Source organism: Caballeronia fortuita (assembly GCF_001544835.2).
Lineage (GTDB): Bacteria > Pseudomonadota > Gammaproteobacteria > Burkholderiales > Burkholderiaceae > Caballeronia > Caballeronia fortuita.
In genome coordinates this window covers 399,864-514,327 of the sequence record NZ_FCNX02000002.1, presented here as the reverse complement: position 1 = coordinate 514,327, position 114,464 = coordinate 399,864, and the positions used below count along the sequence as shown (strand labels likewise).

The 114,464-nt window shown below is 64.1% G+C and carries 106 protein-coding genes and 2 pseudogenes (2 of these 108 cut by a window edge); 59 read left to right on the top strand and 49 right to left on the bottom strand.

The annotated features are described in order from the left end of the window. From AWB77_RS34990 to bktB, 7 genes and pseudogenes are all read left to right on the top strand, one after another. On the top strand, positions 1-1,109 hold the 3' end of the coding sequence (locus tag AWB77_RS34990; protein ID WP_061133571.1) for a class I SAM-dependent methyltransferase. It extends 2,689 nt beyond the left edge of the window; the window shows 1,109 of its 3,798 coding nt (coding positions 2,690-3,798); its start codon lies beyond the left edge, outside the window; the stop codon is at positions 1,107-1,109. A gap of 53 nt (positions 1,110-1,162) precedes the next feature. Then, on the top strand, positions 1,163-2,356 hold the full coding sequence (locus AWB77_RS06590) for a glycosyltransferase (RefSeq protein WP_244158458.1): 1,194 nt from the start codon (positions 1,163-1,165) through the stop codon (positions 2,354-2,356). Beyond that, positions 2,356-4,446, top strand: coding sequence for a hypothetical protein (locus tag AWB77_RS06585; RefSeq protein WP_061133570.1), 2,091 nt, complete (start codon positions 2,356-2,358; stop codon positions 4,444-4,446). Before AWB77_RS06590 ends, AWB77_RS06585 begins: the two co-directional genes overlap by 1 nt. An 87-nt stretch (positions 4,447-4,533) precedes the next feature. Continuing rightward, positions 4,534-4,779: a hypothetical protein gene (locus tag AWB77_RS06580; RefSeq protein WP_157694755.1), complete on the top strand. Its 246-nt coding sequence runs from the start codon at positions 4,534-4,536 to the stop codon at positions 4,777-4,779. Positions 4,780-4,851: 72 nt separating this feature from the next. Further along, on the top strand, positions 4,852-5,865 hold the full coding sequence (locus AWB77_RS06575) for an AraC family transcriptional regulator (protein WP_082852591.1): 1,014 nt from the start codon (positions 4,852-4,854) through the stop codon (positions 5,863-5,865). Between the two features lie 152 nt (positions 5,866-6,017). Continuing rightward, on the top strand, positions 6,018-7,820 hold the full coding sequence (locus AWB77_RS06570) for an acyl-CoA dehydrogenase (protein ID WP_061133568.1): 1,803 nt from the start codon (positions 6,018-6,020) through the stop codon (positions 7,818-7,820). A gap of 44 nt (positions 7,821-7,864) precedes the next feature. After that, positions 7,865-9,050: pseudogene (gene bktB / locus AWB77_RS06565) on the top strand (beta-ketothiolase BktB). 2 nt (positions 9,051-9,052) lie between these two features. Here bktB and AWB77_RS06560 read toward each other — a convergent pair. From AWB77_RS06560 to AWB77_RS06530, 7 genes are all read right to left on the bottom strand, one after another. Then, positions 9,053-9,835 carry a bestrophin-like domain gene (locus tag AWB77_RS06560; RefSeq protein WP_061133567.1) on the bottom strand — a complete coding sequence of 261 codons (783 nt, stop codon included), beginning with the start codon at positions 9,833-9,835 and terminating at the stop codon, positions 9,053-9,055. A 38-nt stretch (positions 9,836-9,873) separates the two neighbouring features. Further along, positions 9,874-10,506, bottom strand: coding sequence for a dihydrofolate reductase family protein (locus tag AWB77_RS06555; protein WP_061133566.1), 633 nt, complete (start codon positions 10,504-10,506; stop codon positions 9,874-9,876). A 72-nt stretch (positions 10,507-10,578) separates the two neighbouring features. Continuing rightward, positions 10,579-10,917, bottom strand: a complete 339-nt coding sequence (locus AWB77_RS36740) for a type II toxin-antitoxin system RelE/ParE family toxin (RefSeq protein WP_244158456.1) — start codon at positions 10,915-10,917, stop codon at positions 10,579-10,581. Then, positions 10,917-11,201 carry a type II toxin-antitoxin system Phd/YefM family antitoxin gene (locus tag AWB77_RS06545; protein ID WP_061133565.1) on the bottom strand — a complete coding sequence of 95 codons (285 nt, stop codon included), beginning with the start codon at positions 11,199-11,201 and terminating at the stop codon, positions 10,917-10,919. The genes AWB77_RS36740 and AWB77_RS06545 overlap by 1 nt, the downstream gene beginning before the upstream one ends. Positions 11,202-11,269: 68 nt before the next feature. Further along, positions 11,270-12,301, bottom strand: coding sequence for an SGNH/GDSL hydrolase family protein (locus tag AWB77_RS06540; RefSeq protein ID WP_061133564.1), 1,032 nt, complete (start codon positions 12,299-12,301; stop codon positions 11,270-11,272). Between the two features lie 139 nt (positions 12,302-12,440). Then, entirely contained in the window at positions 12,441-12,731 is a 291-nt protein-coding gene (locus AWB77_RS06535) for a hypothetical protein (protein ID WP_061133563.1), read from the bottom strand. 93 nt (positions 12,732-12,824) lie between these two features. Then, on the bottom strand, positions 12,825-13,874 hold the full coding sequence (locus AWB77_RS06530; protein WP_061133703.1) for a glycosyl hydrolase family 28-related protein: 1,050 nt from the start codon (positions 13,872-13,874) through the stop codon (positions 12,825-12,827). Between the two features lie 326 nt (positions 13,875-14,200). Between AWB77_RS06530 and murJ the strand changes: the two genes are divergently transcribed. Further along, positions 14,201-15,580 carry a murein biosynthesis integral membrane protein MurJ gene (murJ, locus tag AWB77_RS06525; RefSeq protein WP_061133562.1) on the top strand — a complete coding sequence of 460 codons (1,380 nt, stop codon included), beginning with the start codon at positions 14,201-14,203 and terminating at the stop codon, positions 15,578-15,580. Positions 15,581-15,631: 51 nt separating this feature from the next. Here murJ and AWB77_RS06520 read toward each other — a convergent pair whose 3' ends face one another. After that, positions 15,632-18,769, bottom strand: coding sequence for an acetoacetate--CoA ligase (locus AWB77_RS06520; RefSeq protein ID WP_061133561.1), 3,138 nt, complete (start codon positions 18,767-18,769; stop codon positions 15,632-15,634). Between the two features lie 455 nt (positions 18,770-19,224). On the opposite strand from AWB77_RS06520, the gene AWB77_RS06515 reads away from it, so the two are divergent. The 3 genes from AWB77_RS06515 to AWB77_RS06505 all read left to right on the top strand — a co-directional run bounded on the left by AWB77_RS06515 (position 19,225) and on the right by AWB77_RS06505 (position 21,338). Then, positions 19,225-20,085 (top strand): alpha/beta hydrolase, encoded by an 861-nt coding sequence (locus AWB77_RS06515; protein WP_061133560.1) that lies wholly within the window; start codon positions 19,225-19,227, stop codon positions 20,083-20,085. 84 nt (positions 20,086-20,169) lie between these two features. Further along, positions 20,170-20,937 carry a hypothetical protein gene (locus tag AWB77_RS06510; protein ID WP_061133559.1) on the top strand — a complete coding sequence of 256 codons (768 nt, stop codon included), beginning with the start codon at positions 20,170-20,172 and terminating at the stop codon, positions 20,935-20,937. 206 nt (positions 20,938-21,143) lie between these two features. Next, positions 21,144-21,338: a hypothetical protein gene (locus tag AWB77_RS06505; protein WP_061133558.1), complete on the top strand. Its 195-nt coding sequence runs from the start codon at positions 21,144-21,146 to the stop codon at positions 21,336-21,338. Positions 21,339-21,370: 32 nt separating this feature from the next. Here the strand turns inward: AWB77_RS06505 and AWB77_RS06500 are convergent, their stop codons facing one another. Then, positions 21,371-22,198: a MetQ/NlpA family lipoprotein gene (locus AWB77_RS06500; RefSeq protein WP_061133557.1), complete on the bottom strand. Its 828-nt coding sequence runs from the start codon at positions 22,196-22,198 to the stop codon at positions 21,371-21,373. A gap of 242 nt (positions 22,199-22,440) precedes the next feature. Between AWB77_RS06500 and AWB77_RS06495 the strand changes: the two genes are divergently transcribed. The 4 genes from AWB77_RS06495 to AWB77_RS06480 all read left to right on the top strand — a co-directional run bounded on the left by AWB77_RS06495 (position 22,441) and on the right by AWB77_RS06480 (position 26,265). After that, the gene (locus AWB77_RS06495; RefSeq protein ID WP_061133702.1) at positions 22,441-23,427 is read left to right on the top strand and encodes a sulfonate ABC transporter substrate-binding protein; all 987 of its coding nucleotides are present in this window, start codon (positions 22,441-22,443) and stop codon (positions 23,425-23,427) included. Positions 23,428-23,543: 116 nt separating this feature from the next. Next, positions 23,544-24,692, top strand: coding sequence for an FMNH2-dependent alkanesulfonate monooxygenase (gene ssuD / locus AWB77_RS06490; protein WP_061133556.1), 1,149 nt, complete (start codon positions 23,544-23,546; stop codon positions 24,690-24,692). After that, the gene (gene ssuC / locus AWB77_RS06485) at positions 24,689-25,471 is read left to right on the top strand and encodes an aliphatic sulfonate ABC transporter permease SsuC (protein WP_061133555.1); all 783 of its coding nucleotides are present in this window, start codon (positions 24,689-24,691) and stop codon (positions 25,469-25,471) included. Before ssuD ends, ssuC begins: the two co-directional genes overlap by 4 nt. Continuing rightward, on the top strand, positions 25,468-26,265 hold the full coding sequence (locus AWB77_RS06480) for an ATP-binding cassette domain-containing protein (protein WP_061133554.1): 798 nt from the start codon (positions 25,468-25,470) through the stop codon (positions 26,263-26,265). The genes ssuC and AWB77_RS06480 overlap by 4 nt, the downstream gene beginning before the upstream one ends. Here the strand turns inward: AWB77_RS06480 and AWB77_RS06475 are convergent. After that, positions 26,262-26,735 (bottom strand): Lrp/AsnC family transcriptional regulator, encoded by a 474-nt coding sequence (locus AWB77_RS06475; RefSeq protein WP_061133553.1) that lies wholly within the window; start codon positions 26,733-26,735, stop codon positions 26,262-26,264. The genes AWB77_RS06480 and AWB77_RS06475 overlap by 4 nt on opposite strands. Positions 26,736-26,869: 134 nt before the next feature. Between AWB77_RS06475 and AWB77_RS06470 the strand changes: the two genes are divergently transcribed. From AWB77_RS06470 to AWB77_RS06460, 3 genes are all read left to right on the top strand, one after another. After that, positions 26,870-28,243 carry an amino acid permease gene (locus AWB77_RS06470; protein WP_061133552.1) on the top strand — a complete coding sequence of 458 codons (1,374 nt, stop codon included), beginning with the start codon at positions 26,870-26,872 and terminating at the stop codon, positions 28,241-28,243. A gap of 11 nt (positions 28,244-28,254) precedes the next feature. After that, positions 28,255-29,460, top strand: a complete 1,206-nt coding sequence (locus tag AWB77_RS06465) for an amino acid aminotransferase (protein ID WP_061133551.1) — start codon at positions 28,255-28,257, stop codon at positions 29,458-29,460. A gap of 67 nt (positions 29,461-29,527) precedes the next feature. Beyond that, positions 29,528-31,069, top strand: coding sequence for a class I adenylate-forming enzyme family protein (locus AWB77_RS06460; RefSeq protein WP_061133550.1), 1,542 nt, complete (start codon positions 29,528-29,530; stop codon positions 31,067-31,069). A 1-nt stretch (position 31,070) separates the two neighbouring features. Here AWB77_RS06460 and AWB77_RS06455 read toward each other — a convergent pair. The 4 genes and pseudogenes from AWB77_RS06455 to AWB77_RS06440 all read right to left on the bottom strand — a co-directional run. Next, a pseudogene (locus AWB77_RS06455) lies at positions 31,071-31,319 on the bottom strand (benzoate/H(+) symporter BenE family transporter); the annotation flags it as partial. 95 nt (positions 31,320-31,414) lie between these two features. Continuing rightward, a complete protein-coding gene (gene catC / locus AWB77_RS06450) occupies positions 31,415-31,693 on the bottom strand; it encodes a muconolactone Delta-isomerase (RefSeq protein ID WP_061133548.1) in 279 nt (92 codons plus the stop codon). A gap of 31 nt (positions 31,694-31,724) precedes the next feature. Next, complete coding sequence (locus tag AWB77_RS06445; RefSeq protein WP_061133547.1) at positions 31,725-32,852, bottom strand: muconate/chloromuconate family cycloisomerase; 1,128 nt, start codon at positions 32,850-32,852, stop codon at positions 31,725-31,727. A 103-nt stretch (positions 32,853-32,955) separates the two neighbouring features. After that, positions 32,956-33,879, bottom strand: coding sequence for a LysR family transcriptional regulator (locus tag AWB77_RS06440; RefSeq protein WP_061133546.1), 924 nt, complete (start codon positions 33,877-33,879; stop codon positions 32,956-32,958). Between the two features lie 177 nt (positions 33,880-34,056). Between AWB77_RS06440 and catA the strand changes: the two genes are divergently transcribed. The 6 genes from catA to AWB77_RS06410 all read left to right on the top strand — a co-directional run bounded on the left by catA (position 34,057) and on the right by AWB77_RS06410 (position 39,203). Then, positions 34,057-34,992 carry a catechol 1,2-dioxygenase gene (catA, locus tag AWB77_RS06435; protein ID WP_061133545.1) on the top strand — a complete coding sequence of 312 codons (936 nt, stop codon included), beginning with the start codon at positions 34,057-34,059 and terminating at the stop codon, positions 34,990-34,992. A 105-nt stretch (positions 34,993-35,097) separates the two neighbouring features. Continuing rightward, positions 35,098-36,456: an SRPBCC family protein gene (locus tag AWB77_RS06430; protein ID WP_061133544.1), complete on the top strand. Its 1,359-nt coding sequence runs from the start codon at positions 35,098-35,100 to the stop codon at positions 36,454-36,456. Continuing rightward, a complete protein-coding gene (gene benB, locus AWB77_RS06425) occupies positions 36,453-36,941 on the top strand; it encodes a benzoate 1,2-dioxygenase small subunit (protein ID WP_061133543.1) in 489 nt (162 codons plus the stop codon). Before AWB77_RS06430 ends, benB begins: the two co-directional genes overlap by 4 nt. 35 nt (positions 36,942-36,976) lie before the next feature. Beyond that, positions 36,977-38,005 carry a benzoate 1,2-dioxygenase electron transfer component BenC gene (benC, locus tag AWB77_RS06420; protein WP_061133542.1) on the top strand — a complete coding sequence of 343 codons (1,029 nt, stop codon included), beginning with the start codon at positions 36,977-36,979 and terminating at the stop codon, positions 38,003-38,005. Beyond that, complete coding sequence (gene benD / locus AWB77_RS06415; protein WP_061133541.1) at positions 38,002-38,778, top strand: benzoate diol dehydrogenase BenD; 777 nt, start codon at positions 38,002-38,004, stop codon at positions 38,776-38,778. Before benC ends, benD begins: the two co-directional genes overlap by 4 nt. Positions 38,779-38,795: 17 nt before the next feature. Continuing rightward, complete coding sequence (locus AWB77_RS06410) at positions 38,796-39,203, top strand: RidA family protein (RefSeq protein ID WP_061133701.1); 408 nt, start codon at positions 38,796-38,798, stop codon at positions 39,201-39,203. Between the two features lie 21 nt (positions 39,204-39,224). On the opposite strand, the gene AWB77_RS06405 is transcribed toward AWB77_RS06410, so the two are convergent. Further along, on the bottom strand, positions 39,225-39,419 hold the full coding sequence (locus tag AWB77_RS06405; RefSeq protein WP_061133540.1) for a hypothetical protein: 195 nt from the start codon (positions 39,417-39,419) through the stop codon (positions 39,225-39,227). 246 nt (positions 39,420-39,665) lie between these two features. Between AWB77_RS06405 and AWB77_RS06400 the strand changes: the two genes are divergently transcribed. From AWB77_RS06400 to AWB77_RS06390, 3 genes are all read left to right on the top strand, one after another. Beyond that, positions 39,666-40,112: a universal stress protein gene (locus AWB77_RS06400; protein ID WP_061133539.1), complete on the top strand. Its 447-nt coding sequence runs from the start codon at positions 39,666-39,668 to the stop codon at positions 40,110-40,112. A 52-nt stretch (positions 40,113-40,164) separates the two neighbouring features. Further along, positions 40,165-40,476 carry a hypothetical protein gene (locus tag AWB77_RS36735; RefSeq protein ID WP_061133538.1) on the top strand — a complete coding sequence of 104 codons (312 nt, stop codon included), beginning with the start codon at positions 40,165-40,167 and terminating at the stop codon, positions 40,474-40,476. 96 nt (positions 40,477-40,572) lie between these two features. Continuing rightward, positions 40,573-40,884 (top strand): DUF1488 family protein, encoded by a 312-nt coding sequence (locus AWB77_RS06390; protein ID WP_061133537.1) that lies wholly within the window; start codon positions 40,573-40,575, stop codon positions 40,882-40,884. Here AWB77_RS06390 and fnr read toward each other — a convergent pair. From fnr to AWB77_RS36730, 7 genes are all read right to left on the bottom strand, one after another. Beyond that, positions 40,860-41,594 carry a fumarate/nitrate reduction transcriptional regulator Fnr gene (gene fnr / locus AWB77_RS06385; RefSeq protein WP_244158455.1) on the bottom strand — a complete coding sequence of 245 codons (735 nt, stop codon included), beginning with the start codon at positions 41,592-41,594 and terminating at the stop codon, positions 40,860-40,862. The two genes, AWB77_RS06390 and fnr, sit on opposite strands and share 25 nt — an antisense overlap. Before the next feature lie 156 nt (positions 41,595-41,750). Next, positions 41,751-42,398 carry a response regulator gene (locus tag AWB77_RS06380; protein ID WP_061133536.1) on the bottom strand — a complete coding sequence of 216 codons (648 nt, stop codon included), beginning with the start codon at positions 42,396-42,398 and terminating at the stop codon, positions 41,751-41,753. Positions 42,399-42,409: 11 nt separating this feature from the next. Next, positions 42,410-43,510 carry a PAS domain-containing sensor histidine kinase gene (locus AWB77_RS06375; RefSeq protein WP_061133535.1) on the bottom strand — a complete coding sequence of 367 codons (1,101 nt, stop codon included), beginning with the start codon at positions 43,508-43,510 and terminating at the stop codon, positions 42,410-42,412. A gap of 44 nt (positions 43,511-43,554) precedes the next feature. Further along, a complete protein-coding gene (locus AWB77_RS06370) occupies positions 43,555-43,785 on the bottom strand; it encodes a hypothetical protein (RefSeq protein ID WP_061133534.1) in 231 nt (76 codons plus the stop codon). Positions 43,786-43,831: 46 nt separating this feature from the next. Then, entirely contained in the window at positions 43,832-44,080 is a 249-nt protein-coding gene (locus AWB77_RS06365) for a hypothetical protein (RefSeq protein WP_061133533.1), read from the bottom strand. Between the two features lie 139 nt (positions 44,081-44,219). Next, complete coding sequence (locus AWB77_RS35605; protein ID WP_157694754.1) at positions 44,220-44,393, bottom strand: hypothetical protein; 174 nt, start codon at positions 44,391-44,393, stop codon at positions 44,220-44,222. Positions 44,394-44,575: 182 nt separating this feature from the next. After that, positions 44,576-44,971 carry a hypothetical protein gene (locus AWB77_RS36730; protein ID WP_244158452.1) on the bottom strand — a complete coding sequence of 132 codons (396 nt, stop codon included), beginning with the start codon at positions 44,969-44,971 and terminating at the stop codon, positions 44,576-44,578. Here AWB77_RS36730 and AWB77_RS06360 point away from each other — a divergent pair. From AWB77_RS06360 to AWB77_RS06340, 5 genes are all read left to right on the top strand, one after another. Next, complete coding sequence (locus AWB77_RS06360; RefSeq protein ID WP_244158450.1) at positions 44,958-46,478, top strand: pyrrolo-quinoline quinone; 1,521 nt, start codon at positions 44,958-44,960, stop codon at positions 46,476-46,478. The genes AWB77_RS36730 and AWB77_RS06360 overlap by 14 nt on opposite strands. A 104-nt stretch (positions 46,479-46,582) precedes the next feature. Then, the gene (locus tag AWB77_RS06355; protein WP_061133531.1) at positions 46,583-47,272 is read left to right on the top strand and encodes an ABC transporter ATP-binding protein; all 690 of its coding nucleotides are present in this window, start codon (positions 46,583-46,585) and stop codon (positions 47,270-47,272) included. Then, complete coding sequence (locus AWB77_RS06350; protein WP_061133530.1) at positions 47,269-49,812, top strand: FtsX-like permease family protein; 2,544 nt, start codon at positions 47,269-47,271, stop codon at positions 49,810-49,812. The genes AWB77_RS06355 and AWB77_RS06350 overlap by 4 nt, the downstream gene beginning before the upstream one ends. Then, positions 49,812-50,897: a lipocalin-like domain-containing protein gene (locus AWB77_RS06345; protein WP_061133529.1), complete on the top strand. Its 1,086-nt coding sequence runs from the start codon at positions 49,812-49,814 to the stop codon at positions 50,895-50,897. The genes AWB77_RS06350 and AWB77_RS06345 overlap by 1 nt, the downstream gene beginning before the upstream one ends. 287 nt (positions 50,898-51,184) lie before the next feature. Beyond that, positions 51,185-52,165 (top strand): M23 family metallopeptidase, encoded by a 981-nt coding sequence (locus tag AWB77_RS06340; RefSeq protein ID WP_082852590.1) that lies wholly within the window; start codon positions 51,185-51,187, stop codon positions 52,163-52,165. 4 nt (positions 52,166-52,169) lie between these two features. On the opposite strand, the gene AWB77_RS06335 is transcribed toward AWB77_RS06340, so the two are convergent. Beyond that, positions 52,170-53,315, bottom strand: a complete 1,146-nt coding sequence (locus AWB77_RS06335; protein ID WP_061133527.1) for a GGDEF domain-containing protein — start codon at positions 53,313-53,315, stop codon at positions 52,170-52,172. A gap of 401 nt (positions 53,316-53,716) precedes the next feature. Between AWB77_RS06335 and gbd the strand changes: the two genes are divergently transcribed. The 5 genes from gbd (at position 53,717) to AWB77_RS06310 (ending at position 57,189) form a co-directional block, all read left to right on the top strand. Beyond that, positions 53,717-54,856 (top strand): 4-hydroxybutyrate dehydrogenase, encoded by a 1,140-nt coding sequence (gene gbd / locus AWB77_RS06330; protein ID WP_061133526.1) that lies wholly within the window; start codon positions 53,717-53,719, stop codon positions 54,854-54,856. A gap of 113 nt (positions 54,857-54,969) precedes the next feature. Next, the gene (locus AWB77_RS06325; protein WP_061133525.1) at positions 54,970-55,176 is read left to right on the top strand and encodes a hypothetical protein; all 207 of its coding nucleotides are present in this window, start codon (positions 54,970-54,972) and stop codon (positions 55,174-55,176) included. 134 nt (positions 55,177-55,310) lie between these two features. Continuing rightward, the gene (locus tag AWB77_RS06320) at positions 55,311-56,222 is read left to right on the top strand and encodes an urea transporter (protein ID WP_061133524.1); all 912 of its coding nucleotides are present in this window, start codon (positions 55,311-55,313) and stop codon (positions 56,220-56,222) included. Beyond that, on the top strand, positions 56,200-56,976 hold the full coding sequence (locus AWB77_RS06315) for a class II aldolase/adducin family protein (protein ID WP_061133523.1): 777 nt from the start codon (positions 56,200-56,202) through the stop codon (positions 56,974-56,976). The genes AWB77_RS06320 and AWB77_RS06315 overlap by 23 nt, the downstream gene beginning before the upstream one ends. Before the next feature lie 27 nt (positions 56,977-57,003). Continuing rightward, entirely contained in the window at positions 57,004-57,189 is a 186-nt protein-coding gene (locus AWB77_RS06310; protein WP_061133522.1) for a 4-oxalocrotonate tautomerase, read from the top strand. Positions 57,190-57,207: 18 nt separating this feature from the next. On the opposite strand, the gene AWB77_RS06305 is transcribed toward AWB77_RS06310, so the two are convergent. From AWB77_RS06305 to AWB77_RS06285, 5 genes are all read right to left on the bottom strand, one after another. After that, positions 57,208-59,382, bottom strand: a complete 2,175-nt coding sequence (locus AWB77_RS06305; protein ID WP_061133521.1) for a malate synthase G — start codon at positions 59,380-59,382, stop codon at positions 57,208-57,210. Between the two features lie 381 nt (positions 59,383-59,763). Continuing rightward, on the bottom strand, positions 59,764-61,995 hold the full coding sequence (locus AWB77_RS06300; protein WP_061133520.1) for a xanthine dehydrogenase family protein molybdopterin-binding subunit: 2,232 nt from the start codon (positions 61,993-61,995) through the stop codon (positions 59,764-59,766). Positions 61,996-62,005: 10 nt separating this feature from the next. Then, positions 62,006-63,013: an FAD binding domain-containing protein gene (locus AWB77_RS06295; RefSeq protein ID WP_061133519.1), complete on the bottom strand. Its 1,008-nt coding sequence runs from the start codon at positions 63,011-63,013 to the stop codon at positions 62,006-62,008. A 10-nt stretch (positions 63,014-63,023) separates the two neighbouring features. After that, the gene (locus AWB77_RS06290) at positions 63,024-63,581 is read right to left on the bottom strand and encodes a (2Fe-2S)-binding protein (protein WP_061133518.1); all 558 of its coding nucleotides are present in this window, start codon (positions 63,579-63,581) and stop codon (positions 63,024-63,026) included. 556 nt (positions 63,582-64,137) lie between these two features. Further along, positions 64,138-65,454 carry an MFS transporter gene (locus tag AWB77_RS06285; RefSeq protein WP_061133517.1) on the bottom strand — a complete coding sequence of 439 codons (1,317 nt, stop codon included), beginning with the start codon at positions 65,452-65,454 and terminating at the stop codon, positions 64,138-64,140. 138 nt (positions 65,455-65,592) lie between these two features. Between AWB77_RS06285 and AWB77_RS06280 the strand changes: the two genes are divergently transcribed. The 3 genes from AWB77_RS06280 (at position 65,593) to AWB77_RS06270 (ending at position 68,856) form a co-directional block, all read left to right on the top strand. Next, positions 65,593-66,489: a LysR substrate-binding domain-containing protein gene (locus AWB77_RS06280; protein ID WP_061133516.1), complete on the top strand. Its 897-nt coding sequence runs from the start codon at positions 65,593-65,595 to the stop codon at positions 66,487-66,489. A gap of 95 nt (positions 66,490-66,584) precedes the next feature. Further along, positions 66,585-67,778: a M20 aminoacylase family protein gene (locus AWB77_RS06275; RefSeq protein WP_061133515.1), complete on the top strand. Its 1,194-nt coding sequence runs from the start codon at positions 66,585-66,587 to the stop codon at positions 67,776-67,778. 10 nt (positions 67,779-67,788) lie between these two features. Beyond that, complete coding sequence (locus AWB77_RS06270) at positions 67,789-68,856, top strand: M14 family metallopeptidase (protein WP_061133514.1); 1,068 nt, start codon at positions 67,789-67,791, stop codon at positions 68,854-68,856. A gap of 4 nt (positions 68,857-68,860) precedes the next feature. On the opposite strand, the gene AWB77_RS06265 is transcribed toward AWB77_RS06270, so the two are convergent. Further along, positions 68,861-69,733, bottom strand: coding sequence for an endonuclease/exonuclease/phosphatase family protein (locus tag AWB77_RS06265; protein ID WP_061133513.1), 873 nt, complete (start codon positions 69,731-69,733; stop codon positions 68,861-68,863). Positions 69,734-69,905: 172 nt separating this feature from the next. Here AWB77_RS06265 and AWB77_RS06260 point away from each other — a divergent pair, with 172 nt between their 5' ends. Further along, the gene (locus AWB77_RS06260) at positions 69,906-70,385 is read left to right on the top strand and encodes a DUF4019 domain-containing protein (protein WP_061133699.1); all 480 of its coding nucleotides are present in this window, start codon (positions 69,906-69,908) and stop codon (positions 70,383-70,385) included. 7 nt (positions 70,386-70,392) lie between these two features. Here AWB77_RS06260 and AWB77_RS06255 read toward each other — a convergent pair whose 3' ends face one another. The 3 genes from AWB77_RS06255 to AWB77_RS06245 all read right to left on the bottom strand — a co-directional run bounded on the left by AWB77_RS06255 (position 70,393) and on the right by AWB77_RS06245 (position 72,792). Beyond that, positions 70,393-70,698, bottom strand: a complete 306-nt coding sequence (locus tag AWB77_RS06255; RefSeq protein ID WP_061133512.1) for a high-potential iron-sulfur protein — start codon at positions 70,696-70,698, stop codon at positions 70,393-70,395. A 537-nt stretch (positions 70,699-71,235) separates the two neighbouring features. After that, a complete protein-coding gene (locus AWB77_RS06250) occupies positions 71,236-71,373 on the bottom strand; it encodes an MFS transporter small subunit (protein WP_061133511.1) in 138 nt (45 codons plus the stop codon). A gap of 21 nt (positions 71,374-71,394) precedes the next feature. Continuing rightward, positions 71,395-72,792 carry an L-lactate MFS transporter gene (locus AWB77_RS06245; RefSeq protein ID WP_061133510.1) on the bottom strand — a complete coding sequence of 466 codons (1,398 nt, stop codon included), beginning with the start codon at positions 72,790-72,792 and terminating at the stop codon, positions 71,395-71,397. 541 nt (positions 72,793-73,333) lie between these two features. On the opposite strand from AWB77_RS06245, the gene adh reads away from it, so the two are divergent. Both adh and AWB77_RS06235 read left to right on the top strand, forming a co-directional pair. Continuing rightward, complete coding sequence (gene adh, locus AWB77_RS06240) at positions 73,334-74,854, top strand: aldehyde dehydrogenase (RefSeq protein ID WP_061133509.1); 1,521 nt, start codon at positions 73,334-73,336, stop codon at positions 74,852-74,854. 53 nt (positions 74,855-74,907) lie between these two features. Further along, positions 74,908-75,297: a DUF779 domain-containing protein gene (locus AWB77_RS06235; protein WP_061133508.1), complete on the top strand. Its 390-nt coding sequence runs from the start codon at positions 74,908-74,910 to the stop codon at positions 75,295-75,297. A gap of 3 nt (positions 75,298-75,300) precedes the next feature. Here the strand turns inward: AWB77_RS06235 and AWB77_RS06230 are convergent, their stop codons facing one another. From AWB77_RS06230 to AWB77_RS06210, 5 genes are all read right to left on the bottom strand, one after another. Beyond that, entirely contained in the window at positions 75,301-76,080 is a 780-nt protein-coding gene (locus AWB77_RS06230) for an enoyl-CoA hydratase (RefSeq protein ID WP_061133698.1), read from the bottom strand. A 14-nt stretch (positions 76,081-76,094) separates the two neighbouring features. Next, a complete protein-coding gene (locus AWB77_RS06225) occupies positions 76,095-77,738 on the bottom strand; it encodes an acyl-CoA synthetase (protein WP_061133507.1) in 1,644 nt (547 codons plus the stop codon). Between the two features lie 120 nt (positions 77,739-77,858). Then, positions 77,859-78,494, bottom strand: a complete 636-nt coding sequence (locus AWB77_RS06220; RefSeq protein ID WP_061133506.1) for a glutathione S-transferase family protein — start codon at positions 78,492-78,494, stop codon at positions 77,859-77,861. A gap of 15 nt (positions 78,495-78,509) precedes the next feature. Next, positions 78,510-79,136, bottom strand: a complete 627-nt coding sequence (locus tag AWB77_RS06215; protein ID WP_061133505.1) for a glutathione S-transferase family protein — start codon at positions 79,134-79,136, stop codon at positions 78,510-78,512. A 59-nt stretch (positions 79,137-79,195) separates the two neighbouring features. Further along, on the bottom strand, positions 79,196-79,972 hold the full coding sequence (locus AWB77_RS06210; protein ID WP_061133504.1) for an NAD(P)H-dependent oxidoreductase: 777 nt from the start codon (positions 79,970-79,972) through the stop codon (positions 79,196-79,198). A 92-nt stretch (positions 79,973-80,064) separates the two neighbouring features. On the opposite strand from AWB77_RS06210, the gene AWB77_RS06205 reads away from it, so the two are divergent. From AWB77_RS06205 to AWB77_RS06180, 6 genes are all read left to right on the top strand, one after another. Next, positions 80,065-80,961, top strand: a complete 897-nt coding sequence (locus AWB77_RS06205) for a LysR family transcriptional regulator (protein ID WP_061133503.1) — start codon at positions 80,065-80,067, stop codon at positions 80,959-80,961. 196 nt (positions 80,962-81,157) lie between these two features. Continuing rightward, on the top strand, positions 81,158-82,396 hold the full coding sequence (locus AWB77_RS06200; protein WP_374728676.1) for an ABC transporter substrate-binding protein: 1,239 nt from the start codon (positions 81,158-81,160) through the stop codon (positions 82,394-82,396). A gap of 62 nt (positions 82,397-82,458) precedes the next feature. Continuing rightward, positions 82,459-83,334 (top strand): branched-chain amino acid ABC transporter permease, encoded by an 876-nt coding sequence (locus AWB77_RS06195; protein ID WP_061133502.1) that lies wholly within the window; start codon positions 82,459-82,461, stop codon positions 83,332-83,334. Positions 83,335-83,336: 2 nt separating this feature from the next. Continuing rightward, on the top strand, positions 83,337-84,263 hold the full coding sequence (locus AWB77_RS06190; protein WP_061133696.1) for a branched-chain amino acid ABC transporter permease: 927 nt from the start codon (positions 83,337-83,339) through the stop codon (positions 84,261-84,263). After that, a complete protein-coding gene (locus tag AWB77_RS06185; RefSeq protein ID WP_061133501.1) occupies positions 84,260-85,777 on the top strand; it encodes an ATP-binding cassette domain-containing protein in 1,518 nt (505 codons plus the stop codon). The genes AWB77_RS06190 and AWB77_RS06185 overlap by 4 nt, the downstream gene beginning before the upstream one ends. A 210-nt stretch (positions 85,778-85,987) precedes the next feature. Next, the gene (locus AWB77_RS06180; protein ID WP_061133500.1) at positions 85,988-87,124 is read left to right on the top strand and encodes a porin; all 1,137 of its coding nucleotides are present in this window, start codon (positions 85,988-85,990) and stop codon (positions 87,122-87,124) included. A 7-nt stretch (positions 87,125-87,131) separates the two neighbouring features. On the opposite strand, the gene AWB77_RS06175 is transcribed toward AWB77_RS06180, so the two are convergent. Both AWB77_RS06175 and AWB77_RS06170 read right to left on the bottom strand, forming a co-directional pair. Further along, positions 87,132-88,160 carry an aldose epimerase family protein gene (locus tag AWB77_RS06175; protein ID WP_061133499.1) on the bottom strand — a complete coding sequence of 343 codons (1,029 nt, stop codon included), beginning with the start codon at positions 88,158-88,160 and terminating at the stop codon, positions 87,132-87,134. A 12-nt stretch (positions 88,161-88,172) separates the two neighbouring features. After that, on the bottom strand, positions 88,173-88,847 hold the full coding sequence (locus tag AWB77_RS06170; protein WP_061133498.1) for an HAD family hydrolase: 675 nt from the start codon (positions 88,845-88,847) through the stop codon (positions 88,173-88,175). Positions 88,848-89,012: 165 nt separating this feature from the next. Between AWB77_RS06170 and AWB77_RS06165 the strand changes: the two genes are divergently transcribed. Continuing rightward, entirely contained in the window at positions 89,013-90,131 is a 1,119-nt protein-coding gene (locus tag AWB77_RS06165; protein WP_061133695.1) for a 3-deoxy-7-phosphoheptulonate synthase, read from the top strand. 24 nt (positions 90,132-90,155) lie between these two features. Here AWB77_RS06165 and AWB77_RS06160 read toward each other — a convergent pair whose 3' ends face one another. Further along, positions 90,156-95,021, bottom strand: coding sequence for a response regulator (locus AWB77_RS06160; protein ID WP_061133497.1), 4,866 nt, complete (start codon positions 95,019-95,021; stop codon positions 90,156-90,158). Between the two features lie 283 nt (positions 95,022-95,304). On the opposite strand from AWB77_RS06160, the gene AWB77_RS06155 reads away from it, so the two are divergent. Further along, positions 95,305-95,559 carry a DUF6723 family protein gene (locus AWB77_RS06155; RefSeq protein WP_061133496.1) on the top strand — a complete coding sequence of 85 codons (255 nt, stop codon included), beginning with the start codon at positions 95,305-95,307 and terminating at the stop codon, positions 95,557-95,559. Positions 95,560-96,347: 788 nt separating this feature from the next. Here AWB77_RS06155 and AWB77_RS06150 read toward each other — a convergent pair. The 5 genes from AWB77_RS06150 to AWB77_RS06130 form a co-directional block, all read right to left on the bottom strand. Next, positions 96,348-97,301 (bottom strand): ABC transporter permease, encoded by a 954-nt coding sequence (locus AWB77_RS06150; RefSeq protein WP_061133495.1) that lies wholly within the window; start codon positions 97,299-97,301, stop codon positions 96,348-96,350. Positions 97,302-97,308: 7 nt separating this feature from the next. Beyond that, positions 97,309-98,289, bottom strand: a complete 981-nt coding sequence (locus AWB77_RS06145) for an ABC transporter permease (RefSeq protein ID WP_061133494.1) — start codon at positions 98,287-98,289, stop codon at positions 97,309-97,311. Continuing rightward, complete coding sequence (locus AWB77_RS06140; RefSeq protein WP_061133493.1) at positions 98,279-99,841, bottom strand: sugar ABC transporter ATP-binding protein; 1,563 nt, start codon at positions 99,839-99,841, stop codon at positions 98,279-98,281. Before AWB77_RS06140 ends, AWB77_RS06145 begins: the two co-directional genes overlap by 11 nt. Positions 99,842-99,908: 67 nt before the next feature. Then, on the bottom strand, positions 99,909-100,925 hold the full coding sequence (locus tag AWB77_RS06135; RefSeq protein ID WP_061133694.1) for an ABC transporter substrate-binding protein: 1,017 nt from the start codon (positions 100,923-100,925) through the stop codon (positions 99,909-99,911). A gap of 118 nt (positions 100,926-101,043) precedes the next feature. Next, positions 101,044-102,132, bottom strand: coding sequence for a LacI family DNA-binding transcriptional regulator (locus AWB77_RS06130; RefSeq protein ID WP_244158449.1), 1,089 nt, complete (start codon positions 102,130-102,132; stop codon positions 101,044-101,046). Positions 102,133-102,341: 209 nt separating this feature from the next. Between AWB77_RS06130 and AWB77_RS06125 the strand changes: the two genes are divergently transcribed. After that, entirely contained in the window at positions 102,342-103,142 is an 801-nt protein-coding gene (locus tag AWB77_RS06125; protein WP_061133491.1) for a phytanoyl-CoA dioxygenase family protein, read from the top strand. Beyond that, positions 103,139-104,086: an aldose 1-epimerase gene (locus AWB77_RS06120; protein ID WP_061133490.1), complete on the top strand. Its 948-nt coding sequence runs from the start codon at positions 103,139-103,141 to the stop codon at positions 104,084-104,086. The genes AWB77_RS06125 and AWB77_RS06120 overlap by 4 nt, the downstream gene beginning before the upstream one ends. Here AWB77_RS06120 and AWB77_RS06115 read toward each other — a convergent pair. The 3 genes from AWB77_RS06115 to AWB77_RS06105 form a co-directional block, all read right to left on the bottom strand. Further along, positions 104,080-104,406, bottom strand: a complete 327-nt coding sequence (locus AWB77_RS06115; RefSeq protein ID WP_061133489.1) for a hypothetical protein — start codon at positions 104,404-104,406, stop codon at positions 104,080-104,082. The two genes, AWB77_RS06120 and AWB77_RS06115, sit on opposite strands and share 7 nt — an antisense overlap. A gap of 243 nt (positions 104,407-104,649) precedes the next feature. Beyond that, positions 104,650-104,946, bottom strand: a complete 297-nt coding sequence (locus AWB77_RS06110; RefSeq protein ID WP_063936486.1) for a hypothetical protein — start codon at positions 104,944-104,946, stop codon at positions 104,650-104,652. Positions 104,947-105,048: 102 nt separating this feature from the next. After that, positions 105,049-105,270 carry a hypothetical protein gene (locus tag AWB77_RS06105; protein WP_061133487.1) on the bottom strand — a complete coding sequence of 74 codons (222 nt, stop codon included), beginning with the start codon at positions 105,268-105,270 and terminating at the stop codon, positions 105,049-105,051. A gap of 113 nt (positions 105,271-105,383) precedes the next feature. Here AWB77_RS06105 and AWB77_RS06100 point away from each other — a divergent pair, with 113 nt between their 5' ends. Continuing rightward, positions 105,384-106,595: a putative DNA modification/repair radical SAM protein gene (locus tag AWB77_RS06100; protein ID WP_061133486.1), complete on the top strand. Its 1,212-nt coding sequence runs from the start codon at positions 105,384-105,386 to the stop codon at positions 106,593-106,595. A gap of 3 nt (positions 106,596-106,598) precedes the next feature. Further along, a complete protein-coding gene (locus AWB77_RS06095; RefSeq protein ID WP_061133485.1) occupies positions 106,599-108,017 on the top strand; it encodes a UdgX family uracil-DNA binding protein in 1,419 nt (472 codons plus the stop codon). A gap of 6 nt (positions 108,018-108,023) precedes the next feature. Here the strand turns inward: AWB77_RS06095 and AWB77_RS06090 are convergent, their stop codons facing one another. Beyond that, entirely contained in the window at positions 108,024-108,812 is a 789-nt protein-coding gene (locus tag AWB77_RS06090; RefSeq protein ID WP_061133484.1) for an SDR family NAD(P)-dependent oxidoreductase, read from the bottom strand. A gap of 262 nt (positions 108,813-109,074) precedes the next feature. On the opposite strand from AWB77_RS06090, the gene AWB77_RS06085 reads away from it, so the two are divergent. The 4 genes from AWB77_RS06085 to AWB77_RS06070 all read left to right on the top strand — a co-directional run. Continuing rightward, positions 109,075-109,875, top strand: a complete 801-nt coding sequence (locus tag AWB77_RS06085) for a DUF4410 domain-containing protein (protein WP_061133483.1) — start codon at positions 109,075-109,077, stop codon at positions 109,873-109,875. A 78-nt stretch (positions 109,876-109,953) separates the two neighbouring features. Beyond that, positions 109,954-111,225 (top strand): cardiolipin synthase, encoded by a 1,272-nt coding sequence (gene cls / locus AWB77_RS06080; protein WP_061133482.1) that lies wholly within the window; start codon positions 109,954-109,956, stop codon positions 111,223-111,225. Positions 111,226-111,335: 110 nt separating this feature from the next. After that, positions 111,336-113,399 (top strand): putative bifunctional diguanylate cyclase/phosphodiesterase, encoded by a 2,064-nt coding sequence (locus AWB77_RS06075; RefSeq protein WP_061133481.1) that lies wholly within the window; start codon positions 111,336-111,338, stop codon positions 113,397-113,399. A 33-nt stretch (positions 113,400-113,432) separates the two neighbouring features. Further along, a protein-coding gene (locus tag AWB77_RS06070; RefSeq protein WP_061133480.1) for a hypothetical protein crosses the window boundary here: on the top strand, positions 113,433-114,464 show its 5' portion. Its footprint extends 189 nt past the window's final position; only the first 1,032 of its 1,221 coding nucleotides appear in the window; its start codon is at positions 113,433-113,435; its stop codon lies off the right edge, out of view.

Below are 114,464 nucleotides of genomic sequence, written 5' to 3'. Positions count from 1 at the left end.
CCTGCAATGGCGGCACGGGCATTCGTACGCATTATCTGAAAGTATCGCGCCGCTCGACTTTCCTTCTTTCGTTGCGCCCCTTGCACGAAGAAAAATTCGATGTTTTGTTCCGGCAATACCGGCGCATCTCGATCATCGAATTCCTCAAGAGCCAGGCTCTGGAGGAATACGCGCCGGCATTCGCCGCGGACCTCGATGTTTCCGTCGAAGACTTCGCGCGGCGCAGCCAGGACTTGCCGCACGATCCGCTCTTCGCCCGTCTGATGGCGCTGCCTGCGTTCGCGCGCGTGTACGAAGCGGAGCGCGTGTCTCGCAGCAGCGCATTCGCGAAGTATGTCGGCGGGTTCGTCGGCGGCGGGGTGCCGGAACGGATGAGCGTCGTGGATGTCGGCTGGAAGGGTTCGATTCAGGACAACCTCTTCGGCTGGCTGCGCAACGTTCATGGCGAGCGCGCCCACGTCAAGGGCTATTACGTCGGACTCGTCGCGTCCGGCAATGCGGGACCGGCGAACGAAAAGAGCGGCCTGCTCCTGTCGAACGTGGACACGCTGACGCCGGGCTACTACGTCTTCAACGAGAACAGATCGTTGTTCGAAGTGCTGCTGCATGCGAATCACGGCTCCGCTCAACGCTATGTCGAGACCGGTGACGGAGAGGTTGCCGTCGTGGAAGACGAGTTCGTCGAAGGCCCGATGATCGAAGCGCATATCAAGCCTGTCGCGGAACATATCTGGACGAAGTTCAGGCAGCTTGCGACGGTGATGTCGACCATCGACATCGCCGATCAGCAACTCCTGACGCTGGCGGTGCGCGAGCATGCGCGCATGGTGTTCTCGCCATCGGCTGCGGAGATCGACTGGATGTATTCGCTCTCGCACGTCGAAAATTTCGGCGTGTTCGAAGAGTCCACGTTCGGCAGCAGCCCCAGCCATAAATCGCTGACGGCGCGGCTGCGCTTCACGATCAATCTGGTCAAGCGCCGCCGTCCGTCCGAGCTCGGCTTCTGGCCGTGGCTCACGGTCAAGGAGCGCGCCGTTCAGGGCTTGAGTGCGGCATATCGCGCGGTTCGTCTTTGGCAGAACCGCCGGACCTATCGTCCGGGTTTGTGAGAATGAGAAATATGGGCGACGTAAGAATGAAGATCTGCTTTCTTGTCGGATCGATGACCATCAGCGGTGGCACGTATGTCATCGTCCAGCACGCCAGCTATTTGCGCGACCACAGCTACGACGTCACGCTCGCGGTTCAGGAGCCGTTCACCGCGGCGACGCTCGCGTGGCATAACGAAGCCAGCCGGCTGCATTGTGTGCCGATCGAGGACGCGAAGCGCGAGCGCTTCGACCTCGTGATCGCGACGTGGTGGAAGACCGCGCTCGAATTGCCGGCATTCGACGCGGACCGTTACGCGTACTTCGTGCAGTCTATCGAGTCGCGCTTCTATCCGGAAGTCGAAGTGCCGCTGCGCGCGCTCGTCGATTCGACGTATCGGCTGCCGGTGCGCTACATCACCGAGGCCACGTGGATCAAGGCGCATCTGCAAACGGCCTATGGCCAGGATGCCGCGCTCGTGAAGAACGGCATTCGCAAGGATGTTTACGACACCGCCGGACCGACGCTCGCACAGCGCAACCCGAAGCGTCCGCGCGTGCTCGTGGAAGGTCATTTCGGCGTCGCGTTCAAGAACACCGCCCTGGCGATACGGCTCGCGCGCGAAGCGGGCGCGAAGGACATCTGGCTGCTGACCGGATCGCCCGTTAAATGGGTGCCCGGCGTGTCGAAAGTGTTTTCTCGCGTGCCGATGGTGAAGACCGCCGAAATCTACCGCTCCTGCGACATCCTCATCAAGCTGAGCACCGTGGAAGGCATGTTCGGCCCGCCGCTCGAGATATTCCACTGCGGCGGCACGTCGGTCGTATTCGACGTCACCGGGCATGACGAATACATCGTCCACAACGAGAACGCGCACGTCGTGCCGGCGGGCAATCTCGACGGCGTCGTCGCATCGATCCGGACATTGCTGAACGATTCCGGAGAACTGTCGCGCCTGAAGCAAGGCGCGCTGAACACCGCGCGGAACTGGCCGTCCTGGAGCGAGTCGTCCGCGCAGTTCGCGGACTGGGTGCGCTCGTGTTTCGACGAACCCGCCGTGTCGCGCGAGACGTGTGCTGCGATCGTCGCGGACGCCTGGAGCGTGTACGGGCGCGACGAGAAACTCCGTCTCGCCAACATCGCGTCGAGCGTGCGTCGCCAGAAGCTGCGGTCGCTGGCCGGCCGGCTTCCGGCTGAATGGGCACGCCGTCTGAAACAGTTCGAAGCGGTGGGCGAGGTGCTCATCGGCAAACGCAAGGCTTACTGATGTACAAGCTCAGGACCATCGATGTTTGGGACACGCTGCTCAGGCGCCGCTGTCATCCGGAATTCGCGAAGCTGGCCACGGCGCTGCACGCGTTTCTGGATCCGCGCCTCGGCATTTCCGAGCGTTTCGATAGCGTGTGGGATGTGTACCGTCTTCGCGTCGAGCAGGAGATGGAGCTTGCCGATGCCGCGCGCGCCGCGGGCCGCGACAACGAGTACGAGATCGTCGATGTCCTGACGCATTGGCTGAAGAAGCTCGTCGATCAAGAATTCGATGCGGGCATTCCCGCGCAATTCGCCGATTTCGAAGTGAACTTCGAATTGCGCCACACCTATCCCGATCCGACGATCAGGCAGGTGGCCGAACAGCATCCGGCCGAGAACACGATCTTCCTCTCGGACTTCTACATGTCCGCCGAGCGCCTGAGCACGCTGCTCGAAGGGCATGGCATCGACGCGTTCGTGCCCGGCGGAATCAGCTCGTGCGATCTCGGCATGAACAAGCGTTCCGGGAAACTGTTCGGGCATGTTCAGGCGCTTTACCAGGCTGCGCCTGCGGAGCACGTGCATATCGGCGACAACGCGGTGGCGGACGTCGAAGTGCCTCGCTCGCTCGGCGTGAACGTGGTCGGATTTCTACCGGAAGCCGAGCATGCGAAGCGGCTGGATCGCGAGTTGCTCTTCGCGGACCGGGCGGCGCTCTTTCAGCGTATCGATGCCGAAGTGCTCGCGGATCTTGGCGAGCGCGCCGATGCGTTCCCGGCGCTCTCGGCGCGCGAAGCCGCTATGCGCGCCGGTGCGCACGCAGCGCCGCTCGTGATCGGGTTTTGCCTCGATATCGCCCGGCGCGCGATCGTCGAAGGTCTCGAACAGGTCTATTTCTTTTCCCGCGAAGGCGAGTTCTTTCTGCGCGTGTGGCATGCGCTCTTTCCTCGCGGCGAATACGCGGGTCACGTCCTGCCGAAGGCTTCGGTTCTCGAAGTCAGCCGGTTCGCCACGTTCTGCGCTTCGCTGAGGGAAGTCACGCCTGCCGAAATGCGCCGTCTGTGGAATCTGTATACGACGCACTCGCTTGCCGCGCTGCTCAAGTCGATCGGCATGGAGCCGGAATCCTTCTCGGCGCTCTGTGCAAGGCATCGGTTGTCGCTCGACGAAGACATCACGCATCCGTGGAAGGACGAGCGCATCCAGCGTCTGTTCGCCGACGCGGACTTCTCCTCGCGGATCGAAGAACGCGTTCGCGCCGAACGGGCGGCGCTTCTCGCCTATCTCGCATCGCAAGGATTGAGCGACGAGGCGCGCATCGTGGGCATCGTCGATATCGGCTGGCGTGGAACGATCCAGGACAACCTCGCCTTGCTGCTGCCGGCAGTGCAGTTCCGCGGCCATTATCTCGGCTTGCAGCGCTATCTGAACGAACAGCCTTCGAACGTTTCCAAACGCGCTTTCGGTCCGAATCGCAATGAGACGTCGGAAGACGCGTCGCTTCTCGACGCCGTCGCGCCGATCGAGATGCTGTTCAGTTCGTCGGCGGGATCGGTCTGCGGATATCGCACGTGTGGAGACGGCGGCAAAGTCGCCGCGATTCGCGCCGAGCCGGACGTCGAGCACGCGTCGAGCAAGGACTTCATCGAGGGCTTCCAGGCGGGCGTTCTACGCGGCGCGCGCGCGTGGGCGGGGCATGTGGAAATGTGCGGCATTACCGCCGACGAACTCAGAAAGCCGGCGCTCAAGATCTGGGCCAGCGCGCTCGAAAATCCGCTCGACGAGTTCGTCGCGGCCTATAGCGCGCTCAATCAGAACGACGTGTTCGGCGCAGGCCAGTTCGTCGATAAATCCGTCGTGCCGGGCATCGGAAAACTGTTCAGGAGTCTCGTGTCTGCGCAGGCGCGTCGCGAAGTGATCATGTATATCCGCCAGAATCAGTGGACCGCCGGCATTCAGGGGCGCCGCGATCTGGGCGTCGTGCATCGGACCGTGCTCGTCCTCGTCATGAGACTGGCGCAAGGCTACAAGCGATGGATGTATCTGCGCCGTGACAAGCGTTCGATCGCACGCAACGGCCGCGAGCGCGACGGTCGTCTGACCTGACGCGTCAGCCTGAGCGAGCCGGTGCACGCCGGCTCGTTCAAGCTCGAACGACAGTGAAGCCACGGGAGCACTCTGCCTGCCACTGCCATGTCGATAAAGAAATCAATAAATAAAATAGCGCTTCTGCTTTATCTGCTCGTCTTGCCGCTGGTGACGTTACTGATACTGGCTCTTGTCGTGTCGCTGAGCGTGCTGATCCGTGTGACGGGCAGATTCACCACGACCGGCGATCGACTTCGGATCCGGCTGCTCGAAAATGCGTTTCCCCGCTCGCCGTATCACAAGTACTATGCGCCCGATACGAAACGCAAACGGGACCGCTCCGCGCCCTGATTCGCCGGCCTTAGGCCGCGCTGCTTCGAGCTATGACAAAATCGGCCTCGCTCCCACTCGCGCGATTTCGTCATGCGGCCTCCTTCCGCCACTGTTCCCATTTCGGTCGTCAACGGCTTTCTCTCGGGCGCCGATCGCGCCGCGGTCGCGCGGCTCGCGGAGCACTCCGGCATCCCGCACGAACTGCTCGCCATGCCCGCCGCGCGCGTCACGCAAGAACAGTTTTCGACGCTCTATCGCCTGCTCGCGATGGAACTCGATGACGAAATGCCCGGCATCTTCACGCGTCCGCTGCGCAACGGCACGCTCAAGTTCCTGTGCCTGAGCCTGCTCGATGCCCCGCGTCTCGAAGTGGCGCTTCATCGTTTCGGGCAGTTCTTTCATCTGGTGCTCGACGAATTTCAACTCGTGTCGCGCCGCGAAGACGCGTATGCGAGCGTCGAATTCGTCGCGAATCCGCATGGGCCGCAAGCGAGCGTGCTTGCGCGGGAACTGATGCTCAAGCTCGTGCACGGCGTCGCGTCGTGGCTCATTCGCGAAAAGATTCCGCTCGTCGAAGCGGCGTTCGAATTCCAGCGCCCCGCGCAATCCGGCGATCTGCTCTATCTCTTTCCCGGCCCCGTGCGTTTCGGGCACGAGCGCACGCACATCGCGTTCGATTCGCTCTATCTAGACCGCCCGATCCGGCAGCGCAAATCCGATCTCAACGCGTTCCTTCAGCGCGCGCCGGAGGACTGGATCTTCGTGTCGTTCACGGAAGAGATGGTGTGTCATCGGGTGCGGCACTGCATCGCCGCTGGCCTGCCGGCGACGCCGACCGTCGATCACGTTGCGCAGCAGCTTCACTACTCGGTGCGCACGCTGTGCAGGCGGCTCGAAGCGGAGGGCACGAGCTTCCAGGCGATCAAGGACGAAGTGCGCCGCGATCTCGCGATTCAGCGTCTCACCCGTTCGAACGATGCCATCGCGGCGATCGCCTACGATGTCGGCTTCGACAATCCGACGGCGTTTCATCGCGCGTTCCGGCACTGGACGGGCAGCACGCCCGCGGCGTATCGGCAGAGAACGGCCCAGGACGCGCGCTAGAAAACGGTGACCGTGTTGGCAGATTTTGTCAGTGAAAGGGCAGGTTCCGGTAGCGGGAAAGACAGGCAGCGTTGATACCATGCACCGCAATACATCAACATTTGCTGCCGCAGCGGGCGTTTCGTCGAAAGCTGTGGACCTTGGAGTCATCGATGAATTACACGCCGCCCGTCAAGGACATGATGTTCGTCATCGAGGAATTGGCCGATATTGCAAGCATCGCCCAGCTTCCCGGTCTCGACGATTCGAACGCGGACACGGCCCGCGCCGTTCTCGACGAAGGCGCGAAGCTCGCTGCCGACGTCATCGCGCCACTGAACGCGCGCGGTGACCAGCAGCCGAGCACATGGCACGACGGCGCAGTCACCGCGACGCCCGGTTTTGCCGACGCATACCGCCAATACATCGAAGGCGGCTGGCAGGGCATCAGCCATCCGGCCGAATTCGGCGGACAGGGACTGGCAAAGCTGATCGCGGCGCCGTGCATCGAAATGCTGAACGCGTCGAACCTTTCGTTCGCGCTGTGCCCGCTGCTCACCGACGGCGCGATCGAGGCATTGCTGCTCGCCGGTTCCGATGAACTGAAGGCGCGCTATCTGCCGAAGCTGATTGAAGGCGTCTGGACCGGCACGATGAACCTCACCGAGCCGCAAGCCGGCTCCGATCTCGCGCTGGTGCGCTCGCGCGCCGAACGCCAGGGCGACGGCACCTACAAAATCTTCGGCACGAAGATCTTCATCACCTGGGGCGAGCACGACATGGCCGGGAACATCGTTCATCTCGTGCTGGCGCGCACGCCGGATGCGCCGGCGGGCGTGAAGGGCATTTCGCTTTTCGTCGTGCCGAAGTTCCTCGTCAACGACGACGGCAGTCTCGGCGCGCGCAACGACGTGCATTGCGTGTCGATCGAACATAAGCTCGGCATCAAGGCGAGCCCGACCGCCGTGCTCCAGTACGGCGACAACGGCGGCGCGACCGGCTATCTCGTCGGCGAGGAAAATCGCGGTCTCGAATACATGTTCGTGATGATGAACGCGGCGCGCTTCGGCGTCGGCGTGCAGGGCATCGCGTTGTCCGATGCCGCGTATCAAAAGGCCGCCGCGTATGCGAAGGAACGCGTGCAAAGCCGTCCCGTCGATGGTTCGAGCGCGGGCTCCGTCGCGATCATCCGTCATCCCGACGTGCGCCGCATGCTCGGCACGATGCGCGCGATGACCGAAGGCGCGCGTGCGCTCGCGTATGTCGCGGCGGCGCACGCGGACATCGCTCATCACGACGATGACGCGGCGCGGCGCGCCCGCCATCTTGCGATCAACGAATTCCTCGTGCCGGTCGTGAAGGGCTGGAGCACCGAAGTGTCGATCGACGTCACGAGCCTCGGCGTGCAGGTCCACGGCGGCATGGGTTTCATCGAGGAAACGGGCGCGGCCCAGTTCTATCGCGACGCGCGCATCCTCTCGATTTACGAAGGCACGACGGCGATTCAGGCCAACGATCTCGTCGGCCGCAAGACGCTGCGCGACGGCGGCGCGGCGGCGCGTGCGCTGCTTGGCGAGATCGGCGAGACGCTCGACGCGCTTGAATCAGTCGATGCCGGCGATGCCGCGCGCGTTTTCGAGTCGATGCATCGCCGTCTCTCCGATGGCCGCGACGCGCTCGCGAACGTCGTCGCCTATGTGCTCGACACGGCGAAGCGCGATCCGAACGCGGTGTTCGCCGGCAGCGTGGCGTATCTGAAGCTCGCGGGCATCGTGCTGTCGGGCTGGCAGATGGCGCGCGCGCTGCTCGCGGCGCAACGCAAGCGCGCGGACGATCCGCTCTTCCACGATGCGAAGATCGCGACCGCGCACTGCTTCGCCGAGTACGTGCTGACGCATGCGCGCGCGCTCGAAACGGCGATCGTGTCCGCGCGCGGCGACGATCCGCTGCACGCGTTGAGCGAAGCGCAATTCTGACGCCTGCGGGCAAAACCGAGCGGGCACAACCAAGGAGCGATGCGATGCGTGACGTTGTCGTGGTGAGCGGAGTGCGGACTGCGATCGGAGATTTCGGCGGCGCACTGAAGGACTTTTCTCCGACGGAACTGGGCGCGATGATCGTGCGCGAAACGCTTCGGCGCGCGAACGTCGCCGGCGATGAAGTCGGTCACGTCGTGTTCGGCAACGTCGTGCACACGGAACCTAAGGACATGTATCTCGCGCGCGTCGCGGCGATCGACGGCGGCGTCACGCAACACGCGCCCGCGCTGACGGTGAACCGGCTGTGCGGCTCGGGGCTGCAGGCCATCGTCTCGGCTGCGCAGACGATCATGCTCGGCGATGCCGACATCGCTATCGGCGGCGGCGCGGAGTCGATGAGCCGCGCGCTCTACGCGCTGCCTGGCGCGCGCTTCGGACAGCGCATGGGCGACGGCAAAGTCGTCGACATGATGCTCGGCGCGCTGCACGATCCTTTCCAGACGATCCACATGGGCGTGACGGCGGAGAACGTCGCGCGCAAATACGAGATCTCGCGCGAGGCGCAGGACGCGCTCGCGCTCGAATCGCATCGCCGGGCGGCGCACGCGATTGCGGAAGGACGCTTTCGCGATCAGATTCTGCCGGTCACGGTGCGCGCAAAAAAAGGCGAAACCGTCTACGATACCGACGAGCACGTGCGCCACGATGCAAGCCCCGCCGACTTCGAAAAAACTCAAGGCGGTGTTCGTGAAAGAGAACGGCACGGTGACGGCGGGCAACGCATCGGGCATCAACGACGCGGCCGCAGGCGTGCTGCTGATGGAGCGCGATGTCGCGCAGCGGCGCGGCGCGGCCCCGCTCGCGCGGCTTGTGTCCTACGCGCACGCGGGCGTCGATCCGGCGTACATGGGCATCGGTCCCGTTCCGGCGACGCGCAAGGCGCTCGAACGGGCGGGCCTGACCGTCGACGACCTCGACGTGATCGAGGCCAACGAAGCCTTCGCCGCGCAGGCGTGCGCGGTGACGAACGAGCTCGGACTCGATCCGCGCAAGGTCAATCCGAACGGTTCGGGCATCTCGCTCGGCCATCCGGTCGGCGCGACGGGCGCGCTCATCACCGTGAAGGCGCTTTACGAACTGAGGCGCATCGGCGGACGGTATGCGCTTGTCACGATGTGCATCGGCGGCGGTCAGGGCATTGCGGCGATCTTCGAAAACCTTCAGTGAGTTCAGCCGTTGCCGGGGACGACCTGCAATAGCGGGTCGGGCTTCACGGCGATATCGCCGGAGAACGGGCGATCGTGCGAGAGGATCAGCAGCATCGTCGTGGCGAGGCTCGCGCAGAACAGCACCGTCGCGATCGCCGATGCCAGCCGGTTCTCGCCGTGCACCAGCGCGATGGCGAACACGAGACAGACCGCGAGGAAACTCAGGCACAGCCATTTGACGCCGCTGACTTCGGAGCGGCTCACCAGAATGCGCTGCCGCCGCGCTTCGAGCGCCTGTTCCAGCGATACGGCCAACTGGCGCTGCGCGGTCTGCTGGCCGGTCGTGCTTGCGGGCAGGGCGAGCGCGAACTGCAGCGCTTCGTTGAGCGTAGGCGGACTGATCTTGAGCGTGACGGCGCCTTGCGCCATCATCGGCCATTCGGTGCCGACCGTGTATTCGATGTAGTCGCGCACCAGCTTTCGCAGATGCGCCTGCGCGTCGGGCGCGAACATCGCCGAAAGGACGACGACGGAGCGCAGCGCGCCCGCTTCGGCGTCGACGGCGGCGTTGGCGCGTTCGGTATCGTTCCACACCTGCGCGGCGGTGAACGCGATGAGCAAGCCGAAGATGACGCCGATCGGCGAGAGCAGGCCGGGCGACAGCGCCGTGAACGAAAGGCGGCGCGCGCCCTTCAACAGCCGTCGCGTGACGAAATGGATCGCCGCGCCCGCGATGGCCGTCGCGCCGAACACCACGAGCGTCATCTGCCAGAGCGGAAGGTTGTGCAGCCAGGTGCTCGTCATCGGGATGCGCTCCGTCGATCTGAACGGAGCCCATTTAATCACAGTCGATCGGCCTCCTCGAACGTTCCGGTGCGCACGTCGCCGTCGCGCTGATAGCGCGTGACGAGCACGCCGCCGGGCGTATGCCCGACGTGCGCGAGCGTGAACGCGGACGCGAGCGCGTCGTCGCCGAACATGCGCTTGCCGCGACCCAGCATGACGGGAAAGATGACCAGGCAGAGTTCGTCGACGAGACCGGCTGCGAGCAGTTGACGCACCATGTCGCCGCTTCCGAACGTCAGCAGGTTGGCGCCGTCCTCGCGTTTGAGCGCGCGCACGGCGTCAGCGAGATCGCCCGTGAGCGCGCGGCTGTTGTGCCAGTCGAGACCGTCGGAGCGATGGGTGGCGACGTGCTTGGGAACGCGGTTGAACAGATCGGCCATGCCGCGGCTTTTCGAATCGGCGGGAACGTGCGGCCAGTGCGACGCGAAAATGTCGTACGTCCGACGCCCGAGCAGCAGGTCGAATGGCGGCGCGAGCAGGCCTTGCACGTGCTGGCCGATGGCTACGTCGGCGTAGGGCACGATCCAGCCGCCGAAGCGGAAACCGCCGGTCGTGTCTTCGTTCGGGCCGCCGGGCGCCTGGATCACGCCATCCAGACTGATGAATGTCGATACGACGAGCTTGCGCATGAACGCTCTCCTGATCCGCCGATATGACTTACGACGAACGGCGCGGCGGAAAATCGACAGAGGCGGGCGCGGTCAGAGCAGGCGGAGCACGATGCGCTGGAGCAGGGCTTGAACGTCGCGTCGTGTATCGCAGACGAGGTGAACGTAGAGAACATCGTCGCGCACCTGATAGATGACGCGGTTCTTGCCGGAAAGCACCTGCCGGAACGTGCCGTCGGCGAAACCTTCGAGTTCGACAGGAACGTGACCGCTCTCGGGAAACTGCCGGATTTGGGCGATGGCCTCCTGCAATTGCGCCGATGTCTCGCGCCAGGTTTCCCATCCGAAAGTACGGACGATATAGCCTCGCAGTTCATCGATACCGATTCGCGCCGTGGGCAGGACGCGATACTGCAACAGCATGGGCGGCATCAGCGGAGTTTTTGCTGGCGGTCGAGTTCGTCGAGTTCGGCGAAGAATGCGTCGCCTTCGACGTGGTCCGCGCGGTCGATCTGCCTCTGGCCGATCGCCAGAATCTTCAGGAGGGCCAGCGTCTGCTGGGTGGCTTCGTACGTGCGCACGTCCTGCACGACGAGTTTCACCTCGCCGTTCTGCGTGATGACGAGCGGCTCGCCTGAGTCGGTCAGGTCTTTGACGATTTGTGCTGCTTCGCTTTTGAGATAGCTGATCGGCTTCACCCGGTTTGCGAGGTGCATGATCGGTTCCGGTTCAAGAAATTAGACTTAATATAGTCCAAATTCGGTCCGTGCTCAATCGTCGCCACTCATCGCCCCAACCCGCTTGCCGCAATCTGCTGCTCGACGAACTGCGCAAAGAGCGCGTGCATGCGCGTCGTCGGATGCAGGTCGTCGGCGAACATGTAGGTCTGATCGGCGTCGGAGGACACGTAAGTCGCCCGCGAGCACAGCAACGACGTGTCGTGCGGCGTTCTCGCCGCGTCGCAGGCCTGTCCCGTATTCGACACGCTGAAGCCGTTGGCCCGATAGTTCGCGATGGTCTGCGTCGTCCACGCATACGAATCGATCACGATGACCTTGCCTTGCAGACCGTTCGCCTGCAATGCGGATGTCAGCGTCGCGTTGAAAAGCTGCGAAAGCTGCGTGAGATTGCCGCCGCCATCGGCCGATTTGATGCCGTCCGGCGACAGTCCGATGTTCGGCACGTTGACCACGACGACATGCGCGGCCCCGCTCTGCACGATCTTCGCGACCTGTTGCGCGAGCGTCGTGGCCGCCGTCTGGACGATGGTGTTGGCGGCGGGCGGGCTGCCCGCGCGCAGCACGTCGTTCGCGCCCGCCCAGACGAGCACCAGTTGCCCCGCGTTGAAGCTGCCGTGCGCGGAGAGATAGCTCGAAATCTGCTGATTGACCGGCATTTCGATGTCGCCGATCACGTCGGCGAGGAACGGGTTCTGATCGGCGGGCGTGGCGACCGTGGAGCCGCCTTGCGCGTAGCCGAGTCCGCTTTGCGGCTTCAGTTCGTGTCCGAGGTCGATCGTGAATGCCGCCGTGAGCGTGTCGCCGTAATACTGCGCGACGTCCTGCGCCCAGACCTGTCCCGGATTCGTCGTGAAGCGCCCGCCGCCGACCGTGCTCGCGATCGGCGCATACGTTCCGACGTCCGAAAGACTGTCGCCGAACGCGACGACTTGCAGTTTCACGCCGCCCGCCGGCGCGGACGAACCGCTTCCGGCCGAATCGCCGCCGCCGCTTCCGCCGCCGCATGAGGTAAGGAGTGCAAGCAGCAAGGCAGAAATTGCGCGGCGAATGGCCGCTGTGTTTCCGTGGTGGCGCATCGCGCTTCTCCGTCCCGTGGTTGGCCGGGCGGCTTCGCGCGTGGCGGCGGTGCGTCGTCAGGCGGGCATGAAGCCGCTTCCTCGTTCATCCACGAATCGACAAGCAAGAAAGATGCGCTTCGCCTATCGCCCTATCGCCCTATCGCCAGTACCCGCCCGCATAGCGCCGATAACCCCAGCCCGGATGCCCGCCCCAGTACGCGACCGCGACGGACGGCGCATACACGGGCGGCGGCGGCGCGTAATACGCGACGGGCGGCGCATAGACGGGCACCGGCGTGAAGGGCGCAACGGGCACCACGGGCGCATACGGCGCAACGGGCACCATCGGCATCCCGACGTTCACGCCGACGAACACATGCGCCTGAGCGCTGCCCACGATTCCGATTCCGAGCACCGTAGCGACGGCGACATATCCGATCTTCTTCATGATCCTTCTCCAGGGAACGCGTTGCGCGCGTAGGCGCATCGGCTGGGAAGGATTGTCGACGCCGACAATGAGCGAAGAATGAGCGCGCCGCCGTCATTCGGTGCCGCAGCCGTTGCAGGTATTGTCGATGTACTTCGCCGGCTTGCCGCGCTCCGGCGGGGTGATCTGCATATAGCCGCCGTCGAGGATGTTGTGACGCACGACATTGCCGCTATAGTCCACGCCGCCTTCACCGTTCGCGCCGCCCGTGATGTTGCCGCCGTTGACCATGCGGTTGCATTCGAGGACGTTGCCGCCGGTGTCCTGCGTGGCGTCGTTGTTCTCGGGGCCCATGCGGCAGTTGTCGGCGAGGTTGTAGGCAATGCGCCCGTTGACCGATCCCACCAGCGCGATGCCGTACAGCGGGCAGTTGGCGAACGAGTTGAACACGAGCACCGCGCCTTTGCCGCCGCCCTGGCCTTCGGTCTGGAACATCGACTGACCGAAGAAGTCGCGGAAGCTGTTGCCCGCGAGCACGAAGTCATCGACCGCGCCGTTGGTCTGGACCGGAATGTCGTATTCGCCGGGACGATCCCATTCGCGGATGCGCGTCGGATTTGCGCCCACGAAATTGCAGCCGACCAGACTGTTGCCCGTCGACGGCCCTTCGTAGTTGAACATGTTGCTGTTGCCGCGCACGGTCTTTTTGAGCGTCACGCCCGGCTCGCACTGGATATGCCGATGACTCGCCGTGATGACGACCGTTTGATTGAGCAGATAGGTTCCGGCAGGCACGAGCACGTCGCCCGCATCGACGGCGGCCTGGAAAGCCTTGGTGTCGTCGGTCTTGCCGTTGCCGGCCGCGCCGAAGTCCTTCGGGCTGCGCGGATCGACGAGCTTGGGCGGCTTGAACGAGGTCTCGGGACAACTGGCCGTCGCCGGGACGGGCGAACTCGTGAGGCTCGCGCGATGGTCGCCGTCGTAGTTCTCGTTCCTGAGCCGGTGCCACCAGCGCACGAAGGTTTGCCAGTTCAGCCGCTCCAGCACCCGGCCGTCGTCCCAGACCGAGTAGACGGTCTGCACATGCTGCGTCACGCGCGGCGTGTTTATCGCGAGCACGGAAACGACGATCAGGATTACGACAACCCAAATGGTTTTCTTCATTTGCCTTCCGTACGCGCGGTGATAGTAACGATGACGATGCTCCGATGATGCGGCGCGCAGCCGCAACTCTCGCATGCCGGCGCCGCCGAGTTCTGCACGGTAGCGCACCCGGCAAGCGCGCAATTCGCCCGCGCGTGCCAGCATGACCGTGCGTAACGACTCGCAAATGGCCGGCGAACGGCTGACGACTGGCTGGATCGGGACGCCGCATCGGCGCGCGCCGTGCTGTGGCGAACAGTACGGCGATCCCGTTTGATGCACTCTCCCCCGATGCGCGAGCGACCAGCCGGTCCATCGCCAATCGAGGTCAATTTGCCGGAGGGGAAGTGCTGACCGCAACAGTGCAATCGCTAAGAGAGCGTCTGCTCGGCGTTCATCAGGATCACAAGCGCATCGCGAGGAGCGCATTCGTCCTGTTGTTGTTCGTGCTTGCTGGGAAATTCATCGGCGCTACGAAGGAAATGGCGGTCGCGTATCGATACGGCATCAGCGGCACCGTCGACGCCTATCAGCTCGCGCTCACGATGGTCACCTGGCTGCCCGCGACGATCACCAATCAGTTGAGCGTGCTGCTCGTTCCCGCGCTCGTCGCATTGCGCAACGACAAGGCCCAGCAAGACCGCCTGCTGAGCGAAGTGGAAGGCGCGGGGCTCGCCATCGGCATCGTGTTCTCGCTGCTGCTCTATTTCTTCTGGCCGCACATGGTCGGCTTCTTTTCGGGTTCGCTGCCCGAATCGACGCGCGAGATGTGCCGGCAGATGGTCGTCGGGATGACGCCGGTCGGCGTGCTCGCCTTCACGATCTGCGTTTCCGCGGCGCGGCTGCAGGCGTCGGAGAAGCACATCAACACGCTGCTCGAATGCGTGCCGGCCATCGCGCTGCTGGTGTTCGTGCTGAGCGCGCGCAACAACACGTCGATCATGCCGCTCATCGTCGGCACGACGATCGGCATCGTGATTCAGGCGGTGTGGCTGCGCATACTCGCGCGCCGCGCCGACGGCGTGCCGGCGCGGCCGCGCCTGTCGCTGCGCGCGAAGCAGTGGCCCGGCATGACGCGCTCGCTCGGCATGTTGCTGATCGGCTCGGTGGTGGCGAATCTGTGGCTTCCCGTCGATCAATACTTCATGGCGCATATGGGCAACGGCGCCATCGCGACGCTCGGCTACGCGAACCGGCTGCTGTCGCTGCTCGTGAGCATGGGCGCGATCGCCATCAGCCGCGCGACCTTGCCGATCCTGTCGGAAATCCTGCATCGCGGCGATCATGCGCGCGCACGCAGCACGGCGCGCAAGTGGTCGTTCGTGATGCTCGGCGTGGGACTGGCCGGCTCGGTCCTCGCGTATGCGCTCGCGCCGTACGCGATCAAGCTCTTCTTCCAGAAGGGCGCCTTCACGAGCGAAGACACGATCGCGGTCACGAGCCTGTTCCGCTGCGGGCTTTCGCAGATTCCGTTTTCCTTCGGCATGTGCGTGCTGATCCAGCTTTTCGCGAGCGAGGCGCGCTACAAGGCGATCACGGTGATATCGGTCATCGGCTTCGCGACCAAGCTCGCGGCCAATGCGGTGCTGATCCGCTTCTACGGGCCGCTTGGCGTGCCGCTCGGCACGGGTGTCGGCGCGGCGAGCGTCTTCATCTGCTACTTCATCTGGACGCGTTACGCGCCGCTTCAGACCGGCACGGGCGAGCAGAACCCGCGCGCGGATTGATCTTCGCCAGCCGCCCGTGTCCGACGGGCGGCCGGCGATCATCCGGCTTCGCTACGCGCCCCGCGCGAGCACGTGATGCCCGCGCCGCTCCACTTCCGCTGTTTCCGCGAGACCGTAATCCCTGTCGAGCGCGGCGGCGGCGGCATAGACGCCCGGCTCCTCGATGACGCCCGCATGGTTGCCCGGCACTTCCGCGACCGTCAGCCCGCCGCGCGCGATCTTGCGCCACAGCGGCAGCGGATCGCCCCGGTCTTCCTCGCGCGAGGCGGCGCGCACGTAGACGATGGGACCGCCCGCGTAAGGCTTCGGCCGATAGTTGTTCATTGCCGTGCGGAACGTGTCGCGCATGCGCCGCAATACGGGCGGCATCGGATCGGCGGCGGTGGGCGCGGACTGCGCGCACGGCACGCGGCCGAGCCGCATCGCCACCTTGTTCGCGGCGGCGGCGAGCTTGGCCCCCGCGAAGCGCGCGCGTTCGCGCCGCGACATCCCCGCGAGCGTCCTGCACAGGCGGCTCGCGTAATCGCGCCTGAATTCGAGCAGCGCGAACCACGGCAGCCAGCGTTCCTGCACGTAGGTATCGAGCAGACACACGAACTCCGTCTGCTCGCCCGCGCCGAACAGTTGCTGGGCGATCTCGAGCGCGACCAGGCCGCCGAACGAAAACCCGGCCAGCGCATACGGCCCGTTCGGCTGAACCTTGCGAATCTGCTCGACGTAAGTCTTCGCCATGTCCTCGACACGGCGTTGCGGCGACGTTTCGCCATCGAGCCCGAGCGCCTGCAGGCCGTACACCGGGCGCTGCTTGCGCATGCTGCCGATGAGCCGCGTGCATTCGAGCACCGATCCCGTCACGCTATGCACGAGGAACAGCGGCGCGCCTTCGCCTTCGCGCATCGGCACGAGCACTTCGGAGCTTTGCGGCAGCGCGCCGTTGTCGATGACATCGGCGAGTTTCGCGATGGTTGGCGCGCGCAGCATCGTCGCGAGCGGAATCGGGCGTCCGATGACCGGCTGCAGTTCCGCGAGCAGGCGCGCGGCGAGCAGCGAGTGGCCGCCGAGCTCGAAGAAATTGTCGCCGCGTCCGATCGGCGCGAACGCGAAAAGCTGCTCCCATTTCGTCTGCAAGAGCCGTTCGAGTTCGTCGCGCGTGGCGTAGCTTTGCGGAACATCGTCCGGGCGCGGCTGCAGCGCCGGATGATGCCGGATCGCATCGAGCGATGCCGGATTGCGCAGCGCGGCGGCGTTGGTCACGTCGAGGCCGTTGACCGCGTTGCGCACGGCGGCTTCAGTGAGCTTGCCGCTGTGCGTGACCGGCAGATCGTCGACGGCGGCGATCACATCGGGCACATGCGCGGCGGACGTGCGGCGCACGAGATCGCGCCGGATACGCGCGATCAGCGTGCCGGTGAGCCGCGCGCCGGCTTTGAGGGTGACGAGCAGCACGAGCCGCTCGCCGATGGCATTGCCCGGCGCATCGGCGGCGGTGTCTGCGGCGCGCATCCGTTGCTGCACGACGATGCCGTCGCGGATCTCGGGGATATCGTTGAGCACGCGATAGATCTCGTCCGGCCCGACATTGATGCCGCGCACGACGAGCACGCCGTCGCTGCGTCCATGCAGGCGCGCCGTGCCTTCCGGCGCAAACTCGATCTGGTCGCCGTGCGTCCAGACGCCTTCGTTCGCGCTGAAATAGGCTTTGTGAAAGCGCTCGCCGTCCGGATCGTTCAGAAAGCCGAGCGGGCGCGACGGGAACGGATTCACGCACACCAGATCGCCGACGCCCTGCGAGCGCGCGCCGTCGCGCCACGCCTGCACATCGAAGCCGAGACTCTTGCATTGCGCTTCGCCGGCGTACACGGGCAGGTCGGGATTGCCGAGCACGAAGCAGCCGAGGATGTCGGTGCCGCCGGAAATCGATTGCAGCTGCAACGGCTTCACGTTGTCGCGGACCCATTCGAATTGCGCATCGAAGAGGATCGCGCCGGTCGACATCATCGCGCGCAGGGCGCCGAGATCGAACTCGCGCGACGGCACGAGGCCCGCGTCCTCGCACATCTTCAGATACGCGGGGCTCGTGCCGAACACGCTCACGCGCTCTTCGGCGACGATGCGCCATAGCGTGTCGACCGAGGCGATCGGTCCGTCGTAGGTCACGATTTCGACGCCCGATGCGAGCGCCGACAACTGCCAGTTCCACATCATCCACGCGCAGCTCGTGTGGAAGTACAGGCGATCGCCAGGACGCAGATCGCTATGCAGCCGATGCTCCTTCAAATGCTCGATCAAACTGCCGCCCGTGCCGTGCACGATGCATTTCGGCTTGCCCGTCGTGCCCGAGGAAAACATCACGAAGAGCGGATGATTGAAGTCGAAGTGCTTCCATTCGACGCGTTGCGGGTCGCCCGCCGCGAGCAGCGCGTCGAGCGAGTTGACGGGCGGCGCGGCGTGCAGCGCGGACGGATCGCCGTCGAGGCACACGATGCCCGCGAGCGACGGCAGCGCGTCGGCGAGCCGCGCGATCTTGTGCGCGAGCGGCGTGCCGGTATCGAAGCACTGCGGAGCCGTGTGCGCGAACAGGAAGCGCGGCTCCAGTTGCGTGAAGCGATCGAGCAGCGTTTCGATGCCCATCTCCGGCGCCGCGGTCGACAGCGTCGCGCCGACGGCGGTCACGGCGAGCGCGGTGACGATCGCATCGGCGTCGTTGCGCATGACGCCCGCGACGCGGTCGCCTTCGCGCAAGCCGAGTTGCGTGAGCGCGTCGGCGAGGCGGGCCACGCGCGCGCGCAATTCGCCGCGCGTGAGGCGCACGCGGCGTCCGTCGGCATGACGCGCGGTGAGTGCGGGCGCATCGGCGGGCGCGATCGAGAAGCCGAGCAGATTCCCGGCGTAGTTCAGCCTTACGTCTGGAAAGAATCGCGCGTGTTCGCAGATATCGCCGACACACACGGGCTCCGCTTCGCCGGACCATTCGAGTCCCGGCGTCCATTGCATGAATGATTTCCAGAAGGTCCGGTAATCCCGGATTGAAAAATCATGCAATTCGCTATAGCGCGTGAATGGCTGCCCAGTCTGTTTTCGCAAAGCCTCGGTGAATGCGGCCATGTGCGACGATGCGGTGCGATCAGTGGGCGGGTCGAAAATCGGCAGACGTGACTTCGCCTCGTTGGGCGGTTCCGAACGATCCATTGAAAAGCTCCCTCAGCGGTTATGGCAATACCTTTGTCCCATTGGTTTGCCTTCTTATTTTTGACTCTTCGTCTTGTGCACGGCGCCTTGGGCGCTCTGTCATTGTTCAGGTCCGGTCCTGGCGAACTGTTTGGCTGTTTGTAATCGTCGATGAAGCGTAGCGAGCCATATCGTCCCGTAATGTGCGGAGCAGAACATAAGTCGCCGGCTGTCTTGAGGCGCGCATCGCGATTCGGTATGAATGACATCGGTGTCGAATATCACCGATCGGTCGTATGGCTTATTCCCGCGATAATGCGTTGCTGTGTTGCGAAGAGCGCATTCGATGCGTGAATTAAACGCCGCTTTAATCGCGCTGTATGCTTGCCGGACGCAGCCGCACAACGAGATGTTCCGTACTGACAAACGACACCGCGCATCGTGTAATGCCGGTTCGAAAAGGAAACTGATCGCACATGCATTTCCCGGCAAGAAGAAAGTTCATCGCGCTTGCGCTGGCCGCCTGCGCGGGCGGCGTACTGGCGACCCGCGCGCTCGAGCGCGGCGACGAGCGTGCCGACGGCATCGCGTACGGCAAGGACGCTCGCGAACGGCTCGATATTTACGCGCCGAAGGTGAGCGCGAACGCGAAACGGCCCGTCGTCGTGTACTTCTACGGCGGCGGCTGGCAAAGCGGACATCGCACGGATTCGCGCGATATCGCGCAGGCGCTTGCCGAGCACGGCATCGTCACGATCGCGCCGGACTACCGCATCTATCCGGAAGCCGTTTTTCCGGGCTTTCTCGACGACGCCGCGCTCGCCGTGCGCTGGGCCCGCGATCACGCGAGCGAATTCGGCGGCGATCCCGATCGCATCTTCGTCATGGGACATTCCTCCGGCGCGCACCTGGCCGCGATGCTCGCGACCGATCCGCGCTATCTCGCGGCAGAGGGCATCGCGAATACGTCGCTTGCAGGGATGATCGGGCTTGCCGGCCCATACGCCGCCATCCCGACGAGCGATCCGCACATGGACGAGATATTTCCGGCGGCGCTGCGCGACCGGGCGCTGCCAATCACGTTCATATCGGGCAAGGAGCCGCCGATGCTGCTTGCCGCCGGCACCGCCGACACCGACGTCGATCCGCGCAACAGCACGCGTTTCGCGGACGCGTTACGCGCGCATCACGACCTCGTCGAACTGAAGATGTATCAGGGATACGGCCACGACACGATGGTCAAATCCTTCTCGCCGGCGCAGCGCAAGGATTCGCCCGTGCTCGCCGACGTCATCGCGTTCATCGACGCGCATCGAGGCAGCGCGAGGACAGGCTAAAGTTTCTGCGATTCGTTCCGATATCCCGTTGTCGAGGCGCCCCCGAAGGCGGCGCCCGTGAACAATCGGATGCCAAAAAACGATATGAAACTGCTCGCCCGACTCATGCTGCTTTCCCTGCCCATTCTCGCCGCGTGCGGAGGCGGCGGCGACGATCAGACCTGCGTGTCCGATCTCAGCAATCTGACCAAGTCCTGCACGCCGGTCACGTCGCATGCGTTGCCCGAAGGCATCTGGTACGGCGCGGTGAATTCGTCGCAGTCGATCGCGGCGCAGACCATCGTCATGGAAAACGGGCAGTATTTCAGCATCTACACGCAGGGCGGTTCGTTCGTCTGGTTGATCGAAGGCATCATGACGGCGACCGACGGCACCTTCACCGATACGGCGACCAACGGCTTCCACTCGCTCGGCGCGATCCGCGGCGGCTCGCTCTCGGGCAATTTCTCGGCGAAGAGCACGCTCACCGCGACGACGACGCTCTTCGTCAGCCCCGACACCGGGCCCACGAACTTCAACGGCAACTACAACGCGACCTACGACACGCCGATCGCCGTGGCCGATGTCGCGCGTAGCTGGACGAGCGCTTCGGGCGTGACGCCGGCATCGACGATCACGTTCTCCGCCGACGGCACCGCGAAGGGCGTTCAGGGCGCGTGCACATTCTCGGGCAGCTTCAGGCCGCGCGCGAGCGGCAAGCATCTGCTCGACGGCACGCTCGCGTTCACGGGCGCGCTGTGCTCGCTCAATAATGTGTCGATGCCCGTCGAAGCGACCGTCGTGAACGGTCAACTGACCGTCGTCGGCGTGACGGCGCAACGCGATCAGGCGTTCTATCTGTCGGCACAGTGAAGGTTTCGCGCGCACGACGTTGCATCGGAAGATGAAACGGCGCGCGCTCTTGCTCGACTCCCAATATCCGGGACGACCCGGATTGCAGCGACCGGGGCGCGCGGCCTACTATCGAATCCCGCTGCCATTGCGGCCAGAGGTACCCCCGGGTCGGGCGTGACGCAACGCCGGCCTTCATCAGTTACTCGAACGATGGGGAGACAGGTATGCTCAGCGCACACGAATTCGCGACACTCATGCTAGTCAAGGATGCCGCCGATCAGATCATCGACCGGCACGAGCTCGATACGCTTCTCGAACGCCAGCTCATCGCGATGGAACAACTCGTGAGCGGCGCGCGCCTGCCGCGCATCACCGAAGACGGCGATCTGCTGCTGCGCGCGGTACGCCGCGTCCACTGAAGCGCCTATCCGTTTCGCTTTATCGCCTGGCTTTATCGCTGCGGCGCGCCTTCCCAGGCGGGCAGCGTCGCGCCGTGATAGACCTTGAGGATCGACGAAGCCACGTTGGTCTGCTGATAGCTCTCCACGAGCGTCTTGACCCACGGCGCCTGCGCGTCCTTCGCGTTCACCGCGATGAAGTTGCGATACGGATTGCTCTCGACCTTTTCCTGCGCGATGCGTTCGTGCTGGATGTCGATGCCCGCCTTGATCGCCCAGTCGGTGTTGACGACGGCGGCATCCACGTCGCCGATCGCGCGCCCGACGATGCCCGCGTCGAGTTCCTTGATCTGCACATGCTTCGGATTGCTTGCGATATCGCGCGCGGTCGGCAGGAGGCCGACGTTATCGCGCAGCTTGATGACGCCGTTGGCCTGTAGCAGAAGCAGCGCGCGTCCTTCGTTGCTCGGATCGTTCGGCACGCCGATGGCGGCGTTCTGCGGCAAGGCATCGACCGATTTCCACTTGCGCGAGTAGAGGCCGATCGGCTGCACGTAAGTAAAGCCCACGGGCACGATGTCATAGTGGCGCGCATTGATCTGCGCATCGAGATAAGGCTTGTGCTGGAACGAGTTGGCGTCGAGATCGTGCTGCGCGAGCGCCTCGTTGGGCTGCGTGTAATCGGCGAAGGTCGTGATCTTGACCGTGATGCCGTGCTTCGCCGCATTGGCCGCCACGGCGCGCCACACATCCTCGTCTTCGCCGGACATGATGCCGACGCGCACCGTCTGATTCGCCGCAAGCGACGGCTGCGCGCTCACCACGCCGCACGCGAGCAGGATCGAAAACAGAGTGGTCTTGAATGGATGCTTGATCTTCATGAATGCACACGCATGCTGATTGGAGGAAGCGTGATGCTAGAGGCGCGGCGTGCGCACGCCAAATAATTTCGGGCGCTATCGATATGCCGAAACCACGAAGCAGCCGACAAAGCAGCCGACGAAGCATCGCGCGGCGCACTATCGATATCACGATTTCTCGTTTAGCCCGTGCGATGCGCGTTGATAGCATCGTCGGCAATGGCATCGTCATCGGATGCCTTCGCTCATCGAGGAAACCGCGCATGTCCGACCGCAAGAACACGCCCTTCATTCCCGCGCGCCGCCGCACGCTCTTCACGCTCGCCGCGCTCGGTGCGGGGCTGTCGGGCGGATTCGCCGCGCGCATCGCGCAAGCCGCCGATGCGCCGAAAACCTTGCGCATCGGCTATCAGAAGTACGGCAACTTCGTCGTGCTCAAGGCGCGCGGCTCGCTCGACAAACGGCTCGCGGCGCAAGGCGTGACCGTGCAATGGCTCGAATTCCCGGCCGGGCCGCAACTGCTCGAAGGACTCAACGCGGGCGCGGTCGACATCGGCACGGTCGGTGAAACGCCGCCGATCTTCGCGCAAGCCGCGGGCGTCGATTTCGTCTATATCGGGCACGAGCCGCCCGCGCCGCACGCCGAGGCGATCGTCGTGCCGAAGGATTCGAGCATTCAGTCGGTCGCGCGACTACGCGGCAAGAAGGTCGCGCTGAATAAAGGATCGAACGTGCATTATCTGCTCGTCGAGGCGCTCAGAAAATCGAACCTTGCATGGTCGGACATTCAGCCGGTCTATCTCGCGCCCGCCGATGCGCGCGCCGCGTTCGTGCAAGGCAGCATCGACGCGTGGGCGATCTGGGACCCGTATCTCGCCGCCGCCGAAAAGCAGGCGAACGCGCGACAGCTCACCGATGCTAACGGCATCGTGCGCAACGTGCAGTACTACCTCGCGACGCGCAAGATCGCAACCGCGCAGCCGCAACTGGTGCATGCGGTGCTCGAAGAACTCGATCAGGTCGATCGCTGGGCGCGCGACAACGTGTCCGCCGTGGCCGCGCAACTGTCGCCGCTCGTCGGGCTCGATACGGGCATTCTCGAAACCGCGCTGAAGCGCACGTCGTACGGCGTGCAGGCAATCGATCCGGCCACGCTCGCGTATCAGCAGCAGATCGCCGATACCTTCACGAACCTCAAGCTGATTCCGAAGAAGCTCGACGTCACCGAGGCGCGCTGGAACGTCGCCTGATTCGGCGCGCGGCGTTAGCACGAACACGCACATCCTTAGCGCGAATCGATGGTTCGGTTGCGCGCGTCGCGTCGTTAGACTCGTTCGGGGCGGCACTCATCTACATCACGACCAACATGAATGTTTTCTGGTTCATTCCGACTCACGGCGACAGCCGATACCTCGGCACGTCGCAAGGCGCGCGCGCCGCGAATTACGATTACTTCCGACAGATCGCCGTAGCCGCCGACACGCTCGGCTACGAAGGCGTGCTGCTGCCCACGGGCCGCTCGTGCGAGGACGCGTGGGTGGTCGCGTCTAGCCTCATTCCTGCCACGAAGCGTCTGAAGTTTCTCGTGGCGATTCGTCCCGGCCTGAGTTCGCCGGGATTGTCGGCGCGCATGGCATCGACGTTCGACCGGCTGTCGAACGGGCGGCTGCTCATCAACGTCGTGACAGGCGGCGATCCGACCGAACTCGCGGGCGACGGCGTCTTTCACGATCACGACACCCGCTACGAAATCACCGACGAATTCCTGACGATCTGGCGTGGCCTGCTCGAACAGTCGCACGAAAACGGCGCGTTCGATTTCGACGGCAAGCATCTGCAATCGCAGGGCGGCAAGGTGCTGTATCCGCCGGTGCAGAAGCAGCATCCGCCGCTGTGGTTCGGCGGATCGTCGGCGGCGGCGCACGACATCGCGGCGAAGCACATCGACACGTATCTCACGTGGGGCGAGCCGCCCGAGGATGTCGAAAAGAAACTCGCCGATATCCGCCGCCGCGCGCAAGACGAAGGGCGCGACATCAAGTTCGGCATTCGCCTGCATGTGATCGTGCGCGAGACCGAGCAGGAAGCCTGGGCCGATGCCGACAAGCTCATCAGCAAGCTCGACGATGAAACCATCCGCCGCGCGCAAGCCTCGTTCGCGAAGATGGATTCCGAAGGCCAGCGGCGCATGGCCGCGCTGCATGGCGGCCGGCGCGACAAGCTTGAGGTGTATCCGCATCTGTGGGCGGGCGTCGGGCTCGTGCGCGGCGGCGCGGGCACGGCGCTCGTCGGCAATCCGGAGCAGGTCGCCGGATTGATGAAGCAGTATGCGGAACTCGGCGTCGACACGTTCATCCTGTCGGGTTATCCGCATCTCGAAGAGTCGTATCGGTTCGCCGAACTCGTGTTCCCGCTCTTGCCGCGACAACAGCGCGAGCAGGCAAGCGGGCCGCTGTCGGGACCGTTCGGGGAAGTTATCGGCACGTCGGAGTTGCCGCGCGCATCGGCATCATGACGCGCAACGTGATCGTTCGCCGCGCGTTGCCGTGGCTCGTGCCGCTGCTGATTCTCATCGCGTGGGAAAGCGCCGCGCGCACCGGCGGGCTGTCGGCGCGCGTGCTGCCCGAACCGCTTGCGGTGGTGAAGGCGGCGTGGTCGCTGATCGAATCCGGCGATCTCTGGGCCAACGTCAAGGTCAGCGCGGGCCGCGCGCTCGCTGGCTTCGCGATGGGCGGCGGCATCGGCTTTGCGCTCGGTCTTGCGACGGGTCTTTTCAAGCCTGCCGAGATCGCGCTCGATTCGACCGTGCAGATGATCCGCAACATTCCCGCGCTCGCGATGATCCCGCTGCTGATTCTCTGGTTCGGCATCGGCGAGGAGGCGAAGCTCGTGCTCGTCGCGCTCGGCGTGTTCTTTCCGGTGTACGTCAACACGTATCACGGCATCCGCTCGGTGGATCGCGATCTGATCGAGATGGCGAGGAGTTACGGCTTGTCGGGCATTGCGCTGTACCGGCATGTGATTCTGCCGGGCGCTTTGCCTTCGATACTCGTCGGCGTGCGCTTCGCGTTCGGGCTGATGTGGGTGATGCTGATCGTCGCCGAAACGATCTCGGCGCAATCGGGCATCGGCTATATGACGATGAACGCGCGCGAGTTCCTGCAAACCGATGTCGTCGTGGTCGGCATCCTGCTTTACGCGCTGCTCGGCAAGCTCGCCGACATGGCCGCGCGCGCGATCGAACGCGCCACCCTGCGCTGGCATCCCGCGTATCAAACGAAAACGCAAACATGAATCTGACCGATACCGGCACGCTCGCGCCCGCTTTCAGGCGCGCACAAACGCATGCACGCGCGCCGCTCGCCGGGCGCGATCTCGCCGTGTCGCTTCGTGGCGTGGACAAGCGCTTCGGCGAGCGCACGGTGCTCGACCGGCTGGACTTCGCGATCGAGCGCGGCAGCTTCGTGTCGATCGTCGGACGCAGCGGCTGCGGCAAGTCGACCTTGCTGCGGCTCATCGCCGGACTGGAGCAGCCGACGGGCGGCGTCCTGCAGCGCACCGCGGCTGGGTCGTCGGCCGAATTGCAGGTGCGCATCATGTTTCAGGACGCGCGCCTCTTGCCGTGGAAGAGCGTGCTGGACAACGTGATGATCGGCTTGCCGCGCGAGAAGCGCGACGAAGCGCGCGCGACGCTCGCCGAAGTGGGGCTTGCCGAGCGCGAGAAGGACTGGCCGTCGCGTTTGTCGGGCGGGCAGCGTCAGCGCGTGTCGCTTGCGCGCGCGCTCGTGCATCGGCCGGATCTGTTGCTGCTCGATGAACCGCTCGGCGCGCTCGATGCGTTGACGCGCATCGAAATGCACGGTTTGATCGAACGTTTGTGGCGGGAACATCGATTCACCGCGCTGCTCGTCACGCACGATGTGCAGGAGGCGGTGTCGCTCGGCGATCGCATCGTGCTGATCGACGCGGGCCGCATCACGCTCGATACCGCCGTGCCGTTGCAAAGGCCGCGCACGCGCACCGCGCCGGGCTTCGCGGAGCTCGAAGAGCAGGTGCTTTCGCGCGTGTTGCAGCGCGCGCAACCCTAAGCCTCCAGCGGCACTGCGCTCACGCACTTCAGTTCGTCGAGACACACGCTCGACTTCACGCCGCTCACGCCGGGAATGCGCATCAGCGTATCGAGCAGAAATTCCGACAGGCCTTTCAGGTCTCGCGCGATCACCTTCAGCATGTAATCGATATCGCCCGTCACGGCGAAACATTCCTGTATCTCCGCGAGCTTGCCGACCACGCCCTTGAACTTGGCGAGGTCGCGCACATGGCCGCGCTCCATCGTCACCTGAATGAACGCGACGACGCCGAAGCCGAGCGCCTGTGCATCGAGCCGCGTCTCGTAGCCCTTGATGACGCCGAGCTCTTCCAGCCGGCGATGCCGCCGCAAGGTCTGCGCGGGCGACAGATTGATCGCCTCCGCCAGCTCGAGATTCGAGATGCGTCCGCGGGACTGCAGCATCCCGAGCAAACGCACGTCGATACGATCGATCTCGATAGTCTGCAATTTAATTTCTCCAAGCCACCATCGATGAAATCCGCGCGCGCAAACTAGGGTTTGTCTGCGCGCCGTAGGAAATCATATTGTGCCGTAACAAATTTACACTGATTCCCCTAAATCGAGCACAAGGAGAGAGACACGTGGCACAAGAGGGACACGGCACGCTCAAGCGCGGTTTGAAGAACCGCCACATTCAGTTGATCGCGCTCGGCGGCGCGATCGGGACCGGATTGTTTCTCGGCATCGCGCAGACGATCAAATCGGCGGGGCCATCGGTGCTGCTCGGTTACGCGATCGCGGGCATCGTCGCGTTCTTCATCATGCGGCAACTGGGCGAGATGGTCGTCGACGAGCCGGTCGCCGGTTCGTTCAGCCACTTCGCGGACAAGTACTGCGGCCAGTACGCGGGCTTCCTGTCGGGCTGGAACTACTGGGTGCTCTACATTCTCGTGTCGATGGCCGAACTGTCCGCCGTCGGCATCTACGTGCAGTACTGGTGGCCGGGCATTCCGACGTGGATCTCCGCGCTCGTCTGCTTCTGCGTCATCAATGCGATCAATCTGACGAGCGTGAAGTCGTATGGCGAGCTGGAGTTCTGGTTCGCGATCGTGAAGGTGGTGGCGATCGTCGGCATGATCGGCTTCGGCGGCTGGCTGCTGTTCTCGGGCGGCGCCGGGCCGGAAGCGAGCGTGACGAATCTCTGGCGTCACGGCGGCTTCTTCCCGAACGGCGTCTCCGGTCTCGTCATGGCGATGGCCGTCATCATGTTCTCGTTCGGCGGTCTGGAACTCGTCGGCATCACGGCGGCCGAAGCGGACGATCCGTCGCACACGATTCCGCGCGCGACCAATCAGGTGATCTATCGCATTCTGATTTTCTACGTCGGCGCGCTGGGTGTGCTGCTTTCGCTGTATCCGTGGCAAAAGGTCGTGACCGGCGGCAGCCCGTTCGTGTTGATCTTCCACGCGATGAACAGCAACTTCGTTGCCCATGTGCTCAACGCCGTGGTGCTCACGGCGGCGCTCTCGGTCTATAACAGCGGCGTGTACTGCAACAGCCGCATGCTCTATGGTCTCGCGCAACAGGGCAATGCGCCGCGCGCGCTGCTGAAGGTGAACAAGCGCGGCATTCCGCTGATGGCGCTCGGCGTCTCCGCGCTCGCGACGGCCGCGTGCGTGCTCATCAACTATCTGATGCCGGGCAAGGCGTTCGAGTTGCTGATGGGACTCGTCGTGTCGGCGCTCATCATCAACTGGGCGATGATCTCGCTCATCCATCTGCAATTTCGCCGAGTGAAGGCGCGTAACGGCGAAACGACCGTGTTCAGGAGCCTCGGCTATCCGCTCACGAACTATCTGTGTCTCGCGTTCCTTGCGGGCATTCTCGTCGTGATGTGCCTGATTCCCGATCTGCGCATCTCGGTTTATCTGATTCCCGTGTGGCTCGCGGTGCTCGGCGTGGGTTATGCCGTTCGCAACCGCCGCCGCGCGAGTGCTGCGCTGTCGCGCGTCTGAAGGAGACGATCATGTTCGAACATATCGATGCCTATCCCGGCGACCCGATTCTTTCGCTGAACGAGGACTTCGCAAAGGACCCGCGCACGAATAAGGTCAATCTGAGCATCGGCATCTATTACGACGACGAAGGCCGCCTTCCCGTAATGCATGCCGTGCGCGAGGCGGAGGCGCAGTTGCTCGCGCAACCCGCCGCTAAACCGTATCTGCCGATGGCAGGCCTCGCGCCGTATCGCGATGCCGTGCAGGCGCTCGTATTCGGCGACGATTCCGCCGCGCGCATCGAAGGCCGCATCGCGACGGTGCAGACGCTCGGCGGCTCGGGCGCGCTCAAGGTCGGCGCGGACTTCATCAAGCGCTATTTCCCGGCCTCCCAAGTGTGGGTCAGCGATCCGACGTGGGACAACCATCGCTTCATCTTCGAGCGCGCGGGCTTCGCCGTCGGAACGTATCCGTACTACGACGAAGCGAGCGGCGGCCTCGACTTCGACGCGATGCTCTCGGCGATCCGCGATCTGCCCGCGAAGAGCGTCGTGCTGCTGCACGCGTGCTGTCACAACCCGACGGGCGTCGACCTGAACGATGCGCAATGGGTGAAGCTCGTCGGCGCGATGAAGGAGCGCGACCTGCTGCCATTCATCGACATGGCGTATCAGGGCTTCGGCGCGGGACTCGATGCCGATGCCTTCGCGATACGCGAGCTCGTCCGCCAGAACGTGCCGGCCTTCGTCGCCAATTCGTTCTCGAAGAACTTCTCGCTGTACGGCGAGCGTTGCGGCGCGCTCTCGGTGATCTGCGAATCGGCGGAGTCGGCTGCGCGCGTGCTAGGTCAACTGACGAGCGCCGTGCGGGCGAACTACAGCAATCCGCCGACGCACGGCGCGAAGATCGTCGCGCGCGTGCTGACGACGCCCGCGTTGCGGCAAGCGTGGGAAGAAGAGCTCGCGTCGATGTGTACGCGCATCGCGCGCATGCGTGGCGCGATTCACGCGCGCCTTGCCGGCAACGTGCCCGATGCGATGCTCGCGCGCTACGTCGAGCAGCGCGGCATGTTCACGTACACGGGACTTTCCGCTTCGCAGGTCGATACGTTGCGCGAGCGGCACGGCGTCTATCTGATCCGCTCGGGCCGGATGTGCGTTGCCGCGTTGAACGATCGCAATGTCGAGGCGGCTGCGAAAGCGATCGGCGACGTGCTATCGAAAGAGATCGCGTAGCCGCTCATTTTCGCCTCATTGTGCGCGCGCACACTGCATCCATCGCTGATGAAGGAGGGATGCAGTCATGGAAACTTTTCGCTCTTATGTCGATGTCCTGCTCGATCGGCTCGACGCCCACGCCGAACGCGCGGTGCTGCGCTATCTCGACGAGGACGTGACCGGCGGCGCGTTCGCCGCATCGATCTATCGCTATGCGCGGGCGCTCGCGTCATTCGGCGTCACGCGCGGCGCGCTCGTCGCGATGTTCGCGCCGAATTGCGCCGATGCGCTCGCCATCCGCTACGCGACGAATCTGCTCGGCGCGGCGACGATGTTCCTGCCCGCGATCGCATCGGCGGAACAGCGCGCCGCGTTCGTCGCGCGCATGCAGCCGATGTGGCTGATCGCGTTCGAAGAGACCAAGCATCTCGTGCCCGCGCTTGCCGGCGCACGTCTCGCGTATGTCGGCACGGGACCCGCGCGCTTGCGGCTGGATATCCGCGCGCGCGTGCAGCACGATTTGCCTGTGCAATGCCGCGCGCGTGCCGACGATCTCGCCGTGATCGTCTCGTCGGGCGGCTCGACCGGCACGCCTAAAGCGAGCCGCCGCAGCTTCGCCGCCTGGTCGACGATGGTGAGCGCGCCGAGTCCCGAGGACCGCCGTCAGCTCGTCAATGGCGCGCTCGCGTATCTGTCGCAAGTGCTCGTCGACAACACGTTGATGGGTGGCGGCGTGGTCGTGCTCAAGCCCGGCTACGATCCCGCGGACACGCTCGCGGCGATCGAAGCCGAGCGCATTACGGACGTGCTGCTCGTCGAGCCGCAACTCTTCGAGACGATGGATCATCCGGACGTGGCCCGACGCAATCTCTCATCGTTGCGCTCGATCGCGCATATCGGCGGATCGGCGCCCGCGATTCTGCGGCGGCGCGCGATTGCGCGGCTCGGTCCGGTGCTCACGCACATGTATGGCGCAAGCGAAGCGGGGCTTGTGAGTGTGCTGACGCCATCGAACTATCTGGCCAATCCGGATTTGCTGGAGAGCGCGGGGCGCATCCGGCCCGGCGTCGACGTGCGGATTCGCCGCGCTAACGGCACCTTCGCGCGCGAAGGGCAGCACGGTGCAATCGAAGTGCGGTCGAAGGCGGTGGCGCAGGGTTATTACCGGCAGCCGATCGAGGCCGCGCAGAAGTTTCGCGACGGCTGGTGTCTGACGGGCGATATCGGCTTCATCGACGAGACGATGAATCTGCATGTGCTCGGACGCGCGGCCGATGTCGCCGTGATCGATGGCGTCGCAATCGGGCCGGCGCGGATCGAGTCGGCGCTGTGCGCGTTGCCCGATGTGCGCTATGCGCGCGCTGTCGCATCGAGCGATGCAGCGCGCGGTTATGTGTGGGATGTCGCCGTCGTGCCGTGGACGGGAAGGCGTGTCGATGTCGCGCGCTGCATGCGGGCGGTCGAGTCGGCGTGTGGTGTGTCCGTTGCGAGGGCCGTGCGCATGGCTTCGATGCAACGCGTGCCGCTTACGGAGCAGGGCAAGGTGAATCGGGTGGCGATCGGGTTTTGGTGCCGGAAGGCGGTGAATGTGCGCGTCGAGACGGACGAGCCCGCGCATAGCACGTAAGTCAGCGCGCGTGCTTCGCTCTGCCGAGAACGAGATGCGCCAACGCCCCCAACACGATCCCCCAAAAGGCCGACCCTAACCCGAGAAAGCTCATATTCGAAGCCGTCGCGATGAACGCAATGAACGACGCTTCACGATGCGCCTCGTCCTGCACCAGACCGACGACATTCGCTGTAATCGCGCCGAGCAACGCAAGACCCGCGAGCACGGCAACGAATGCGTTCGGCAGCGCGGCGAAGAGCAAGAGGATCGCGAGCGGCCCCGCATACGAGATGATGACGGCAAGCAGCCCGGCGCTCGCCGCCGATACGGACCATGCACTTTCGCGCGCGGCCGTGTCGCGTGTCATCGAATCGACGACGGATGATGCGCGAGCGCGGTCACCTGCATCGTCATGTATGGAAACAGCGGCAAGCCCGACAGGATGGCATGAAGTTCATCGTGCGAATCGACATCGAACACGCTGTAGTTCGCATACTCTCCGACCACGCGATGCAACTGCTGCCACTTGCCCTGACGTTGCAGCCCTTGCGAGTATTCCTTTTCGCGCGCCTTGATTTCATCGGCTTGCGGCGCGGGCATGTCGTGCGGCAGATGAACGTCCATTCTGACGAGATAAAGCATGGCGGCCTCGATCGATATTGACTGAGTGGATTCACGCGCGCTGGTCGCGGCGATAGAACGCGAGCTTCTCTTCATCGATCTGAAGACCGAGCCCCGGGCCTTGCGGCATGTGCAGATCGAAGTCGCGATAATGCGGGCGCGCCGTCACGATGTCGTCCTTCAGGAGCAGCGGGCCGAAGAGTTCCGTGCCCCACGCGAGTTGCGGCAGTGCGCTGAATCCATGCGCCGATGCAATCGAGCCGATGCTGCCTTCGAGCATCGTGCCGCCGTAGAGCGACACGCCCGCCGCATCCGCGATGGCGGCCGTGCGCATCATTCCGTAGATGCCGCCTGACTTCGCGATCTTCAGCGCGAAGACATCGGCGCATGCGTGGCGCACGAGTTCGAGCGCGTCTTCGGGGCCCGTCACGGCTTCGTCGGCCATGATCGGCACGATGAAGCGCGCGGCCAGCCGGGCGAGCGCGCTGCGTTGCTCGCGCGGCGTCGGCTGCTCGATCAGATCGATGCCCGCGCTTTGCAGCGCTTCGATGCCGAACGCCGCATCGGTTTCGCTCCAGGCCTGATTCACGTCGACCGTGACCTTCGCGCCATCGCCGAGCGCGCTCTTGATCGCCGATACATGCGCGACGTCATCGCGCACGCTGCGCCTTCCGATCTTCAGCTTGAACGTGTTGTGACGTCGCTCGGCAAGCAGCATTTCGGCTTCTTCGATATCGCGCTGCGTATCGCCGCTCGCGAGCGTCCACAGCACCGGCAGCGTCTTGCGCACCGCGCCGCCGAGCAACTCGGACACCGGCACGTTCAGGCGCTTGCCCTGCGCATCGAGCAGTGCCGTTTCGAGCGCACACTTCGCGAAGCGGTTGCCGCGCGCGACCTTGTTCAGGCGCAGCATCGCCGCGTTGATGTTGCTCGCATCCTGCCCGATGAGCGCGGGCGCGAGATACGTATCGATCGTCAGCTTGATGCCTTCGGGACTTTCATCGCCGTAAGACAGCCCGCCGATGGTCGTGGCTTCGCCAATGCCCTCGATGCCGTCGCTCGTGCGCAGACGGACGATGACGAGGGTTTGCTGCTGCATCGTCGCCATCGCGAGTTGATGCGCGCGAATGGTCGGGAGATCAACCAGAATCGCTTCGACGGAGGTGATTTGGGCGTTCATACCTGAGATGTCGGAATGGATGGGTTGATGAGATATTGCGTGCCCGTTTGCCGCCTGTCCAAGACCGTTGACGTCTAGTGTCATACCCGCCAGGTATCGCGCGTCAGCGGCCGCGATCCGTGCGCGGCGTGTAAGCGATCTTCTCCTCGTCGTACAGCCGATAAATCAGTTCGAGCATCTCCTTGATGTCGCGCGATTCGTCGAGCGCGCGCATGCTCATGATGATCGGCGAGACGAGCGTGGGATCGTCGAGCTCCTTGTAGCTCACGTCGTCGCGCTTGAGGCCATAGACGCTGCTCGGCACGACGGAGATGCCTTCGCCCGCCGCGACGAGCCCGAGCGCGATCTGCAACTCGCGCACTTCATAGATCTTGCGCGGCGCGAGCGCGCGGTCCTGGAACGCCGACAGCACCTGATCGGCATAACTCGGGCGCGGCGCTTTCGGGAAGATGATGAGCGTCTCGTTGATGAGATCGCGCAGCGCGAGCACGGGTTTCGCCACCGACAGCGGATGCCCGACCGGCAACGCGACGATCATCTGTTCTTCGCGCAGGATCACGCGGCGGATGTTCGCGTCTTCGTGCCGGATGCGCCCGAATCCCACGTCGATGCGGCCATCCTTGAGCGCGCGAATCTGGTCCATCGTCGACATCTCGTGCAGGCTCAGTTCGACGGTGGCATTCTCGTCGCGAAAACGGCGGATGATCTTCGGCAACATGCCGTATAAGGTCGAGCCGACGAATCCCACCGACAGACTGCGCTCGATATTGCCGACGCGCCGCGTCATCGATTCGAGTTCGGCGGTCTGCGCAAGCAGCTGCACTGCATGCGAATAAAAGAACTTGCCGGTCTCCGTGAGCTTGAGCGGACGCGAGTTGCGTTCGAAGAGCTGCACGCCGAGCGTTTCCTCGAGTTGCTGTATCTGACGGCTCAAAGGCGGTTGCGCGATATGCAGCCGCTCGGCCGCGCGCGTGAAGTTTCTTTCTTCCGCCACTGCCACGAAGTAACGCAGATGCCGCAGCTCCATTCAATACCTCCTGGATATAGCCCGATACTAAATCAGTGTTGGACTGGCCAACTTTGCGTCCATTATCCTGCCTTCACGCTCTGTTTCAACACCCGACCATACCTTCCAAGCATATCGACGCAGGTGCTGAAGCGAGGGTTAACCCCCACCATAAAATTGCGAGATTCAGGAGTAGACATGAGCATCAAAGTGTTCGATACGAAGGAAGTGCAGGACCTGTTGAAGGCCGCCGCGAACCTCGGAAGTCAGGACGGCAATGCTCGCGCGAAGGAGATCACGCATCGTCTGTTGAGCGACCTGTTCAAGGCGATCGACGATCTCGACATGACGCCCGATGAAGTCTGGACTGGCGTCAATTACTTCAACAAGCTCGGTCAGGATGGCGAAGCGGCGCTGCTCGCGGCCGGCCTCGGACTGGAAAAGTTTCTCGACATCCGCATGGATGCCGAAGACCGCGAAGCCGACATTCACGGCGGCACGCCGCGCACCATCGAAGGTCCGTTGTATGTGGCGGGTGCGCCGGTGCGTGAAGGCGTATCGAAGATCGATCTCGACGCCGATGAAAACGCCGGCCCGCTCGTCATCCGCGGCACGGTCACCGGTCCCGACGGCAAGCCCGTCGCGAATGCGGTGGTCGAATGCTGGCATGCCAACTCGAAGGGCTTCTACTCGCACTTCGATCCGACCGGCGCGCAAAGCGACTTCAATCTGCGCGGCGCGGTGAAGACGGGCGCCGACGGCACCTACGAATTCCGCACGCTGATGCCGGTCGGTTACGGCTGCCCGCCGCAGGGCGCGACGCAGCAGTTGCTCGATTCGCTCGCGCGTCATGGCAACCGTCCGGCGCATGTGCACTTCTTCGCGACGAGCGACAAGCATCGCAAGCTGACGACGCAGATCAACATCGAAGGCGATCCGCTCATCTGGGACGACTTCGCTTATGCGACGCGTGAAGAACTCGTTCCGCATGTCATCGATAAAACAGGCGGCACGGCGCTGGGACTCAAAGCCGATGCGTACCGCGAGATCGTGTTCGATATCCGCCTGACGCCGCTCGTGCTGGGCAAGGACAACCAGATCGTCCATCGTCCGCGCGTGTCCCTCGCCGCATAAGGCACATCGACGGCGGCAAACGCGCCGCCGCTCCGATCTCCGCACGACCCCTTCGATACCGATGCAATGCGCTCCGTCGCCGGAACGCGCATAGGGAGAACTCATATGTCCGCCATCACCGACAAAGCCGCGCAGCTCGACGAACTGCTGCAAAACGCCGTCCAGGACGACAAGGAAAGCGGCGTCTATCGCTGCCGCCGCGATATCTTCACGAACGCCGATCTGTTCGATCTCGAGATGAAACATATCTTCGAGAGCAACTGGGTGTATCTCGCGCACGAGAGCCAGATTCCGAACAACAACGATTACTACACGACGTGGATCGGCCGGCAGCCGATCGTCATCACGCGCGACAAGACCGGCGCGCTCAACGCGGTCATCAACGCATGCGCGCACAAAGGCGCGATGCTCTGCCGCCGCAAGCACGGCAACAAGGGCAGCTTCACATGCCCGTTCCACGGCTGGACGTTCTCGAACACCGGCAAGCTGCTGAAGGTGAAAGACGAGAAGACGACCGAATACCCGATCCAGTTCAACACGCACGGCTCGCACGACCTGCGCCGCGTGCCGCGTTTCCAGAACTATCGCGGGTTTCTGTTCGGCAGCCTGAATGCGGACTCGATGCCGCTCGAAGACTATCTCGGCGAGACGAAGATCATCATCGATCAGATCGTCGATCAGGCTCCCGATGGCCTCGAAGTATTGCGCGGCAATTCGTCGTACATCTACGACGGCAACTGGAAGATGCAGATGGAAAACGGCTGCGACGGCTATCACGTCAGCACCGTCCACTGGAACTACGCCGCGACGATGGGCCGCCGCAAGGTCGAAGGCACGAAGGCCGTCGATGCGAATAGCTGGAGCAAGTCGGTCGCGGGCGTGTATGGCTTCGATCATGGCCACATCCTCTTGTGGACCAGGACGATGAATCCGGAAGTGCGGCCCGTGTATCGGCATCGCGAAGAGATCAAGGCGCGCGTGGGCGACGTGCAGGCGGATTACATCGTCAATCAGACGCGCAATCTGTGCCTCTATCCGAACGTGTTCCTGATGGATCAGTTCAGCACGCAGATTCGCGTGGTGCGGCCGCTCGGCGTCGACAAGACCGAAGTGAGCATCTTCTGCTTCGCGCCCAAAGGCGAGAGCGCGGAAGATCGCGCGACGCGCGTCCGCCAGTACGAGGACTTCTTCAACGTAACGGGCATGGGCACGAGCGATGACCTCGAAGAATTCCGCGCGTGCCAGTCCGGTTACGCGGGCATCACGGCGATGTGGAACGACCTGTCGCGCGGCGCGCCGCTGTGGGTCCACGGCCCGGACGAGAACGCGCGGAACATGGGCATCCGGCCGCTCATCTCGGGCGAGCGCAGCGAAGACGAAGGACTCTTCGTCGTGCAGCACGAATACTGGGTGAACGTGATGCGCGACGCGCTGAAGAAGGAGCAAGGGGAGGCACTGGCATGAGCTTCGACTACTTGAAAATCTGCGCGACGCTGTATCGCGAAGCGCGTTTGCTCGATGACCGTCAGTGGGACGAATGGCTCGGCTGCTATGCGGAGGACGTCACGTACTGGATGCCCGCATGGGACGACGACGATCAGCTCACCGACGATCACGAAAGCCAGATCTCGTTGATGTATTACCCGGATCGCGGCGGCCTCGAAGATCGCGTGTTCCGCATCAAGACCGAGCGCAGCGGCGCATCGATGCCCGAGCCGCGCACGAGCCATAACGTCACCAACGTGGAAGTGCTCGCCACGCGCGAGAGCGAGGTCGACGTGCGCTACAACTTCGACACGCTGAATCATCGCTACAAGATCACCGATCATTTCTTCGGCACGATCTTCGTGACGCTGAGAAAGGTCGACGACATTCTGGTCATTTCGCACAAGAAGATCGTGCTGAAGAACGACTACATCCGGCAGGTGCTCGACGTCTATCACGTCTGAGACTCACGGTGACGAGACAGGAAGTAGGAGGCAACATGTCCAGCTACAACATTGCACTGAATTTCGAAGACGGCGTGACGCGTTTCGTCGAATGCAAGGCGGGCGAGAAAGTGCTCGACGCCGCATTTCGCGCCAGGATCAATCTGCCGATGGATTGCTCCGACGGCGTATGCGGCACCTGCAAATGCCGCGCTGAAAGCGGGCAATACGATCTCGGCGACGAGTACATCGAAGACGCCCTCTCCGGCGACGAAAAAGACAGCGGGCTCGTGCTCACGTGCCAGATGGTGCCGTCGAGCGATTGCGTGATCGCGGTCCCGGCATCTTCCACCGCATGCAAGACCGCGCAGAGCAAGTTCGCCGCGACCGTCACGAAGATCGAGCCGCACAACGATGCCGCCGTCGTGCTCGAACTGGACGTGGATGCCGCCACGCCCGCACCGGTTTTCCTCCCAGGCCAGTATGTGAATATCGACGTGCCGGGCAGCGGCCAGCATCGTTCGTATTCGTTCTCGTCGGCACCGGGCGCAACGAAGATCAGCTTCCTCATCAAGAAGATTCCCGGCGGTGTGATGAGTACGTGGCTCGAATCCGCGAAAGTGGGCAGCCCGGTCGAACTGACCGGTCCGCTCGGCAGCTTCTATCTTCGCGCGGTGGAGCGTCCGCTTTTGATGCTCGCGGGCGGCACCGGTCTCGCGCCTTTTCTCTCGATGCTCGAGGTCCTCGCGCGCACGAACTCGCAGCAGCAGATTCATCTGATCTACGGCGTGACGCGCGATCTCGATCTCGTGCAGGTCGAAGCGATCGAGGCCTACACGGCGAAGCTGCCGAACTTCACGTTCAGCACGGTCGTCGCGGATGCGGCGTCGAATCATCCGCGCAAGGGATGGGTGACGCAGCACATGCCCGCCGAATCGCTGAATGATGGCGATGTCGATGTCTATCTCTGCGGCCCGCCGCCGATGGTCGATGCGGTGCGCAAGCATTTCGACGACAACGGCGTGAAGCCCAATAGCTTCCACTACGAGAAGTTCACGCCCAACGCCGCGCCGGTGACCGCATGAATACGCAACGATTTGCTGGCAAGGTCATGGTCGTCACCGGCGCGGCGCAGGGCATCGGACGCGGCGTGGCGCTGCGTGCGGCGGCGGAAGGCGCGAAGGTGTTGTTCGTTGATCGCGCGGATTTCGTCGAAGAAGTGGCCGCGGAAGCCGTGCGCGCCGAAACAGCGGGCTTCGTCGCCGATATGGAAACGTACGAAGGCGCGGCATCGGCGATGGCGTTCGCGGCGCGCACGTTCGGCGGCATCGATATCCTGATCAATGGCGTCGGCGGCGCGATCCGCATGCGGCCTTACGCGGAGTTCGAGCCTGCGCAGATCGACGCCGAAATCCGGCGCTCGCTGATGCCGACGCTGTACGCGTGCCATGCCGTGCTGCCGCATCTGCTGGAACGCGGTCGCGGGACGATCGTGAACGTGTCGTCGAACGCGACGCGCGGGATTCGGCGCGTGCCGTATTCGGCGGCGAAAGGCGGCGTCAACGCGATGACGCAGGCGCTCGCGATGGAATACGGCGAGCGCAACATTCGCGTGGTCGCGGCGGCGCCGGGCGGAACCGAAGCGCCGCCGCGACGCGTGCCGCGCAATGCGAGCGGCGACAGCGCGCAGGAAAAAGCATGGATGGGCGAAGCGGTGAAGCAGGTCACCGAATCGACGTTCTTCAAACGCTACGGCACGCTCGACGAACAGGTCGCGCCGATTCTCTTCCTGGCATCGGATGAAGCGAGCTATATCACCGGCGCGGTATTGCCCGTCGCCGGTGGCGATAACGGTTGAGCACGCGGGAGCCGCATATGAGGATTGAACGCAAGGCCATCGTTCCGGCGGCAATGCAAGCCGTGTATGAAAAGATCCGTTACGCGCCGGCGGTGAAGGCGGGCAATACGATCTACGTGTCCGGGCAGATTGGCCGCGACGCGAACATGCAACTGATCGAAGACCGCGAAGCGCAGATCGTGCAGGCCTTCGAGAATCTCAAGCTCGTGCTCGAAGAAGCGGGCGCTTCATTGAGCGATGTCGTGGACGTGACGACCTTTCACACCGACATGCGCGATCTGCCGCTTTTCATGCAGGTGCGGGAGCGCTATCTCAACACGCATCCGCTGCCCGCGTGGACGGCGGTCGGCGCGCATATGCTCGGCGGTGCGGCGGGTTATATCGTCGAGATCAAGGCGGTCGCCGTGATCGGCGATTCCGTCTGACTACGTTCACGCGCCCGGCTTTCATTCTTCGACAGGCTTCGGCTGCCGGGGCTCGTGCGGCTCCGACGGCGCGCCGCGTTGCGTCGGCGCTCGCGTGCATGCGTCGGGCGGCGTGACGTAGGGCACGTCGTCGCAGCAGCATGCATAAACCGGGAAGCCGTATGCGTTCGTCCGGATGATGGTTGTCGGCCCGTGCAGCGGGCACACCGCTTTCATGGCATTTCCTCCAGATCGTCGGTCTCTCGTCTGCATGGTACGCGCATCGCGCTTCGGCTTTACGTTCCTTGATCGAAGTCAATCGATGCGCGCGCCGTCGCGATACTCTGGGTGCGTTCGTCATGCAGCAAGTCGAAACACTAGACACGTTAAGTCACGTTAAGTCACGTTAAGTCACGTTAAGTCGCGCGGCGCGGACGAATGCGCCGACGTCCATCATCGAAGTGCCTTGAAACTGGAACAACGATGTATCGCACGATTCTGGTTGCGCTCGATGGCAGTGAATGCTCGCAACACGCGCTCGACGAAGCGATCCGCATTGGCACGCGCGCCCGCCTGCATGTCGTGTCGGTGATCGACGTGGCCGCGCTTTCGTCGTATCCGGCGCAGTATCGCGTGAACGTCCGCGAAGAAGCTGGGCACGCGCTGGACATCGCATACGCGCGCGTGCTCGAAGCGGGCGTCGCGTGCGAAACGGAACTCGCCGAGACGCGCAACGTGACCGATACCATCGCCAAATGTCTGCAGCGCCGCGCGGCGCATCTGCCCGCCGATCTCGTCGTGATGGGCACGCACGGACGCACCGGCATGCGGCGGCTCGCGCTCGGCAGCGTCGCGGAAGCCTTCGTCAGACGCTCGACGTGTCCTGTGCTTCTCACGCGCGGATCGAAGAACGCCACGCCGGACGCATGACGACGGGCAGCAACGCACGGCGGACCGAGAAGACTGATCGGAGAACGACCACATGGGCCTCGGAATGCAGATCGCGTACCTAGGATTCACCGGATCGGGCGCGATCGAGCGCGAGGCGGGCATCGAACTCTTGCGGCTCGCGGACGTGGCGAGCGATGTCGTCGATTGCAAGCTGACGATCAAGGCATCGCCCGATATGGATGGGCGCACGGTCTTCGATGCGCAACTGGTGCTTCTCACGCGCGCCGCCGGCCCGCTGACGGCGCAGTGCAGCACAGAAACGGACGCGAGCGCCGCCATGCATCACGCCTTTGACGACGCCATTCGTCTGCTGAGCCATCGACGCCCGCCCGGCGCGATTTGATCCAGATCAATACGGACCGTGAACGGGTGTCCGAGACTGAAGGGATATGTGCTTCGCGTCGAGCCAGTCCGAATCCACGATCCACGAGGTATCGGCATGATCATCACGTTTGCCAGCCAGCCGCCCGTCTATCAGGGCGACGTTCCATCACTCACGTTCGCTGCCTTCGCCGATGGCGAACACATCGCGTGCACCATTTCCGCCGAGGCGCTCGAGGATCATTTCGGCGCGGCGTCGTGGCGGGAAGAGGATCTGCAGCAGGCTTTCGAGAGCCATCGCTCGTCGATCGAAGGCGCGGCGGAGCACGTGCTGAGCCGTGTCGGCGGGACGTCGACGTCGGTCATGCTGCGCAGCGGCTTTTTCCGCTTCCGCGAAGCGCGCGCTCAGACCTCTTCGAGCCGCGCCTGATCGAGTATCCGCACGTCCTTGCCGCGTGCGTCGATCACGCCGGCTTTCTGCAGCCGGGAAAACATGCGGCTCACCGTTTCGATCTTCAGCCCGAGATAGCTGCCGATCTCCTCGCGCGTCATGCGCAGCACGAGTTGCGCGGGCGAGTAGCCGCGCGCCTTCATGCGCGTCGAAAGATTGAGCAGGAAGGCGGCGACGCGCTGCTCCGCCGTCATCGTGCCGAGCATCATCATCAGACTGGATTCGCGTACGATTTCGCCGCACATCATGCGATGCACGTGATGCTGGACCGCCTCGATCTCGCGGCATAGCTGTTCGAGCAGACCGAACGGAATGATGCAGACGACGCTGTCTTCCAGCGCGATGGCATCGCACGCGTGATGGTCGGCGCTCACGCCGTCGAGTCCGAGCGCGTCGCTTGCGAGATGAAAGCCCGTGACCTGCTCGTGTCCTTCCCGATGCACGACGACGGTCTTGAGGCAGCCGCTGCGCACCGCGTAGAGACTCTGGAAGGCGTCGCCGCAACGAAAGAGCGATTCGCCGCGCCGCAGCGATCGCGTCGAGCAAATGATCGCGTCGAGCCGTTCGCATTCGAGCGGCGATAGCCCGGACGGCATGCAGACGTGCTGCACGGAACAGTTCGAGCAGCGCGCATTCGCGTGCTTGATGTCGGCGTGCGGGCCGGATGTGTCTGCGCTCGCGGAAGTCATGCTCGGCTCCAGTCGGACCGGATCGCGCATCGGCGCGCGAACCGCGATTGCGTTCCACGCAAATTATCGGACGGGATGTCTCGAAAAAATATCGGCACGGGCGGAACATGCTGTAGGCATTCGCGAAACCGTGTAGGGCAATGCCGACACGCGCGCTCACGCGCCGTCGTCGTCGAACAGACGATGGCGCACCGCATAGCGCACGAGCGCGGCTTCGTGCGGCATCTGCATCTTCTCGAGCAGGCGCGCCTTGTACGTGCTGACGGTCTTCGCGCTCACGCACAGCGCCTCGCCGATATCGCCGATGGACTCGCCCGCACACAGCCGCCGGAACACCTCGAACTCGCGATTCGAGAGACGTTGATGCGGCAGCGCGTCGGCAGGTTCGTTGAGGCTTTGCGCGAAGCGTTCGGCCATCGCGAGACTCACGTACACGCCGCCCGATGCGACCTTGGCCACCGCCGCCACGAGTTCCGCGCTCGCGCTTTCCTTCGTCAGGTAGCCGGACGCGCCGGCCTTGAACGCGCGCGCCGCGTATTGCTGCTCGGCGTGCATCGTGAGCACGAGAATGCGCAGCGCGGGCTTCTCGTCCTTGATCTGCTTGAGGAGATCGATCCCGCTGCGGCCCGGCATCGAGAGATCGAGCACGAGAACATCGGCGTCGGTGGCGCGGGCGAGCGTGAGCGTCTCCGGCCCGTCGCCCGCCACGCCCGCGACCTCGAAGCCGTGCGCATGCGCGAGGATGTGGCGCAGCCCGTCGCGCACGAGTGCGTGGTCGTCGGCGATCAGCACTTTCGTCGTCATGGATGCGGTTCCTATTGCCCGACCGTCGCGTCGTCGGCGGGACGATTCAGCGGAATATCCACGACGATGCCAAAGCCCTGGCCCGGCCCGCTGCGAAACTCGATGACGCCGCCCAGTTGCCGCACGCGCTCGCCCATGCCGATCAGCCCGAAGGTGCCGGCTGCGCGCGGACGGGAGATATCGGCGCCGCGGCCGTCGTCGTCGATCGTCAACTTGCAGCGCGCGTGCGCGCAGACGATCGCGATGCGCACTTCGTCCGCGCGCGCGTGACGCACGATGTTCGTGAGCGCTTCCTGCACGATCCGGAACACCGATGTGGACGCGGACGCGCCGAAGCCGTCCTCGTCGCCTTCAATGTCCAGCCGGATCGCCAGGTCATGGCGGCGGCGGAAGTCGCACACGAGCCAGTCGATCGCGGCGAAGACGCCGAGGTCGTCGAGCACGGGCGGACGCAGGCCCGCCGCGATGCGCCGCACCGAGCCGATGATCGTATCGATCTGCGTGAGCGCCTGCCGCGCGATGCACGCGTCCCGCGGGGTGGTATCGAGAAGCGACAACTGCATCTTCAGCGCGGCGAGCTGCTGGCCGAGATCGTCGTGCAACTCGCGCGCGATCGACGCACGTTCGTGTTCCAGCGCGGTCTGCACGTGCGCGGACAGTTCGCGCGCGAGTTGCAGTTCCGCGAGTCGCAGGCGGTCGGTCATGTCGCGCGTGACCTTGACGAAGCCGATCAGCTCGCCGCGCGCATCGCGCAGCGACGTGATGACGACGTTCGCCCAGAATCGGCTTCCGTCCTTGCGCAGACGCCAGCCTTCGTCTTCGACACGGCCATGGCGCGTCGCCGTCGCGAGTTCGCATTGCGGCTTGCCCGCCGCGATGTCGCCGGGCGGATAGAAGACGGAAAAATGCCGCCCGACGATCTCGCGTGCGTCATAGCCCTTGATCCTGCGCGCGCCGTTGTTCCATGTCGCGACGTAGCCGTGCGCGTCGAGCAGAAAGATCGCGTAGTCTTCGACCGCTTCGACGAGCAGACGGAACGAGGCGTCGTCCTGCAGCGAGGACGGCAGCGCGGCGGGCGCGTCGTCGGGACCGGTCGCGGAGGCGTTCGTCATCGTTGCAGTGGCGCTCGCCCATGCAACGTCCGGGGCGCCGCGCGCTATTGCGTAATCATCTGGAAAGGCGGCAACGGCAGATCGTCGCCGTCGATGAACGCGGTTGCACAGCGCACCGCGAAACCGAGCGCGCCGTCCTTGCTGGCGAACGCGCCCAGATTGCCGAGCGAGGTTGCATGGCCGTCCTCTTCGAGAATCGAAGCAGTGGCGACGAATGCGTTGCCCACACGGGTGGCGGAGGGCTGAAAAGCCGCTCCCCGATGATAGATGATCATAGGTGTGACCTGTCGAAGTGAACGGCGCGTTTTATCCGAACGGGCTTCACGACGGCGCGCCGTCGCTGTGGCGCAAGTCGTGCGCAGATTGTCGATGGTCGATTTCGGCCATGCCGTACGCGAACGCGTATTGCAGCGCGCCGATGGCACTCGCGAATTCGCCGAGCATTCCGCTCGCATGGCGGGCGCCGCCCGGGTCGCGGACGACGAGCACGGCGGCGTACCGGTCGCGGTCCAGCACGGCGGTCGCGCTCAGTACGTGCCCTTTATAGATCACGTTGTTGGCTTGGCTCATTGCTCTCTCAGGTTCTGATGTGTAATCGGTGAGGCAAATCTGACGTTGCCTTCATTCCGTAAGCAGTAAGCCTAACCGTTCAATTTTTGTCTTCTTATCCGATTTAAGCTTTTTTACTTTTCCCCGGTGCTCGCTTAAGTCAGATCATGGACGTCCTGCGTAGCGCGTCGACCAGTTTCGATACCGACCGCGCCGTTAGAACGAAAAGCGCGCCGGCGACCCCGGAGTCGGACCGGAGCATCAAGTCGGTCATATGGAGCGCCGCGAGCGCGACGAACGGGTGGCACAGCACCTGGGCGATCAAGCGTTTCATTTGCGTCTCACCTCGAAAACTTGGCGGATTCCGGGCAAGACCTCATGCAAAAAGTGCTTCCAGCGGGGCTTGTCCTGAGCCTTACTTTGCCTTTCGTTTCGATGGCGGTCCTTCCCGCGCGTCGGCGCTTCCTGCCCGATCGTCCGTGTTTTTTCACGCATTCGTCATACGCAGAATCGATGTCAACCGACCGTTCCGCCAAACGCTAGCTTTCCGCAGACGAACGCTCCCCTTGTTAAGCCGCCGCAGACAATAATCGGCAGACACCGGGGCCGGCTGCTCCTGATCGGAGACTCACAGATGAAAGGGCACATATCGGTTGGCGCAATCGCGGTGGCCATCGCCGCAGTCATCGGCGGATGCAGCGGCGGCAGCTCGAGTTCCGATCCGGCGGCATCCGGCGGCGCGTCATCGGCGTCCGGTCCCGCGGCGGCGTCGGGCGCGGCACCCGCGAGTGGCGCGAACGGTGCAAGCGCGCCGGCCAGTGCGAGCACGCCGTCCGGGGCCAGCGCGCCCTCCGGCGGGAATTCCACTGGAAGCGCCAGGCCCTCGCCCTCGAATCCGATGGATGTCACCACGTATCACAACGACATCGGCCGCACCGCGCAGCAGCTCGCCGAGACGCGCCTCACGCTCGCCAACGTCAATTCGTCGACATTCGGCAAGCGCGGCTTCTATCCGGTCGACGGCCCCGTCGACGCCCAGCCGCTCTTTCTCGCCGATGTGCCGATGGCGGGCGGCACGCACAACGTGCTGTACGTCGCGACCGAAAAAGCCAGCCTCTATGCGTTCGATGCCGACAGCGGCGCGGTGCTCTGGCAGGTTTCGACGCTCGGCGCGGGCGAAGTGCCGAGCGACGATCACGGCTGCGACCAGACGACGCCGACCATCGGCATCACGGCGACGCCGGTCATCGACCGCTCGCGCGGGCCGAATGGCGCGATGTATGTCGTCGGCATGTCGAAGGACAGCGGCGGCGCGTATCACCAGCGCATTCACGCGATCGACATTGCGACGGGCGCCGAACTCTTCGGCGGCCCGACGGAAATCACGGGATCGTATCCCGGCACCGGATCGGGCAGCGTGAACGGCGTCGTGCCGTTTACGCCGGGGCAATACATCGAACGCGCATCGCTGCTGCTGCTCAACGGCGTCGTCTATACGGCGTGGAGCTCGCATTGCGACGCGCTGCCGTACACCGGCTGGCTCATCGGCTACAGCGCGGACACGCTCCAGCAGACGGGCATCGTCAATGTCACGCCGAACGGCGAAATGGGCGGCATCTGGATGGGCGGCGCGGGTCTCGCATCGGATGGCACGTCGATCTATTTCCTCGACGGCAACGGCACCTTCGACGCGACCATCAACGCGCAGGAAATGCCGATCCGAAACGACTTCGGCAACGGCTTCCTCAAGGTCACGCCGGGTTCGACGCTCTCGCTGCAAGTCACCGATTACTTCGAGCCGTCCAACACGGTGGTGGAATCGAGCCAGGACCTGGACCTCGGCTCGGGCGGCGTGCTCGTGCTGCCCGATCTCACCGACATCAACGGCAACGTGCAGCATCTCGCGATCGGCGGCGGCAAGACGCGCGTGCTCTACGTCGTGAACCGCGACGCGATGGGCAAGTTCGATTCGAACGCCGACCACATCTACCAGCCGCTCTATTCGACGATCACCGGCCCGATGTTCACCGCGCCCGCGTTCTACAACAACACGATCTACGTCGGCCCGGCGGGCGATCATCTGAAGGCGCTGCCGGTCGTCAATGCAATGGTGGCGACGAGCGCATCGAGCCAGACGACGAGCCCGGCGAACAACTGGAATTTTCCGGGCCTCGCGCCGGTCATTTCTGCGAACGGCAACACGAACGGCATCGTGTGGGGCGTCGAAAACACCACGCCGACCGCCGTTTTGCATGCCTACAACGCGGCCAATCTCGCGAACGAGCTTTACAACAGCAATCAGGCGGGCACGCGCGATCAGTTCGGCAACAACAAGTTCATTTCGCCGACGGTCGCGAACGGCAAGGTCTATGTCGGCACGAAAACGGGCGTGATGGTGTTCGGCCTGCTCGGCGGATGAACGGCGTTTCATTCGACATGACGCCCCGCACGCCGCCCCGGCCGGGCTGAAATCGCGCGACTTCGGCACAATGCTTGCGCAGACCGGAACAACGACCTTGCGCGATGCGACCTACCGACCCGAACGTTTTCCCCGCCCTCGAATGCCGCCGCCTGACGAAGAAGTACGGCGGCGGCCGCATCGTGCTCGACGCGCTCGACTTCGCGCTCGGCGCGGGCGAGTTCGTCGCGATCATGGGCGATTCCGGCGTCGGCAAGTCGACGCTGCTCAATCTGATCGCGGGCCTCGACAACGCCGACGGCGGCGACGTGCTGATCGACGGCACATCGATCAGCACGCTTTCCGACGACGCCGCCACGCGCCTGCGCCGGCAAAAACTCGGCTTCGTGTTCCAGGCGTTTCACGTTCTGCCGCATCTGACGCTCTATCAGAACGTCGCGGTGCCCTTGCTGCTGAACGGCATGCCACCCGCGCCCGCGCGCGAGATGCTCGCCGCGGTCGGGCTCGACGGACGCGGCGACGACATGCCGCGCCAGCTTTCCGGCGGCGAATTGCAACGCGTGGCCATCGCGCGTGCGCTGGTGCATCGGCCGCGCCTTTTGCTCGCCGATGAACCCACCGGCAATCTCGATCCGCAAACGGCGCACGAAGTGCTCGAATTGCTGCGCGCCGAAACGAAGGCGACGCGCGCCGCGACCGTGATGGTCACACATTCGGAAGCGGCGGCCGCGTTCGCGGATCGCGTCGTGATTCTGAGCAACGGCGCTTTGCACGCGGCGACGCTCGCACGATGAGCGATATCGCTGCCAGAAGCGGATTCTTCGACACGCTCACGCGCTGGCTGCTCGGCGCGCAATGGCGCAGTCATCGCGGCCGCGCGCTCGTCGCCATGCTGACGATCGCGCTCGGCGTCGGGCTCGGCTATGCGGTGCAGCTCATCAACGGTGCGGCCTTCAACGAGTTTTCGGCCGCCGCGCGCAGTCTCTCGGGGCAGGCGGACCTGCAGGTGCGCGGCGCGCAGACTTTCATCGACGAGAGCGTTTATCCGCAACTCGCAACGCATGCCGGCGTCGCGGTCGCGAGTCCGGTGCTCGAACTCGATGCCGCCGTACCCGGCAAGAACGCGCCGCTGAAACTGCTCGGCATCGACGTGTTCCGCGCGAGGCGCATCGCGCCCGATCTGACCGGCGTGCCGTCGCCGGATGCATCGCTCGATGTCTTAGCTGGCGACGCGATCTTCCTGTCGCCCGCCGCGCTCGAATGGCTCGGCGCGCGCGCTGGCGGGCGCATCGAGTTGCAGAGCGGCACGTCGCCGCTGAGCTTGCGCGTGGCGGGCGGCATCGCGCGGGCGCGCGCCGGGCAGCGCATCGCCGTGATGGACATCGCTGCCGTGCAGAACCGCTTCGGCATGACCGGCAAGCTGTCGCGCATCGATCTGCAGCTCGCGCGCGGTGTCGATCGCGACGCGTTCCGCGAGGCGCTGCAACGCGAACTCGGCGCGCGGCTCGTCGTCACGCGCACGCAGGACATCGAGAGCCGCACGGATCGGCTCTCGCGCGCGTATCGCATCAACATGAACGTGCTCGCGCTCGTCGCGCTTTTCACCGGCGCGTTTCTCGTCTTTTCGACGCAAGCCGCGGGCGTCGTGCGCCGCCGCGCGCAATTCGCGATGTTGCGCGTGCTCGGCATGACGCGCGCGTCGCTCGTGCGGCAGATCATGCTCGAAGGCGCGTTGCTCGGCGTCGCGGGCGGCGTGCTCGGCATCGCGCTCGGCTTCGCGGTCGCGGCGCTCGCGCTGCGCTTTTTCGGCAGCGATCTCGGCGGCGGCTACTTTCCGGGCGTCGAGCCGCGTGTGGTCTTCGAGCCGGTCGCGAGCGCCATCTTCCTTGCGCTCGGTATCGGCGTCGCGCTCGCGGGCACGCTCGTTCCCGCGCTCGAAGCGGCGCGCGCGCGGCCCGCGCCCGCGCTGAAGGCGGGCAGCGAGGAAGCCGCGCTCGCGCCGCTCGGCACGCCGTGGCCCGCCCTCGCGTGCCTCGCGACAGGCGCGGCGCTGACGCAGGCGCCGCCCGTGTTCGATGCGCCCATCGGCGGTTACGTCGCCGTCGCCTTGCTGCTCGTCGGCGGCATTGCGCTGATGCCGCGTCTCACGGCGATCGTATTCCGGCGCGCGATGAAGCCGCGCGGCGCCATCGCGACACTTGCGCTCGCGCGTCTCGCGAACGCGCCGGGGCAGGCGTCGATCGCGATGGGCGGCGTGCTGTCGAGCTTCACGCTGATCGTCGCGATGGCGATCATGGTGACGAGCTTTCGCGTGTCGGTCGAAGACTGGCTCGCGCATCTGCTGTCGGCGGATCTGTATGTGCGCGTGGCGTCGAGCGGCGACACCGGCGGCTTGCAGCCCGATCAGCAGAAGCAGATTGCCGCCGTCGATGGCATCGCGCACGCGGCGTTCACGCGCGCGTCGAAATTGACGCTCGATGCCGCGAAGCCGCCCGTCGCGCTGATCGCGCGCGAACTCGATGCCGCCGATCCCGGCGCGTCGCTGCAAATGACCGGCGACACGCTGCCGCCCACCGCGTGGCGCGCGGGCGAAACGCCGGTCTGGGCATCAGAAGCAATGGCCGATCTGTACGGTTATCGCGTGGGCGAGCGCGTGAGTCTGCCCATCGGCGGCGCGGGCGAGCGCTTCGTCGTCGCGGGCATCTGGCGCGACTATGTGCGGCAGACGGGCGCGCTGCAAATGCGCATCGTCGACTACCGGCGGCTTACCGGCGATACGACCGCGACCGATATCGCCATCACCTTGCGCGCGGGCTCGGGCGCGGCGCGCGTCATCGAGTCGATCAAGAAGCTGCCCTTCGGCGATGCGCTCGAATTCTCGCAGCCGGGAGAGATTCGCGCGCGCACGCTGACGATCTTCGATCGCAGTTTCGCCGTGACGTATCTGCTCGAAGCGGTGGCGATCGTGATCGGGCTGTTCGGCGTCGGCGCGACTTTTTCGATGCAGACGCTCGCGCGCTCGCGCGAATTCGGCATGCTGCGGCACGTCGGCGTGACACGCGCGCAGATTCTCGCGCTGCTCGCGTCCGAAGCGCTGTGGCTCACGCTGCTCGGCATCGCGATGGGCTGCGCGCTCGGCTTCGCGATCAGCCTGATCCTCGTGTTCGTCGTGAATCCGCAGTCGTTTCACTGGAGCATGTCGCTGCACATCCCGTGGACGATGATCGGGACGATCGCGTGCGTGATGCTGGCGTCGTCGTGCGCGACGGCGGTGCTGTCGGGGCGGCGCGCCGTGTCGGTCGATGCGGTGCGCGCCGTGCGGGAGGATTGGTGATGCGCGCGCTGCTTCTGATGCTGCTGTTCACGGCGACGCACGCCTTCGCCGACGAGCCGCGCTTCGCGCCGGTCGTGCCGGGCCACGCGATCGACTGGCCGAAGGACGGCGGCGCGCATCCGCCGTATCGCACGGAATGGTGGTACGCGACCGGCTGGCTCGAGACGCCGGATCATCGGCCGCTCGGTTTTCAGATCACGTTCTTCCGCTCGAACACCGGCCAGAAGGCGGGCGCGAGCGCGTTCGATCCGTCGCAGCTCGTCATCGCGCATGCGGCGCTGTCCGATCCCGCATACGGGCGACTCGTGCACGACCAGAACATCGCGCGGCAGGGCTTCGGGCTTGCCTACGCGAAGGAAGGCAACACGGACGTCAAGCTCGACGCCTGGCGCATGACGCGCGCGGCGGACGGCAGCTACACGGTGTCCGCCGATGCGTCCGGCTTCGCGCTCCATCTCACCTTCACGCCGACACAGCCGCCGATGTTCCAGGGCGAAAACGGCTACTCGCGCAAGGGGCCGTCGCCGGAGCAGGCGAGCTATTACTACAGCGAGCCGCAACTGAAGGTGACGGGAAGCGTCGTTCGGCCATCGGCATCGGGAAAGGCGAATGCGAGCGTCGCCGTGACCGGCCGCGCGTGGCTCGATCACGAGTGGTCGAGCACGCTGCTTTCGTCCGATGCCGCTGGCTGGGACTGGCTCGGCGCGAATCTCGACGACGGATCGGCGCTCATGGCCTTCAAAGTCCGCGCCCGCGATGGCCGCGCGGTCTGGACGCACGCCGCGCTGCGCGATCGCGATGGCCGTACGCGGCAATTCGGCCCGGGCGATGTCGATTTCACGCCCGAACGTCAATGGCGCTCGCCGCGCACGAACACCGTCTATCCGGTGGCGATGAGCGTGCGCGTCGGCGGAATGCACTGGCGGCTGAGTCCGCTGATCGACGATCAAGAACTCGACTCACGCGATTCGACCGGCGCGCTGTACTGGGAAGGCGCGGTCACGCTGGATGGAGACGGCGGAAAAGGGCGCGGCTATCTCGAACTGACGGGATACGCGAAGACGATCGAGATCGAAAAGCGCTGATTTTTTGTCATCAGCGTGCAACTGCGTTCAAACATCGTACAAAAGTTAAAAAAGGGGCAGCTTAAGCTTCGTTTAAGAATCTTCTCATAGTCTCGTTCCAGACCGTCTCCGCCGTATTGCATATTGATGTCAGCGCGCCGTTTTCCGCGAAATTACCCGACGATCTGCCCGAATTCGCGGCAGATCGAGTAACGCGCGCATCACTTCGACGCTCGCGGCACGCTCGCCGCGCCTTCTGATTCGCGCGCGATGCACCTGCTTTGCATCGCCCGTTCCGTTTTCCATCGATGCCTTCACTTTCATCCACCGCCTTGCCCGGCAAGGCAGGCCGACTGCTTTTCACTTGCGCGATCGGTTCGCTGTCGACCATCGTGATATGCAACACGCTGCATCGACCGCCGGCGCCGCCCGTCGGCAAGGACGACACGCCCACGGTCACGCTTCCACAACGCAACGCGCGTCCCGCGCCGCCGCCTGCGCCCGCGCGCACGACGCAAAGCGCAACCGTCGACGAAACGTTCTCCGATGCTGCCCAGACACTCGGCATCGACGACAGCACGATCGCGACGCTCACCGAGGCGTTCGCGAGCACCGTGGACATGCGCCGCGACATTCGCAAAGGGGACACGCTCAGTGTCATCTACGAACGTCCGCAAGGCGGCGCGGCGGCGCATGATGAGCCGCTTGCGGTGCGTTTGACGACCGGCGCGTCGTCGCACGATGTCTTTCTCTACCGCGATCCGGCTGGCGAGCCGCGTTGGTATTCGAAGGACGGCGAGAGTACAAAACCCGCTTTCTCTCGTTATCCCGTTGCGTTCACGCGGGTATCGTCGGACTTCTCGCTGCGCAGATTCGATCCGGTCGTGCATCGATGGCAAAGTCACGATGGCGTCGACCTTGCTGCGCCCATCGGCACGCCGGTACATGCGGCGGCGCAAGGCACGGTGAAGTTCGTCGGCAGGCAGACCGGATACGGCAAGGTCGTGATGCTGGAAAATCCGCCGCCGTATTCGACCGTGTACGCGCATCTGTCGCGCTTTGCGAAGGGCCTCAGAAACGGCGCGACGGTCAGGCGCGGGCAGGTGATCGGCTATGTCGGCGAAACGGGCTGGGCGACGGGGCCGCACTTGCATTACGAAGTACGTGTCGATGACGTCGCGATGGACCCGCTCACCGTCGAGCTACCTGGCGACGACCCGCTGCAAGGCGAAGCGCGACGCCGCTTCGCGAAGGAAGCGCAGGCCCTGAGCGCCGAACTCAGCAGTTGACCGTTCAGGCGACTACGCCCGCCAGCTCACGCGCGCTAGCGGGGATCCAGCGGCCTTTGCCCGCGCGCTTGGCTTCGTAGAGTGCGTTATCGGCGCTGCGCAAGACGCTGTCGAGTTCATCGTGACGATGGTCGAACAGCGCAATGCCGATGCTCACGCCGATCTCCAGCATGACCCCGCTATCAGTGAGAAAGGGTTTCGACAACTCGCGCACGATGACATTGGCGAGCGCGGGCGGGTCGGCCAGCGGCGGCGTCACGATGACGAACTCGTCGCCGCCGAGCCGCGCGACCAGCGACCCATCGCCGGAAAGATGCCGCAGCCGCCGCGCGACGAGCGCGAGCAGCGTGTCGCCGACTTCGTGGCCGTGGGCATCGTTGACGGCCTTGAAGCCGTCGAGATCGAGATAAAGGAGCGCCGAGTGCGCGGGCGCGCGCGAGCGCACGGCCTGAAAGAGGCCCGCGCGATTGAGCAGGCCCGTCAGTTCGTCGTGGCGCGCGCGGCGGTCGTTTTCCTGTTCGGCTTTCATCGTCGAGACGAGCATGCCGTTCAGGCGCCAGGCGGCGGCGCTCATCGCGAAAAGATAGAAGGGGATTTGCAGCAGCGTGAGCCAGAGCGTCGGCTCGCCCGCGAGCACCGCGCCGATGCAGCACGGCCCGAGCGACAGAAAGATCATCACCGCGACGAGACGCGGCGCGCCGAAATTGCGGAAGCAGATGCCGCCGACCATCGCGGCGGCGGACAGGAACGACAGCGTCGCGGCGATCCAGTCGCCCGATAGCACGCAGACGAGCGCGCCATAGCCGACCGTCGCGCCCCAGAGCGGCGCAAGCAGCACGTAGGTGTCGGTCAATGTCGATTTGCGCTCGCGCGCGCGGCGGCGCGCGACGACGAGCACGATGAGCCGCGCGAGACACACGGCGAATTCGAGCGCGAGCCAGATATGGAACGCGTTCGTCGGATGCCGGCGATCGAGCACCCACGCGACGGCGACCGTGTTCAGCACGCCGCCCGCGAAGATCGGCAGCGTGCCGAACAGGCTCCCGACGAGGGCGACGCGGATCGCGCGGGGAATATCGGCGCCCGCGTGCAGCAACCACGTGGCGGCACGTCCGCGCGGCAGGGTGAACACCTCAGTTTGTTGTTCCATGTCGGATTTTGGAGGCGGTCCGGCGCTGGCTGAATGCTCGCGGGAGAGCCGGACGACATGTCGGATAACGGTCGCGCGCTTTGGAACTTTAGCGGGGACGTCCGGCAGCATCGCGCCGGCTGCTTCGCGCGTGCGAGGCGTTTGTCGGTGCAAAAGCGCATCGCTCGCGCGTCTGGTCGATAGATGCCACTCGCGAGAAAACATGACCATGACGCAACAGCCGAACCAAGCAGCGCCATCGCCGCTCGGGCGCGTTCAGGCCTGCACCGATGAGCGCGCTTTCGGCCTCGGCGCTCGCTTTCGAGTTCTCGGAGACGGCCAGTTGTACCGGTAACAAAGCCGCGCTCTTATACTGATGTCACCCCGCAGGCTCCCAGTCCAACTTGCTCCTCACCTATCCCATGCCCCTCATCAATTACATCACGCAGATTCAGTTCGATTTCGGCGCGGTGCGCCTGCTCGCGAGCGAGTGCGAACGCATCGGGATTCGCCGTCCGCTCGTCGTGACCGATGCCGGCATCCGCGCCGCCGGCCTGCTCGACACCGTGCTCGATGCGCTCGGTTCATCGTCGAACGCGCCGGTATTCGATGCGACGCCGCCCAATCCGAACGAAGCCGCCGTGCGCGCGGCAGTGGCGATGTACACGGAACATCAGTGCGATGGCGTGATCGCGGCAGGCGGCGGCTCGTCGATCGATCTTGCCAAGGGCGTCGCCGTCTGCGCCACGCACGACGGCCCGCTGCAAAGTTTCGCGGTGATCGAAGGCGGCCTCGCGCGCATCACGGCGAAAACCGCGCCCGTCATCGCCGTCCCGACGACCGCGGGCACCGGCAGCGAAGTGGGGCGCGGCGCGATCCTGATTCTCGACGATGGCCGCAAGGTCGGCGTGATCTCGCCGCACGTCGTGCCGAAAGTCGCGATCTGCGATCCGGAACTGACGCTCGGCCTGCCGCCGATGCTCACCGCCGCGACCGGTATGGACGCCATCGCGCATTGCCTCGAAACCTTCATGGCACCGACGTTCAACGCGCCCGCCGACGGCATCGCGCTCGACGGTCTGTGGCGCGCCTGGCGTCACATCGAGCGTGCGACGCGCGACGGCTCGGACCGCGCGGCGCGCTGGAACATGATGAGCGCATCGATGCAAGGCGCGCTCGCGTTCCAGAAGGGACTCGGCTGCGTGCACAGCCTGAGTCACTCGCTCGGCGGCATCAATCCGAAACTGCATCACGGCACGCTCAACGCCATCTTTCTGCCGGCGGTCATCGCCTTCAACAGCAGCGCGCCGACGATGCGCGAAGAAGGCAAGCTCGAGCGCATCGCGCAGGCAATGAGCCTCGCATCCGGCGATGAGGTCGGCGAAGCGGTGCGAACGATGACCGCCACGCTCGGGCTGCCAAACAGTCTCGCCGAAGTCGGCGTCACCCGCGAACTGTTCCCGCGCATCATCGCGGGCGCGCTGAAGGATCACAGTCACAAGACGAATCCGCGCGAAGCATCGAGCGCGGATTACGAGGCGATCCTCGAAGCGTCGATGTAAAAAGGGCCGGGGCGCAACGGCAGTAACGGCGGTCGATTTGCGGCATTGCAACATCGTATTAGGGGAAAACCCTTAATCTTGTTACAATGTCACAAAGTTTGAGGAATCGATCAATGCGCCGCCGTTACGAAGTGCTCGAAAAAGTTGCTTTTGCCTTGCTGACCCTGTCCGCCGTCATGGACGCGAGTTACATCACCTGGGAAAAACACCCTAACTTCCGCCAAAATGTCACGGAAATCGTGAAGTTGAGTTCGGATCTGTCGCTGGCCAATCCCGGCGTAGGCGAGCCGACGCCGCTCGTTCCGATGGCGTTCAACTAAAGCGTCGCTCCCCCGTTGGCGCGACATTCGCCGCGCCTTCTGCAGCAAGCCACATACAGGTTATTCGGCCCGCCGCCGCACGGCGCGCGCCGGCTGCTTTATGCTGGCGGCTTCCCGTGCCGTCGCCGTCCAGCATGTCTTCCGCTCTCCATTCGAACGCCGCCGCCGGCGATCAGCTTCGCAGCTTCGCCCGCGCGATCGGCCAGATCGTGCTTCAGCGCAATGCCGTGACCGGCGCGCTGCTCTTTGTCGCCGTGCTGTGCGCGAGCCCGCGTCTCGCGTGCGGGCTTTTGATCGGCACGCTCACGGGCAATGTCATCAGCGTGATCCTCGAAGACCGCGACGCGCCCGCTTTCCGCGATGACCTCTACGGCTTCAACGGCGCGCTCGCATCGCTGGCCGCGTTCACCTTCATCGGCGATGCCTCGCAGGCCGCCGCCGTCGCGATCGTCGCGGCGATGTGCGCGACCGTCGTCGCCAGCAAGCTCACGCGGCTCTTCGCGCGCTACCGGTTGCCGATCTTTTCGAGCCCCGCCATCATCGTGACGTGGTGCTGGCTGCCGCTGTTCGCCGATCGAGGCGACACGGGCGCGATCCCGCAAGTCGCCGCCGGTTTCGTGCCCATGCTGCAAGCCGCATTCGCCGGACTCGCGCCCATCACATTCGCGACCGGCGCGCTCGCAGGCGCGTTGATCGCGGCGGGACTCGCCGCTTCGCGGCCGTCGCAGGCGGCGTGGGCGCTTGCGGGCAGCGCGCTCGGCGCGATGCTGCACGGACTCGGCGGCGCAAGCGATGCCGTCGTGCTGTCGGGCGCGTGCGGCTTCAACGCGGCCCTCGCGGCGCTTGCGGCCGCACCGCTCGGCAAGCGCTATGCGTTCGTCGCGATCGTCGCGGCGGTGCTGATCGAGCGCGTGATCGATTGCCTCGGCATCGCCGCATTGACCGCGCCCTTCGTGCTCGCGTCGTGGGCGGTGATCGCGCTCGAACGGCGCCTGGTCCGAACATCGAAACAAGGAGACTCGCATGTCGTTCACCCACACGCCTGAGCGCCGGATCGCGGAAAGCGGACCGCGAACGGCCGCCGAAGAAGCGGCGCGCATCGACCTCGCGGCAGCTTACCGGCTCGTCGCTCTCAACGGCTGGGACGACGTCGTGTACACGCACATTTCCGCGAGCGTGCCGGGCGAGCCGGGGCGGTTTCTGATCAATCCGTTCGGGCTTTCATTCGATGAGGTCACGGCGAGCAATCTCGTCAAGATCGATATCGACGGCAACGTGATCGGCGAGAGCGCGCATCCGGTCAACGCGACGGGCTTCGCGCTGCATGGCGCCGTGCACGCCGCGCGCGAGGATGCCGTGTGCGTGATGCATCTGCACGTGCGCGAGGCGATCGCGGTGTCGACGCAGCCGCAGGGCCTGCTGCCCGCGTCGCAACACGCGATGCGCTTCTACGGGCATCTCGCCTATCACGATTACGAAGGGCTCGCGTTCTCGCCGGCGGAAGGCGAGCGGCTCGTGAAGAGTCTCGGCGCGCATCGTGCAATGCTCTTGCGCAATCACGGCCCGCTCACGCTCGGGCGCACCATCGCGGAGGCTTATGTGCTGATGGATATGCTCGTCAAGGCATGCGATATTCAGCTTCGCGCGCTTGCGGGCGCAGGCAAGATGATCGTGCCGACGCCGGAAGTCGTCACGCGCACCGCGGCGCAATTGCACGACGACGACGCCATCGAAGGCGCGCTCGAATGGCCCGCGCTAGTGCGCAAGCTCGATCGCATCGACGCGTCGTATCGCGACTGAACCATTTTCAAAAGGGAGATAGACGCAATGCCGACATTCAACATTCAGCTGTTCGAAGGCCGCACGCCGGAAGAGAAACGCAAGTTCGTCGAGGCCATTACGCGCACGACATGCGAGACGCTCGGCTGCGAGCCGGGCTCGGTGGACATCATTCTGACCGACGTGAAGCGCGAGAACTGGGCGACGGCGGGCAAGCTCTGGTCGAAGCAATGACCGCCGCCGCCTGACGGCTTACATCGATTCCTTGGCGGCGAGACGGAACTTGTGCAGCAGCGGTTCCGTGTAACCGCTCGGCTGCGTGCGTCCTTCGAAGACGAGCGCGCACGCGGCCTTGAACGCGAACGAACTGTCGAACGCGGGCGACATCGGGCGATAGTACGGGTCGGCTTCGTTCTGCTTGTCGACGACGGCGGCCATGCGTTCGAGCGTCGCGCGCACCTGCTCTTCCGTGACGATGCCATGACGCAGCCAGTTCGCGATGTGCTGGCTCGAAATGCGCAGCGTCGCGCGATCTTCCATCAGGCCGACGTCGTGAATGTCCGGCACCTTCGAGCAGCCCACGCCCTGATCGACCCAGCGCACCACGTAGCCGAGAATGCCTTGTGCGTTGTTCTCGATTTCGCTGGCGATGTCCTCGTCCGACCATGACGGCTTCTCGACGACGGGAATCGTCAGCAGGCCATCGAGCAACTCGTTCTTCTGCGCGTCGTAGTCGACGCTTTCCAGCTCTTGTTGCACCTGTTGCACGTCGACCATGTGATAGTGCAGCGCGTGCAGCGTGGCCGCCGTGGGCGAGGGCACCCACGCCGTGTTCGCGCCGGCCTTCGGATGCGCGATCTTCTGTTCGAGCATCGCGTGCATAAGGTCGGGCATCGCCCACATGCCCTTGCCGATCTGCGCGCGCCCGCGCAGGCCCGTATTCAGCCCGACGAGCACGTTGTTGCGCTCATACGAGCTGATCCACTTCGACGACTTCATGTCGCCCTTGCGCATCATCGGGCCGGCTTCCATCGACGAATGCATCTCGTCGCCGGTGCGATCCAGGAAGCCGGTGTTGATGAACGCGACGCGTGCGCCCGCCGCCGCGATACATGCCTTGAGGTTGACGCTCGTGCGGCGCTCCTCGTCCATGATGCCCATCTTGATCGTGTGACGCGGCAGGCCGAGCAGCTCTTCGACGCGCGTGAAGAGTTCGTCCGCGAACGCCACCTCGGCGGGGCCGTGCATCTTCGGCTTCACGATATAGATGGAACCCGTGTGCGAGTTCATCTTGTTCTTTAGATCGTGCATCGAGCCGAGCACGGTCATCACGGCATCGAGTATGCCTTCGGGAATCTCGTTGCCGTCGCGATCGAGCACGGCAGGATTGGTCATCAGATGGCCGACGTTGCGCACGAAGAGGAGCGAACGTCCGTGCAGCTTGACGGTGCCGCCGTTGGGCGCGGTGTATTCGCGGTCCGGGTTCATGCTGCGCGTGAAGGACTTGCCGTTCTTCGTGACCTGTTCGGCGAGATGGCCTTGCATCAACCCGAGCCAGTTGCGATAGAGCTGCGTCTTGTCGGCGGCATCGACGGCCGCGACCGAGTCCTCGCAATCGATGATCGTGCTCACGGCCGCTTCCATCAGCACGTCCTTGACGTGCGCGGCATCGGTCTTGCCGATCGAATGGTTCGCGTCGATCTGAATCTCGAAGTGAAGGTCGTTGTGCTTGAGCAGAATGGCGGCCGGCTCTTTCGCGTCGCCCTGATAGCCCGCGAACTGCTCGGCGTTCGCGAGGCCGGTCTTGCCGTCCTTCAGCGTGACGACGAGCTTGCCTTGCTCGACGCTGTACCGGGTTGCATCGGCGTGCGAGCCGTGATCGAGCGGCGCGTTGTCGTCGAGGAATGCGCGCGCGTAGGCGATCACTTTCGCGCCGCGCTTAGGATTGAACTGCGCGGTGCGCTCGGCGCCGCCGCTTTCGTCGATGGCATCGGTGCCGTAAAGCGCGTCGTAGAGGCTGCCCCAACGCGCATTCGCGGCGTTGAGCGCGTAGCGCAGATTCGAGAGCGGCACGACGAGCTGCGGGCCGGCCTGCTCGGCGATTTCGCGATCGACGTTGGCGGTGCTCGCCTGCACGTGCGCGGGCGCGGGGACGATATAGCCGATCTCTTCGAGAAACTTGCGATAGGCGCGCAGATCGCGCACGGGGCCCGGATTGCTGCGATGCCAGTTGTCGAGCTCGGTCTGGAGGCGGTCGCGCTCGGCGAGCAGCGCGCGGTTCTTCGGTGCGAGATCGTGGACGATGGCATCGAAACCCTTCCAGAAGGACGCGCTATCGACGCCCGTGCCGGGGATGGCTTCTTCGTCGACGAACTTCGCAAGATTCGCGTCGACCTGCAGGCCGTGTTGTTTGATCATGTCGTTCATGGGCACTCCGGCTGAAGATTGCTGCTACACAGGGGTTTGGGGAATGGGCTGGTGCTTATGGTAGCGCGTCTTGAGGGAGGGACGAAGCGGGCGGGGGCTTGCAATGCATGTGCCTGGACGGGCCGTCCGCTCATGGTCGCGTATTGGCGGAGCAGCCGTCGATGAAGAGGGGCAATTGCCGAACGTCGCGATGAGTGCCGCGATGCGGCGTTTGAACGTCGTTAGATAGCGATGATGGTTGCCGAACAATTTGTGACTCGAGCCGGTGTAGCCGTGCGCGAGCACGTTGCGCATTTCGTACGCAGCAGAAAAGGCCTGGCTTCCGCGCAGACAAACCGCGCGAAAAGCCAGGCCGCTCGAACAGCGCAATGAGACCGAAAACTACGCCTTCAACAAATCCTCGATCATCACCGGCAGCTTTCTCACGCGCACGCCGGTCGCGTGATACACCGCGCTCGTGATCGCCGCCGCGATGCCCGCCAGCCCGATCTCCGCGATGCCGCGCGCGCCCAGCTCGTTGAAGACCGTGTCGGGATAGTCGAGGAACGTCACGTCCATCTTCGGCGTATCGGCATTGGTCGCGACAACGTAATCCGCGAGGCTGCTGTTGATGGGCGCGCCGCTTCGCTCGTCGTAGACCGTGTGCTCGAAAAGCGCCATGCCGACGCCCATCACCACCGCGCCTTCGATCTGATTGCGTCCCGCACGCGGATTGAGGATCTTGCCGCCATCGATGACGGTCACGACGCGGCTCACGCGCAGCCGCGCGGTCGCCGGATCCCAGGTCACTTCGGCGAAGTGCGCGCCGTAAGAGTGGATCGACCACTTCTTCTTGAGCGGATCGTCGAAGCCGCCTTTCGCGCTGCCGCTGCCCGATGCCGCATGCAGCTTCGCCGCATCGAGAATGCGCGCGAACGGCACGCCGCTCTCCGGCGGCTCGTTCTTGCGATGCACGTGCCCGCCGCTCATCGCGAGCTCTTCCGCCTTCGCGCCTTTGAAAGGCGAGCCTTCGATCTTCGCGGCGCGCGCGAGCAGCGTCTTGATGGCTTCGCGCACCGCATCCGATACCGCCGGAATCACCGATGCCGTCGCCGCCGATCCGCCCGACACCGGACCGAGCGGCAGCGACGTATCGCCGAGTCCGACTTCGATCTTGTCGAGCGCGATGCCCGTATGTTCCGCGACGAGTTGCGCAAGGATCGTGTACGTGCCCGTGCCGATGTCCTGTGTGCCGCATACGACGCGCGCCGTGCCGTCCGCGCGCAGATCGACCGTCGCTTCCGCCGAAAAGCGCAGCCCGGGCCAACTGCATGCGCCCATGCCCCAGCCGAGCGTGAGTCCGTCGCGCTTCATCGAACCGACTTCGGGCGTGCGCTTCGACCAGCCGAATTTTTCCGCGCCCGTCTTCAGACATTCGACGAAATGCCGCGACGAAAACGGCAGGCCGCTGCTTTCATCGACTTCCGGTTCGTTGCGCAGCCGCAGCTCGACCGGATCGATCTTCAATGCGATGGCGAGCTCGTCCATTCCCGATTCGAGCGCGAAGAGGCCGGGCACCGCGCCCGGTCCGCGCATCGACGTGGGCGAGCCGACATTGCGCTTCACCGTGCCGCCCGTCACGCGCAGATTGGGCGTGCTGTACATCGACGGCGTCGCTTCGCCGCAATCTTCCGTGTAGTCGTCGGCGATGGCCTCGTGGTTCACGAAGTCATGCTGCAACGAGACGAGCTTGCCGTCCTCCGTCGCCGCGAGCCGCACGCGCTGCTGCGTGGTCGGCCGATGCCCGACATTCTGGAACATCATCTTGCGCGAAAGCACGAGTTTGACCGGGCGTTCGAGTTGCCGCGTCGCGGCCGCCGCGAGCAGCGAATGCGGCCACATCCACAGCTTGCCGCCGAAGCCCGAGCCGAGATAGCGCGAGATCACGCGCACCTTCTCTTTCGGCAGGCCCATCATCTGCATCATCGTGCCCTGATGGTTCGCGACCGCCTGGCTCGTCTCGTAGAACGTGTAGCTCTCGCCGTTCCAGTGCGCGATCGTCGCGTGCAGTTCGATCGGGTTATGCGTTTCGACGGGCGTCACGTATGTTTCGTCGATCTTCACCGGCGCATCGTCGAACGCCTTGTCGGGATCGCCGCGTTCGCTTTGCGTTTCGAGCTTCCCGTCGGGTTCGAGCGTCGTGCTGACATCGTGCGGTGTCTTGTCGTAACCGACCTTGATCGCCGCCGCCGCCGCGCTCGCCGCTTCGAACGTTTCCGCGACCACGAGCGCGACGTATTGCCCGTAGTAGCGAATGATGTCGTCCTCGAACGGCGGACGATTTTCATCGACGAAGCCGGTATCGATCGAATTGCCGGCAATGCGATAGAAGCGGCCGATATTGCCGCGATGAAGAATCAGCTTCACGCCGGGCATCGCTTGCGCGGCGGCGAATTCGAGCGACGTGATCCTGCCGCTCGCGATGGTGCTGCCGACCGGCACGGCATACAGCATGCCGGGCAGGTCGACATCGGATGTATAGGTCGCGCGGCCGCAAACTTTCAGCGGTCCGTCGATGCGCGACTGGGGCCGTCCGATGAACGCGGACGGTTTGATATCGGGCGCCGTGGACATTGAGCGATCCTCAGGAAGTTTGCGTGGTGACCATCTTGAGCGTGTGCACTATGCAGCGCCTGGACAGCTCGACCTTGAAGCCGTTTTCGCTTTGCGGCTTCGCATCGGCGAGAGCTGCATCGGCGGCGCGTCTGAAGGTGGCTTCGTCGGGCGTCGCGTTCAGCAGTTCCTGCTCCGCTTCGCGCGAGCGCCACGGCTTCGTGCCGACACCGCCGAGGCCCACGCGCGCATGTGCGATGCGCCCTTCCTTGACGCCGATCACAATGCCCGCCGACGCCAGCGCGAACTCGTACGACGCGCGGTCGCGCAGCTTCAGATAAGCCGAGCGCGCGCCTTCGACCGGTGGCGGCAACGTGACGTGCGTGACGAGATCGCCCGCATCGAGCACGTTCTCGCGATCCGGCGTCGTGCCCGGCAGCAGGTAGAACTCGTCGATGGGAATCGCGCGTTTGCCGCCCGTGCCTTCCACGTGAATGGTCGCTTCGAGCGCCTGCAATGCGACGCACATGTCCGACGGATTGCTCGCAATGCACGATTCGCTCGTGCCGAGAATCGCCATCATGCGATTGAAGCCTTGCATCGCCGAGCAGCCGCTGCCCGGCTCGCGCTTGTTGCATGGAGAGGTCGTATCGCGGAAATACACGCAACGCGTGCGCTGTAGCAGATTGCCGGCGGTGGTCGCCATGTTGCGCAGCTGCACCGACGCGCCCGCGAGCACCGCTTGCGAAAGCACCGCATAACGTGCCTGAATCAGCGGATGATGCGCGAGGTCCGAGTTGCGCGAAGTCGCGCCGATGCGCACGCCGCCGTCGCCCGTTTCCTCGATCTCGTCGAGCGGCAGACGGCTGATGTCGACAACGCGCATCGGCCGCTCGACGTTGAGCTTCATCAGATCGAGCAGCGTCGTGCCGCCCGCGAGGAATCGCACTTCCGCGCCTTGCTGCGCGGTATGCGCGAGCGCGCCGGCATTGATCGCGTCGCGCATGTCGCGTGCGCGTGAGAGTTGAAACGTGTCCATGTCGCGCTCCTTATTTCGACGAGGGCTTCGTCGCCCGCACCGACTGGATCGCCTCGACGATGTTCTGATACGCGCCGCAGCGGCACAGATTGCCGCTCATCGCTTCGCGCACGTCGTCGTCGCTCGGGCCGATGGGCTCGTCGAGCAGCGCGACCGCCGACATCAACTGACCGGCCGTGCAGTAGCCGCACTGATAGCCGTCGCATTCGACGAACGCGGCCTGCAGCGGATGCAGCGCCTCGACTTCGCCGATGCCTTCGATCGTCGTGATGGTGTCGCCATCGCAGGCCGCGGCGAGTGAGAGACAAGAGTTCACGCGGCGTCCGTTCACATGAACGGTGCATGCGCCGCATTGCCCGTGATCGCAGCCTTTTTTCGTGCCGGTCAGATGAAGATGTTCGCGCAATGCATCGAGCAAGGTCGTGCGCGGATCGAGCGAGAGCGTTTCGTTGCGGCCGTTGACGGTCATCGCGAACGTGATGGTCGCGTCGTCCGTCTTCGCGCGCCGTGTTTCGTTCGGTGTATCGGCGTGCGTAATTTTCGATTGGGGGATGGGACGTTGTGGCATCGGGCAATCTCCTGGAATTGCGCAGCAAGCTGCCGCGCGAGTGCGGCGATGAATCGGCCAAGCGTGAGAGAGGCGAAGATGCGGGCAAGCGTGTCGGGCGCCGATGGCGCGGAGGAAGGGCCGCGACACAGGAGTCTGCGCGGCAATGCGCAGGAACTTGGCGCGACGACGATGCGGCGAAAGACGACACTCAGCCAGTATAGGCATCCGCCGCGAAACTTTCCCGATCGAAAGCTGGCGCGATCATCCGATGCTGCGGCGCAGGAAGCATGCCCGCGCGCCGGATTGCTTCAGTGCGCGAACACGGCGCGCGCGACGAGCGAGAGAAGAAACACGCCGACCGTGGTGAAGATGACGAGGGCCATGAGGATCAGAATCATGCGGGAAACCATCTGCATCGCGCGGCTCCGGCAAAAAAAATGGCCGCTTGCGCGGCCGGAAGGAGGGTGGGTCGGTCAGACTTTAGCGTAAGCGCGCTTCCTTAAATCAGACTTAAGCGTGCAGTCTTCCGTGCGGCCGCCCATTGTCCTTCGTTTGCGGACACCATGCATCGAACTTACCGCAAGGCGTCGCTGTAGCGGTCGCGCAGCGGCAAGATCGTCAGGAGCGCAACGGCGCTGCCGAAAATCACGTAGTAGCAGATCGAGAGCGGATCGCCCGTGGTCATCGTCAGCCATTGGACGATGGCCGGCGCGAAGCCGCCGAAGATCATCACCGCGACGTTGTAGCTCACCGAGATGCCCGTCGAGCGCACGCTGGAAGGCAGCAGTTCCGAAATGAACGCGGGATAGCAGCCCTGGAAGATGCCCAGATAGGTCATCAAAAGCGCCTGGCAGACGATCAGCATCGGCAGGCTGGGATGCGCGGTGAGCACGGCGAAGATCGGATACGCGGTGACGAGCGACAGCGCGAGCGCGGTCGCCATCAGCTTCTTGCGGCCGATGCGGTCCGACAGCCGGCCGAACACCGGACAGCAGACGAGATACACGAGCGCGCCGATCGTCGAGCTGATGAGGCCGTCGGTGAGCGCCATGTGCAGCACGCGCGTTGCGTGCGTCGGCAGATAAAGCAGGAAGATATACGTGCCGATGGTGCCGAACACCGTAAGGCCGAAGCCCGCGAGCACGGGCATCCAGTGCTTCGTGGCGGTATCGCGGATCGGGCGCGTGGTCAGTTCGTTCTTCTGCGCCTTCTCGACGAATACCGGCGATTCATCGAGCTTCGAGCGCAGATAGAGACCGACCGGCACGATCAGCAGGCCGATCACGAACGGCACGCGCCAGCCCCAGCTATTCAGATGTTCCGGGCTCAGCGTGCGCGTGAGCACCGCGCCGAAGAACGAACCCGCGAGACTCGCCGCGGCCTGCGCGACCATCTGGAAGCTGCCGAAATAGCCGCGCTTGTTGGCGGGCGCGTATTCGACGAGAAACGCCGTCGCGCAGCCGACTTCGCCGCCCGCCGAGAAGCCTTGAATCAGCCGGCCGAGCAGCATCAGCAAGGGCGCGGCGATGCCGATGGCCGCATAGGTCGGCGCGAACGCGATGATCGCGATGCCGACCGCCATCAGCGAAATGGTGAGCGTGAGCGCAGATTTGCGGCCGACGCGATCCGCGACCGCGCCGAGCACGATGCCGCCGAGCGGCCGCGTCAGGAAGCCGACGCCGAAGGTCGCCCAGGTTGCGAGCAGTGAGATCGTGGGATTTGTTGCGGGAAAGTACAGCTTGGCGATGATGACGGCGAAGAAGCCGTAGACCATGAAGTCGAACCATTCGAGCGCGTTGCCGATGGTCGATACGACAATCGCTCGTCGGCCGGACAGGTTCGATGCGGCGTCCTGATCGGCCGCGTGCGCTGCAGGTAGTACGGTGCTCATCGAATGGACTCCGTGGGATTTTTCGTTGACCGCTGCAACACGCAAACATTACGCCGAGTTGAAATAAGAAAATATAGAATTTTTGAACTGACACTCAAGCAAACCTGATCGAACGATCGGGGATAACCCGCACGCACGATGAGCAATATCCGTTTTTTGCGCACGTTTATCGCCGTCGCGCGGTACGGCTCGTTCGCCGCCGCCGCCGAGAAAGTCGCGCTCACGCAAGCCGCCGTGAGCATGCAGATGCAATCGCTGGAAGACGATCTGAAGCGTCCGCTCTTCGATCGCGTGGGCCGCACCAACCGGCTGACGAGCATCGGCAAGCAGGTGTTGCCGCAGGCGGAGCGCATCGTCGCGCTCTACGACAGCATGCGCCTCACCGGTCTCGACGACGAGATCGCCGGATCGGTGTCCATCGGCGCGGTCGATTCTGCGATGGGCGCGCTCGCCTCCGTCGTCACCGAACTGAAAGGTCAGTATCCGCGGCTCGATGTGCGGCTTTTCACCGGCAAGGCGCTCGCGCTCGCGCCACAGGTCGAGGCGGGCGAGATCGATGCGGCGGTGATCGTCGAAATGGCGGGCAAGACGCCGGCGAGCCTCAACTGGACGCCGCTCTACTCGGAGCCGCTCGTCGCGATAGGCACGCCTGCCAGCGCCGCCGCGAGTGCCGCCGAGATGCTTGCGAAGCGCCCGTTCCTGCGATTCGATCGCGCGCAACGCACGGGCGCGCTGATCGAGCGCGCGCTGAAGCACAACAGGCTCGTTGTAAATGAGTTTCTCGAACTCAATTCGCTCGAAGTGATCGTCGAACTCGTGCGGCAGGACGCGGGCGTTTCCGTGGTGCCGCTGCTCGAATACGGTTCGTGGGCGAGCGATCCCGCCTTGCATGTGATCGCGCTCGCGAAGAACACGCCGCGCCGCGTGGTCGGCATGCTGGAGCGCAGAATCCATGATCGTCACGCGGTGATGAGCATCGTGCAGGAACGCATACGCATACGTTCGCACGGCGCGATCGCGCCGGATCAAAGCTAAAGCTTTGCTTAAGTCACGGACAAGAAATATCAGCTATCGCTGTGAATTGCGGCCATCGACAATGTTTCGATCATTCAACAGCACACGAGGAAAGCATGCCGATCATTGCCGAGATTGCACAGTCGCGCGACGAGATTCAGGCCATTCGCCGCGACATCCACGCGCATCCCGAACTCTGCTACGAAGAAGCGCGCACCGCTGAGCTCGTGGCGCAAAAGCTCGAGGGCTGGGATATCGAAGTGACGCGCGGGCTCGGCAAGACGGGCGTCGTCGGCGTGTTGAAGAAAGGCGCGGGCACGCGCGCGATCGGTCTGCGTGCCGACATGGACGCGCTGCCGATCCCCGAGTCGAACACGTTCGCGCATGCGTCGCGTCACGAGAACAAGATGCACGCGTGCGGTCACGACGGACACACCGCGATGCTGCTTGGCGCGGCGCAATATCTCGCCAAACATCGTCATTTCGACGGCACCGTCGTCTTCATCTTTCAGCCTGCCGAGGAAGGCGGCGGCGGTGCGAAAGCGATGATCGAAGACGGCCTTTTCGAGCGCTTTCCCGTCGATGCCGTGTTTGCGCTGCACAACTGGCCGGGCATGCCGGCGGGCGAGTTCGGCGCGCGTGTCGGGGCGACGCAGGCATCGAGCAACGAGTTCGAGATTCGCATCGAAGGCGTGGGCGCGCATGCCGCGATTCCGCACGATGGCGTCGATCCCGTGTTCACCGCGCTGCAGATCGGCACGGGCTTGCAGAGCATCGTGACGCGCAACAAGCGGCCGATCGATGCCGCCGTGCTCTCGATCACGCGCATGCAGGCGGGACATGCCGTCAACGCGATTCCGACAACCGCGACGCTCGCCGGGACCGTGCGCACGTTCTCCGTTGACGTGCTCGATCTGATCGAGACGCGCATGAAGGAGATCGTCGCGGCGACGGCGGCCGCATATCGATGCAAGGCCGAAGTCAGATTCGTGCGCAACTATCCGCCGACCGTGAACACGGAAAGCGAAACGCACTTCGCGCTCGGCGTGATGCGCGATGTCGCGGGCACGGACAAAGTGAACACGAACGTCGATCCGACCATGGGCGCGGAGGACTTCTCGTACATGCTGATGGAACGCCCCGGCTGCTACGCGTATATCGGCAACGGACGCGGAGAACATCGCGATCATGGCCACGGCATCGGGCCGTGCATGCTGCACAACAGCAGCTACGACTTCAACGACGACGTGCTCACGCTCGGCTCGACCTACTGGGTGCGGCTCGTCGAAAAATTTCTCGCGCGCGCCTGAGGAGGCGGACATGTTTTCATCGACCTACCGCGAAGCGCGCCAGCGTTTTCTCGATACGGCCGCCGCATGCGAGCTCGCCGTCGATACGCGCGTGCTCGACGGCATCGCGGGTCTCGAAGGCGAAACGCTCGCGGCGGATGTCGTGCGTATCGGTCCCGCCGATGCAAAGCGTCTTCTCGTGCTGACGTCCGCGACGCATGGCATCGAAGGCTTTTGCGGCTCGGGCGCGCAGATCGCGTTGCTGCGCGACGACGTGTTGCCCGCGTTGATGGACAAGCTCGGCGTCGCGATGCTGCTCGTTCACGCGATCAATCCGTACGGCTTCTCGTACCTCAGCCGCACGACGGAAGGCAACGTCGATCTGAATCGCAACAGTGTGAATTTCGACGGCGCGTTGCCGCAGAACGCGGGCTATGCGGAACTGCACGATCTGCTGATTCCCGCGACCTGGCCGCCCGGCGAAGCGAATGTCGCGGCGATTCGCGCGTATATCGACACGCATGGTCAATGGGCTTATCAGCAGGCCGTGACGACAGGGCAGTACACGCACGAACGCGGCATGTTCTACGGCGGCGCGCAGACGGCGTGGAGCACGCGCACGATGCGCGAACTGCTCGCGCAATACGGCGAGGCGTGCAGCGCGATCGGCTGGATCGATTTTCATACGGGCCTCGGGCCGAGCGGCTTCGGTGCGAAGATCTGCGTCGGCGATGTGGCGCGCGCGCGGCGCTGGTGGGGCGCGGACGTGACGAGTCCGTCCGATGGCACGTCGATCGCGGCGGACGTCGCCGGACCTTTACTCGATACGTTGCGGCAGACGTGCGGGCATGCGGCGATCGCATCGATTGCGATCGAGTACGGTACGGTGCCGCTCACCGATATGCTCGACATGCTGCGCGCCGATGTCTGGGTGCGTCATCATCCGGACGCGCCCGACGCGTTGAAAGCGGACATTCGCCGCCAGATTCGCGCGGCGTTTTATATCGACGACGATATCTGGCGCGGCATGATCGTCGGGCAGGCGCGCGTTGCGGTGTTGCAGGCGCTGTACGGGCTGTCGCGCGAAGAAGGCTATTGACTCGTCAACGCAGTTCGAGCCACATCGGCTGATGATCCGATGAGCGGCTCGACTGGTCCACTTCGCATCCGGCGATGCGCGGCTTCAGGTCTTCGGTGACGAAAATGAAGTCACACGCGAACGGGCCATCGGGCCATTGAGCGTGATCGTACAGGCCGACGGTCGCGGCGCGCGGCTCGCCGGGATGCGCGCAGGTCCAGGCATCGGCGAACGAGGGCGCATCGGCGATGGGTTCGAGCATCGCACGATACGCCGATGCATCAAACGCGCTGTTGAAGTCGCCGCAAATGATCGCGGACGCGGGGCGCGCGGTATCGGCGAAAGGGCTTGCCCGACTTTCAGCCTTCGCGGGCTGGCGCTCGTGCGCGCACGCTTCGGCGTGCAGCTCACGCAGACGCGCGACCTGCGCGAGGCGCTGCTTCTCCGAATAGAACTCGAGATGCGTGCTGATGATGCGCAACGGCCCGACGTCGGTCTCGACGACGGCTTCGAGCGCGATGCGCAGCATCGACGGCCTGGCGGGATCGGCGGGCCACGGCAGCGAATGGCGCAACACCTGGCGCACGGGCAGGCGGCTCACGATCGCGTTGCCGAACTGGCGGCGCGCGATGCCAGCGCCCGCCGGCGGAAGATCGGAGCCGATTCCGTCGATGACGGTCGCGCCGGGAACGAGCGCTTCGAGTTCTGCGAACTGATCGGCGCCGGGGCGGCCCGCGAGTCCGCCGGCTTGTTCGCTTTCGTGGAAACCGCGCGTCACTTCCTGCAGGCAGAGGATATCGAAGTCGTGAAGCGCTTTCGCTTCTGCGACGATGCGCGCGAGATCGACGCGGCCATCCACGCCGCGTCCCCATTGGATGTTCCAGTCGACGAGTCGCATGTCGTGCCTCGGCGCGAGGGTTGGAGCCGATGTTTGTAATCGAAGCAGCAAGACGTGTGCGTGATCGGAAAACGCGCCATTTCGTGACAAATTCTGAAACTAAGTATTTCTTACCGTCATGGACGGCGGCGGCGATACAATTTGCGTCGTAGAAACTAACGTCGTCCGCAACATGAAAGCAGGCATCACACTCTCGCTAGCCACGCTCGTGCTCGTCTCGACGGGCATCGCGTGCCAGGCACAGGTTCAACCCGCGGCCCAGTCGCTCACCAAAGAGCAACAGGCCGCGCTCGACAAACAGGATCGCGACATCGCGCAAGTCGCATCGGTCGTCATCCGCATGATCGATCAGGGCAAGGCGGGCGAAGTGTGGGATCAGGCCTCGCCCATCGCGAAACAGATCATCTCGCGCGATGACTTCATGAAGAAGGTCACACGCGACCGTGCGCCGCTCGGCGCGCCGGGCCTGCGCATGCCAATGGGCGCAAAGCACTATCACTACGACGGCACCGGCAACATGCCCGCTGGCGCATACATCAACATCCTCTTCGATACGCAGTTCAATCAGGTGAGCCAGTCGTCGCGCGAGATGGTGACTTTCATTCTCGACGCGGACAAGGTCTGGCGCTTCGTCGGCTATTCGGTGCGTTAGAAGCGCATCACATGTTCGTCCAGGATGCGCACCATCCCTTGCCGGCCACGAGTTTGCCGTTGAAGAGCGTGCAGCCGCCCCAGGCGTCGCTTTCCTTGCCCTGATACAGCGAGCAGTTGCCGCAAGTCTGTCCCGCCGCGAAGGTTGGATATTTCGCTTTGTCCACTGTCGCGGCGTCTTCCTTATAGCCGACGGCGACCGCCGCCGGGTCCGATTCGCTCAGATGCGGCGCATCGGCGCGGGCTCGCGTGAGCCATAGCGCGGAGCCGATGCCGATACTGACAACCATGAAGCTGCGACGTGACGTGTTCATTGTCGTGGACCGATCTTTTGTCTGTGGGGAATGTCGTCTATGCGCGCGGGCGCTAATGGAACGATACGCCGGCGCACGCCGCCGTGCCCGGATCGCGGCGCTTTGCATGCCGGGTGCGAATAAATCGAATGCCCGTTCGCGCTTCGTCCTTCAACGCGATGCCAACGTCGTTCATTCCGTCGCGCTAAACCTTTGCGCGCGCGTGCCGTAAATCAGGCCAGAACGTAGTTGCAATCGCGTGAATCACCCCCGCGGCGCCCCGGCCGCGGATCAATTCGAAGGAGAACGACCATGAGTGAACTCGACTGGATGATGGCAGGCGTTTATGTGGCAGCACTCGTGTGCGGCACGCTCTTCATGAGCGCGCTCGCGCGCCGCAGCTTGAACCGCGTGGAGGATCGCGGGCACTGAGAACATCGCATGCCGCTTGCGGGAAGCTCACGCAAGCTGTAACTGAAACGCGCGCCGCAAGCCGATCGAATCAATCGAATCAATCGAAGCAATCGGCTCCGGCGCGCGGCTACATCATCGACGGCATTACTGGAACAGCTTGACCGCCTGCGTCAGCGTGTTCGTCACGCCCCACGCCAGCGGAATCAGCACATACGCCCAGAACACCAGCAACAGCCCTTTATTCGACGGGTGGACTTCCCGGCTATCGATGCGATCGTTCATCGCGAATCTCCTCGTTGACGCTCAAATGGCGGTCTGCGCCGACATGTTCATATGATGCTTCTCGTGCACGCGCGAGACGAGCAGATTGCAGACGAAGCCGATGACGAGCAGGCCCGCCATGATGTGCAGCGTCATCGTGTAAGCCGCCGCGCCGACGACGCCGTGCGACACCTGAAACGCGCGCACGTAGTTCACGAGCACCGGACCCGCGACGCCCGCCGCCGCCCACGCGGTCAGAAGCCGCCCGTGAATGCCGCCGACGAACGCCGTGCCGAACATGTCCGCGAGATACGCGGGGATCGTCGCGAAGCCGCCGCCGTACATCGACAGGATGATGCCGTATGCCAGCACGAAGAGCGCGATGTTGCCCGCGCCCGCGAACTGCGGCACGAGGAAGTACAGCACCGCGCCGAGCGCGAAGAAGACGAAGTACGTGTTCTTGCGCCCGATCCAGTCCGACGCCGACGCCCACACGAATCGACCGCCCATGTTGAAGAGCGACAGCAGCCCGACGAAACCCGCCGCCGCGCCCGCCGTGATCGACGCCTTGAAGCTTTCCTGAATCATCACCGATGCCTGGCCGAGCACGCCGATGCCCGCCGTCACGTTCAGGAACAGGACGAGCCACAGCAGATAGAACTGCGGCGTCTTCAGCGCCTGATCGATATGCACGTGGTTCTTCGTGATCATCTTCTTGGCGGTCGTCGGCGGCGTCCAGCCAGCGGGCTTCCAGTCCTTCGGCGGGATGCGGATCGCGAGCGCGCCGATGGTCATCGAGATGAAATAGAGCACGCCGAGCACGACGAACGTTTCGGCAACGCCCGCGCTCGTCGCGCTCTTGAAGTGGTTCATCAGCGCGACGGAGCCGGGCGCGGCGATCATCGCGCCGCCGCCGAAGCCCATGATCGCCATGCCGGTCGCCATGCCGCGACGGTCCGGGAACCAGCGGATCAGCGTCGATACCGGCGACACATAGCCGAGCCCGAGTCCGATGCCGCCGATCACGCCATAGCCGAGATACAGCAGCCAGATCTGATGCAGATAGACGCCGAGCGCCGAGACCAGAAAGCCGCCGCCGAAGCAGCAGGCCGCGGTGAACATCGTGCGGCGCGGGCCGACCTTCTCCAGCCACTTGCCCGCGAACGCGGCGGACAAGCCGAGAAACACGATGGCGAGCGAGAAGATCCAGCCGAGCGTCGTGAGCGTCCAGTCATCCGGCGCGGACTTCGTGATGCCGATGATCTTCGTGAGCGGCGCATTGAACACCGAGAACGCGTAAGCCTGCCCGATGCACAGGTGAACAGCCAGCGCGGCGGGCGGCACCATCCAGCGCGAGAAACCCGGCCGGGCGATGGTCGCCTCCTTGGAGAAAAAGCCTGTCGGGCCGTGCGCGGCCCCTCTATTGATGGTGCTGTTCATGGTGGTCTCCGTGGCGCGTCATGTCTCTCACGTGCGCGCTCATCGTTTGCATCGATTGCGTTGAGGTGCCGTCCGGGGTCGCCGGCCAGCAGCCCGCCGTGGTCATGCGCGCGGCGATACGATTTGCATCGCGCGTGCGCAAGGCCATTTCGCGCCGCCCAAACATGCGATGGAACGACATATGAGTGCGACGCTTTGCCACGGCTGGCATGACCATAGACAAGTGCGTAAGGCTTTGCAATATGAACACTCGTGCCATAAGCGTTTGCCCGCAGCGCATCGGCGGTTTGCGCGGCGATTCGAGTGTGGGCGGCGTCTGTATCGCATCGCTACAGCGCGGGGCAGGTGTTCCGAATGTGAACACGGCAAAGCGCCCTCGTACAAACCCTGACGATGACCCGCGAAACCGCATGACGATGCGGCTCGCGCCCGATCGGCGCGACGTGCCGCGCGATGGCATGGAACTCGCAAACAGGAACGACCGGCGCCGGACATCGGCAGTGCCGGCCCGTTCATGTCGACATGCGAGGAGCACATAGAAATGAATCACGCAGAGATGCAGTTCCTGAGCACCGAATATCCGTACAAGAAGCAGTACGGCAACTTCATCGGCGGCAAGTGGGTGCCGCCCGCGGGCGGCGAGTATTTCGACAACATCTCGCCGATCACCGGCGAGCCGTTCACGTCGATCCCGCGTTCGCGCGAAGCCGATATCGAAGCCGCGCTCGATGCCGCGCATGCAGCGAAGGCGTCATGGGGACGAACCTCCGTCACCGATCGCGCGAACCTGCTGCTCAAGCTCGCCGATCGCATGGAGCAGAACCTGACGCGTCTCGCCGTCGCGGAATCGATCGACAACGGCAAGCCGCTGCGCGAGACGATGGCCGCCGATATCCCGCTCGCGATCGATCACTTCCGCTATTTCGCGAGCGCGGCGCGTTCGCAGGAAGGCGGTATATCGGAGATCGATCACGACACGGTCGCGTATCACTTCCACGAGCCGCTCGGCGTCGTCGGGCAGATCATTCCGTGGAATTTCCCGATTTTGATGGCCGTGTGGAAGCTCGCGCCCGCGCTCGCGGCCGGCAACTGCGTCGTGCTTAAGCCGGCAGAGCAGACGCCCGCGTCGATTCTCGTGCTGCTCGAAATCATCGGAGACCTGTTGCCGCCGGGCGTGCTCAATGTCGTCAACGGCTTCGGTCTGGAAGCGGGCAAGCCGCTCGCATCGAACAAGCGCATCGCGAAGATCGCGTTCACCGGCGAGACCACGACGGGCCGCCTCATCATGCAGTACGCGAGCCAGAACCTGATTCCCGTCACGCTCGAACTGGGCGGCAAGAGTCCGAACATCTTCTTCGACGACGTGCTCAACGCCGACGACAGCTTCTTCGACAAGGCGCTCGAAGGCTTCACCATGTTCGCGCTGAATCAGGGCGAAGTGTGCACATGTCCGTCGCGCGCGCTCGTGCAGGAATCGATCTACGAGCGCTTCATGGAGCGCGCGTTGAAGCGCGTCGCGGCCATCGCGCAGGGACATCCGCTCGACACGAAGACGATGATCGGCGCGCAGGCTTCGCAGGAGCAACTGGAGAAGATCCTGTCGTACATCGATCTCGGCAAGCAGGAAGGCGCGAAGTGTCTTTCCGGCGGCGAGCGCGCCACGTTCGATGGCGAATTGAAGAACGGCTACTACATCAAGCCGACGGTCTTCAAAGGCCACAACAAGATGCGCATCTTCCAGGAAGAAATCTTCGGGCCGGTGCTTTCCGTGACGACGTTCAAGACCGAGGAAGAAGCGCTCGAAATCGCGAACGATACGCTCTACGGTCTCGGCGCGGGCGTGTGGACGCGCGACGGCACGCGGGCGTATCGCTTCGGCCGCGCGATCCAGGCGGGCCGCGTGTGGACCAACTGCTATCACGCGTATCCGGCGCACGCAGCGTTCGGCGGCTACAAGCAGTCGGGCATCGGACGTGAGAATCACAAGATGATGCTCGACCACTATCAGCAGACGAAGAACATGCTCGTCAGCTATAGCGACAAGCCGCTCGGCTTCTTCTAAAGTGCGGGGGCCGCCGTATCGATGCGGCGGCCCGCTTGAACGACGGGGACATCATGAGTGAACAGGAAGTGCTGCGCGTGACCGCGACCCCGGCCGCCATCGACCTGATCGAGAAGCTCAAGGCCGAACACGGCGACGTGCTGTTCCATCAATCCGGCGGATGCTGCGACGGCAGCGCGCCGATGTGCTTTCCGGTCAACGAATTCATGGTCGGCGGCTCGGACGTGAAGCTGGGCGCGATCGGCGGCGTGCCGTTCTACATGACCGGATCGCAATACGAATACTGGCAGCACACGCAGCTCATCATCGACGCGGTGCCGGGCAACGGCGGCATGTTTTCATTGGAGCGCCCGAGCGGGCTGCGCTTTCTCACGCGCTCGCGTCTCTATAGCGACGAAGAGAACGCGTGGCTCGACGAACATCCGGTCGAGCATGTGAGCTGAGCGTCACTTCCAGCGCGGCGCGCGTTTTTCGATGAAGGCTTGCGTGCCTTCGAGCGTGGCGTCTTCCATCATGTTGCAGGCCATCGTTTCCGATGCGAGCGCGTATGCAGCCTCGATGCCGCTTTCGAGTTGCCGATAGAACAAACCCTTGCCCGCCGCGACCGCTTCGCGCGGTTTGGCGGCGATGGTCGCGGCAAGCGAGCGCACGGCATCGTCGAGTTCGTCCGGCGATGCGACGCGATTCACGAGGCCGCGTTCGCGCGCGGTGGCCGCATCGATGAACTCGCCCGTGACGAGCATTTCGAACGCCGCCTTGCGCGCTACGTTGCGCGACAGGGCCACGCCGGGCGTCGCGCAGAAGAGCCCGAGATTCACGCCCGATACCGCGAAGCGCGCCTCGCTCGATGCAACCGCGAGATCGCACATCGCGACGAGCTGACAACCCGCCGCCGTCGCAATGCCTTGCACCCGCGCGATCACCGGCTGCGGCATGCGCTGAATGGTCAGCATCATGCGCGAGCAGCGCGCGAAAAGCTCGCGATAATAATCGATGGCAGGCTCCGCGCGCATCTCTTTCAAATCGTGGCCCGCGCAGAACGCGCGGCCTTCGCCCGCAAGCACGACGACGCGCGCATCCGATTGGGCTAATTCTTTCAGCGCGCGTTCGAGCGCGTCGAGCATCGCTTCGGACAACGCGTTGAACGCGCCGGGCCGATTCATCGTCAACTTGACGGCGCCTTTCACGTCATACGCATCGCGCTCGATCAGTACGAGGTCGCTCATTGTCGTGTCCTTCATCAAACGTCGATTGCGGCGACGGAGCCCGCGCGCTTGCGCAATTCGAACTTCTGAATCTTGCCCGTCGATGTTTTCGGCAACTCGCAGAACTCGATAGCGCGCGGCACCTTGAAGCCTGCGAGATGCTTCTTGCAATGCGCGATCAGTTCTTCCGCGCTCGCCTGCGCGCCGTTCTTCAGTTCGACGAACGCGCAGGGCGTCTCGCCCCAACGCGTATCCGGCTTCGCGACGACGGCGACAGCCAGCACGCCCGGATGCCGGTACAACACATCTTCGACCTCGATGCTCGAAATATTCTCGCCGCCCGAAATGATGATGTCCTTGCTGCGATCCTTGATGCGCACGTAACCGTCCGGATACGCGACGGCCAGATCGCCCGTATGAAACCAGCCGCCGCGAAACGCTTCTTCGGTCGCGGTTGCATTCTTCAGATAACCCTTCATCGTGATGTTGCCGCGAAACATGATCTCGCCGATGGTCTCGCCATCGGAAGGCACACGTTCCATCGATATCGGATCGCGCACGCTGACCGCATCCTGCAAGTGATAACGCACGCCTTGCCGCGCATTGAGCCGCGCGCGCTCGCCGATATCGAGTGCGCTCCATTCGGCCTGCTGCGGACAGACGGTGGCCGGACCATAGACTTCGGTGAGGCCGTACACGTGCGTCAGTTCGAAGCCCATGCGCTCCATGCCTTCGATCATCGCGGCGGGCGGGGCGGCGCCCGCGACCATCGCGTGAACCTTCTGCTGGATGCCGGCCTTCATCTTGTCGGGCGCATTGACGAGCAGGTTCTGCACGATGGGCGCGCCGCAATAATGCGTGACGCCTTCATTGCGAATGAGATCGAAGATGCTGTGCGCATCGACACGGCGCAGACACACGTTCACGCCCGCGCGCGCCGCGACGGTCCACGGAAAACACCAGCCGTTGCAATGGAACATCGGCAGCGTCCACAGATACACGGCGTGCTTTGGCATGTCCCATTCGAGGATATTGCTCACCGCATTCGTGTACGCGCCGCGATGATGATAGACGACGCCCTTTGGATTGCCCGTCGTGCCCGACGTGTAGTTCAGACAGATGGCGTTCCATTCGTCCGGCGGCGGCGACCATTCGTATGCGGGATCGCCGCTCGCGAGCAGCGCTTCATAGTCGATCTCGCCGATGCTTTCGCCGCTCCCCGTGTACTGCGGATCGTCGATATCGATGACGAGCACGCGCTGCGGCACATCTTTCAACGCACGACGCATGACGTCCGCGAACTCTCGATCGACGAGCACGGCCTTCGCCTCGCCATGCGTGAGCATGAACGCGAGGGTGGCGGCGTCGAGCCGGGTGTTGAGCGTATTGAGCACCGCACCCGTCATCGGCACGCCGAAGTGCGCTTCGACCATTTCGGGCGTGTTCGGCAGCATCGCGGCGACGGTATCGCCCACGCCGATGCCGCGCGCCACGAGCGCCGATGCGAGCCGCCGCGTGCGCGCGTAAGTCTCGGCCCAGTTGCGACGCACGTCGCCGTGCACGATGGCGGGCCGCGCCGGATACACGGTCGCCGCGCGCTCGATGAACATGAGCGGCGTCAGCGCCGCGAAGTTGGCGGCCGTTTTGGGAAGGCCATCGTCGTACATGCTGGCGGTCATGCTTGTCTCCTCGGGCGCGGATCTATGGAATGGCGTCAGTGTCGCTCAGGTTTCTTAGATGATCGTTATCACGCGCGCAACTTACGTTAGCCTGACGCTCCCTCTCATGGTTTGCCCTGATCAGACGAGATCGTCGAGCTTGACTTCGAAGCCGCGCTTCACGCCCGGACGCGCGAACAGCGCTTCGTACCAGCGTTTGACGTTGGGAAAATCATCGAGCGAAACCTGATGACGTTCGTGCCGCCACGCCCAGCCGAGAATCGCGAAATCGGCGATGGACAAGTCTCCGGCGACAAATTCGACTTGCGCGAGACGCCTGTCGAGGACGCCATAGAGACGGCGCGTTTCGTCGGAATAACGCTTCAGTCCATAACGCCGGTCGCTTTCCGCTTCGACCATGCGGAAGTGATGCACTTGTCCCGGCATTGGGCCGAAGCCGCCCATCTGCCACATGAGCCATTCGAGCACCGGCACGCGATCGCGCACACTGGCGGGCAGGAACTTGCCCGTCTTCTCGCCGAGGTAGAGCAGGATCGCGCCGGACTCGAACACGCTGATGGGCTTGCTGTCCGGTCCGTCTGGATCGACGATGGCCGGAATGCGGTTGTTCGGGCTGATGCGCAGAAACTCGGGCGCATGCTGTTCGCCCTTCGTGATGTTCACCGTCTTCACGATGTACGGCAGTTGCATTTCCTCAAGCGCGACGCTGATCTTGCGTCCGTTGGGCGTGTTCCATGTATGCAGTTCGATGGTCATGGCGATTCGTCCCGTTCAGGTCAGCGCGGGCGCGACGTGACGCGCGAAGCCCGGGCGCTGTGTGATGCCCACGTACCAGCGTTCGAGTTCGGCGAGCGAGGGGCGCGCGAGTTCGACGATGCCGAACCAGCGGCGCGCATACGCGGCGATGACGAGATCGGCGAGCGTGAAGGTGTTGCCCTCGAGATAGTCGCGGCCTTGCAGATGCGTATCGATGACGCGCCAGAGTTTTTCGACTTCGCTCGCGGCGGCGGCGAGCTGCTTCGTATCGCGATCGGCGGCGCTCGTGCGGATATAGCCCCAGAAGAGCGGACGTTCCGCGGGTTGCAGCGTGGAGAGCGCCCAGTCGAGCCAGCGGTCCGCGCTCGCGCGCACTTTCGGCTCTGCGGGATAGAGCGTGCCCTCGGCGCCGTATTGCATCGCGAGATAGCGGATGATCGAGTTCGACTCCCACAACACGAAGTCGCCGTCGACCAGCGTGGGCACGCGGCCCATCGGGTTCATCGCAAGATAGCCGGGCTCGTTGTTGCGCCCGAATTGCAGGCCCGCGTCGATGCGTTCATACGCGAGCCCGAGTTCGTCGCAGCACCACAGCACTTTCTGCACGTTGACCGAGTTGGCTCTACCCCAGATCGTCAGCATTCGATGTCTTCCTCCGTACTTGTCGAAGGATCCATCTTAGCCGTGTTTCGCGCTTGTCCTCAGTCGATGTGCGCGCCAAAGCCGCTCGTGCCCGCTGCGAGCTCGTCGCGCAGCACGAGTTGCGGAATCGCATAGTCGCCGTGATTCTGCTTGCGATACGCGATGGGCGTGTCGTCCCAGAGACGATCGAGCCGCGTGCCGAGCGCGTCGTATGTGGCCTTCAGACGCGCGTCATCCATGCGATGCGTCTCGTAGAGAACGAAGGGCGGCAGCACGTCGAAACCCGGATAGAACAGCACGCCGTGCTGGATCGGAAAGAGAATGTCGTCGATGGGTCCGTTGATGCCGCGCGCGCTGTAGTGCGATTCCCAGCCACCCGTCGTCACGACGATCATCGCGCGCTTGCCCGCCATCATGCCTTCGCCGTAGCGGTCGCCCCAGTGCGTGTCCGAATGCTCGCCCACGCCGTAACCGAAGCCATAGGCATAGACGCGTTCGACCCAGCCCTTCATGATCGCGGGCATGGAGAACCACCACATCGGAAATTGCAGGATCAGCGCATCGGCCCAGCGCAGCTTGTCCTGCTCCATTTCGATGTCGCGGCTTTGCAGGCCGTTCGCGAATGCGTGTTTCGAGTCGCGGCTCGCGTGAAAGGGCGCATCGGCGTTGCGTTCGCGCACGTCGTTCGCATCGAGCGGGGCTTTCCAGTTCATCGCGTACAGGTCGGACACTTGCACGTCATGACCGTTTGCGCGCAGGCGCTCGACGGTGAAATCGTTGATGGCGCCGTTCAGCGAGCGGCGTTCCGGATGGGCATAGACGATTAGCACATTCATGGTCTTTCTCCAACTTCGATTCGGGAATGGAGCAAAGAATAGGGGCGCTGCGGGTATATTGGAAATGAATATCGAAAATTACAGGCATTGCCATGAATAATATCTTGCGTAGGCTCGATCTCAATCTGCTCGTCACGCTCGATGTCCTGCTCGACGAGCAGAACGTCACGCGCGCCGCAGAGCGCCTTCATTTTTCGCAGCCGTCCGTGAGCGTGCATCTGGCCAAGCTGCGCGATATCTTCGACGATCCCTTGCTTCTGCCTGGCCCGCGCGGCATGCGTCCGACCGCACGCGCGCAAAGTCTGCGCGTGCCGTTGCGCGCGGCGCTGGCGTCGCTGGAACGCGCGGTGTCGCCGGAAGCCGCATTCGATGCCGCAACCGCCGACAACACATGGCGCATCGCGGCGACCGACTACAGCGAATCCACGGTGCTGCTGCCTGCGTTGAGCGGCTTGCGCACGGCCGCGCCGCATACGCGTATCGCGGTGCTGGAGATGTTGCCGCCGCGTCTCGCGAAGCAGGCGGAGAACGGCGAGATCGATCTCGCGTTTCACATCACATCGCCGGATGCGGACAACTTCCATCAACAGGCGCTCTTCGAGGAAAGTTACGTGCTCGTGGGACGCAAGGATCATCCGCGTCTGAAGCGCCGTCCGACGCTCGCGCAGTTCTGCGCACTCGATCACGTGATCGTTTCGCCCGATGGCGGCGGCTTTGCCGGTCCGACCGACGACATGCTCGCGAGCCTCGGCATGCAGCGGCGCGTGGCACTGTCCGTGCCACATTTTCTCTTCGTGCGATCGGTGCTGGCGACGACCGATCTCGTGTCGATGCAACCGGCGAGGCTCGCGCGGCGCTGGCCCGAGATGCGAACCGTCGCGCCGCCCGTCGACGTGCCCGGCTACGAGATGTCGATGTATTGGCACGAACGCGTGCATCGCGATCCCGCGCATCGATGGTTACGTGAGTTCATCGCGCAAGCCGTTTGAAAGAATATCGCTTCATTGATGACCTTTACGCATGACCGTCTTTATCGTTATTACCGATTCAGTGCGTGAAAGGCGAGTGCTACTGTTTGTCGGCAAATCCTTAATTGCTGCATGTGTCATGTGTCTGGCTGGCGTCGCTCCACGATCGAATACACAGAGGAGACTGATGATGTCAAAGCGCAAGACGTGGCGGGCAATGAGCGCCGTCATTGCAACGGGTACGGCGATGGCGGGACTGGGCGTCTCCGTCACGGCGCATGCAGCGGGAGAGCCGATCAAGATCGGCGTCATCAGCGAAGAGTCCGCGGTCGCGGGCGCATCGATCAGCAAGGCCGCGCAGCTCGCGGCGGAAGAGATCAACGCGAAGGGCGGCGTCGACGGCAGGCAGATCCAGATCATCGCGTATGACGATCACTCGTCAGCCTCCGACGGCGTGCGCGCGTTTCAGCGCGCGGCGAGCCAGGACAAGGTGGTCGCGATCATCGGCAGCTATATCAGCGAAGTCGCGCTCGCGATGGAGCCGTGGTCCGCGCGCCTCAAGATGCCTTTCATCACGCCGGGTGCCGCGAGCAATGAGATATCGAAGCGCGTGCATGACGACTACGACCACTACAAGTACACGTTCCACGGCTGGATGACATCGGCGTTCATCGCGCAATCGATCTGCGATTTCTCGCATGACGTGCTCGTCGGCGAGTTCAAGATGAAGACGACCGTGGTGATGAGCGAAGACGCCGCGTGGACCAAGCCGCTCGACGAGCGTTACCTCGAATGTCTGCCGAAGGCGGGCCTCAAGGTGCTGGATCACATCCGCTTCAATCCGGATACGTCGGACTTCACGCCGATCTTCAACCAGATCGAAGCGAAGCATCCCGACACGATCACGACGGGCATCAGCCACGTAGGCGTGCAGCCCACGGTGCAATGGCACGATCAGCAAGTGCCGATTCCGATGTCGGGCCAAAGTTCGCAAGCCACGACGACGAGCTTCTGGAAGGACACCAACGGCGCGACCGAAGGCGTCATCACGGCTTCGGCGGCGGCGCCCGGCGTCGCGATGACGCCGAAGACCGTGCCATTCGTCGAGTCGTACCAGAAGCACTTCGCAGGCGTTTCGCCCGCGTATGACGGCTTCACGAGTTATGACCTCGTGTACATCATCGCGGATGCGATTCATCGCAATCAAGGCTCGACCGATCCCGACAAGATGGTCGATGCGCTCGAAAAGACCGATTATGTCGGCACGATCGGACGCTGGCAGTTCTACGGCAAGAACGATCAGTTCACGCATGCGTTGAAGTACGGCGAAGGCTATATCACCGGCATCAATCTGCAATGGCAGAACGGCAAGCAGGTGGCGATATGGCCGAAGTCGGTCGCGAACGCGAAGGTCAAGTTTCCGGCCTTCGTGAAGGTGCAGGCGGCCGCGAACTGAAGCCGTTGCGCTGCGTGTTACGGGGAGCGGGTCCGCGTTGACATCGACATAAAAGGCCGCCTATGTTGCCGTTGCAAATCCTCATCGATGGCTTCGCGATCAGCTCGCTCTACGCGCTCGGCGCGATCGGCTTCACGCTGATCTTCGGCGTATCCGGCGTGCTCAATCTCGCGCACGGCGGCGTGATGCTGATCTCGGCGCTGCTCGGCTGGGCGCTCGCGGGCGAAGCCGGATTGGGCACGTATCTCGGCACGCCGCTCGGCGTGATCTGCGGCATGATCGCCGCGTACATCACGTACTTCATGGTCGTGCGGCCCATTCAACGTTCGAACGCGATCCCGCGCGAGGAGAAGGAAATCTTCGTGCTGACGGGCACGCTGCTCTGGGGCATCATGATCCAGCAGGGCATGGCCTACCTCTTCTCCGACAACCCCATCACCATGCGTCCGCTGATTCCCGGCGTCGCGAGCGTCGCGGGCGTGCGCGTGCCCTACAACGAAATCATGATCGCGGCCGTGTGCTGGGTCGTGATCGGGTTGCTATGGCTCTTCGTGAATCGCACGAAGGCGGGCAAGGCGCTGCTCGCGGCGTCGATGAATCCGCGCGGTCTCACGCTGCTCGGCTTCGAGTTGTCGAACATCTATCTGCTCGCGTGGACCCTCTACGGCGTGCTCGCGGGCATCGCGGGCGTGCTGCTCGCATCGTTCCTCGGCGTGAGCACCAACAACACGGGACAGCTCACGGCGAGCGCGTTTTCCATCGTCGTGCTCGGCGGCCTGGGCAGCGTATCGGGCTCGTTGATGGCGGCGTATGTCGTCGGCTATCTGGAGACGGTCACCGCGTATCTCATCGCGCCGACGCTGCGGCCGCTGCCCGCGCTGCTGCTGCTCGTGCTCGTCGTGTATGTGCGCCCGCAAGGCTTTCTCGGACGGCGCTGATGATGAAATACATCGCTCGCTCGCGCCTGATCGTCGTCGCGGTGGTGCTCGCAATCGTCGCCGCGACGCTGCCGTGGTGGCTCACCGGCTATATCCTCGGCGTGCTGACCGTCGCGTATTACTTCGGCGTCTTCGCGATGTCGTGGGACTTGCTGTTCGGCTTCGCGGGTGAAGTCAACTTCGGGCCGACGTTCCTGATCGGACTCGGCGCGTATTCCGCCGCGATACTGAACGCCCACGCCGCCGCGCCGATACCGATATGCGTGATGGCGGGCGGCCTCGCCGCACTCGTCGGCGGCCTGCTGCTCGCGGTGCCCGCGTTGCGCTTGCGCGGGCCGTATTTCGGTCTCGTCACGCTCGTCGCGGTGTTGCTATTGCAGAACGCGATCGTGATTTTCGCGGGCGTCACGGGCGGCGAGATCGGCATGATGGTGCCCGATGTATTGTCCGTCGATGCGAGCAACAACTACTGGATCGCGCTCGCGTTTCTCATCGTGTGCGCGATCATTCTCTTCGGTCTCTCGCGCTCCGCGATCGGTCTCATTCTGCAGGCGAGCGGTCAGGATACCGTCGGCGCGCAGGCGCTCGGCTTCAACGTCGTGAAGCACAAGCTCGCGGCGTTCTGCATCAGCGCGGTGTTCTCCGGCGTCGCGGGCGCAATGCTCGTGTTCTATCAGGGCACGGCATCGGTGAGCACGGTGGTCGATATCGGCATCGGCGTGCAGATCATCATCGCGGCGGTGCTCGGCGGCAGGCGCACGATACTCGGCGCGGTGCTCGGTTCGATCTTTCTCATCGTCGCGGGCGAGTTTCTTCGTCCGCTCGGGCAGATCAATACGTTCGTGGTCGCGGCTGTCGCGCTCGCGGTCATCCTGTTCTTTCCCGATGGATTGCTCGGCAACATCCTGCGTGTGAGGGAGCGCGAATGAACGATTCACCCTTGCTCTGCGTGCGCGGTCTGACGAAACGCTTCGGCGGTCTCGTCGCGGTGAAGGACATCGGCTTCGATATAAAGCCCGGCGAGATACTCGGCCTCATCGGTCCGAACGGATCGGGCAAGTCGACGGTGATGAAGCTCATCATGGGTATCGAGCGGCCCAACGCGGGATCGATCAAGGTCGATGGTATCGAGATGGCCGGCTGGCTGCCGCATCGCATCGCGCGCGCGGGCGTCGGCATCGTGTTTCAGCACTCGCGGCCGCTGCATCGGCAAACCGTGCTCGAACACATCAAGCTCGCGCTGCTGCCCGATTCGCTCGTGAAACTCGCCGCCGATCCGCACGTGAACGTGCGCGCGCGAGAGATCGCGGAGCGCGTGGGACTCGGCAAGGTGATGCATCGTCATCCCGCGACACTGCCATTCGCCGATCTGCGCCGCATGGAAATGGCGAAGGCGATTGCGCGCGATCCGCGCGTCGTGCTCGTCGACGAACCGTTCGCGGGTCTGACGGCTGCCGAATCGGAAGCATTCTCCGATCTGATTCGCGGCTTTCGCGCGGAAGGGCGCGCGGTGCTGCTCGTCGATCACAACGTGAAGAGTCTTGCGGCGCTCGCGGATCGCGTGCTCGCGATGTATCTCGGCGAGTATGTTGCGCAAGGCACCGCCGAAGAAGTGATGCGCAACGAGACCGTGCGGCGCGTGTATCTCGGCGGCAAGATCGAGGCGCGCGAACGCGGCGCGGAAGTCGTCAACAGCAAGCCCTGCATTCTCGAGGTCGAGAATATCGGCGTGCTGTACGGCAAGGCGCGCGCGCTCGACGACGTGAGCATGCATGTGCGCGAGGGCGAGTTCGTATCGGTCGTCGGTCTCAATGGCGCGGGCAAGACCACGCTGTTCAACGCGATCTCCGGTCTCGTGCCCTATCAGCAAGGCGTAATCAGATATGGCTCGCAAGATATGAAGGGCATGAGCGGCGCGGCGATCGCGCGCGGCGGCATCGTGCAATGTCCTGAAACGCGCGAATTGTTCGGCGACATGACCGTGCGCGAGAATCTGGATCTCGGCGGCTATCATCTGCCCGACAAGAAGCGTGCGGCTCAACTCGAATGGCTCTTCGAACTCTTTCCGATACTCGAGTCGCGTCAGGCGCAGACCGCGCGCACGTTATCGGGCGGCGAGCAGCAGATGCTCGCAATTGCACGCGCGTTGATGATGCAGCCGAAGCTGCTCATTCTCGACGAGCCCACGCTCGGTCTCGCGCCCGTGATTCTGGAGCAGTTATCGAAGGCGATGGAACTGATGCAGCAGACCACGCCGATCACCGTGCTGCTAGGCGAGCAGAACGTCACCTTCGCGTTGCCGCATGCGGACCGCGTGTATGTGCTGGAACACGCGCGCATTGTATGGGAGGGAACGCCGTCACGCTTCGAAAAGGAAATGGGGCAAGGCTTTCTCGAAGCCGTGCCCGCCGAGGCCGCGCAGATTGCGCAGGCCAAAGCTTAAAGAGTACCGCGCGCAACTGAACAAATAAACGTTGTTGATTAAAACGCCACACGTATTGCGCAGATCGAGCGTCACGACAATCGATGTGTTACAAAGCCGCGTGCTTTCATGCATCGCGCTAAAGCTGTCTTCCATGAAGACAGTTATCTGAAAGGCGTCGCATGAGAGCTCATTAAAAATATCGCTAATAAATAGACGCTCCGACACATCATGAAGACAATCACATCGCGTGCCATCGCAGGCATCGGCGCATCGGTCATCGCGCTCGCGTGTCAATCCGCATTCGCGCAAAGCTCGGTAACGCTTTATGGCGTCGCCGACGTGAGCGTGCGCTATCTGACGAACGCCAACGCCAACAACGACGGCAAGGTGTTCATGACCAACGGCGCGGTCACCAACAGCCGCTGGGGCCTGAAAGGAACCGAAGATCTCGGCGGCGGCTTGCAGGCGATCTTCCGGCTCGAAAGCGGTGTCGAACTGGAGAATGGTCAATACGCCGACAGCGCCCGCGCATTCAATCGCGCGGCGTATGTCGGACTCGCGAGCCAATACGGCACGCTGACGCTCGGTCGTCAGAAGACGCCGCTCTTCGACATGCTCGGCGACACCTACGATCCGCTCACTGTCGGCAATTACTTCGAAAATGCATGGCTGCCGGTTGCGCTGGGCGCGGGCCTTTATGCCGATAACGCCGTCAAGTACAACGGCACGTTCGCGGGCCTGACAATCGGCGCAATGTATTCGTTCGGCACGAACTATACGTCGACGGGCGCGGGCGGCTTCTCGGGCCAGGTGCCGGGACACATGGGCGCGGGCAACATGTACGGCTTCACGGCGTCGTATGCGATGGGTCCGCTGTCCATCGGCGGCGGCTATCAGCAGAACAGCGACAACTCCGCGAACAAGCAAAAGATCTGGAACGCGAACGCCGTCTATGCGATCGGCGCGGCGAAGCTCTATGTCGGCTATCTGCATTCGACCGACGACACCGGCTTCGTCGACAGCGTTCTGCAACAACGCGGCCTCGTCAACGGCACCGATATTTTGAAGGGCTCGGGCCGCCGCGACGATGGTCCGTTCGCCGGCATCACGTATCAGGTCACGCCGGCGCTGTTGCTGACGGGCGCTTTCTACTACGACCACATGAAGAACGCGGCCATCGGCGGCGGCGCGACGGGCAGCGGGAACCGCTACACGGGCGTCGCGCTCGCGGAGTACGCGCTGTCGAAGCGCACCGAAGTCTACGGCACCGTCGACTTCAACAAGGTGACGGGCGCGGCCGATGTCGAACTGCCCGGCCGCTCGAATCAGACCGGCGTGTCGATCGGCTTGCGCAATCTCTTCTGATGACGCGTCAACGCACGCGCAACGTATAGCGCGTGCGTTGACGATACACGTCGCCGGCACGCAGGACGGCGCGCTCGCCGCCGTCCATGTTGATCTCGTTCGGAAAGCCGCCCGCTTCGAGGCATAGTCCCGCATGCTTGCGATAACGCAAGCCGTCACGCGCAGGCACGCCTTCCAGATAATTGCCCGAGTAGAACTGCAGGCCGCGCGCATCGGTCGATACGCTCAGTTCGCGTCCGCTCGATGCATCGAACAACACGGCCACGGTGCGCGGTTCTCGCGCGTCGCCGTTCAACACGTAGCAATGATCGAAGCCGCCCGCGAGCGCGAGTTGTGGATGCGGCGCTTCGAGCCGCGCCCCGATCGATGCGCGCGCGCGCACATCGAACGCGCTGTCCTTGACGCTTTCGCGCGCGACGGGAATCGATGCCGCATCGATGGCGAAGTACGTATCCGAGTCGATCGATATCTCGTGCTCGCGGATGCGCGCGTCATCGCCCAGATTGAAGTACGCGTGATTCGTCAGGTTGACGGGCGTGGCTGCGTCGCTGCGTGCTTCGTAATCGATCGATAACGTGCCCGCGTCGTCGAGCGCATAGCGCACGGTCACATCGAGATTGCCGGGAAAGCCCGCGTCGCCCGCTTGCGAATGCAGCGCCATGACGAGCGCGCCGTCGATCTCTTGCGCGCGCCATATCTGCCGATGAAAACCCATCGCGCCGCCATGCAGATGATTCGCGCCTTCGTTGCGTTCGACCTGATGCGCGGTGCCGTCGAGCACGAAGCGCGCATCGCGGATGCGATTGGCCCAGCGCCCGATGGTCGCGCCCATGAACGCCGTGCCGTTGCGATAATCGTCGGGCGTGTCGTGACCGAGCAGGACATCGGCGATGCGGCCTTCGCGATCGGGCGCGAGCCATGAAACGAGCGTCGCGCCGAGATCGCTGATGTCGATCCGCATGCCCGACGCATTGCGCAATGTGTAGAGATTCACATCGCCCCAGGGGCGAACGTCGATGGAAGAAGAGGTCGTCATGTCGCGATCATCTCATGGACGTGCCGCGACTTCATCCAGATGGAGCAGCAAGTCCGCCGGGTCTTCGTACACGCGCAACGCGCCCGAGCGCTCCAGTTCATCGCTGCCATAACCGCCCGACAGCAAGCCGACGCCGAGCGAGCGGCAACGGCGCGCGGCGAGCATGTCCCAGATGCTGTCGCCGACGACGACGGTATGTTCGATCGGCACGTTCAGACGCGCGGCGGCGGCGAGGAACAGATCGGGATCGGGCTTCGCGTACTTGACCATGTCGCGCGTGATGACCACCTGCTTCGCCGGATCGACGCCCAATGCTTCGAGATTGACCTGCGCGGTCTCCATGCGTCCGCTCGTCGCGATGGCCCACTTCGTACCCGCTTGCGTCAGCGCGTCGAGCAACTCGCGCGCGCCCGGCAGGGGACACACTTGCGCGCGCAGCCGCTTGTAGGCTTCCGCATGCAACTGACGCAGCCGTTCCACGCGATCCGCGCTGATCTCGCCATGCGTCTCGCGCAGCAACTGATTGGTGAAAAGCCCGCCGCTCATGCCGATCTTGCGATGAATGCGCCACACCGACAACCCGATGCCCTCCGCATCGAGCGCTTCCTTCCATGCGAGCACGTGCTGATACACGCTATCGACGAGCGTGCCGTCGAGGTCGAACAGGAATGACGTTTCGATGCGCATGATCGCTCCTCTCAGTGATGGGGTATCGGCTTCATCATACGCACGATCCGGCGAGCACGCGGCGGCAAATGCGATAATGGATATCTGCGCCGCGAGCCGTTGTATCGCGGAATGCACGCATAAAGTCCCTGAATTTTGCATCAATTACGCATGACGGAGCTTATCTTGACCCGCATCGACAATCCCTCCCGCGATCAGGAGGCAGGCGTGGCCGACTCCACGCAAGACACCACGCGCATCGACGATACGCGCATCGGCGCGGTGCGTCCGCTGATCTCGCCCGCGTTGCTGCTCGACGAACTGCCGGTCACGCCCGCCGTGCAGACGCTGGTGGAAGAGAGCCGCGCGGCGATCGCGAACATTCTGCATGGACGCGATGACAGGCTCGTCGTGGTCGTCGGTCCGTGCTCCATCCACGATCACGATCAGGCGATAGAATATGCCCGGCGCCTGAAGCAGGTCGCGCACGACTTGCGCGACGAACTGTTCATCGTCATGCGCGTGTACTTCGAAAAGCCCCGCACGACGGTCGGCTGGAAAGGCTATATCAACGATCCGCGTCTCGACGGCAGCTTCCGCATCAACGAAGGCCTGCGCCGCGCGCGCGAGCTTTTGCTCGATATCAGCGGCCTGGGTCTGCCGACCGCGACCGAGTTCCTCGATCTGCTCAGCCCGCAATACATCGCCGATCTGATCGCGTGGGGCGCGATCGGCGCACGCACGACGGAGAGCCAGAGCCATCGCCAGCTTGCGTCGGGGCTTTCGTGCCCGATCGGTTTCAAGAACGGCACCGATGGCGGCGTGCAGGTTGCGGCGGACGCCATCGTCGCGGCAGGCGCGAGCCACGCGTTCATGGGCATGACGAAGATGGGCATGGCCGCGATCTTCGAGACGCGCGGCAACGACGACTGCCACGTGATCCTGCGGGGCGGCAAGAAGGGACCGAATTACGATGCGCAAAGCGTCGCGGCCGCGTGCGGCGCGCTCGCTGCGCTCGGCCAGCGCGAGCAGGTTATGATCGATTGCTCGCACGCCAACTCGAACAAGTCGCACCTGCGTCAGGTCGATGTTGCGCAGGACATCGCGCGGCAACTGGAAGCGGGCGAGCGGCGCATCACTGGCGTGATGATCGAGAGTCATCTGGAAGAAGGCCGTCAGGATCTGAAGCCGGGCGTGCCGCTGAAGCACGGCGTATCGATCACCGATGCCTGCCTCGGCTGGACGCAAAGCGAGCCGGTGCTCGAACTGCTCGCGCAAGCCGTGAGGAAGCGCCGCGCGGGGTGATCGGCCGGGCGGTGAAGTTCCCGGCTACGTCTTCACCGCCGCATTCAACGCTTCGACGAGCGCGAGCGGATCGAAAGGCTTGCGCAACTGGACCGCGTTCGGCAGCGCGCGCCGCTCGTCCTCGCCGAGCGCGAGATCGTAGCCCGTCACGAACACGACGCCCAGCGACGGCGTTTCGCGGCACGCGGTAATAGCCAGTTGCACGCCCGACTGCCCGGCGAGATCGACATCCGTCAACAGCAGATCGAAGCGATGCCGCGCTAAAAGCGCAAGCGCTTCATCGACGCTCGCCGCCTCCATCAAATCAACGTCGAACGTGCGCAGCAGTTCCGCCGTGCTCGCGCGCACGAGCTCGTTGTCTTCGACGAAAAGCACGCGCCTGTGCGACAGCGCATCGTGTTGCGCGGCGTCCGCTTCGATATCGGCTGACGTGAGCGCCTGCGGCTGCACGCGTTGCCCCAGCACGAGCCGCACCTTGCGCGCCAGCGCTTCGTGCGTATAAGGCTTGCTCAAGAGATCGATGCCCTCGTCGAGCCGTCCCGCATGCACGATGGCGTTGTCCGTATAACCCGACGTGAAGAGCACGGCGATTCCCGGCACGCGTTCGCGCGCCTTGCGCGCAAGCTCGGTGCTGCGCAATGGACCGGGCATCACGACATCGGTGAAGAGCAGATCGATCGGCACGCCGCTTTCGACGATCGCCAGCGCGCTTTGCGCATCCTTCGCACGCAACACGCGATAGCCTAAGTCGGCGAGCAGTTCGACGACGGTCGCGCGCACTTCCTCATCGTCCTCGACGACGAGAATGGTCTCGCTGCCGCCCTTCGCCGGGCCCGCTTCGACATTCGTTTCGAGGTCTTCCTCTTCGCGCGCGCGTGGCAGATAGATGCGCAGCGTCGTGCCGTGCCCTTGCTCGCTGTACACCTTGACGTGGCCGCCGGACTGCTTGACGAAGCCGTACACCATCGAGAGTCCGAGGCCCGTTCCCTGGCCTTCGCGCTTGGTCGTGAAGAACGGCTCGAATGCGCGTTCCTGTACTTCGGGGGACATGCCCGTGCCGGTGTCGGTGACCGCGACCATCACGTACTGGCCTGGCGTGACGTCGGCATTGCGCATCGCGTAGGCTTCGTCGAGCGATGCGTTGCCCGCTTCGATCGTGAGCTTGCCATGACCGTTCATCGCGTCGCGCGCGTTGATCGCGAGATTGAGCAGCGCGTTCTCCACCTGGAACGGATCGACGAGCGTATTCCACAAACCGCCCGACACGATGGTCTCGATCTCGATGCCATCGCCGAGCGCGCGGCGGAACATGTCGTCGAGACCGCGCACGAAGCGGCCGAGGTTCACGACCTTCGGCGCGAGCGGCTGGCGTCTGCCGAACGCGAGCAATTGCGATGCGAGATTCGCCCCGCGCGCGACGCCCGCGAGTGCATTGCGCACGCGCTGCTCGGGCTTGTCGTGTCCGGCGACATCCTTCGCGAGCAGTTGCAGATTGCCGCCGATCACTTGCAGCAGGTTGTTGAAGTCGTGCGCGACGCCGCCCGTCAGCTTGCCGATTGCTTCCATCTTCTGCGCCATGCGCAGCGCTTCTTCGGCATGGCGCAAGGCGTCGGCGGTATCGCGATCCGAGGTGACGTCGCGGCCCACGCCGTGAATGCGCCGCGTGCGCGGATCGAGCGACACCGTCCACGCGATCCAGCGCCAGCCGCCGTCCGATCGGCTCAGGCGGCATTCGTAGCGCACCGGCTGGCCGCTCGCGCGCAGCCGGTCGAGTTCCGCGGCGGCATCGCGCGCGTCGTCGGGATGCACGAGGTCCATCACCGTGTGCGAATGCAGGCGCTGCGAGTCGAAGCCGAGCACGCGCGTCCACGACGGACTCACGCGCAAGAGCGCGCCTTCGAAGCTCGCGACATAGAACAGGTCTTCGCTCAGTTCCCACAGACGATCGCGGTCCGCGACGGCATCCGCGACGCGGCGCTCCAGCGTCTCGTTCAGGTCGCGCAGCGCGGCTTGCGCCTTCGTGCGTTCGGCGATTTCGTCCTGCGCGGCCTGAAAGAGACGCGCGTTGTCGATGGCGGTTGCCGCCTGCGCCGCGATGCCGGTCAGCACGTGCTCCGAGCGTTCCGTGAAGACGCCCGGCTCGGGATGCCCGAAGAACAGACCGCCAAGCACTTCGCCGTTGCGCGAGACGACCGGCGCCGCGAGATAGCTGCACACGGCGAGATGGCCCTTCGGCATGCCGTGATGCGGCGCGTTGTGACCGTAGCGCGGGTCTCGGGTGATGTCGTCGGAACGCACGATGCCAGCGCCTTCGAACGTCGGGCCGAACACGGCCGTGTTGCGCGGCATCGGGAAGCGGGAGAACGTGTCTTTCGGCACGCCGGAGAGCGTGTAGAGCGTGTAGCTCTCGCCCTTGTCGTCGAGCACGTTGTAGAAGAACGAGCCGAACGCGGCGCCGGTCAGCTCCGTGGCGGCATCGACGACGACCTGCACTGCGCGGCTCAAATCCAGTTCGCCCGCGACCGCCGTCCCGACGCGATTGAGAATCTCGAGCGTGTGCGATTCGTCGCGCAGCTTTTGCTCGGTCGCATGGCGCAGCCGCGCGAGGCTCAGATTGCTCGCGACGCGCGCAAGCAGTTCGCGCGCGGAGAATGGCTTGGTCAGGTAGTCGTCCGCGCCCGCTTCGAGGCCGCCGACGCGCGCTTCCTCGCCCGCGCGCGCGGACAGCAGCACGACGGGCGTTTCGCGCAACGCTTCGTCGTTGCGCACGGCGCGCAGGAGCCCGAAGCCGTCGAGGCGCGGCATCATCACGTCGGAGACGATGACTTCCGGGCGCACCTCGCGCGCGATTGCGAGCGCGTCTTCGCCATCGGCGGCGACCCTCACGTCATGCCCCGCCGCGATCAGCATGCGGCGCATGTAGTCACGCAGATCGGCATTGTCGTCGACGATGAGCACGCGGCCCGGCATCGCGCCGGCGGGCGGCGGCTCGTCGGCGGCGCGCACGCCGAGCGGCGCGTCTTCCTCGCTTTCGACGACGCGCGCTTCGTCGGCGTCGGGCATCCAGCGCATGGCGGCATCGACATACGAGCGCGCGCGGATGCTCGCTTCGGCGTGCGGCGCGTGCGTGTCGTCGTGCAGAGACGCCTGCGACGCCGGCAGCGTGACGGTAAAGCACGCGCCTTCGCCGGGCGTGCTGTCGACGCGGATCGTGCCGCCGTGCAGCTTGACGAGCTCCTGCACCATCGCGAGACCGATGCCGCTGCCTTCCACCGAGCGGCCCGCCGCGCCCGCGACGCGGTGAAACCGCTCGAACACGCGCGTGAGTTCCGCCTCCGGAATGCCGATGCCCGTGTCGCGCACGCGCATTTCGATGCCCGCGCCGGCGCGCGCATCGAGCGAGATGCGAATCACGCCTTCGAACGTGAACTTGAAGGCGTTCGACAGCAGGTTCATCACGATCTTTTCCCACATGTCGCGGTCGATATCGGCGACGACGGGCGTGGGTGCGATGTCGATCTCGAGCCGCAGACCCGCCGATTCGATCGCCGACCGGAAGAGCGATGCGAGCTCGGCGGTGAAGAGCGCGAGGTCCGTCGGCTGGCGATGAATCTCGATGCGCCCGGCCTCGATGCGCGAGAAGTCGAGCAGCGCGTTCACGAGCTTGAGCAGCCGCAAGCCGTTGCGATGCATGATCTCGACGAGCCGCAAATCTTCATGGCTCACGCGCTCGGGATTGGCGAGCAGTTCTTCGAGCGGGCCGAGCATCAGCGTGAGCGGTGTTCTGAACTCGTGGCTGATGTTAGAGAAGAACGTGGTCTTCGCGCGGTCGATTTCGGCGAGCGCTTCGGCGCGGCGGCGCTCTTCGTCGTAGGCGTGCGCGTAGCCGAGCGCGGCGCCGATCTGCCCGGCGACGAGATTCACGAACGCGCGATAGCCTTCGTCGAAAAGGCGGTACGGATTGAGCGCGGCGATCAGCACGCCCGCGCGCCCGGTTTCGCCCGACGGCGCGATGGGCACGATGACGGCGCTGCCCGGCGCCACGCTCCATGCGCCCGTTGGAAGCGGCGCGCCGATCAGGCGATCCAGACCGGTGACGACGCGCGTCTGGTTTTCGCGCAGCGCGGCGAGCGCGGGCCAGGGACCGCCGTTCGCGGCGTGCAGGATCGCGGGCGCGCCTGGCTCGCCCGGCTCGATGCCGCAAGCGCCGACGAGCGCCGCCGCGTCGCCGCCCGGCTCGGCGGCATAGAGCAGCGCGAAGGGGAGGTCGCGCGATGCGTTCCTGAGTGCGCTCATCGACAGTTCGCAGGCGTCGCGCCACGAACGCGCATCGGCCGCGGACGCCGCCAGCTCGCGCAGCACGTTCAACTGGCGCTCGCCGAGCACGCGCTTGGTTTCGTCGCTATTCGCGCAGATGATGCCGCCGGCGCCGCCGCGATCGTCGGGAATCGGGCTGTAGGAGAACGTGTAATACGTTTCCTCGGGAAAGCCGTTGCGCTCCATGATGAGGAGCTTCTGTTCGACGAATGTCCCTTCGATGCCGCTCAGCGCGGTCTCCAGCAGCGGGCCGATGTCGCTCCAGATTTCGCGCCACACGACCGAGGTGGGCTGGCCAAGTGCCTGCGGATGCTTGCCGCCGATGATCGATTTGTATGCGTCGTTATAGAAGAAGAGCAGGTCGGGACCCCAGCCGACCCAGATCGGCTGGCGCGAGGTCAGCATGATGCGGATGGCCGTCTTCAGGCTTTGCGGCCAGTGTTCGGGCGAGCCGAGCGCGGTTTGCGTCCAATCGAAACTGCGGATGAGCGCGCCCATTTCGCCGCCGCCCAGCAGGAAGCTCGGGTCGCGCCCGTTCATCCTCGTATCCGCGATCAGATTGTCAGCTTTCATCGACGCTTGGTCTCCTCGCCCTGTGTCTCGATGTGGCGACGTGCTTGCTTGAATTGGGGATCGAATGATTCGCGCAACGGTTTTCATCGCGTGCGCGATTTTGGATTCTCGCATGGAAAGCGTCTTTCCATCAGGACGACCGCATGCGACACGCCCAAGCGACAAGGCGCTCGGGCCGCAGCGAGCGGTGCGCGCGCTCGGAACGCTTATTGCTGGGTCGATGACGACACAAGCACATGGCGTACTCACGCTGCCTGCCCTACGAAAGAACATGTCCAGACCGATGCCCAAAACCACCCCGACATCCGAAGCAGGGACCTTCGAAGGCTTCGACATCTACGCATCGTACGTGGTCAACGCGACGGGCCTGCATATCGGCACGCTGAAGGTCGTGCGCAAGCGCGACAAGCGCGTGCTTTATCCGTTCGATGGCTGCGAGACTATCGGACCGTTCGAATCGAGCGAGGATGCGCGGCGTGCGGCGGAGGCGCTGGGCAAGCGCATCGTCGAGGCGGATATTGCTAATCCGGAGCCTTGAGGGCGGCTTGTTGAGGGATTGTCGTAGGGCGACGTTTTATCGGCGTTATAGCCCCGGCGCTTTCGTTTGAGCTTTGTTGGCCGGATCCCGATTTCTTGGTGGTTTATTAGCACTGCCCCTGTGCGGGGCGGCACTTACTTTCTTTGCTGCTGCAAAGAAAGTAAGCAAAGAAAGCAGCTTTTCAGGCCCGCGGTCACACGCAGTTTGGGTAGTTCTCTCGTTCGAGGTGGCACTCGCCTAAAGAGTGCCCTCGAAGCAATGACCGGGCTTGGATCGCGCACGGTCTGACTAGTTAGGCGGTTTGAGGTGCTGGTTCAGCGCAATATAGCTCCGTCCCGCTTCGCGGCCGATGGGTTAACCGGGTGCGCGAGCGCAGGCGCATTCGCACGCGTCCCGACGGTTTCCCTCGCAGACCCGGCGGCAGCGCGTAGCGCTGGGCCGATGCTCTTTCGTGCTGAACCTGCGCCTTCCGGCAACTAGCTAGTCAGACCGTGCGCGAGCCAAGCCAGGTTGGGCCTATGAGGGCACTCTTTAGGCGAGTGCCACGGAGGACGAGAGAACTACCCAAACTGCGTGTGACCGCGGGCGTTGAAAAGCTGCTTTCTTTGGTTACTTTCTTTGCAGCAGCAAAGAAAGTGACTGCCGCCCCGCACAGGGGCAGTGCTAATGGACCACAGAGAAAACGGGATCCGGCGAAAAGAACGTAAAGACCGCTTGAGTGTCACCAACGACGAGGGATTTACCCAAACCGCGTGTGGCCGCGGGCCAGAAAAAAGCTGCAAAAAAAGCTACCGCGCCACCTCAACAGAACCCCGCTTCCCCAAAACCCGCGCCTGCAAAACAATAACAAGCAAAAGAAACAACCCACGAATAACCGACTGCCAATAAGCTGAGAGCGAAATAAACCCCAACCCATTCTCGAAGTTGAGAAGATTGAACACGAGGCCAAGCAACGCGACCCCCGCGACGGTCATCGCAATCGACCCATCCCCTCCTGTCAGTCTCGTCCCCCCGAGCACCACAGCCGAAATCGCAAACAACTCCCATCCGACGCCTTCATTCGGCTGCCCCGCGCCGAACTGCGCGGCCAAAATCGCGCCCGCGATCCCCGCAAGCAATCCGCTCACCGCATAAACGAAAACCAGCGTGCGGTCCACGTTCAATCCCATCAATCGCGATGCCTCTTCACTGCCGCCGATAGCCAACGCATGCCGCCCAAACCGCGAGCTGCGCAATGCAATCCATCCGATCACAGCCGCCGCCGCCCCCACGATACCCGGAATCGGCAACTCCAGAAAATCGCCCTGGCCGAACGCCGCGAATCGCATATCCGACGATATCGCCACCGCATCGTTATGACCGAGCAGCAGCGCAAGCCCGTGCGCGCCGAGACTCGTCGCGAGCGTGACGATGAACGGCAAGATCCGCATATGCGTAATGACGAGCCCGTTCAACACGCCGACCGCAAGACCCGCGAACGATCCCGCGAGCACGCCCGCAATCGCGCCATGCGGACTCGCCAACGCGGCCACGACGCTCGCGAGCGCCGCCACCGCGCCGACCGACAGATCGATGCCGCCCGTGATGATGACGAACGCCATGCCGATCGATATCAGCAGGAACATCGAGTTGTAACGCCAGAACGACGTCACGTTATACGCCGACAGGAAATGCTCGTAGCGCGTGACGCCGAGCACGAGCAACGCGACGAGCGCAACCAATATGGGCAGATTCTTCTTCATGTCGATGTCAGCCTCGCTTGCGTTGCACGTACACCGCGGCAATGATGATCGCGGCCTTGAGCACGAGCGCGGCGGCATCGGGAATGCCGTGCGCGAGCAACGTGTAACGCAGCAACTGGATGATGAGCGCGCCGATCAGCGTGCCGGTGATATACGCCTTGCCGCCCGTCAACGCCGTGCCGCCCACCGCGACCGCCGCGATCGCATCGAGCTCCACGCCAAGGCCCACGACATTCGCATCCGACGACGAATTCACCGAGATCGATATCAATCCCGCAAGCCCCGCAAGCGCCGCGCATGCGGTGTACGCGATCATCTTCACGCGCGCCGTCGGAATGCCTGAAAGATAGGCCGCGTCCTCGTTGCCGCCCGTCACGAGCAGATACTTGCCGAACAGCGTCTTGCGCACGATCCATGTGAACACCGCGACGAGCGCGAGCATCAACAGGATCTGGAAGGGCACGCCCGCGATCTTGCCGAGCGCGATCCACTGAAACGCGGGGTTGTTGAACGCCTGCAGACTGCCATCGGTGACGACCTGCGCAATGCCGCGCCCCGCGATGAACAGCACGAGCGTCGCGACGATCGGCTGCACATGCAGACGCGTGACGAGAAAGCCATTGAAGACGCCGCATAAAGCCGCCGCGATGATCGGCAACGTGAACGCGAGCACGATGCCGAGCGGCCCGTCGATGTTCATGAAGAGCATCGGCGCGAGCGCACCCGCAATCGCCATCGACGCACCCACCGACAGATCGATGCCGCCCGTCGCGACGACGAGCGTCATGCCGATGCCGACGATCACGATCGTCACGACCTGCGTGAGATTGACGTTGAATGTCTGCAACGAAAGGAAGTGCTGCGTGAAGATCAGATTGAACACGATCATCGCGAGCAGCACCGCGACCTCGCGCTGAATCGCGACGCCGCGCTTCTTCTTCACGCCCGCCTGCACGATGGGCGCGGCGCGTTGCGTGTCATCGATCATGTTTCGCTTCCTCCACCGCTTCCGCGAGCGTCGACTCCGCGCCCGCGCCGTACGCGATCGCATCCATGATCGACGCCTCGGTCATCTGCGCGCCGTCGAGTTGGGCGACCGTCTCGCCATCGCGGATCACGACCGCGCGATCGGCGACCGCCGTAAGTTCTTCCAGTTCGGACGCCGACAACAACACCGCAAGCCCCGCGTCGCGCAACTCGCGCACGATCTTCGCGACATCGGCTTTCGCGCCGACATCGATGCCGCGTGTGGGTTCGTCGAGCAAGAGAAGGCGAGGGTTCGTCGCGAGCCAGCGCGCGAGCAAAACCTTCTGTTGATTGCCGCCCGAGAGTTCGCGTATAGGCTGATCGGGCGAACGCAGCTTGATGCCGAGCGATTCGATGAAACCATCGACGATCTCGCGCTGCTTCGCGACATCAACGACACCGCGCTTCGTCAACGCGGGCAGGCAGACGAGCGTGAGGTTATCGCGCACGGACAATTCCGGCACGATCCCTTCGGCCTTGCGGTCTTCCGTCAGATACGCGATACCGCGCGCGATCGCATCCTTCGGCGATCTGAACGCGGCCTGTTCGCCATTGATGCCGAGCGTGCCCTTCGCCGGACGATCCGCGCCGAAGAGAAGGCGCATCGTCTCCGTGCGTCCCGAGCCGAGCAAGCCCGCGAGACCGACGGCTTCGCCCGCATGCACATCGAGCGATACGTCCGTGACTTTCGCGCCCGCCGCAAGCCCTTGCGCGGATAGCGCCACCGGCCCGCGCTTCGCGAGATTCGCTTCCTTCACGGCGCTGTCCTCGTGCACGACGGCGGCGAGCGTGCGGCCGAGCATCGTCGTGACGAGCTTGAGCTTGTCCATCTCGTGCATCGTGCTTTCGGCGACCGTCTGTCCGTCGCGCATCACGGTGACGCGATCGCACAGCGCATAGAGTTCGTCGAGCCGATGCGATACGAAGATCACCGCGCGGCCATCGTCACGCAACCGGCGCACGACGTTGAAGAGCAGTTCCACTTCGCGTTCGTCGAGCGAGGACGTCGATTCGTCCATGATGACAAGCTTCGCATCCGACGAAACCGCCCGCGCGAGCGCGATCATCTGCTGGATCGCGGTGGAAAACTCGCGCACGGGCTTCTTTACATCGATTCGTAATCCGAATGATTCGAGCAGTTCGGCGGCGCGTTGCTGAACCTTCTTCCAGTCGATGAGACCGAAACGGCGCGGCTCGCGTCCCAGGAAAATGTTCTCCGCGACCGAGCGGAACGGCACGAGATTGATCTCCTGATAGATCGTGCTGATGCCCGCTTCGCGCGCGTCCTTCGGCGTGCGGAAATCGACTTCGCGGCCATCGAAGCGAATCGTGCCGGCGCTCTTGCGATACGCGCCCGTGAGTATCTTGATGAGCGTCGATTTGCCCGCGCCGTTCTGTCCGATCAGCGCGTGCACTTCGCCCGCCGCAACGGTCAGGCGCGCGTGCTTCAACGCGGCGACACCGCCGAACGCGATGTCGATGTCCTGCATGTCGAGAAGGGGAGTCTGAGCCATGCGTGGTGTCCGTCGAAATGAAAAAGCGAGCGCCTTGTCTGGCGCTCGCAAGTCACACACGCTTCGCTCAGTACCCGTATTGCATGCTCGCGTCGACGTTGCTCTTGTCGTAGAAGCGATCCGAGACCTTCACCCACGGCGGAATCGTTTCGCCCTTCGCGTACTTCTGCGCGACATCGCATGCGAGCGGGCCGAAGAACGGGCTCGACTGCACGCTCGCGCCGAGCTCGCCCGCCTTGATCGCTTCGAGGCCGCCCTTCGTGCCGTCGATCGTCACGAGGATGATGTCCTTGCCCGGCTGTTTGCCCGCGGCCTTGATCGCGGCGATCGCGCCGAGCGCCATCTCGTCGTTGTGCGCGTAGACGGCGGTCACATCCGGATGCGCCTGCAGCAGCGTTTCCATCACCTGACGGCCCTTGTCGCGTGCGAAATCGCCGCTCTGCGATGCGACGATCTTCATGCCCGAATTCTTCGCGATGACATCGTCGAAGCCCTTCTTGCGGTCGTTCGCGGCGGAAGCGCCCGTCGAGCCTTCCAGTTCGATGATCGTGGCCTTCCCGTTGGTCGCTTTCACGAGCCAGTCGGCGGCGCGTTGACCCTGATCGATGAAGTCCGAGCCGATGAACGTGATGTAGTCCTTGCCCGCCTTCGCCATCGACTGATCGATGTTGCGGTCGACGAGGATCACCGGAATGCCCGCCTTCTTCGCCTGCATCACGACCGGCACGAGCGGCTTCTCTTCACGCGGCGGGAACACGAGCAGATCGACGTGCTGCGCGATCATGCTCTGAATATCCGAGACCTGCTTCGCGGCCGAACTGTTGGCGTCGGTCATGACCATCTGCCAGCCGCATTTCGCGGCGATGTCCTTGAAACTTTTCGTTTCCGCGAGACGCCACGGGTTGTTGCTCTCGGTCTGCGCGAAGCCGACCTTCAGCGGTTTCTTGTTCGGGATCTTCGGCAGGCCGTCGTCGGCGGCGTGCGCGGCGGTGAAGCCGGCAGTCAACGTGAGCGCGGTCAGTGCGGTCAGTGCGGCAGCGAGCGGGCGCAGGCCCAGGCGCGATTTCTTCTCTAGCGACAGCATGTCTTCCTCCATGGAATGGTTTGCCTTTTTCTAGTAGTGCCGATGCTTGTGGTGCCCGGTCTGCCTCTGCGAGAGTGATGCGAACTTCGGCGATTATTTCATCGCGTTTTATTAACGGTCAATCGCTAATATTATTAATTGCGAGCTGTTTCGCCTCGGTGATTTCCCTTACGGAACCGCGTTCGATCAACGGTCCGTCGAGCTTGACGGTGCGGCGCCGAACCGGCGCGCCCGCCGCGCGATTCTCTTCTTCTTGAAGCAATGTCTCGACGGCCCAGCGGCCCAGATCGTAGTTCGGCAGCACGACGGTCGACAGCGGCGGATGCGTATGGCGCGCGATTTCCTGATCGTCGTAACCGAGCACCGAGACATCGTCCGGCACGCGCAGGCCGAGTTGTTTCAGCGCCTCGATCGCGCCGAGCGCCATCAGATCGTTGGCGCAGAAGATCGCGGTCGGCGGATTCGGCTCGCGCATCAGCGCCAGCGTCTGCTCGAAGCCGGTGTCCGGGCTCCAGTCGCCCTCGCGCACGAGTTCCGGCGCGTACGGCAGATCGGCGGTCGCGAGCGCGGTCCGATAACCCTTCAGCCGATCGCGCGCCGCGTCCTGCCACGGCTCGCCGTTGATATAGCCGATGCGCTTGTGGCCCGCTGCCAGCAGATGATCCGTCGCCGTGTGCCCGCCCGCGACCTCCGCGGGCACGACCGACGACACGCTCGCATCGCTCGTATAGCAGTTGAGCAGCACGGTCGGCACGCGCGCGAGCGCCGCAGGCAACGTCACGCGGCGCGTATAGACCGTCGCGTAGATCACGCCGAGCACGTTCGGATTGCCGAGCGTCGCGTCGAGCACGCGCGCCTCGATCTGGGCGTTGCCGTGCGTCGAATAGACCGCAAGCATGCGCCCGTTGGCGAACGCGGCATCGCGCGCGCCGTCGATGCTCACGACCGGATGAGGACTCGTCGAGATCTCATCGGCGAGATAGACGATGAGATTGCGTTCGCTCTGGCTCTCGAGCGCGGCGACCGGCTCGCGCTGCGTCATGCGGTAGCCGAGATCCTGCGCGGCGCGCAGCACCTTGTCGCGCGTCGTGTCGGAAAACTTCGCGCCGCTCGCGTTGTTCAGCACGAGCGAAACCGTCGATTGCGAGACTCCGGTGAGCTTCGCGATGTCGGTCATCGTCGGGCGGCGTTGAGTGGTTTTTTTCATGGTGCGCGTCACTTTGGGCGGCTGAACGCTATGTGGATCAGGTCCCTGATTTCTGCCACTAATATTAGTGATGAACGCTGCGGAAAGCACGGATTTATTGGTCATTGAGCGTCGGGGTTTTCACCAGTTATTACTAATAAAATTGACGAACCGATTACATGCGTGCGATTCTGGATTCGATCAAAGGGTTCGTTACAAGGAGACATTGCATGGGCAAGTACGACGACAGCACGCGAGACGCGCTCGCCGAAGCATTCGAACGAGACGGCTTCGTGCTGCTGCGCGAGCACTTCCCGCGCGCGGCGATCGAAGCCTGGCGCGATGCGTTCGCGCCGCTTTTGCAACCGCACGTCGATGCGGCGCGCGAGGCATCGGCGAGCGGCAATCGCGGGCCGGGCCGCTATTACGTCACGCTGCCGTTCGAAGGCGAGTTCGCGGACCCGTCGATCTTTTGCGACGAAGACATCGTCGGCATCGTCGAGCGCGTGGCCGGACCGGATCCGGTGATGTGCCAGCTCGCCACCGATACGCCCGTGCGCGGGTCCGAATTTCAGGACTGGCATCGCGACACGCCGCCGCTTTTCGATGACGCGCCGGAAACGCCGTCGTTCCAGCTCGCGGTGAATTTCCCGCTCGTCGATGTCGATGACCGCAACGGTCCGCTTGAAACGACGCGCGGCACGCATCGCATGTCGCGCGACGATGCGCTGGCCGGTCTGGAAGCAGGGCGCTTCGCGGCGGAGCGCGTGCCGATGCGCGTCGGCGACGTCATGATTCGCGACGTGCGCGGTCTGCATCGCGGCACGCCGAATCTCATCGATGAGCCGCGGCCGATGGTCGTGATCGGCTATAGCCGCGCGTGGTATTTCCGGCCCGAAGTGCAGATCCAGGTGCCGCGCGACGTGTTGGCCGCTTTGCCCGCGCGGGCGCGGCGTCTCTTGCGCTTCAATCCACTCGTCGACAAGACGCCGCGCACCTTCGATGAAAGCTACCGGCAGTTCGCATATTGAGCGCCGCGCCGGACACGCTCGTCGAGCTGCGCCATGGCGCGCGGCGCGTGCTGCTCGCGCCGCATGTGGGCGGATCGATCGCGGCCTTCGATGAATCACGCGACGGCCGCTCGATCGACTGGCTGCGTCCCGCGACGCCTGCTGCGCTCGCCGCGCGCGATCCGCTCGGCATGGCGAGCTTTCCGCTCTTGCCGTATTGCAACCGTGTCCGCGATGCGCGCTTTTGCTTCGACGGCGCGCTCGTCGATCTTTCCGGCGATGGCAATGCGTTCGCGCACGCGCTGCACGGCAACGCGTGGCGTCTGCCGTGGCGAGTGGGCGACGTGTCGGAGTCGCGCGCGCGTTTGCATTTTTTGCACGAGCCTTCGCGCGATGCCGCGCGGCATTGGCCGTTCGCATACGAGGCGACGCAGGACATCGCGCTCGATGCCAGCACGCTAACGGTCACGCTGTCCGCGCGCAATCTGTCCGATCGGCCAATGCCGTTTGGCATGGGGCATCACCCTTACTATCCGCGCACGCGCAACACGCGCGTGCATGCGCGCGTCGCGGCGATGTGGCATAGCACGCCCGATCTGCTGCCGACGCACGCGGGACCGCATCCGTCCGTCGGCGCGATGGCGTCGGAACAAGGCATGTCCGCCGATGCCTTCGATCTCGACAACAACTTCGCCGGCTGGTCGCGCACGGCGACGATCGCATGGCCCGACGAAGCGCGGGCGATCACCCTCAGCGCCGATGCGCCGTTCCATCACATGGTGGTGTACGCGCCGGCGTCGCACCCCGATCTGCTGTGCGTCGAGCCGGTGAGCAACGTGGCGGACTGGATCAACCTCGATGTCGACCGCGCGCTGAAGGGCGGCGCGGTGCTCGAGCCGGGCGAGTCGGTCAGCGCGAAGTTCGCCTGGACGACTCGCGTGGAAAATAGCGCCGGCGCTTATTGACCGAAGAACGTCTTGCAGCTCGCCGCGCTGCAGCCGCTGTCGCCGTCGTTGTAGCCGTCACGATGTCCGCTCGCGGAGGCGGGTTTCATGCCGCCGTATGCACTGTCGTCGCCGGATGCTTGTTGCGGGGCGGCTGCGGTTTGCGCGGGCATGTCGGCGGTCGAGTCTAGCGACATGTATATCGGACGCATCGTCTGAACGAGTTGCTGCGCGTCGGCGGGCATGCCCTGAGCCTGCGCCACGCCGATCGCGACCAAATTGGCCGCGACCGCAATTGCGGCCATTATCGCGAGAAGTTTGCGGTTGATCCTTGCCTTCATGTTCCAGCTCCTTGAAACGAATGCACAAGCAGCCGGGAACGCGATTCTCGGACTCCTTGCAGCTTTGTCGATGAACAGGTGATCGAGCGCGCATGATTCACACGTCGCTCAGCGACTAAGTTACGGCGATGCGGGAGCGGGAAAAATCCCTATGTCGGAGGGATGCTTTGGAGGGGAGCAATTGAAAACGCGCCCGGGCTTCGCGAAAAAGCCGGGCGCGCTGGAAAAGCTGGAGCAATACGCTTAGTTCGAGTTCGAAGCGCCGCCGTTCGACATGCCCGAACCGGAACTGCTCTTCTTGTTCTTGTGCATCTTGCTGCTGCCTTGCGACGAGCCCATCGTATTCGAGCCCGATGCGCCCGACGTCGAACCCGTCACGCCATTGCTATTCGGCGTGCCCATGCCGGTGCCGCCTTGTCCGGCGCCGTTCCCGCCCGCCGTGCCGCCGCCGGCACCGCCGCCCGCGCCCTGCGCGAACGCCGCACCCGACAGACTCAGAATCATGGCCGAAACAAGCAGACCTCTCTTTGCGCTCTTCATGGTGTCCTCCCGTTGATCGATAATCTTGATGCGCGCCGCCTTGCAGGAAGCGGCGGCGTCGCACTTCGTCAAGCGCAATCGCCGTGCCGGGAGAAGACGTGGTTATGCAAGCGCCTCGTCACACCATTCGATAGCCCACGCTCTCGCGCAATGCACGGCGTCTGATTCGCTCGTGAACGCATCCAGCTCGCCGGATTCGAAGACTTCCACGTGCGCCGTATGTTCTGCCGGCGAACGCGTAATGCGGGCGTGCGCGTAGTAGCTGCCGTCCTCATCGTGATGCGCGGTGCAATCGATGTGAAACGTCTTGTAGTCGAATCGCATAAAGGGCTCCGTGTGAGCGTTCGAGGGCAGGCGCGAAGCGTGCGCAAAGGTTTTTGCGTTTGACTCCAATGCCTTTGTGACGTACTGTATAAACATACAGTATCATACTCAAGATGGATCTCTCCGAAAAGCTCGAAATTCTCGCCGACGCCGCCAAGTACGACGCGTCCTGTGCGAGCGGCGGCGCGCCCAAGCGCGAGTCGCGCGGTATCGACGGCCTCGGCGCGAGTACCGGTTCAGGCATCTGCCATAGCTTCACGCCCGACGGGCGCTGCGTCTCGCTGCTCAAAATTCTGCTGACGAACTTTTGTCTCTACGACTGCCGCTACTGCATCAATCGCAGGTCGAGCAACGTGCCGCGCGCGCGCTTCACGCCGGAGGAAGTCGTCAACCTGACGCTGGATTTTTATCGCCGCAATTACATCGACGGTCTGTTTCTCAGCTCCGGCGTGATTCGTTCATCGAACTACACGATGGAGCAACTTGCGCTCGTCGCGAAGACGTTGCGCGAGAAGCATCGGTTTCGCGGCTATATCCATCTGAAGACGATCCCCGATGCCGACCCCGAGATCATCGCGCAAGCTGGACGCTACGCGGATCGCCTGAGCGTGAACATCGAACTGCCGACGGAAATCAGTCTCGAACGGCTCGCGCCGGAGAAAAGCGGCCGCACGATCAAGCTGGCGATGGGCAATATCCGCGTCGCACGCGAGGAGTCGCAGGCGGAGCCGCGCGCGCCGAAGTTCGCGCCGGCGGGGCAGAGCACGCAGATGATCGTCGGCGCCGACGAAACCGACGATCGCACGATCCTTGGCACCGCCGAAACGCTTTACGGCTCTTACCAGTTGAAGCGCGTCTACTACTCGGCGTTCAGTCCGATCCCCGATAGTCCTTCGGGCGTGCCGTCGAAAGCGCCACCGCTGTTGCGCGAGCATCGGCTGTATCAGGCGGATTTTCTGATGCGGGGTTACGGTTTCGCCGCCGCCGAACTGCTGGGCGACGCCGGCAATCTGCCGCTCGATGTCGATCCGAAACTCGCATGGGCGCTCGCGCATCGCGAACGCTTTCCGGTCGACCTGAACGTCGCGCCGGCGCGCATGATCGCCCGCGTGCCGGGCATCGGCATGCGCAATGCGAAGCGCATCGTCGAGTTGCGGCGCGCGCGGCGCATCCGTTACGAAGACCTCGTGCGGCTGCGCTGCGGCATGGACAAGGTGAAGCCATTCGTCGTCACGGCGGATTATCGGCCGCCGCTCGCGGAAGCGCCGTCGGACAGCCTGCGGCGCGCGCTCGCCACGGGTCCGGTGCAGCTTTCGCTGATCTGATCGATGCGCGTCATCGTCATCGACGACGAATTCGATGCGTGGCGCGCAGCCGCGCTCGACGCGCTCGCGCAAAAGCTCGCGCCCGAATCGGTCGACTGGCGCACGGCGGCGCAAGCGGAGCCGGGGCTGTTCAACGAAGCGGCGCCCTCGGAGAAACAAGCGGCAGATGCGCCGCAGATTCGCGTGTCGCGCGAACTCGCCACGCTGCTGAAAGACGCCGCGCACTTTCGCGATCCGCGGCGCTGGAGCTTTCTCTATCGCGTGCTGTGGCGTTGGGCGCAAGGCGACCGCGCGGTTGCATCGCCCGCCGATGAAGACGGCGCGCGTCTCTACAAGATGGCGAAGTCCGTGCGCCGCGCGCAGCACGACATGATCGCGTACGTGCGTTTCCGGCAGCGCGACGCGTCGCTCGGCGCGCCCGAATACGTCGCGTGGTACGAGCCGGATCACGACGTGCTCGCCTGGGGCGCGGAGCATTTCGCGGCGCGCATGGGACGCTCGACCTGGCTCATCGCGACGCCCGACGGCGCAGCGATGTTCGACGGCGAGCATCTGCGCCTCGAGCGCCGCCGCGCGCTTGCATCGGAACATGCGACCGACGTGCCCGATGCCGCCGAAGCGCTCTGGATGACCTATTACCGCAGCATCTTCAATCCGGCGCGCCTGAACGAATCCGCGCTCGAACAACATATGCCGGTGCGTTTCTGGAAAGGTCTGCCGGAAGGCGCGCTGATTCCGAAGCTCGTGAGCGATGCGCGGGGCGGCGCGCGGCGCGTCGCGCAGGCACAAAGCGTCGGCGCGCTCGGCGGCAAGGCGGTGCAGGTCGATGCCCACGACGCCCAGCCCGAACGCGATGCGCCCACATCGCTCGACACCTGCCGCCGCTGCGATCTGTGGCGGCACGCGACGCAGGCGGTGCACGGCGCCGGTCCGTCCGATGCGCGCATCATGCTGCTCGGCGAACAGCCGGGCGATCAGGAGGATTTGAAGGGTGAGCCGTTCGTCGGACCGGCGGGACAACTGCTTCAGGACGCGATGCAACGCGCCGGCGTGGCGCGCGAGCAGGTTTATCTGACCAACGCGGTGAAGCATTTCAAATGGGAGCCGCGCGGCAAGCGGCGTCTGCACAAGACGCCCGCGCAGCAGGAGGTCGAAGCGTGTTCGTACTGGCTCGAGCAGGAACTGCACGATGTCGGCGCGCGCGTGATCGTCACGCTCGGCGCGACGGCGCTGGCCGCGCTCTTCGGCCGGCGCGCGACGCTTTCGGCGCATGTCGGGCGCGTGGTGCCGTATCGGGACAAGCTGGTCGTCGCGACGTATCACCCGTCGTATGCGCTGCGCCAGAACGACGAAGCTGCGCGCGAGAAAACCGTCGCGGACATCGTCGCGGCGCTGGAACTGGCCTCGTCGCTGAAGACGTAGCGGTGCTCAGAACGCTGCGCGCACGACACCGCCATCCGCGCGCAGGGCCGCGCCGTTCGTCGCCGATGAAAGCTCCGAGCACACGTACGCCACCATGTTGCCGATTTCCTCGGGCGTGATGAAGCGCTTGAGAATCGAGGTCGGCCGCGCTTCCTCGAAAAATTGCTTCTCGAATTCGCCGAAACTCTTGCCGCCCGACAGCTTTTCGACGAACTCCGTGACGCCTTCCGAACTCGTCGGCCCCGGCAACACCGAATTGACCGTGACGCCCGTGCCCGCGCAGGTTTCCGCGAGACCGCGCGCGAGCGAGATCTGTGCGGACTTCGTCACACCGTAATGAATCATCTCGACGGGAATCTGGATACCGCTCTCGCTGCTGATGAACACGACGCGGCCCCAGTTCTTCTCCTTCATCTTCGGCAGATACGCGCGCGACAGCCGCACGCCCGACATCACGTTGGTGCTGAAAAAGCGCAGCCATTCCTCGTCGGGGATGTCTTCGAACGCTTTCGGATCGAAGATGCCCATGTTGTTGACGAGAATGTCGACGTGCGGAAAACGCTTGACGAGTGCATCGACCTGAGCTGCGTCCGCGATGTCGCCGGCGAAGCCTTCGGCCTGCGCATCCGGCACGAGTTCGCGCAGCTTCGCGAGCGCCGCATCGACCGACGCCTGGGAACGGCCGTTAACGATCACGCGTGCGCCTTCGCGCGCGAGCGCGACCGCGATGGCATGACCGATGCCCTTGGTCGATCCGGATACCAGCGCGAGCTTGTTGCCGATCTTGAGATCCATGTCTGCTCCTTCGAACGGGTTTGTGATGAGCGCCGATGCTGCTTTGCGACGCGCTCCGGCGATGTTAACCACAAGTGCCGTTGCGCGCTGAAGCCGCGCCCGGCGAGCCTGCGCCGCCCATGAAACGCCGCGACATAAATGCTCGATGGCCTTCGCCGCGGTCATCGTCCATAGTTGCGTCCAGCGTGAAACGACGCACATGCAGCAGCGAGAAACGAGAGCCGTGTCACGCATCCACGAACCCATATACGAAAGGTGCACCATGTCCAACTCGATCAGATTCTCGTCGCTCAATACGGTTTTCAAGAAGGTGCGCGGTGCGGCGCTGGCGGGCTTCGTCGTCGGTACGGCGATCCTCGCGGGATGCGCCAGCAATCCGGCGCAGGCTTCGAGTCAATATGATCAAAACGCTCAATACGCGCAGACCGCCGCGGCCGCCGTTCGCCCTGACACGATCTACGTCTACACGTTCGCGAGCGATGCCAGCGACGTCAAGCTCGACGACCACGGCCTGATCTCGAAGATCGGCTCGGCGATGTCCGGCGATTCCACGGCGCAGAAGCAGGCGCAGGACGCCATTGCGGCGCGCGAGGAAGTCGCCAATGAAATCGTCGCGAAGCTCCAGTCGATGGGCCTGCCCGCGATTCGCACCGACGCGCCGCCGCCGCAGAATCAGAGCGTTCTAGTCGTCGAGGGCAGCATCAATACGATCGACGCGGGCAATCGCCGCCGCCGCGTGATGATCGGACTCGGTGCGGGCGAAAGCAAGGTCGGCGCGACGGTGCAACTCGTCTTCAAGCCCGCGAACGGCGCGCCGCAACTGCTCGAACAGTTCGACGCCAAAGCGGACAGCGGCCACGCGCCAGGCGTCGCGGAAATGGCGGGCGTCGGGGCCGCGGCGGGGCATGTGGCAAGCTCGCTCGCGGTGTCGGGGGGGCTGCACGCGGTATCGGAGAAGAAGCACGCGGATGTGTCGTCGGACGAAAAGCGCCTCGGCGACACGATCGCCAGGCAGATCGCCAAAGTCGGCCAGACGCAGGGCTGGATGCCGGCAAAAAGCTGAGCGAGGAACGGACATGCGCGGTCCGGAACCTGCTTGCACTATGATTCCGGACGAATGTTCGCTTCGTGAGGTCCGCGCATGCCAACGATTGCCCTGATTGTCCTGACCGTTGTGGTGACGCTCGTCATCGTGCTGGTGATTGCAAATCTGACGAGCGGCGAGAAGAAGATCGAGCACAAGATCGAACGGTTGTACGCCAGCGACGATCCGCAGTTTCTCCGCTCGATGGGCCTGCTGCTCGGACCGCCCGTCATCGGCGGCAACCGCTTCGAGGTGCTCGTGAACGGCGACGAGATCTTTCCGTCGATGCTCGAAGGCATCCGCTCCGCGCGCGCGACGATCACCTTCGAGACGTTCATCTACTGGTCGGGCGCGATCGGCGAGGACATCGCGCAGGCGTTGTCCGATAAAGCCCGCGAGGGAATCGCTGTGCATGTGCTGCTCGACTGGGTCGGCTCGTCGAAGATGGACAAGCGCTATCTGCGCATGTTGCGCGACGCGGGCGCGGAGGTCATCCAGTATCACAAGCCGCACTGGACCGGGCTCGGGCGCATGAACGACCGCACGCACCGCAAGCTGCTCGTGATCGACGGGCGCATCGGTTTCACGGGCGGCGTGGGCATCGCCGAGGAATGGACCGGACACGCGCAGGACGAAAAACACTGGCGCGACACGCATTTTCGCGTGGAAGGTCCGGCGGTCGGCCAGATGCAGGCCGTGTTCATGGACAACTGGATCAAGACGACGGGGAACGTGCTGCACGGGCCGCGCTATTTTCCGGACATCGAAGACGCGGGCGACGGCTGCGCGCACATGTTCAGCAGTTCGCCATCCGGCGGCAGCGACGACATGCAGCTCATGTATCTGCTCGCAATCACCGCCGCGACGCGCGCCATCCACTTGTCGAGCGCCTATTTCGTGCCGGACAAGCTGACGATCAACGCGATCGTCGAAGCGGCGAAACGCGGCGTGCGCGTGCGCATTATCACGCCGGGCAAGCGCATCGACACGCATACGGTGCGCGAGGCGTCGCGCGCGTGCTGGGGCGACCTGCTCGCGGCGGGCGTCGAAATGTTCGAATATCAGCCGACCATGTTTCACTGCAAGCTGATCGTCGTCGACGAATATCTGGTGTCGGTCGGCTCGACCAATTTCGACAGCCGCTCGTTCAAGCTGAACGACGAAGCGAATCTGAACATCTACGATCGCGACTTCGCGCGGCAGCAGACGGCCATTTTCGACGACGACGTCGCCCATGCGAAACGCATCACGCTCGACGACTGGCGCCGCCGTCCGCTGCGCGAAAAGCTGATCGACCGCGTGGTCGCGCTGCTCGATTCGCAGCTCTGACGTTTGCGCGCGACGCGTTGCGACTATTTCACGTTCGGAAGCTAAAGATCGCCACATGTCAGCCGATAAGACGCTCACGCAAACGAGTCTTCCCGGGTCTACTGGCAAACATGCACGGCACCTATAACCTCTGGCTGGTCGCGGCATCGCTGGTAGTCGCGACACTGGCTTCCTATACCGCGCTCGATATTTCAGGCCGCATCGCGTCGCTTGCGCGTTCGCGGATGCGCCATGTATGGATCGCGGGCGGCGCAGCGTCGATGGGGATCGGCATCTGGTCGATGCATTTCATCGGCGTGCTCGCTTTCGAACTGCCGATTCCGCTCGGCTACGACTTCAGGATCACCGCCGGATCGCTCGGCATCGCGGTGCTCGTGTCGTTCTTCGCGCTGCTCGTCATCACGAGCAGACAACTCACGGCAAAGCGCCTCGTCGTGAGCAGCCTGCTGATGGGCGCGGGCATCGCCGCGATGCATTACACGGGCGACGCCGCGATGCGCATGCGGCCGGCGATCACCTACGATCCGCGTCTGTTCGCGGCGTCGATCGTGATTGCAGTGGTGGCGTCGGGCGCGGCGCTGTGGATCGCGCACACGCTCTCCGATGCGAACCAGACGAACGTGCTCGCGAAGCGCGTGGGCTCGGCGCTCGTGATGGGACTTGCGATCACCGGCATGCACTACACGGGCAACGCGGCGGCGGAGTTCCTGCCGGGCTCGATTTGCGGCGCGGCCAACGACGTCGATGCGCGCTGGCTCGCGACGACCGTCGTGCTTTTCACGCTGGCGATTCTCATCATTACGCTCGTGCTGTCGCGGTTCGATGCGCGCACGGCGCTGCTCGTCGGGTCGGTGTCGCGTCTGAACGGCCAGATCGTGCGCATGGCGACCTTCGATACGCTCACGGACTTGCCGAATCGCCGCACGATGAACGAGCGCATCGACCGGGCGATCAGAAGCGCGAAGTACAGCGGCAGCCACTTCGCGATTCTTTTCATGGACCTCGACGGTTTCAAGACGATCAACGATTCGCTCGGCCACACGGTTGGCGACGAAGTGCTGAAGGCGTTCGCGCGACGTCTGCAGGATTGCGTGCGCGGCGGCGATACGGTGGCGCGTCTGGGCGGCGACGAGTTCGTCGTGATGCTCGAAAACCTGCATGCGCCGACCGATGCCGGGAAGATGGCCGAGCGCATCCTCGATACGATGAAGAAGGGCCTCGTCGTCGGGAATCATCCGTTGCAGGTGATGCCGAGCATCGGCATTGCGCTCTTTCCGCAGGACGGCGAGAGTGTCGAGTCGCTGCTCAAGCACGCGGACATCGCGATGTACGAGGCGAAGCGCGGCGGGCGCAGCACGTATCGCTTTTTCGAAGCGAGCATGAACGAGGCGGCGGTGCGTACGTTGCAGATCCAGCAGGCGTTGCACGAGGCGCTGAACGGCGGTCATTTCTATCTCCTGTTTCAGCCGAAGTTTCGCGGCAGGAGCGGCGAGCTGGCGGGCGCGGAGGCGTTGATCCGGCTGGATCATCCGCAGATCGGCACGCTGACGCCGCTCGAATTCATCCCGATCGCGGAGCGTTCCGGGCAGATCGTGCAGATCGGTTACTGGGTCGTGAGCGAGACTTGCCGGCATCTGTCGCGCTGGCTCGCGGACGGGCATCCTCCGGTGAAGGTGGCCATCAACCTGTCGCCGCGGCAGATGCACGAGGCGGACCTCGTCGCGAACATCATGCAGATCGTGCGCGAGCAGGGCGTCGCGAGCGATCAGATCATGTTCGAGATCACCGAGACGGTGGCGATGCAGGACGCGCCGCGCACCATCGAAATGATTCGCGCGTTTCAGGAGAACGGTTTTGAAATCGCCATCGACGATTTCGGCACGGGATACTCGAGTCTCGCGTATTTGCAGCGATTCAGGGCGAAGCAGTTGAAGATCGACCGGTTCTTTACGAATGGACTGGATGAAAATGGTCACGAGGGGCGCGCGATCGTATCGGCGATTATCGCGCTCGCGCATTCGCTCGATATGGATGTGGTCGCGGAAGGCGTCGAAACCGGGTCGCAGCTCGATCGCCTGCAAGACATGATGTGCGATGAAATGCAGGGGTTCTTGCTGGCGATGCCTTTGTCCGCCGATGCGTTCGGGGGAATGTTGGAGAAGGCTGTGGTTTGATCTTCGCGGAGCACGACATGCACCCACCTCCTTATGGACTCACTCATCACCGCCGCCGCGCGTGCGCTCGCGGCGGGTGATCCGCTCGGCGCGCTGAATCGCATTGCGCTGCGCGACGATGCAAACGCGCTCGCGTTGCGCGGCATCGCCATGGCGCAGCTCGGCGACTTCGTGCGTGCGCGTGCGCTCGTCAGGAGCGCGGCCCGCGCGTTCGGCACGAAGGAAGCGCTGGCGCGCTCGCGCTGCATCGTCGCGGAAGCGGAGATTGCGCTGGCATCGCGCGATCTCGCCTGGCCCGCGAAAGCGCTCGACCACGCGCGCGCAGTGCTCGAAGCACACGGCGATCACGCGAACGCCGCGCACGCGCGCTATCTGGAAGTGCGCCGCGCGCTGCTCATCGGACGTATCGACGATGCCGCGCGCATGCTCGCCGGGCTGGATCCCGCGACGCTTCCCGCTGCATCGCAAGCCGCGCACGAACTGATCGACGCGGGCATCGCCATGCGCCGCCTCGACACCCGCTCGGCGCGCGCGGCCCTCGAACGGGCAACGCTTGCCGCGCGGCAAGCCGCGATTCCCTCGCTCGCCGCAGAAGTCGACAGCGCGTGGCGCATCCTCGACGCGCCGGCCGCGCGTCTCATCGCGCAGGGAAGCGAGCGAATGCTGAAACTCGCGGATGTCGAAGCGCTGTTCGCATCCGATGCCTTCGTCGTCGATGCATGCCGTCTTTGCGTGCGTGAAAACGGCACGTCGATATCGCTCGCCACGCGCCCCGTCCTCTTCGCGCTTGCGCGCATGCTCGCGCAAGCCTGGCCCGGCGACGTCCCGCGCGACACGCTTATCCTGCGCGCGTTTCGCATCCGGCACGCGGACGAGACGCAGCGCGCACGGCTGCGCGTCGAGATCGGCCGGCTGCGCAGGATGCTTCACGCGCACGCAGGCATCGACGCGACGTCACGCGGCTTCGCGCTGAAGCCGCATCGCGCGCGCGAGGTAGCCGTGCTCGCGCTGCCTGTCGAAGACGCCTGCGCGCCGCTTCTCGCACTGCTCGCCGATGGCGAATCG

Coding starts and splice junctions, on each gene's coding strand:
- AWB77_RS06590 (WP_244158458.1), top strand. CDS start 1,163: ATGACCATCAGCGGTGGCACGTATGTCATCGTCCAGCACGCCAGCTAT.
- AWB77_RS06585 (WP_061133570.1), top strand. CDS start 2,356: ATGTACAAGCTCAGGACCATCGATGTTTGGGACACGCTGCTCAGGCGC.
- AWB77_RS06580 (WP_157694755.1), top strand. CDS start 4,534: ATGTCGATAAAGAAATCAATAAATAAAATAGCGCTTCTGCTTTATCTG.
- AWB77_RS06575 (WP_082852591.1), top strand. CDS start 4,852: ATGCGGCCTCCTTCCGCCACTGTTCCCATTTCGGTCGTCAACGGCTTT.
- AWB77_RS06570 (WP_061133568.1), top strand. CDS start 6,018: ATGAATTACACGCCGCCCGTCAAGGACATGATGTTCGTCATCGAGGAA.
- AWB77_RS06560 (WP_061133567.1), bottom strand. CDS start 9,835: ATGACGAGCACCTGGCTGCACAACCTTCCGCTCTGGCAGATGACGCTC.
- AWB77_RS06555 (WP_061133566.1), bottom strand. CDS start 10,506: ATGCGCAAGCTCGTCGTATCGACATTCATCAGTCTGGATGGCGTGATC.
- AWB77_RS36740 (WP_244158456.1), bottom strand. CDS start 10,917: ATGCCGCCCATGCTGTTGCAGTATCGCGTCCTGCCCACGGCGCGAATC.
- AWB77_RS06545 (WP_061133565.1), bottom strand. CDS start 11,201: ATGCACCTCGCAAACCGGGTGAAGCCGATCAGCTATCTCAAAAGCGAA.
- AWB77_RS06540 (WP_061133564.1), bottom strand. CDS start 12,301: ATGCGCCACCACGGAAACACAGCGGCCATTCGCCGCGCAATTTCTGCC.
- AWB77_RS06535 (WP_061133563.1), bottom strand. CDS start 12,731: ATGAAGAAGATCGGATATGTCGCCGTCGCTACGGTGCTCGGAATCGGA.
- AWB77_RS06530 (WP_061133703.1), bottom strand. CDS start 13,874: ATGAAGAAAACCATTTGGGTTGTCGTAATCCTGATCGTCGTTTCCGTG.
- AWB77_RS06520 (WP_061133561.1), bottom strand. CDS start 18,769: ATGGATCGTTCGGAACCGCCCAACGAGGCGAAGTCACGTCTGCCGATT.
- AWB77_RS06515 (WP_061133560.1), top strand. CDS start 19,225: ATGCATTTCCCGGCAAGAAGAAAGTTCATCGCGCTTGCGCTGGCCGCC.
- AWB77_RS06510 (WP_061133559.1), top strand. CDS start 20,170: ATGAAACTGCTCGCCCGACTCATGCTGCTTTCCCTGCCCATTCTCGCC.
- AWB77_RS06505 (WP_061133558.1), top strand. CDS start 21,144: ATGCTCAGCGCACACGAATTCGCGACACTCATGCTAGTCAAGGATGCC.
- AWB77_RS06500 (WP_061133557.1), bottom strand. CDS start 22,198: ATGAAGATCAAGCATCCATTCAAGACCACTCTGTTTTCGATCCTGCTC.
- AWB77_RS06495 (WP_061133702.1), top strand. CDS start 22,441: ATGTCCGACCGCAAGAACACGCCCTTCATTCCCGCGCGCCGCCGCACG.
- ssuD (WP_061133556.1), top strand. CDS start 23,544: ATGAATGTTTTCTGGTTCATTCCGACTCACGGCGACAGCCGATACCTC.
- ssuC (WP_061133555.1), top strand. CDS start 24,689: ATGACGCGCAACGTGATCGTTCGCCGCGCGTTGCCGTGGCTCGTGCCG.
- AWB77_RS06480 (WP_061133554.1), top strand. CDS start 25,468: ATGAATCTGACCGATACCGGCACGCTCGCGCCCGCTTTCAGGCGCGCA.
- AWB77_RS06465 (WP_061133551.1), top strand. CDS start 28,255: ATGTTCGAACATATCGATGCCTATCCCGGCGACCCGATTCTTTCGCTG.
- AWB77_RS06460 (WP_061133550.1), top strand. CDS start 29,528: ATGGAAACTTTTCGCTCTTATGTCGATGTCCTGCTCGATCGGCTCGAC.
- catC (WP_061133548.1), bottom strand. CDS start 31,693: ATGCTTTATCTCGTCAGAATGGACGTTCATCTGCCGCACGACATGCCC.
- AWB77_RS06445 (WP_061133547.1), bottom strand. CDS start 32,852: ATGAACGCCCAAATCACCTCCGTCGAAGCGATTCTGGTTGATCTCCCG.
- AWB77_RS06440 (WP_061133546.1), bottom strand. CDS start 33,879: ATGGAGCTGCGGCATCTGCGTTACTTCGTGGCAGTGGCGGAAGAAAGA.
- catA (WP_061133545.1), top strand. CDS start 34,057: ATGAGCATCAAAGTGTTCGATACGAAGGAAGTGCAGGACCTGTTGAAG.
- AWB77_RS06430 (WP_061133544.1), top strand. CDS start 35,098: ATGTCCGCCATCACCGACAAAGCCGCGCAGCTCGACGAACTGCTGCAA.
- benB (WP_061133543.1), top strand. CDS start 36,453: ATGAGCTTCGACTACTTGAAAATCTGCGCGACGCTGTATCGCGAAGCG.
- benC (WP_061133542.1), top strand. CDS start 36,977: ATGTCCAGCTACAACATTGCACTGAATTTCGAAGACGGCGTGACGCGT.
- benD (WP_061133541.1), top strand. CDS start 38,002: ATGAATACGCAACGATTTGCTGGCAAGGTCATGGTCGTCACCGGCGCG.
- AWB77_RS06410 (WP_061133701.1), top strand. CDS start 38,796: ATGAGGATTGAACGCAAGGCCATCGTTCCGGCGGCAATGCAAGCCGTG.
- AWB77_RS06405 (WP_061133540.1), bottom strand. CDS start 39,419: ATGAAAGCGGTGTGCCCGCTGCACGGGCCGACAACCATCATCCGGACG.
- AWB77_RS06400 (WP_061133539.1), top strand. CDS start 39,666: ATGTATCGCACGATTCTGGTTGCGCTCGATGGCAGTGAATGCTCGCAA.
- AWB77_RS36735 (WP_061133538.1), top strand. CDS start 40,165: ATGGGCCTCGGAATGCAGATCGCGTACCTAGGATTCACCGGATCGGGC.
- AWB77_RS06390 (WP_061133537.1), top strand. CDS start 40,573: ATGATCATCACGTTTGCCAGCCAGCCGCCCGTCTATCAGGGCGACGTT.
- fnr (WP_244158455.1), bottom strand. CDS start 41,594: ATGACTTCCGCGAGCGCAGACACATCCGGCCCGCACGCCGACATCAAG.
- AWB77_RS06380 (WP_061133536.1), bottom strand. CDS start 42,398: ATGACGACGAAAGTGCTGATCGCCGACGACCACGCACTCGTGCGCGAC.
- AWB77_RS06375 (WP_061133535.1), bottom strand. CDS start 43,510: ATGACGAACGCCTCCGCGACCGGTCCCGACGACGCGCCCGCCGCGCTG.
- AWB77_RS06370 (WP_061133534.1), bottom strand. CDS start 43,785: ATGATCATCTATCATCGGGGAGCGGCTTTTCAGCCCTCCGCCACCCGT.
- AWB77_RS06365 (WP_061133533.1), bottom strand. CDS start 44,080: ATGAGCCAAGCCAACAACGTGATCTATAAAGGGCACGTACTGAGCGCG.
- AWB77_RS35605 (WP_157694754.1), bottom strand. CDS start 44,393: ATGAAACGCTTGATCGCCCAGGTGCTGTGCCACCCGTTCGTCGCGCTC.
- AWB77_RS06360 (WP_244158450.1), top strand. CDS start 44,958: ATGGATGTCACCACGTATCACAACGACATCGGCCGCACCGCGCAGCAG.
- AWB77_RS06355 (WP_061133531.1), top strand. CDS start 46,583: ATGCGACCTACCGACCCGAACGTTTTCCCCGCCCTCGAATGCCGCCGC.
- AWB77_RS06350 (WP_061133530.1), top strand. CDS start 47,269: ATGAGCGATATCGCTGCCAGAAGCGGATTCTTCGACACGCTCACGCGC.
- AWB77_RS06345 (WP_061133529.1), top strand. CDS start 49,812: ATGCGCGCGCTGCTTCTGATGCTGCTGTTCACGGCGACGCACGCCTTC.
- AWB77_RS06340 (WP_082852590.1), top strand. CDS start 51,185: ATGCCTTCACTTTCATCCACCGCCTTGCCCGGCAAGGCAGGCCGACTG.
- AWB77_RS06335 (WP_061133527.1), bottom strand. CDS start 53,315: ATGGAACAACAAACTGAGGTGTTCACCCTGCCGCGCGGACGTGCCGCC.
- gbd (WP_061133526.1), top strand. CDS start 53,717: ATGCCCCTCATCAATTACATCACGCAGATTCAGTTCGATTTCGGCGCG.
- AWB77_RS06325 (WP_061133525.1), top strand. CDS start 54,970: ATGCGCCGCCGTTACGAAGTGCTCGAAAAAGTTGCTTTTGCCTTGCTG.
- AWB77_RS06320 (WP_061133524.1), top strand. CDS start 55,311: ATGTCTTCCGCTCTCCATTCGAACGCCGCCGCCGGCGATCAGCTTCGC.
- AWB77_RS06315 (WP_061133523.1), top strand. CDS start 56,200: ATGTCGTTCACCCACACGCCTGAGCGCCGGATCGCGGAAAGCGGACCG.
- AWB77_RS06310 (WP_061133522.1), top strand. CDS start 57,004: ATGCCGACATTCAACATTCAGCTGTTCGAAGGCCGCACGCCGGAAGAG.
- AWB77_RS06305 (WP_061133521.1), bottom strand. CDS start 59,382: ATGAACGACATGATCAAACAACACGGCCTGCAGGTCGACGCGAATCTT.
- AWB77_RS06300 (WP_061133520.1), bottom strand. CDS start 61,995: ATGTCCACGGCGCCCGATATCAAACCGTCCGCGTTCATCGGACGGCCC.
- AWB77_RS06295 (WP_061133519.1), bottom strand. CDS start 63,013: ATGGACACGTTTCAACTCTCACGCGCACGCGACATGCGCGACGCGATC.
- AWB77_RS06290 (WP_061133518.1), bottom strand. CDS start 63,581: ATGCCACAACGTCCCATCCCCCAATCGAAAATTACGCACGCCGATACA.
- AWB77_RS06285 (WP_061133517.1), bottom strand. CDS start 65,454: ATGAGCACCGTACTACCTGCAGCGCACGCGGCCGATCAGGACGCCGCA.
- AWB77_RS06280 (WP_061133516.1), top strand. CDS start 65,593: ATGAGCAATATCCGTTTTTTGCGCACGTTTATCGCCGTCGCGCGGTAC.
- AWB77_RS06275 (WP_061133515.1), top strand. CDS start 66,585: ATGCCGATCATTGCCGAGATTGCACAGTCGCGCGACGAGATTCAGGCC.
- AWB77_RS06270 (WP_061133514.1), top strand. CDS start 67,789: ATGTTTTCATCGACCTACCGCGAAGCGCGCCAGCGTTTTCTCGATACG.
- AWB77_RS06265 (WP_061133513.1), bottom strand. CDS start 69,733: ATGCGACTCGTCGACTGGAACATCCAATGGGGACGCGGCGTGGATGGC.
- AWB77_RS06260 (WP_061133699.1), top strand. CDS start 69,906: ATGAAAGCAGGCATCACACTCTCGCTAGCCACGCTCGTGCTCGTCTCG.
- AWB77_RS06255 (WP_061133512.1), bottom strand. CDS start 70,698: ATGAACACGTCACGTCGCAGCTTCATGGTTGTCAGTATCGGCATCGGC.
- AWB77_RS06250 (WP_061133511.1), bottom strand. CDS start 71,373: ATGAACGATCGCATCGATAGCCGGGAAGTCCACCCGTCGAATAAAGGG.
- AWB77_RS06245 (WP_061133510.1), bottom strand. CDS start 72,792: ATGAACAGCACCATCAATAGAGGGGCCGCGCACGGCCCGACAGGCTTT.
- adh (WP_061133509.1), top strand. CDS start 73,334: ATGAATCACGCAGAGATGCAGTTCCTGAGCACCGAATATCCGTACAAG.
- AWB77_RS06235 (WP_061133508.1), top strand. CDS start 74,908: ATGAGTGAACAGGAAGTGCTGCGCGTGACCGCGACCCCGGCCGCCATC.
- AWB77_RS06230 (WP_061133698.1), bottom strand. CDS start 76,080: ATGAGCGACCTCGTACTGATCGAGCGCGATGCGTATGACGTGAAAGGC.
- AWB77_RS06225 (WP_061133507.1), bottom strand. CDS start 77,738: ATGACCGCCAGCATGTACGACGATGGCCTTCCCAAAACGGCCGCCAAC.
- AWB77_RS06220 (WP_061133506.1), bottom strand. CDS start 78,494: ATGACCATCGAACTGCATACATGGAACACGCCCAACGGACGCAAGATC.
- AWB77_RS06215 (WP_061133505.1), bottom strand. CDS start 79,136: ATGCTGACGATCTGGGGTAGAGCCAACTCGGTCAACGTGCAGAAAGTG.
- AWB77_RS06210 (WP_061133504.1), bottom strand. CDS start 79,972: ATGAATGTGCTAATCGTCTATGCCCATCCGGAACGCCGCTCGCTGAAC.
- AWB77_RS06205 (WP_061133503.1), top strand. CDS start 80,065: ATGAATAATATCTTGCGTAGGCTCGATCTCAATCTGCTCGTCACGCTC.
- AWB77_RS06200 (WP_374728676.1), top strand. CDS start 81,158: ATGAGCGCCGTCATTGCAACGGGTACGGCGATGGCGGGACTGGGCGTC.
- AWB77_RS06195 (WP_061133502.1), top strand. CDS start 82,459: ATGTTGCCGTTGCAAATCCTCATCGATGGCTTCGCGATCAGCTCGCTC.
- AWB77_RS06190 (WP_061133696.1), top strand. CDS start 83,337: ATGAAATACATCGCTCGCTCGCGCCTGATCGTCGTCGCGGTGGTGCTC.
- AWB77_RS06185 (WP_061133501.1), top strand. CDS start 84,260: ATGAACGATTCACCCTTGCTCTGCGTGCGCGGTCTGACGAAACGCTTC.
- AWB77_RS06180 (WP_061133500.1), top strand. CDS start 85,988: ATGAAGACAATCACATCGCGTGCCATCGCAGGCATCGGCGCATCGGTC.
- AWB77_RS06175 (WP_061133499.1), bottom strand. CDS start 88,160: ATGACGACCTCTTCTTCCATCGACGTTCGCCCCTGGGGCGATGTGAAT.
- AWB77_RS06170 (WP_061133498.1), bottom strand. CDS start 88,847: ATGCGCATCGAAACGTCATTCCTGTTCGACCTCGACGGCACGCTCGTC.
- AWB77_RS06160 (WP_061133497.1), bottom strand. CDS start 95,021: ATGAAAGCTGACAATCTGATCGCGGATACGAGGATGAACGGGCGCGAC.
- AWB77_RS06155 (WP_061133496.1), top strand. CDS start 95,305: ATGCCCAAAACCACCCCGACATCCGAAGCAGGGACCTTCGAAGGCTTC.
- AWB77_RS06150 (WP_061133495.1), bottom strand. CDS start 97,301: ATGAAGAAGAATCTGCCCATATTGGTTGCGCTCGTCGCGTTGCTCGTG.
- AWB77_RS06145 (WP_061133494.1), bottom strand. CDS start 98,289: ATGATCGATGACACGCAACGCGCCGCGCCCATCGTGCAGGCGGGCGTG.
- AWB77_RS06140 (WP_061133493.1), bottom strand. CDS start 99,841: ATGGCTCAGACTCCCCTTCTCGACATGCAGGACATCGACATCGCGTTC.
- AWB77_RS06135 (WP_061133694.1), bottom strand. CDS start 100,925: ATGCTGTCGCTAGAGAAGAAATCGCGCCTGGGCCTGCGCCCGCTCGCT.
- AWB77_RS06130 (WP_244158449.1), bottom strand. CDS start 102,132: ATGAAAAAAACCACTCAACGCCGCCCGACGATGACCGACATCGCGAAG.
- AWB77_RS06125 (WP_061133491.1), top strand. CDS start 102,342: ATGGGCAAGTACGACGACAGCACGCGAGACGCGCTCGCCGAAGCATTC.
- AWB77_RS06115 (WP_061133489.1), bottom strand. CDS start 104,406: ATGAAGGCAAGGATCAACCGCAAACTTCTCGCGATAATGGCCGCAATT.
- AWB77_RS06110 (WP_063936486.1), bottom strand. CDS start 104,946: ATGAAGAGCGCAAAGAGAGGTCTGCTTGTTTCGGCCATGATTCTGAGT.
- AWB77_RS06105 (WP_061133487.1), bottom strand. CDS start 105,270: ATGCGATTCGACTACAAGACGTTTCACATCGATTGCACCGCGCATCAC.
- AWB77_RS06100 (WP_061133486.1), top strand. CDS start 105,384: ATGGATCTCTCCGAAAAGCTCGAAATTCTCGCCGACGCCGCCAAGTAC.
- AWB77_RS06095 (WP_061133485.1), top strand. CDS start 106,599: ATGCGCGTCATCGTCATCGACGACGAATTCGATGCGTGGCGCGCAGCC.
- AWB77_RS06090 (WP_061133484.1), bottom strand. CDS start 108,812: ATGGATCTCAAGATCGGCAACAAGCTCGCGCTGGTATCCGGATCGACC.
- AWB77_RS06085 (WP_061133483.1), top strand. CDS start 109,075: ATGTCCAACTCGATCAGATTCTCGTCGCTCAATACGGTTTTCAAGAAG.
- cls (WP_061133482.1), top strand. CDS start 109,954: ATGCCAACGATTGCCCTGATTGTCCTGACCGTTGTGGTGACGCTCGTC.
- AWB77_RS06075 (WP_061133481.1), top strand. CDS start 111,336: ATGCACGGCACCTATAACCTCTGGCTGGTCGCGGCATCGCTGGTAGTC.